General features: G+C 60.7%; 105 protein-coding genes, 4 tRNA genes and 1 riboswitch (1 of these 110 running past the window's edge). Of the genes, 88 read left to right on the top strand and 21 right to left on the bottom strand.

The window, feature by feature from the left end; translation table 11 throughout:
- Positions 1-118 precede the first annotated feature (118 nt).
- From acs to QU606_RS28280, 7 genes are all read left to right on the top strand, one after another.
- Entirely contained in the window at positions 119-2,074 is a 1,956-nt protein-coding gene (gene acs / locus QU606_RS28315) for an acetate--CoA ligase (protein WP_024077015.1), read from the top strand.
- Between the two features lie 650 nt (positions 2,075-2,724).
- Positions 2,725-3,510 carry an ABC transporter substrate-binding protein gene (locus tag QU606_RS28310; RefSeq protein WP_024077014.1) on the top strand — a complete coding sequence of 262 codons (786 nt, stop codon included), beginning with the start codon at positions 2,725-2,727 and terminating at the stop codon, positions 3,508-3,510.
- 91 nt (positions 3,511-3,601) lie between these two features.
- Positions 3,602-4,291, top strand: a complete 690-nt coding sequence (locus tag QU606_RS28305; RefSeq protein ID WP_024077013.1) for an ABC transporter permease — start codon at positions 3,602-3,604, stop codon at positions 4,289-4,291.
- Entirely contained in the window at positions 4,288-4,986 is a 699-nt protein-coding gene (locus QU606_RS28300; protein ID WP_304997867.1) for an ABC transporter permease, read from the top strand. Before QU606_RS28305 ends, QU606_RS28300 begins: the two co-directional genes overlap by 4 nt.
- Position 4,987: 1 nt before the next feature.
- On the top strand, positions 4,988-6,100 hold the full coding sequence (locus tag QU606_RS28295; RefSeq protein WP_150055560.1) for a succinylglutamate desuccinylase/aspartoacylase family protein: 1,113 nt from the start codon (positions 4,988-4,990) through the stop codon (positions 6,098-6,100).
- A 27-nt stretch (positions 6,101-6,127) separates the two neighbouring features.
- Complete coding sequence (locus QU606_RS28290; RefSeq protein ID WP_003214336.1) at positions 6,128-6,892, top strand: ABC transporter ATP-binding protein; 765 nt, start codon at positions 6,128-6,130, stop codon at positions 6,890-6,892.
- 217 nt (positions 6,893-7,109) lie between these two features.
- The gene (locus tag QU606_RS28280; protein WP_024077010.1) at positions 7,110-8,090 is read left to right on the top strand and encodes a GlxA family transcriptional regulator; all 981 of its coding nucleotides are present in this window, start codon (positions 7,110-7,112) and stop codon (positions 8,088-8,090) included.
- An 11-nt stretch (positions 8,091-8,101) separates the two neighbouring features.
- On the opposite strand, the gene QU606_RS28275 is transcribed toward QU606_RS28280, so the two are convergent.
- Positions 8,102-14,020 carry a dermonecrotic toxin domain-containing protein gene (locus tag QU606_RS28275; protein ID WP_304997866.1) on the bottom strand — a complete coding sequence of 1,973 codons (5,919 nt, stop codon included), beginning with the start codon at positions 14,018-14,020 and terminating at the stop codon, positions 8,102-8,104.
- 310 nt (positions 14,021-14,330) lie between these two features.
- On the opposite strand from QU606_RS28275, the gene QU606_RS28270 reads away from it, so the two are divergent.
- From QU606_RS28270 to astE, 7 genes are all read left to right on the top strand, one after another.
- Positions 14,331-15,551, top strand: coding sequence for an aspartate aminotransferase family protein (locus tag QU606_RS28270; RefSeq protein ID WP_024077008.1), 1,221 nt, complete (start codon positions 14,331-14,333; stop codon positions 15,549-15,551).
- Positions 15,552-15,764: 213 nt separating this feature from the next.
- A complete protein-coding gene (gene aruF, locus QU606_RS28265) occupies positions 15,765-16,784 on the top strand; it encodes an arginine/ornithine succinyltransferase subunit alpha (RefSeq protein ID WP_024077007.1) in 1,020 nt (339 codons plus the stop codon).
- A gap of 47 nt (positions 16,785-16,831) precedes the next feature.
- Entirely contained in the window at positions 16,832-17,857 is a 1,026-nt protein-coding gene (gene astA, locus QU606_RS28260) for an arginine N-succinyltransferase (protein ID WP_024077006.1), read from the top strand.
- Positions 17,854-19,323, top strand: coding sequence for a succinylglutamate-semialdehyde dehydrogenase (astD, locus tag QU606_RS28255; RefSeq protein ID WP_162163615.1), 1,470 nt, complete (start codon positions 17,854-17,856; stop codon positions 19,321-19,323). The genes astA and astD overlap by 4 nt, the downstream gene beginning before the upstream one ends.
- 156 nt (positions 19,324-19,479) lie before the next feature.
- Complete coding sequence (gene astB / locus QU606_RS28250; protein ID WP_024077004.1) at positions 19,480-20,826, top strand: N-succinylarginine dihydrolase; 1,347 nt, start codon at positions 19,480-19,482, stop codon at positions 20,824-20,826.
- 23 nt (positions 20,827-20,849) lie between these two features.
- On the top strand, positions 20,850-21,140 hold the full coding sequence (locus QU606_RS28245) for a hypothetical protein (protein WP_024077003.1): 291 nt from the start codon (positions 20,850-20,852) through the stop codon (positions 21,138-21,140).
- An 11-nt stretch (positions 21,141-21,151) separates the two neighbouring features.
- A complete protein-coding gene (gene astE / locus QU606_RS28240) occupies positions 21,152-22,156 on the top strand; it encodes a succinylglutamate desuccinylase (RefSeq protein WP_024077002.1) in 1,005 nt (334 codons plus the stop codon).
- Between the two features lie 87 nt (positions 22,157-22,243).
- On the opposite strand, the gene QU606_RS28235 is transcribed toward astE, so the two are convergent.
- Positions 22,244-22,753, bottom strand: coding sequence for a 6,7-dimethyl-8-ribityllumazine synthase (locus QU606_RS28235; protein ID WP_024077001.1), 510 nt, complete (start codon positions 22,751-22,753; stop codon positions 22,244-22,246).
- Between the two features lie 113 nt (positions 22,754-22,866).
- A riboswitch (FMN riboswitch) is annotated at positions 22,867-23,036 on the bottom strand.
- 190 nt (positions 23,037-23,226) lie between these two features.
- Between QU606_RS28235 and ltaE the strand changes: the two genes are divergently transcribed.
- From ltaE to mgtE, 8 genes are all read left to right on the top strand, one after another.
- A complete protein-coding gene (gene ltaE / locus QU606_RS28230; protein WP_304997865.1) occupies positions 23,227-24,231 on the top strand; it encodes a low-specificity L-threonine aldolase in 1,005 nt (334 codons plus the stop codon).
- Positions 24,232-24,377: 146 nt separating this feature from the next.
- Entirely contained in the window at positions 24,378-26,996 is a 2,619-nt protein-coding gene (alaS, locus tag QU606_RS28225) for an alanine--tRNA ligase (protein ID WP_069076862.1), read from the top strand.
- A gap of 97 nt (positions 26,997-27,093) precedes the next feature.
- Positions 27,094-28,335, top strand: a complete 1,242-nt coding sequence (locus QU606_RS28220; protein WP_024076998.1) for an aspartate kinase — start codon at positions 27,094-27,096, stop codon at positions 28,333-28,335.
- A 175-nt stretch (positions 28,336-28,510) separates the two neighbouring features.
- Positions 28,511-28,699: a carbon storage regulator CsrA gene (csrA, locus tag QU606_RS28215; RefSeq protein ID WP_003175645.1), complete on the top strand. Its 189-nt coding sequence runs from the start codon at positions 28,511-28,513 to the stop codon at positions 28,697-28,699.
- A gap of 62 nt (positions 28,700-28,761) precedes the next feature.
- Positions 28,762-28,852 (top strand) — tRNA-Ser (locus tag QU606_RS28210).
- Between the two features lie 108 nt (positions 28,853-28,960).
- Positions 28,961-29,037 (top strand) — tRNA-Arg (locus tag QU606_RS28205).
- 72 nt (positions 29,038-29,109) lie between these two features.
- A tRNA-Arg gene (locus QU606_RS28200) sits at positions 29,110-29,186 on the top strand.
- Positions 29,187-29,525: 339 nt separating this feature from the next.
- Positions 29,526-30,968: a magnesium transporter gene (gene mgtE, locus QU606_RS28195; RefSeq protein WP_069076860.1), complete on the top strand. Its 1,443-nt coding sequence runs from the start codon at positions 29,526-29,528 to the stop codon at positions 30,966-30,968.
- Between the two features lie 141 nt (positions 30,969-31,109).
- Here the strand turns inward: mgtE and QU606_RS28190 are convergent, their stop codons facing one another.
- A complete protein-coding gene (locus tag QU606_RS28190) occupies positions 31,110-31,436 on the bottom strand; it encodes an Arc family DNA-binding protein (protein ID WP_024076996.1) in 327 nt (108 codons plus the stop codon).
- 109 nt (positions 31,437-31,545) lie between these two features.
- Between QU606_RS28190 and QU606_RS28185 the strand changes: the two genes are divergently transcribed.
- On the top strand, positions 31,546-31,731 hold the full coding sequence (locus tag QU606_RS28185) for a hypothetical protein (RefSeq protein ID WP_081329241.1): 186 nt from the start codon (positions 31,546-31,548) through the stop codon (positions 31,729-31,731).
- Between the two features lie 99 nt (positions 31,732-31,830).
- Here QU606_RS28185 and QU606_RS28180 read toward each other — a convergent pair whose 3' ends face one another.
- On the bottom strand, positions 31,831-32,010 hold the full coding sequence (locus QU606_RS28180; RefSeq protein WP_304997864.1) for a PA3371 family protein: 180 nt from the start codon (positions 32,008-32,010) through the stop codon (positions 31,831-31,833).
- Positions 32,011-32,020: 10 nt separating this feature from the next.
- Positions 32,021-32,251: a hypothetical protein gene (locus QU606_RS28175; RefSeq protein ID WP_304997863.1), complete on the bottom strand. Its 231-nt coding sequence runs from the start codon at positions 32,249-32,251 to the stop codon at positions 32,021-32,023.
- A gap of 328 nt (positions 32,252-32,579) precedes the next feature.
- Here QU606_RS28175 and QU606_RS28170 point away from each other — a divergent pair.
- Together QU606_RS28170 and QU606_RS28165 are read left to right on the top strand one after the other, a co-directional pair.
- A tRNA-Arg gene (locus QU606_RS28170) sits at positions 32,580-32,656 on the top strand.
- 286 nt (positions 32,657-32,942) lie between these two features.
- Positions 32,943-34,334 carry an MFS transporter gene (locus QU606_RS28165; protein ID WP_024076992.1) on the top strand — a complete coding sequence of 464 codons (1,392 nt, stop codon included), beginning with the start codon at positions 32,943-32,945 and terminating at the stop codon, positions 34,332-34,334.
- Between the two features lie 60 nt (positions 34,335-34,394).
- Here QU606_RS28165 and QU606_RS28160 read toward each other — a convergent pair whose 3' ends face one another.
- The 4 genes from QU606_RS28160 to flgA all read right to left on the bottom strand — a co-directional run bounded on the left by QU606_RS28160 (position 34,395) and on the right by flgA (position 36,990).
- On the bottom strand, positions 34,395-35,144 hold the full coding sequence (locus QU606_RS28160) for a flagellar brake protein (protein WP_024076991.1): 750 nt from the start codon (positions 35,142-35,144) through the stop codon (positions 34,395-34,397).
- Positions 35,145-35,240: 96 nt separating this feature from the next.
- Positions 35,241-35,711, bottom strand: a complete 471-nt coding sequence (locus tag QU606_RS28155) for a flagella synthesis protein FlgN (protein ID WP_024076990.1) — start codon at positions 35,709-35,711, stop codon at positions 35,241-35,243.
- Positions 35,712-35,758: 47 nt separating this feature from the next.
- Positions 35,759-36,082: a flagellar biosynthesis anti-sigma factor FlgM gene (gene flgM, locus QU606_RS28150; protein ID WP_024076989.1), complete on the bottom strand. Its 324-nt coding sequence runs from the start codon at positions 36,080-36,082 to the stop codon at positions 35,759-35,761.
- A 143-nt stretch (positions 36,083-36,225) separates the two neighbouring features.
- Positions 36,226-36,990 carry a flagellar basal body P-ring formation chaperone FlgA gene (gene flgA, locus QU606_RS28145; protein WP_024076988.1) on the bottom strand — a complete coding sequence of 255 codons (765 nt, stop codon included), beginning with the start codon at positions 36,988-36,990 and terminating at the stop codon, positions 36,226-36,228.
- Between the two features lie 81 nt (positions 36,991-37,071).
- On the opposite strand from flgA, the gene QU606_RS28140 reads away from it, so the two are divergent.
- The 6 genes from QU606_RS28140 to flgE all read left to right on the top strand — a co-directional run bounded on the left by QU606_RS28140 (position 37,072) and on the right by flgE (position 42,117).
- Complete coding sequence (locus QU606_RS28140; protein WP_024076987.1) at positions 37,072-38,004, top strand: chemotaxis protein CheV; 933 nt, start codon at positions 37,072-37,074, stop codon at positions 38,002-38,004.
- 43 nt (positions 38,005-38,047) lie between these two features.
- Positions 38,048-38,875 carry a protein-glutamate O-methyltransferase CheR gene (gene cheR, locus QU606_RS28135; protein ID WP_102624090.1) on the top strand — a complete coding sequence of 276 codons (828 nt, stop codon included), beginning with the start codon at positions 38,048-38,050 and terminating at the stop codon, positions 38,873-38,875.
- Positions 38,876-39,172: 297 nt separating this feature from the next.
- A complete protein-coding gene (flgB, locus tag QU606_RS28130; protein ID WP_003175633.1) occupies positions 39,173-39,580 on the top strand; it encodes a flagellar basal body rod protein FlgB in 408 nt (135 codons plus the stop codon).
- A gap of 3 nt (positions 39,581-39,583) precedes the next feature.
- A complete protein-coding gene (flgC, locus tag QU606_RS28125) occupies positions 39,584-40,027 on the top strand; it encodes a flagellar basal body rod protein FlgC (RefSeq protein ID WP_024076985.1) in 444 nt (147 codons plus the stop codon).
- 16 nt (positions 40,028-40,043) lie between these two features.
- Positions 40,044-40,769: a flagellar hook assembly protein FlgD gene (gene flgD / locus QU606_RS28120; protein ID WP_304997862.1), complete on the top strand. Its 726-nt coding sequence runs from the start codon at positions 40,044-40,046 to the stop codon at positions 40,767-40,769.
- Between the two features lie 31 nt (positions 40,770-40,800).
- The gene (flgE, locus tag QU606_RS28115) at positions 40,801-42,117 is read left to right on the top strand and encodes a flagellar hook protein FlgE (RefSeq protein ID WP_168232586.1); all 1,317 of its coding nucleotides are present in this window, start codon (positions 40,801-40,803) and stop codon (positions 42,115-42,117) included.
- 303 nt (positions 42,118-42,420) lie between these two features.
- Here the strand turns inward: flgE and QU606_RS28110 are convergent, their stop codons facing one another.
- Complete coding sequence (locus tag QU606_RS28110) at positions 42,421-45,318, bottom strand: ribonucleoside-diphosphate reductase subunit alpha (RefSeq protein WP_024076982.1); 2,898 nt, start codon at positions 45,316-45,318, stop codon at positions 42,421-42,423.
- A 781-nt stretch (positions 45,319-46,099) separates the two neighbouring features.
- Here QU606_RS28110 and QU606_RS28105 point away from each other — a divergent pair.
- Positions 46,100-46,825, top strand: a complete 726-nt coding sequence (locus tag QU606_RS28105; RefSeq protein WP_024076981.1) for a response regulator — start codon at positions 46,100-46,102, stop codon at positions 46,823-46,825.
- A complete protein-coding gene (locus QU606_RS28100) occupies positions 46,822-48,432 on the top strand; it encodes an ATP-binding protein (RefSeq protein WP_069076854.1) in 1,611 nt (536 codons plus the stop codon). Before QU606_RS28105 ends, QU606_RS28100 begins: the two co-directional genes overlap by 4 nt.
- 96 nt (positions 48,433-48,528) lie before the next feature.
- Here QU606_RS28100 and QU606_RS28095 read toward each other — a convergent pair whose 3' ends face one another.
- The gene (locus QU606_RS28095; RefSeq protein ID WP_069077447.1) at positions 48,529-49,245 is read right to left on the bottom strand and encodes a 4'-phosphopantetheinyl transferase; all 717 of its coding nucleotides are present in this window, start codon (positions 49,243-49,245) and stop codon (positions 48,529-48,531) included.
- Positions 49,246-49,382: 137 nt separating this feature from the next.
- Here QU606_RS28095 and QU606_RS28090 point away from each other — a divergent pair, with 137 nt between their 5' ends.
- The 3 genes from QU606_RS28090 to QU606_RS28080 are packed head-to-tail and all read left to right on the top strand — an operon-like array spanning position 49,383 to position 51,730.
- Positions 49,383-49,691 (top strand): hypothetical protein, encoded by a 309-nt coding sequence (locus QU606_RS28090; protein WP_024076978.1) that lies wholly within the window; start codon positions 49,383-49,385, stop codon positions 49,689-49,691.
- Between the two features lie 18 nt (positions 49,692-49,709).
- Complete coding sequence (locus tag QU606_RS28085; protein WP_024076977.1) at positions 49,710-50,387, top strand: response regulator; 678 nt, start codon at positions 49,710-49,712, stop codon at positions 50,385-50,387.
- Positions 50,384-51,730 (top strand): ATP-binding protein, encoded by a 1,347-nt coding sequence (locus tag QU606_RS28080; protein WP_024076976.1) that lies wholly within the window; start codon positions 50,384-50,386, stop codon positions 51,728-51,730. Before QU606_RS28085 ends, QU606_RS28080 begins: the two co-directional genes overlap by 4 nt.
- 295 nt (positions 51,731-52,025) lie before the next feature.
- On the opposite strand, the gene QU606_RS28075 is transcribed toward QU606_RS28080, so the two are convergent.
- On the bottom strand, positions 52,026-53,024 hold the full coding sequence (locus QU606_RS28075; RefSeq protein WP_069076852.1) for an AraC family transcriptional regulator: 999 nt from the start codon (positions 53,022-53,024) through the stop codon (positions 52,026-52,028).
- A 339-nt stretch (positions 53,025-53,363) separates the two neighbouring features.
- Here QU606_RS28075 and QU606_RS28070 point away from each other — a divergent pair, with 339 nt between their 5' ends.
- The 5 genes from QU606_RS28070 (at position 53,364) to QU606_RS28050 (ending at position 59,347) form a co-directional block, all read left to right on the top strand.
- Positions 53,364-54,695 (top strand): dicarboxylate/amino acid:cation symporter, encoded by a 1,332-nt coding sequence (locus QU606_RS28070; RefSeq protein ID WP_024076974.1) that lies wholly within the window; start codon positions 53,364-53,366, stop codon positions 54,693-54,695.
- Between the two features lie 296 nt (positions 54,696-54,991).
- A complete protein-coding gene (locus QU606_RS28065) occupies positions 54,992-55,462 on the top strand; it encodes a (2Fe-2S)-binding protein (protein WP_024076973.1) in 471 nt (156 codons plus the stop codon).
- Positions 55,459-57,780 carry a xanthine dehydrogenase family protein molybdopterin-binding subunit gene (locus QU606_RS28060; protein WP_304997861.1) on the top strand — a complete coding sequence of 774 codons (2,322 nt, stop codon included), beginning with the start codon at positions 55,459-55,461 and terminating at the stop codon, positions 57,778-57,780. The genes QU606_RS28065 and QU606_RS28060 overlap by 4 nt, the downstream gene beginning before the upstream one ends.
- Positions 57,780-58,766: an XdhC family protein gene (locus QU606_RS28055; protein ID WP_304997860.1), complete on the top strand. Its 987-nt coding sequence runs from the start codon at positions 57,780-57,782 to the stop codon at positions 58,764-58,766. The genes QU606_RS28060 and QU606_RS28055 overlap by 1 nt, the downstream gene beginning before the upstream one ends.
- Positions 58,766-59,347 carry a nucleotidyltransferase family protein gene (locus tag QU606_RS28050; RefSeq protein WP_024076970.1) on the top strand — a complete coding sequence of 194 codons (582 nt, stop codon included), beginning with the start codon at positions 58,766-58,768 and terminating at the stop codon, positions 59,345-59,347. Before QU606_RS28055 ends, QU606_RS28050 begins: the two co-directional genes overlap by 1 nt.
- A 93-nt stretch (positions 59,348-59,440) precedes the next feature.
- Here the strand turns inward: QU606_RS28050 and rne are convergent, their stop codons facing one another.
- The gene (gene rne, locus QU606_RS28045; RefSeq protein ID WP_304997859.1) at positions 59,441-62,671 is read right to left on the bottom strand and encodes a ribonuclease E; all 3,231 of its coding nucleotides are present in this window, start codon (positions 62,669-62,671) and stop codon (positions 59,441-59,443) included.
- A gap of 768 nt (positions 62,672-63,439) precedes the next feature.
- Between rne and rluC the strand changes: the two genes are divergently transcribed.
- From rluC to QU606_RS28030, 3 genes are read left to right on the top strand one after another with little or no spacing between them, the layout of a single operon-like run.
- Complete coding sequence (rluC, locus tag QU606_RS28040) at positions 63,440-64,399, top strand: 23S rRNA pseudouridine(955/2504/2580) synthase RluC (RefSeq protein WP_024076968.1); 960 nt, start codon at positions 63,440-63,442, stop codon at positions 64,397-64,399.
- Complete coding sequence (locus tag QU606_RS28035) at positions 64,386-65,048, top strand: HAD-IA family hydrolase (RefSeq protein WP_304997858.1); 663 nt, start codon at positions 64,386-64,388, stop codon at positions 65,046-65,048. The genes rluC and QU606_RS28035 overlap by 14 nt, the downstream gene beginning before the upstream one ends.
- 21 nt (positions 65,049-65,069) lie before the next feature.
- Complete coding sequence (locus QU606_RS28030; protein ID WP_024076966.1) at positions 65,070-66,059, top strand: S49 family peptidase; 990 nt, start codon at positions 65,070-65,072, stop codon at positions 66,057-66,059.
- A 134-nt stretch (positions 66,060-66,193) separates the two neighbouring features.
- Here QU606_RS28030 and QU606_RS28025 read toward each other — a convergent pair whose 3' ends face one another.
- Entirely contained in the window at positions 66,194-66,772 is a 579-nt protein-coding gene (locus QU606_RS28025; protein ID WP_024076965.1) for a nucleoside triphosphate pyrophosphatase, read from the bottom strand.
- A 105-nt stretch (positions 66,773-66,877) separates the two neighbouring features.
- On the opposite strand from QU606_RS28025, the gene QU606_RS28020 reads away from it, so the two are divergent.
- The 20 genes from QU606_RS28020 to QU606_RS27925 all read left to right on the top strand — a co-directional run bounded on the left by QU606_RS28020 (position 66,878) and on the right by QU606_RS27925 (position 84,548).
- Positions 66,878-67,408 (top strand): YceD family protein, encoded by a 531-nt coding sequence (locus QU606_RS28020; protein WP_010566563.1) that lies wholly within the window; start codon positions 66,878-66,880, stop codon positions 67,406-67,408.
- A 13-nt stretch (positions 67,409-67,421) separates the two neighbouring features.
- Positions 67,422-67,604 carry a 50S ribosomal protein L32 gene (gene rpmF, locus QU606_RS28015; RefSeq protein ID WP_003179396.1) on the top strand — a complete coding sequence of 61 codons (183 nt, stop codon included), beginning with the start codon at positions 67,422-67,424 and terminating at the stop codon, positions 67,602-67,604.
- Positions 67,605-67,608: 4 nt separating this feature from the next.
- Positions 67,609-68,619 carry a phosphate acyltransferase PlsX gene (plsX, locus tag QU606_RS28010; RefSeq protein WP_024076964.1) on the top strand — a complete coding sequence of 337 codons (1,011 nt, stop codon included), beginning with the start codon at positions 67,609-67,611 and terminating at the stop codon, positions 68,617-68,619.
- 140 nt (positions 68,620-68,759) lie between these two features.
- Complete coding sequence (gene fabD, locus QU606_RS28005; protein WP_102624086.1) at positions 68,760-69,698, top strand: ACP S-malonyltransferase; 939 nt, start codon at positions 68,760-68,762, stop codon at positions 69,696-69,698.
- Between the two features lie 31 nt (positions 69,699-69,729).
- Complete coding sequence (gene fabG, locus QU606_RS28000; RefSeq protein WP_015885432.1) at positions 69,730-70,473, top strand: 3-oxoacyl-ACP reductase FabG; 744 nt, start codon at positions 69,730-69,732, stop codon at positions 70,471-70,473.
- A gap of 191 nt (positions 70,474-70,664) precedes the next feature.
- Positions 70,665-70,901, top strand: coding sequence for an acyl carrier protein (gene acpP / locus QU606_RS27995; protein WP_024076962.1), 237 nt, complete (start codon positions 70,665-70,667; stop codon positions 70,899-70,901).
- Positions 70,902-71,028: 127 nt separating this feature from the next.
- On the top strand, positions 71,029-72,273 hold the full coding sequence (gene fabF / locus QU606_RS27990) for a beta-ketoacyl-ACP synthase II (RefSeq protein WP_304997857.1): 1,245 nt from the start codon (positions 71,029-71,031) through the stop codon (positions 72,271-72,273).
- Positions 72,273-73,088, top strand: a complete 816-nt coding sequence (pabC, locus tag QU606_RS27985) for an aminodeoxychorismate lyase (RefSeq protein ID WP_102624085.1) — start codon at positions 72,273-72,275, stop codon at positions 73,086-73,088. Before fabF ends, pabC begins: the two co-directional genes overlap by 1 nt.
- Before the next feature lies 1 nt (position 73,089).
- Positions 73,090-74,223, top strand: coding sequence for an endolytic transglycosylase MltG (mltG, locus tag QU606_RS27980; RefSeq protein WP_024076959.1), 1,134 nt, complete (start codon positions 73,090-73,092; stop codon positions 74,221-74,223).
- Positions 74,224-74,242: 19 nt separating this feature from the next.
- The gene (gene tmk, locus QU606_RS27975; protein WP_024076958.1) at positions 74,243-74,875 is read left to right on the top strand and encodes a dTMP kinase; all 633 of its coding nucleotides are present in this window, start codon (positions 74,243-74,245) and stop codon (positions 74,873-74,875) included.
- Positions 74,868-75,857, top strand: coding sequence for a DNA polymerase III subunit delta' (locus tag QU606_RS27970; protein ID WP_024076957.1), 990 nt, complete (start codon positions 74,868-74,870; stop codon positions 75,855-75,857). Before tmk ends, QU606_RS27970 begins: the two co-directional genes overlap by 8 nt.
- Positions 75,858-75,920: 63 nt before the next feature.
- A complete protein-coding gene (locus tag QU606_RS27965) occupies positions 75,921-76,706 on the top strand; it encodes a TatD family hydrolase (protein WP_069076845.1) in 786 nt (261 codons plus the stop codon).
- A 451-nt stretch (positions 76,707-77,157) separates the two neighbouring features.
- Positions 77,158-77,817, top strand: coding sequence for a TetR/AcrR family transcriptional regulator (locus QU606_RS27960; protein WP_024076955.1), 660 nt, complete (start codon positions 77,158-77,160; stop codon positions 77,815-77,817).
- Between the two features lie 115 nt (positions 77,818-77,932).
- A complete protein-coding gene (locus QU606_RS27955; RefSeq protein ID WP_024076954.1) occupies positions 77,933-78,901 on the top strand; it encodes a GTP 3',8-cyclase MoaA in 969 nt (322 codons plus the stop codon).
- A gap of 118 nt (positions 78,902-79,019) precedes the next feature.
- A complete protein-coding gene (locus QU606_RS27950) occupies positions 79,020-79,625 on the top strand; it encodes a DUF4823 domain-containing protein (RefSeq protein ID WP_024076953.1) in 606 nt (201 codons plus the stop codon).
- A 28-nt stretch (positions 79,626-79,653) separates the two neighbouring features.
- Positions 79,654-80,214 (top strand): DUF1285 domain-containing protein, encoded by a 561-nt coding sequence (locus QU606_RS27945; RefSeq protein WP_304997856.1) that lies wholly within the window; start codon positions 79,654-79,656, stop codon positions 80,212-80,214.
- A gap of 70 nt (positions 80,215-80,284) precedes the next feature.
- Positions 80,285-80,998, top strand: a complete 714-nt coding sequence (locus tag QU606_RS27940) for a GntR family transcriptional regulator (RefSeq protein ID WP_024076951.1) — start codon at positions 80,285-80,287, stop codon at positions 80,996-80,998.
- Positions 80,995-81,996, top strand: a complete 1,002-nt coding sequence (locus tag QU606_RS27935; RefSeq protein ID WP_102624083.1) for an ADP-ribosylglycohydrolase family protein — start codon at positions 80,995-80,997, stop codon at positions 81,994-81,996. The genes QU606_RS27940 and QU606_RS27935 overlap by 4 nt, the downstream gene beginning before the upstream one ends.
- A gap of 175 nt (positions 81,997-82,171) precedes the next feature.
- Complete coding sequence (locus QU606_RS27930; RefSeq protein ID WP_024076949.1) at positions 82,172-83,638, top strand: cytosine permease; 1,467 nt, start codon at positions 82,172-82,174, stop codon at positions 83,636-83,638.
- Positions 83,631-84,548 (top strand): PfkB family carbohydrate kinase, encoded by a 918-nt coding sequence (locus QU606_RS27925; RefSeq protein WP_069076843.1) that lies wholly within the window; start codon positions 83,631-83,633, stop codon positions 84,546-84,548. Before QU606_RS27930 ends, QU606_RS27925 begins: the two co-directional genes overlap by 8 nt.
- 324 nt (positions 84,549-84,872) lie before the next feature.
- On the opposite strand, the gene QU606_RS27920 is transcribed toward QU606_RS27925, so the two are convergent.
- The 4 genes from QU606_RS27920 to QU606_RS27905 form a co-directional block, all read right to left on the bottom strand.
- Positions 84,873-85,139 (bottom strand): hypothetical protein, encoded by a 267-nt coding sequence (locus QU606_RS27920; protein WP_024076947.1) that lies wholly within the window; start codon positions 85,137-85,139, stop codon positions 84,873-84,875.
- Positions 85,140-85,190: 51 nt separating this feature from the next.
- Positions 85,191-85,535: a hypothetical protein gene (locus QU606_RS27915; protein WP_069076842.1), complete on the bottom strand. Its 345-nt coding sequence runs from the start codon at positions 85,533-85,535 to the stop codon at positions 85,191-85,193.
- An 85-nt stretch (positions 85,536-85,620) separates the two neighbouring features.
- A complete protein-coding gene (locus QU606_RS27910; RefSeq protein ID WP_024076945.1) occupies positions 85,621-86,817 on the bottom strand; it encodes an MFS transporter in 1,197 nt (398 codons plus the stop codon).
- 111 nt (positions 86,818-86,928) lie between these two features.
- Positions 86,929-87,573 (bottom strand): HD domain-containing protein, encoded by a 645-nt coding sequence (locus QU606_RS27905; RefSeq protein ID WP_069076841.1) that lies wholly within the window; start codon positions 87,571-87,573, stop codon positions 86,929-86,931.
- Between the two features lie 112 nt (positions 87,574-87,685).
- On the opposite strand from QU606_RS27905, the gene QU606_RS27900 reads away from it, so the two are divergent.
- From QU606_RS27900 to QU606_RS27875, 6 genes are all read left to right on the top strand, one after another.
- Positions 87,686-88,165, top strand: a complete 480-nt coding sequence (locus QU606_RS27900; protein ID WP_041161286.1) for a GNAT family N-acetyltransferase — start codon at positions 87,686-87,688, stop codon at positions 88,163-88,165.
- A 148-nt stretch (positions 88,166-88,313) separates the two neighbouring features.
- Positions 88,314-89,135, top strand: a complete 822-nt coding sequence (locus QU606_RS27895) for an SDR family oxidoreductase (RefSeq protein ID WP_069076840.1) — start codon at positions 88,314-88,316, stop codon at positions 89,133-89,135.
- A gap of 36 nt (positions 89,136-89,171) precedes the next feature.
- Positions 89,172-90,158: a substrate-binding domain-containing protein gene (locus tag QU606_RS27890; RefSeq protein ID WP_024076941.1), complete on the top strand. Its 987-nt coding sequence runs from the start codon at positions 89,172-89,174 to the stop codon at positions 90,156-90,158.
- Positions 90,155-91,654 (top strand): L-arabinose ABC transporter ATP-binding protein AraG, encoded by a 1,500-nt coding sequence (gene araG / locus QU606_RS27885; RefSeq protein ID WP_024076940.1) that lies wholly within the window; start codon positions 90,155-90,157, stop codon positions 91,652-91,654. Before QU606_RS27890 ends, araG begins: the two co-directional genes overlap by 4 nt.
- 19 nt (positions 91,655-91,673) lie before the next feature.
- Complete coding sequence (araH, locus tag QU606_RS27880) at positions 91,674-92,639, top strand: L-arabinose ABC transporter permease AraH (RefSeq protein ID WP_024076939.1); 966 nt, start codon at positions 91,674-91,676, stop codon at positions 92,637-92,639.
- A gap of 289 nt (positions 92,640-92,928) precedes the next feature.
- Complete coding sequence (locus QU606_RS27875; protein ID WP_069076752.1) at positions 92,929-93,732, top strand: IclR family transcriptional regulator; 804 nt, start codon at positions 92,929-92,931, stop codon at positions 93,730-93,732.
- Here QU606_RS27875 and QU606_RS27870 read toward each other — a convergent pair whose 3' ends face one another.
- Complete coding sequence (locus QU606_RS27870) at positions 93,733-94,785, bottom strand: NAD(P)-dependent alcohol dehydrogenase (RefSeq protein WP_024076937.1); 1,053 nt, start codon at positions 94,783-94,785, stop codon at positions 93,733-93,735. It lies immediately after the preceding gene.
- Positions 94,786-94,967: 182 nt separating this feature from the next.
- Between QU606_RS27870 and QU606_RS27865 the strand changes: the two genes are divergently transcribed.
- Positions 94,968-95,861 (top strand): AraC family transcriptional regulator, encoded by an 894-nt coding sequence (locus QU606_RS27865; RefSeq protein WP_102625743.1) that lies wholly within the window; start codon positions 94,968-94,970, stop codon positions 95,859-95,861.
- 108 nt (positions 95,862-95,969) lie between these two features.
- Here the strand turns inward: QU606_RS27865 and QU606_RS27860 are convergent, their stop codons facing one another.
- Positions 95,970-97,634, bottom strand: a complete 1,665-nt coding sequence (locus tag QU606_RS27860) for an electron transfer flavoprotein-ubiquinone oxidoreductase (RefSeq protein WP_024076935.1) — start codon at positions 97,632-97,634, stop codon at positions 95,970-95,972.
- 533 nt (positions 97,635-98,167) lie between these two features.
- Here QU606_RS27860 and QU606_RS27855 point away from each other — a divergent pair.
- The 15 genes from QU606_RS27855 to QU606_RS27785 all read left to right on the top strand — a co-directional run bounded on the left by QU606_RS27855 (position 98,168) and on the right by QU606_RS27785 (position 109,896).
- Complete coding sequence (locus QU606_RS27855; RefSeq protein WP_024076934.1) at positions 98,168-98,917, top strand: electron transfer flavoprotein subunit beta/FixA family protein; 750 nt, start codon at positions 98,168-98,170, stop codon at positions 98,915-98,917.
- Positions 98,918-98,919: 2 nt separating this feature from the next.
- A complete protein-coding gene (locus QU606_RS27850; protein WP_024076933.1) occupies positions 98,920-99,849 on the top strand; it encodes an electron transfer flavoprotein subunit alpha/FixB family protein in 930 nt (309 codons plus the stop codon).
- 191 nt (positions 99,850-100,040) lie between these two features.
- A complete protein-coding gene (locus tag QU606_RS27845; RefSeq protein WP_304997855.1) occupies positions 100,041-100,856 on the top strand; it encodes an ABC transporter substrate-binding protein in 816 nt (271 codons plus the stop codon).
- Positions 100,857-100,865: 9 nt separating this feature from the next.
- Complete coding sequence (locus QU606_RS27840; RefSeq protein WP_024076931.1) at positions 100,866-101,228, top strand: DUF4398 domain-containing protein; 363 nt, start codon at positions 100,866-100,868, stop codon at positions 101,226-101,228.
- On the top strand, positions 101,225-102,040 hold the full coding sequence (locus QU606_RS27835; RefSeq protein WP_024076930.1) for an OmpA family protein: 816 nt from the start codon (positions 101,225-101,227) through the stop codon (positions 102,038-102,040). The genes QU606_RS27840 and QU606_RS27835 overlap by 4 nt, the downstream gene beginning before the upstream one ends.
- 252 nt (positions 102,041-102,292) lie before the next feature.
- Complete coding sequence (locus QU606_RS27830; protein WP_024076929.1) at positions 102,293-103,732, top strand: PLP-dependent aminotransferase family protein; 1,440 nt, start codon at positions 102,293-102,295, stop codon at positions 103,730-103,732.
- Positions 103,733-103,835: 103 nt separating this feature from the next.
- Positions 103,836-104,327 carry a translation initiation factor 2 gene (locus QU606_RS27825; RefSeq protein ID WP_277378615.1) on the top strand — a complete coding sequence of 164 codons (492 nt, stop codon included), beginning with the start codon at positions 103,836-103,838 and terminating at the stop codon, positions 104,325-104,327.
- A gap of 161 nt (positions 104,328-104,488) precedes the next feature.
- Entirely contained in the window at positions 104,489-104,743 is a 255-nt protein-coding gene (locus QU606_RS27820) for a YkgJ family cysteine cluster protein (RefSeq protein WP_024076927.1), read from the top strand.
- A 40-nt stretch (positions 104,744-104,783) separates the two neighbouring features.
- The gene (locus QU606_RS27815; protein ID WP_024076926.1) at positions 104,784-105,389 is read left to right on the top strand and encodes an START domain-containing protein; all 606 of its coding nucleotides are present in this window, start codon (positions 104,784-104,786) and stop codon (positions 105,387-105,389) included.
- A 103-nt stretch (positions 105,390-105,492) separates the two neighbouring features.
- On the top strand, positions 105,493-105,729 hold the full coding sequence (locus tag QU606_RS27810; protein ID WP_041161285.1) for a hypothetical protein: 237 nt from the start codon (positions 105,493-105,495) through the stop codon (positions 105,727-105,729).
- A gap of 230 nt (positions 105,730-105,959) precedes the next feature.
- The gene (locus tag QU606_RS27805) at positions 105,960-106,301 is read left to right on the top strand and encodes a ribonuclease E inhibitor RraB (protein ID WP_015885395.1); all 342 of its coding nucleotides are present in this window, start codon (positions 105,960-105,962) and stop codon (positions 106,299-106,301) included.
- A gap of 24 nt (positions 106,302-106,325) precedes the next feature.
- Entirely contained in the window at positions 106,326-106,661 is a 336-nt protein-coding gene (locus tag QU606_RS27800) for a hypothetical protein (protein ID WP_150056489.1), read from the top strand.
- Between the two features lie 70 nt (positions 106,662-106,731).
- On the top strand, positions 106,732-108,141 hold the full coding sequence (locus tag QU606_RS27795; RefSeq protein WP_304997854.1) for a circularly permuted type 2 ATP-grasp protein: 1,410 nt from the start codon (positions 106,732-106,734) through the stop codon (positions 108,139-108,141).
- Positions 108,142-108,145: 4 nt separating this feature from the next.
- Positions 108,146-109,096 (top strand): alpha-E domain-containing protein, encoded by a 951-nt coding sequence (locus QU606_RS27790; protein ID WP_010563770.1) that lies wholly within the window; start codon positions 108,146-108,148, stop codon positions 109,094-109,096.
- Positions 109,093-109,896 carry a transglutaminase family protein gene (locus QU606_RS27785; RefSeq protein WP_024076923.1) on the top strand — a complete coding sequence of 268 codons (804 nt, stop codon included), beginning with the start codon at positions 109,093-109,095 and terminating at the stop codon, positions 109,894-109,896. Before QU606_RS27790 ends, QU606_RS27785 begins: the two co-directional genes overlap by 4 nt.
- 269 nt (positions 109,897-110,165) lie before the next feature.
- Here the strand turns inward: QU606_RS27785 and QU606_RS27780 are convergent, their stop codons facing one another.
- Positions 110,166-110,972, bottom strand: a complete 807-nt coding sequence (locus QU606_RS27780) for a cytochrome c (RefSeq protein WP_304997853.1) — start codon at positions 110,970-110,972, stop codon at positions 110,166-110,168.
- Positions 110,973-111,610: 638 nt separating this feature from the next.
- On the opposite strand from QU606_RS27780, the gene QU606_RS27775 reads away from it, so the two are divergent.
- A complete protein-coding gene (locus QU606_RS27775) occupies positions 111,611-112,816 on the top strand; it encodes an acetyl-CoA C-acetyltransferase (RefSeq protein ID WP_024076920.1) in 1,206 nt (401 codons plus the stop codon).
- Positions 112,817-112,831: 15 nt separating this feature from the next.
- Positions 112,832-114,530: the 5' portion of a 3-hydroxyacyl-CoA dehydrogenase NAD-binding domain-containing protein gene (locus tag QU606_RS27770; protein WP_024076919.1), read on the top strand. The gene runs 449 nt beyond the window's last position; the window shows 1,699 of its 2,148 coding nt (coding positions 1-1,699); it begins with the start codon at positions 112,832-112,834; the stop codon falls past the right edge of the window.

Raw genomic sequence — 114,530 nt, 5'->3', positions numbered from 1 at the left:
AGAGGGATAGCAGGGCAATTTGTAGGGTCTTGTTACTACCATCGTCGAATGGTTCTATAGGCCCACCCCGGCTACAACTGGGCCATACAACAACAACTATGTCACCGAGGTAAGAAAGATGAGTGCGGCTTCCCTGTACCCCGTTCGCCCCGAAACAGTCGCCAACACGCTGACCGACGAGGCGACCTACAAGGCCATGTACCAGCAGTCGGTGGTCAACCCCGATGGTTTCTGGCGTGAGCAAGCCAAGCGCCTTGACTGGGTCAAGCCTTTCACCGCGGTGAAGCAGACCTCTTTTGACGATCACCATGTCGACATCAAGTGGTTCGCTGATGGCACCCTGAACGTTTCCTACAACTGCCTGGACCGTCACCTCGCCGAGCGTGGCGACCAGGCAGCGATCATCTGGGAGGGCGATGACCCTGCCGAGAGCCGCACCATCACCTATCGCGAGCTGCATGAAGAAGTCTGCAAGTTCGCCAACGCCCTGCGTGGCCAGGATGTGCACCGCGGCGACGTGGTGACTATCTATATGCCAATGATCCCTGAAGCGGTGGTCGCCATGCTGGCCTGTGCCCGCATCGGGGCGATCCACTCGGTGGTGTTTGGTGGCTTCTCGCCGGAGGCCCTGGCCGGTCGCATCATCGACTGTAAGTCGAAAGTGGTGATCACTGCTGACGAAGGCATCCGCGCCGGTAAGAAAATTCCGCTGAAGGCCAACGTCGACGACGCGCTGACCAACCCGGAAACCAGCAGCATCCAGAAAGTCATTGTGTGCAAGCGCACCAATGGCAGCATCAAGTGGAACCAGCATCGCGACATCTGGTACGAAGACCTGATGAAAGTTGCGGGCACCGTGTGCGCGCCAAAAGAGATGGGCGCCGAAGAAGCGCTGTTCATCCTTTATACCTCCGGCTCCACCGGCAAGCCTAAAGGCGTGCAGCACACCACCGGCGGCTACCTGTTGTACGCGGCCCTGACCCACGAGCGCGTGTTCGACTACCGCCCAGGCGAAATCTTCTGGTGCACCGCCGACGTCGGCTGGGTCACTGGCCACACTTATATCGTCTACGGCCCGCTGGCCAATGGCGCGACCACGCTGCTGTTCGAAGGCGTGCCGAACTACCCGGATATCACCCGGGTGGCGAAGATCGTCGACAAGCACAAGGTCAATATCCTCTACACCGCACCGACCGCGATCCGCGCAATGATGGCCTCCGGCACCGCCGCCTGCGAAGGCGCCGATGGCAGCAGCCTGCGCCTGCTCGGTTCGGTGGGTGAGCCGATTAACCCGGAAGCGTGGGACTGGTACTACAAGAACGTGGGCCAATCCCGTTGCCCGATCGTCGATACCTGGTGGCAGACTGAAACCGGCGCCACCCTGATGAGCCCGCTGCCAGGCGCCCATGCGCTCAAGCCGGGTTCGGCGGCACGGCCGTTCTTCGGTGTGGTACCGGCCTTGGTGGACAACCTGGGCAACATCATCGAAGGTCCTGCCGAAGGCAACCTGGTGATTCTCGACTCGTGGCCAGGCCAGGCCCGTACCCTGTACGGCGACCATGACCGTTTCGTCGACACGTACTTCAAGACCTTCCGTGGCATGTACTTCACGGGTGACGGTGCCCGTCGCGATGAAGATGGTTACTGGTGGATCACCGGCCGTGTGGATGACGTGTTGAACGTGTCTGGCCACCGCATGGGCACCGCCGAGATCGAAAGTGCCATGGTTGCCCACCCGAAAGTCGCGGAAGCGGCGGTGGTGGGTGTGCCGCACGACATCAAGGGCCAGGGCATCTATGTCTACGTCACGCTGAAAAACGGCGAAGAGCCGAACGAAGCGCTGCGTCTGGAGCTGAAGAACTGGGTCCGCAAGGAAATCGGCCCGATCGCTTCGCCGGATGTGATCCAGTGGGCACCGGGCTTGCCGAAGACGCGCTCGGGCAAGATCATGCGGCGTATCCTGCGCAAGATCGCCACGGCCGAGTACGACGGGCTGGGGGATATTTCCACCTTGGCTGATCCGAGTGTGGTGGCGCATTTGATCGAGACGCACAAGACCATGAACGCCGCGTAACGCGGGGTAGGTGGGAAAGAGCCCCATTCGGTGTATGCCGAGTGGGGCTTTTTTTGTGGTCTCTCAAAACCACTGAGGATCCCATGTGGGAGGGGGCTTGCCCCCGATAGCGCCGGGTCAGCTCACAAATAAGTGACTGACTACCGCTATCGGGAGCAAGCCCCCTCCCACATTTGGATCTCCACCAGTCAAATAAATATCGGTTTCCCTGGTAGGACGTTTCTGAATGTTACTGTCACCTCTAAATGTGTAACCCTATGCTCGAACATGAGGCAAAGGGCTACGCTCATGCCCTGAAAAACCGCGTTTTAGACACCCCCAGAAATAAGATTAAACGCCAGACTTGCCGTGCCAGAAGGGTTTGCGAATAATAGGCCCGCAATTTGCAGTATCAATAGGTTTAATGTCTTTTGCCTCTGCATAAAATTCAGAGGCTGTCAATGTGCTGGAACCGCTTTCTCGGTGCTTCTGTAAATTGTTGTCGCATTGAGGAAATATCGGCTTCCGGCCTGTCGTTAGAATGCCGATCACTCGCTCGTCGTCGCAGGTGTAGCCCGCGTAGGACGCAGCACCGCTATTCGGTTTCACTCAGTCGCATCGTGGGCCATGGCTCATACTGCTGTTTTGCCCTATACCGATGGAGTCCCAAGATGAAGAAACTCGTGCTGTTGGGCGCCCTGGCGCTGTCCGTGCTGTCCATGCAGGCTTTCGCTGAAGGCAAGCCTCTGAAAATTGGTATCGAAGCGGCTTACCCTCCGTTTGCCTCGAAGGCGCCGGATGGCAGCATCGTCGGTTTTGACTACGACATCGGCAACGCCCTGTGCGAAGAGATGAAGGTCAAGTGCACCTGGGTCGAGCAGGAGTTCGACGGCCTGATCCCGGCGCTGAAAGTGCGCAAGATCGACGCGATCCTGTCGTCCATGTCCATCACCGAAGACCGCAAGAAGTCCGTGGACTTCACCAACCGCTACTACCTGACCCCAGCGCGCCTGGTGTTGAAGGAAGGCACTGCGGTCAGCGACAGCCTGGTTGAACTCAAAGGCAAGAAGATCGGTGTGCAGCGCGGTTCGATCCATGACCGTTTCGCCAAGGAAGTCCTGGAGCCTAAAGGCGCCACCATCGTTCCTTACGGCACCCAGAACGAGATCTACCTGGACGTGGCTGCCGGTCGCCTCGACGGTACCGTGGCCGACGCGACCCTGCTGCAGGACGGCTTCCTGAAGACTGACGCCGGCAAAGGCTACGCGTTCGTGGGCCCAGCCTTCACCGACGTCAAATACTTCGGCGACGGCGTAGGTATTGCCGTACGCAAGGGTGACAAGGAAAACCTGGAGCGCATCAACGCCGCTATTGCCGCGATCCGCGCCAATGGCAAGTACAAGCAAATCCAGGACAAGTACTTCGACTTCGATATTTACGGCGCTGACGCCAAGTAATTCATCGCAGCTGTCTGTCCGAAATGGCGCAAGCAACAGAATTCCTGCGGTTTGCGCCATTTTTTCATCCCCCTTTTCGAGGACCTGAATCATGTTGAAAGGCTACGGGGCCGTCATCCTCGATGGCGCATGGTTGACGCTTCAGCTCGCCTTGTCGTCCATGGCCTTGGCCATTGTTCTGGGTCTGATCGGGGTCGCGTTACGCCTGTCGCCGGTGCGCTGGTTGGCCTGGCTGGGTGACTTGTACTCCACGGTGATCCGCGGGATCCCCGACCTGGTGCTGATCCTGCTGATTTTCTACGGCGGCCAGGACTTGCTTAACCGCGTCGCGCCGTTGCTCGGCTATGACGACTATATCGACTTGAACCCCTTGGCCGCCGGTATCGGCACCCTGGGTTTCATCTTTGGCGCCTACCTCTCGGAAACCTTCCGTGGCGCCTTCATGGCCATCCCCAAGGGCCAGGCCGAAGCCGGCCTTGCGTATGGCATGAGCAGCTTCCAGGTGTTTTTCCGGGTGATGGTGCCGCAGATGATCCGGCTGGCGATCCCCGGGTTTACCAACAACTGGCTGGTACTCACCAAGGCCACCGCGCTGATTTCGGTGGTGGGCCTGCAAGACATGATGTTCAAGGCCAAGCAGGCGGCAGATGCCACCCGCGAGCCTTTTACCTTCTTCCTCGCAGTGGCGGCGATGTACCTGGTGATTACCAGCGTCTCGTTGCTGGCCTTGCGTCATCTTGAGAAGCGCTACTCGGTAGGCGTAAGGGCGGCTGATCTATGATCTTCGACTACAACGTCATCTGGGAGGCCATGCCGCTGTACCTCGGCGGCCTGGTGACCACCCTGAAATTGCTGGCTTTGTCGCTGTTCTTCGGCCTGCTCGCCGCCTTGCCCCTGGGCTTGATGCGTGTGTCCAAGCAGCCGATTGTCAACGGCATTGCCTGGCTCTACACCTACGTGATCCGCGGCACGCCGATGCTGGTGCAGCTGTTCTTGATCTACTACGGGCTGGCCCAATTCGAAGCCGTACGCGAGAGCTTCCTGTGGCCGCTGCTGTCCAGCGCCACCTTCTGCGCGTGCCTGGCCTTTGCAATCAACACCAGTGCCTACACGGCCGAAATCATTGCCGGTAGCCTCAAGGCCACCCCGAATGGCGAGATTGAAGCGGCCAAGGCCATGGGCATGTCGCGCTACAAGCTGTACTGCCGCATCCTGTTGCCATCGGCCCTGCGCCGCGCACTGCCGCAGTACAGCAACGAAGTGATCATGATGCTGCAGACCACCAGCCTGGCATCCATCGTCACCCTGATCGACATCACCGGTGCCGCACGCACGGTGAACGCGCAGTACTACCTGCCGTTCGAAGCCTATATCACCGCTGGCGCGTTCTACCTGTGCCTGACCTTTATCCTGGTGCGCCTGTTCAAGTTGGCCGAGCGCCGCTGGCTGAGCTACCTGGCTCCACGGAAGCACTGATATGGAACGCATCGATCACCTGTTGCCCTGGGGCCACCTGGGCTGCGAGCGCCAACTGAGCGTATTCCGTTTCGGCAGCGGCGAGCGCAAGGCCTATATCCAGGCCAGCCTGCACGCCGATGAGTTGCCCGGCATGCGTGCGGCCTGGGAGCTGAAAAAACGCCTCACCGAACTGGAACGGCAAGGTGCCTTGAACGGCGTGATCGAGCTGGTGCCGGTGGCCAACCCGATGGGCTTGGGCCAACTGTTGCAAGGCAGCCACCAGGGCCGTTTCGAGGTGGGCAGCGGCAAGAATTTCAACCGCGATTTCGTTGAGTTGAGCGAGCCGGTGGCCGAGTTGCTCACAGGTAGGCTGGGGGATGATCCTCACGCCAATGTGCGCATGATTCGCCAGGCGATGACCGATGCGCTCAACGCCTTGCCTGAGCCGAGCAGCCAGTTGCAAGGCATGCAGCGCATCCTGCTCGGCCACGCCTGCACCGCCGACATCGTCCTCGACCTGCACTGCGACGCCGAAGCCGCGCTGCATATGTACGCGCTGCCCCAGCACTGGCCGCAGTGGCGTTCGTTGTCGGCGCACTTGAATGTGAAAGTCGGTCTGCTCGCGGAAGATTCCGGTGGCAGCTCGTTTGATGAAGCCTGCTCGTTGCCGTGGTTGCGCTTGTCTCGCGCCTTCCCCGACGCGCAGATCCCGCTGGCCTGCCTGGCGACCACCCTGGAGTTGGGCGGCCAGGCGGACACGGGGCGTGACGAGGCGATCTTCCACGCCGAAGGCATCCTCGCGTTTCTCGCCGAACAAGGCCTGATCCAGGGCGAATGGCCGGCGCCGCAACACGAACCGTGCGAAGGCGTGCCCTTCGAAGGCACCGAATTGCTGTTCGCGCCCCACGCCGGGGTGATCAGTTACCTGCGTAAAGCCGGGGACTGGATCGAGAAGGGCGAGCCGATTTTTGAAGTGATTGATCCCCTGGAAGACCGCGTGAGCACAATCTGCGCGGGCACCTCGGGGGTGTTGTTTGCCGTTGAACGGCTACGTTATGCCCAAGCGGGTTTCTGGCTGGCCAAGGTGGCGGGGCGCGAAGCGCTGCGTCACGGGCGCTTGCTCAACGACTGACCACCTGTTTTTGTGAGAACCGACCGCATGTACAAACTTGAAGTCCAAGACCTGCATAAACGCTATGGCAGTCATGAAGTGCTCAAAGGCGTGTCCCTGGCCGCCGCGGCCGGTGATGTGATCAGCATCATCGGTTCCAGTGGTTCGGGCAAAAGTACCTTTTTGCGCTGCATCAACCTGCTGGAGCAACCCCACGCCGGCAAGATCCTGCTCAATAACGAAGAGCTGAAACTGGTGGCCAACAAGGACGGCGCCATGAAGGCCGCCGACCCCAAGCAACTGCAACGCATGCGTTCGCGCCTGTCGATGGTGTTCCAGCATTTCAACCTGTGGTCGCACATGACAGCGCTTGAAAATGTGATGGAAGCCCCGGTGCATGTGCTGGGCATGTCGAAAAAAGACGCCCGCGAAAAGGCCGAGCATTACCTGGCCAAGGTGGGCGTGGGCCATCGTAAGGATGCGTTCCCTGGCCATATGTCTGGCGGTGAGCAGCAGCGCGTGGCGATTGCCCGTGCCCTGGCGATGGAGCCGGAGGTGATGCTGTTCGACGAACCCACCTCGGCGCTGGACCCGGAACTGGTGGGCGAAGTGCTCAAGGTGATGCAGGACCTGGCCCAGGAAGGCCGCACCATGGTGGTGGTCACCCACGAAATGGGCTTTGCCCGTGAAGTGTCGAACCAGTTGGTGTTCTTGCACAAAGGCATCGTGGAAGAGCGCGGCAACCCGCGGGAAGTACTGGTCAACCCGCAGTCCGAGCGGTTGCAGCAGTTCCTGTCCGGCAGCTTGAAATAATCAAGGCCGCTGCTCCCCCCTGTAGGAGCGAGCTTGCTCGCGAAGATCGTCAACGGTAACGCGGGAAGCCTGATACCCCGTGGGGTTCTCAGGTTTTTCGCGAGCAAGCTCGCTCCTACAGGAAAGCAGGTCTTCATCGTTTTTAAGCTTTGTGTTGGTTTACGGGCTAGCATTGGCCTTTGTCTTTATTACTGTTACAGGCTTCGGATAGCACTCCATGACCGCCCACAAAATTGGTTTCCTGATTTGGCCCAGCACAAAAGCACTCACGCTTGCGCTGGCTGAGGAGGCTTTGCGCGTTGCTCAACGGGTGCATCCGGAGGTGGTCTACGAACTCTCGTTTCTGCTGGCCGAGCCGCCAACCCAGGGTGCCTGGCAATTGCCAGGCGAGCCGTGGGCCGGCAAGCTCGAAGGCTTCCAGAAGCTGTTCCTGCTGGCGGACGAACCGCCGACCGTGATCGCTTCGCAACTGAGCACCGCGCTCAAGCAGCTCGTTCGCGCCGGTTGCGTGATCGGTGGCTTGTCGGCCGGCGTTTACCCGTTGGCGCAACTGGGCCTGCTCGATGGCTACCGTGCCGCCGTGCACTGGCGCTGGCAGGACGATTTCGCCGAGCGCTTCCCCAAGGTCATCGCCACCAGCCATCTGTTCGACTGGGACCGTGATCGCCTGACCGCCTGCGGTGGCATGTCGGTGCTTGACCTGCTGCTGGCGGTACTGGCCCGCGACCACGGCGCCGAGCTGGCCGGTGCGGTCTCCGAAGAACTGGTGGTGGAGCGCATTCGCGAAGGTGGCGAGCGTCAGCGTATCCCGTTGCAAAACCGCCTGGGTTCCAGCCATCCGAAGCTGACCCAGGCGGTGTTGCTGATGGAAGCCAATATCGAAGAGCCGTTGACCACTGATGAAATCGCCCAGCATGTGTGCGTGTCGCGACGACAACTGGAGCGGATCTTCAAGCAATACCTCAACCGCGTCCCCAGCCAGTACTACCTGGAACTGCGCCTGAACAAGGCCCGCCAGATGTTGATGCAAACCAGCAAGTCGATCATCCAGATCGGCCTGTCCTGCGGCTTCTCCTCGGGGCCGCATTTCTCCAGCGCCTACCGCAACTTCTTCGGCGCCACCCCTCGCGAAGACCGCAACCAACGGCGCAGCAGCAGCCCTTTCGAGTTGTCGTCGGTACCGTCCGAGCGCGGCTGATCAGGCGCGCTTCATTCCTCCATGCTATCCGGCGAAGCGGGCCTGACCAGCGGGTTGCCCTGCGTGTCCAGGCGGGCCTGTGCAACTGCCAAGTCGTTGCCGGTTTGCAGGTAATACTGCCTGAGGTAGCTGAGGCTTTGCGCCGACCAGGGGTTGCCGCTCAAATCGGATGTATGGTCGAGTGGCGAGGCCAGTTCCAGAAAGTCGGCGGGCAGCACTTCGATCAGGTTGTCGCTCAAGTCCAGGGTGCGCAGCTCGGGCAAGGCGGACAGTCCTCGTGGTAGTTCGCTGATCTCGGTGTCTTGCAAGTACAGCGACTCCAGTTGGGTCAGGTGACTGACATCGGGGGGGATGCCCAGGATGTTCTCGCTCAAGTCCAGATACACCAGGTTCGTGACCCCTGACAGCGCGTCGACGCTGATGGGGGTTAATCCGATAGCGCACTCGGTCAGGCTCAGGGTATTCAACCCGGTCAGTGTAAACACCGTGGGTGGAATCGTGCCCAGGCTGAGCTTGCAGAGGGTCAGGCTTTTGAGTTTGGGAAAGCACTTGAGGAGGCCATCGACCCGGGTCGTCGTGCCCTCTCCATCGAGCTCGAAGGACGATATGTGGTCAAAGCGTGCGCTCAGTTCTGGCAGCTCGCCCAGGATCGGGGCGTCGAACCCCAGCCTGTGGGTGACCTCAAGGCTGCCGTTGTTGTCATCCAGTTCGGTTTCGCGGCGCCAGGCGTCTTCAAGTAATGTCTTGAAGGCCATGCGATTGAGTTGATCCTGTGCTCGTGTTTGCTCATCCAGGGGCACATCCAGAATCGGGTGTCGCTGGGGAGTGTCCAGCGCCCATTGCTGGAGATCGGCGCGCAGTTTTTCATATTCGGCCTCAAGACGTTCAAGCGCCGGCGCGGCTTCGTCCAGGCCGCCTGGCAGCTCAAAGAAAAAGCGATTGGCTTCACCTTCGGCAAAGGTGGGGTACAGCGCTTTGATCCTGTCGCGCATTGGCGTGGGCGCGTCGGCCTGGAAATGTTCGCCGGTGCGCTGGCAATAGCGTTTGATCTGCATCAGCGTCGACCTGGACAGCGGGTTGCGCGAGAGGTCGAATGCCGCCGTTACGTTTGCGGGTAAGGTGAACGCTACCTCGGGAACCTGGGTGATCAGGTTGTCGCTCAAGTCGATGCGCTTGCGTTCGACGGAGGTCAGCAGGCCTGAGGGGATTTGCGGCAGGTCCGTCTTTTGAAGGTTGAGGCGGGTAAGCCTGGGAGGCAGGGCAAAGTCCGGGAACCGAGCCAGTGGGTTATGACTGAGGTCCAGCTCCTCCAGGTTGGCCAGTGTGGCGAGTGATGCGGCGCTCTCGGCTGACAGCGTGAGGCGGCAGTGGGGCAGGCGCAATGACGAGAGTTGGGGGAGATCGAACACCGCATCGGGGATATCACTGAGCCCGTAGTGCTCGATAGCCAGATGGTTGAGCGAAGGAAACCCTTTGAAAAACAGTGGCGACTGCAACGGAAACGGCGCCCCCGACCCTTGCAGGCGCAACGACGATACATGGTTGAACGTGCTGTTGAGAGGGGGGAATTCTCCCTCGAAGGGTTGCGAGTTTTCCAGGGTGTAAGTGGGGATGACCTGCAGGCTCTGCTCATCCAATTCGCCCTCCCGACGCCAGCAGGCTTGGAGTGTCTGTTTGAACGCTTGTCGCCGGGTTTGCTCCTCGGGCAGCGTGGTTTGCCTGACCCATGTGTCGAGCCCGTCGGACAGGCCCGCGTATTCAGTTTCCAATCGTGCCAATTCGATCTGGCCCATTTCCAGATTCCCGGGCAGGCCAAAGATAAAGCGGTTGACTTCATCCACGCTGAAGTCAGGGAACAGCGATTTGACTTGGCGGATATCCACGTCTGAAGCGTCGATCCCCCAATAGATGCCCGTGCGTTGGTAGTAGGTCTTGGCCTGCTCCAGGGTCGCTCGTGACAGCGGGTTGTCGGAGAGGTCGAACGTTTTGGTGGTATCGGCCGGCAGCTCAAAGAGCGCGGGCGGCACTTGAGTGATTTGGTTGCTGGAGAGCACCGCCAGTTCCAGCGCCGGTCGGCTGAGCAAGCCGGCAGGCATCGCGGATATGCCCGTGCTGGACAAGTCCAGAAACTGCAGGTCAACCATGTTCTCGACACTGGGAACCCGCTCCAGCGGATTATTGAACAAGTCCAGGGTCCGAAGCGCGTTCATGGCGGTCAGCCTGGCCAGGCTCGCGGGCGTCAGGGTGATGTTGCATTCGCTGAGAATCAAGGTATTGAGGGTGGGCGAGGTGTTGATGGCCAACGGTAGGTCGCCCAACTGAGCGTTGCTGATGCTGAGGTAACGCAGCCTGGGGAAACTGCGCAAAAACCTATCGACGTTCAGGGCCGTTTGGTCGCCCTTGAGTTCCAGGTAGGAGATGTGTTCGAAGTTTGCCCGCAAGGCCGGCAGCTCCCCGGAAAGGGGGTAGGGAAGTTTGAGCATCTGGCCGTTACGGGCAGGAGGGGCGAAGTATGCGTCAACCTCGGTTTCCCGGCGCCAGCCACGTAGCAGCGCCTGCCGGAAAAGGCGGCGATTTTGCCGCGCATCGTTGTGTGCCTGGTGGCTGATATTCACCTCAGCGTCTGCGGAGTACCTGGGGGTGTCGGCTACCCAGGCGGCCAGGTCGAGATCGAGTTGCAGGTATTCCAGGCGTAGCGCGGTCAAGATCGGCATGGCCCCGCCCGGACGTCTGTTGAGGTCCTCGATCAGATCGGCGATTTGTTCGTCGGTGTGGGCGGGAAACAGTTCCCGTGCCATGCCCCGCAGGTCGGGTTGTGCGGCCGGCCCCGCAGGCGCTGGTGGGTAGGCATCCATGCCCAGCAAGCGCAGGTGGGTGCGGCTATCGGCGGGCGGGTGGGCCGGCTGGGCGCCGAGCAGCCTGCGCAAGGGTTGGCGTTCCAAGGCATGCTTGCGCAATGCCTGCTTGAGTGCCGGGCCTTGGCCGATGTGCAGGCCCAGGGCGTCGCGCCTGGCATCCGGGAGGGCCTGGAGGAGTGCGGTGTACAGGTCTGTTTCGCCAGACAGTGGGCCGCGGCTGTCTTGGGGGGTGTATCGCCCTTCGGGGGAACGTACCAGGGTGCGCTTGATCCGTGCCTTCGGTGGGCCGATGGCATCCATGAGGATGCCGGTTTGGTCGTGTATCTCGAGGCGTATTTTTTTTGACCAGCCAGGCAGTCGCTCCAGGGAGTGCAAGGCCAGTCGATGGGTGCCCAGGTCGTCCGTCGAATCCAGATACAGGCCCTCATAGGCATGGTTGACCTGTGCCTCGTCGCGCAGCGCTTGAGCCAGCTGGGTCAAGCGCGCCGGGACGGTACCTTGGTCGACGTCTTTGAGTTCTGTGCTGCTGGCGCTCTCCAGTAGGGCGTCGGCTGCGCTGAGTGGCAGGCCTGGCGTGTTGTCGATCAATGTTTGCTGGCGCGGGTTGCCCGGTTTATCGAGCAGCAGGTAGCGGGTCTCGAACAACTCGCGGCGATGCGATTGGGCCAGTGCGCCCAGTTTTTTTCTGAGTTTGAGCGCCCGATTGGACATGGAGGTGACCGGATCACCGAACGCTTCCCCCAACAAGGTTTTGCGTTGTGGTTCGTCCAGCGCTTCCAGCAAGGTTTTCAGCAGGTCGCCGTTTTTCAATTGGGCTTCATGTACTTGCACCACGCTGGCGTTTTTTTCACCGGGCAGTTCCCAGAGCGTTTTGCCCTGGGTATCGAGGAAGCGCAACGTCTTGGCTTTTGGCCAAAGGCTCAGGTTGGCAAGCAGGTGCAGTTGGGTTTGCGCATCGGCCCGTTTGTAAATCGCTGGGTCATCGCTGTTCATTTGGTCGATGAAGTCCTGCAGCGCCCGGTCGATCTGGAAGCGTTCAAGGGTATCGGTCAGCAGCGGGGGCGGTCGGTGCTGGTTGACGTACATCTTGCGCAAGGCGCCGTCGTCGATGGCGCTGATATGGCGAGCCATGGCCAGTTGTTCATCGTTGAGCCCGGCCGTTTTCGGCCCCTGGCGTTTCATGAGCGTGGCGCTGTCCCAACTCAAGGGGGTATCCAGCTCGCTCAGCCAGGCGCCTTTGCCATTGGTCAGCAGGGGCGGGCGGTAGGCGTTGGTTCGGGTGGGATGTTTCAGGTAGGGCTGTTGGGTCTTCGGATCCGTCAGTACCACGAAGGGTTTGTCCGACAGCAGCAGGATATCTTTACCGTTATGGGGATGCAGCCCTTCTGGGCCGGGGTAAGCGTGGCTGGGCAGTTGGATATCGTGGGCGTAGGGCGCGAGGTCCGGTTTCCAGAGCCGAGCCTTGCCATTGGGCAGCATGACGGGCTTGAGGCGGTTGAAAAACTTCACCGCTTCGGAGGGCAGCAAGGCGCGTAGGGCGCCGGCGGCCATGGGCGCGCCGGCGATGAACAAGCCCAGTTCCACGCCTTGCTCCACGAACGATAACAAGTGCCCGAATGCCTCGGTCACGTCGCCCACCGCCCAGTCGATGATCCATTCAAAGGCGTCGTCGAGCATTTGATAGGCGCTGTAGCCGAGCATCAGCAGGCCCACGGGAGGGACAAATGGGGCGACGATGAACGCTGCGATTTGCAGGATCGCCGACGCGACTTTTTGCACGATGGCCCAGCGCTCCCAGCGTACTTTCTGATCGACGCTTGCCGTGGACACGGCCATGGCGCGGGCATCGTTGAACACCTTGCTGAGCGTTGCCTGGAACAGGTGGCTGAACAGGTCCCCGCTGATGCCGCTGGCGCGGAACGCCAGGTGTGGATGGTCGATGGGGGTCTCACGCCAGGACGGCAGCGGGTCGCCGTGGGTGTGCGGGTGCCAGGTGACCTTGGAGAGCCGGCGGTTGAGGTCGGCGAAGAAGGGGCCGCGCTCTTCGTGATTGACGAAGCGGCTGAAGAACTGTTGGTACTCGGCGTTGCGCAGGTGGTTGCCCAATGCGCTCATGAAGTCGGCGAGTGTGGGGTACTGTTTGAGCGGCGCGTAGGGGTCGTCCGGGATATAGGCAATCACACCTACCGGGTGACGACTGCCAATGTTTTCGGCAAACAGCACGATGCCGGTCAGCGTGGTCGACATGATGCTCAGGCTGTAGCACAGCAGCGGGTAGCAGGTGCTTTGGCTGTCGTCGGTGTTGAGCAGGCGTTGCAAGCGTATGAAGGATTGATCATCGGGCAGATCGCCTTTCATCCGGGCCATCTGCAACGCGACGCTCAAGTCCGCCACCTGGCTTTGCTTGAGCTTCAATCGCAGGCGGGTTGCGGCCACCGGGTTTTTGAAATCAAAGAATTGTTCAAGGTAGCGCTGGTACTGGGCGCCGATGTCCAGTTCCCGGCACAGGGCAGTGAACTGATCGACCGCGATGTGCGCGTCGAGAGAAGGCAGGCTGTCGAATTGACCGGTACGGGTGGGCTGGGTGATGAAACCGGATGACGCTTCGAATACTTCGCCCGCTTCAAAGTTGTGCAGGGCGGCGTCTACCAGTGAAACGGTCCAGGTTCTTGCCGCCCCCGAGCGAACGGAGAACCAGGGGATGGTTTGGGGAATGTACAGGCGCAAGTAGGTGGCGCTGACATCTGGCTCAACGCCAAAGCGTTGCTTGAGGCGCGCTTGGAGCAATGGGGCGGCGAAGTCTTGCGGCGACTTCAGGTTGCCCATGGCCTGATCGACCGCGGTCTTCGCCTTCCAGGCAGCGCTCACCAGGGTTTTGAGGGTGTCATGGGCTTCAGGGGGGGCGGTTTTGTACCACGCGGGGAGGTCCGGCTGGACGTTGCTCAGCGCGGTGCGTCTGGCTGGGGAGAGGTTGGGCAGCCAGTCGGGAACGGCCTGCGTGAGGATGTCCATGTGCGGGTCGCGATAAACCGCCAGGTCCGGGAGTTGAAGGGATGAGGTCGGTTGGGTCATGGGGGGGACGCCTTGGTGTGATGAACAGGCGTGAGAGCAGACCAATTTCGGTGGGCCCATCGGGGGTAGATAGATAACCGGCCGCCCGTTACGTTGCAGCTATCCGGCTTGACCATCTGCCGTTGTGACGCGCCAGCGTTTAAACTGCGCCATTGCGATGCTATTTGTCGCATTGGCGTAAACCCGCGAAAATCGCGGGTTGGCGCTATAAGAAGTTGTCGCTTGGCGACAAGGCCGCACTGAAAACTGTCCTTACAATCCCTGCATCGCCCGCCAGTTCCAGGCAGGCGTTCCTCTTCAGGAGACTCCGATGTCCGTTGAGCAAGCCCCGGTGCAACGTGCCGATTTCGACCAGGTGATGGTGCCCAACTATGCACCTGCTGCCTTCATCCCCGTGCGTGGCAAAGGTTCCCGCGTGTGGGACCAGGCGGGTCGCGAGCTGATCGACTTTGCCGGCGGCATCGCGGTCAACGTATTGGGCCACGCCCACCCGGCGCTGGTCGGTGCCTTGACCGAACAGGCCAACAAGCTGTGGCACGTCTCCAACGTGTTCACCAATGAGCCGGCCCTGCGCCTGGCGCACAAGCTGATCGACGCCACCTTTGCCGAGCGCGTGTTCTTCTGCAACTCCGGCGCCGAAGCCAACGAGGCCGCGTTCAAGCTGGCCCGTCGTGTCGCGTTCGACCGTTTCGGCAGCGAGAAGTACGAGATCATCGCCGCGCTGAACAGCTTCCACGGCCGTACCCTGTTCACCGTGAACGTCGGTGGCCAGTCGAAGTATTCCGACGGCTTCGGGCCGAAGATCACCGGCATCACCCATGTGCCGTTCAATGACCTGGCCGCGCTGAAAGCCGCCGTGTCGGACAAGACCTGCGCCGTGGTGCTGGAGCCGGTGCAAGGCGAGGGCGGCGTGCTGCCGGCCGAGCTGGCCTACCTGCAAGGCGCCCGCGAACTGTGCGACGCCCACGACGCGCTGCTGGTGTTCGACGAAGTGCAGACCGGCATGGGCCGCAGCGGCCACCTGTTCGCCTACCAGCATTACGGTGTGGTGCCGGACATTCTCACCAGTGCCAAGAGCCTGGGCGGCGGTTTCCCGATTGCCGCGATGCTCACCACGGAAGCTTTGGCCAAGCACCTGGTGGTCGGCACCCACGGCACCACCTACGGCGGCAACCCGCTGGCGTGTGCGGTGGCGGGGGCGGTGATCGATGTGATCAACACGCCTGAAGTGCTGGCTGGCGTCAACGCCAAGCACGACCTGTTCAAGGCGCGCCTGGAACAGATCGGCAAGCAGTACGGCATCTTCACCGAAGTGCGCGGCCTCGGCCTGCTGCTGGGTTGCGTGTTGAGCGACGCCTGGAAAGGCAAGGCCAAGGACGTGTTCAACGCGGCCGAGAAAGAAAACCTGATGATCCTGCAAGCCGGCCCCGACGTGGTGCGTTTCGCGCCGAGCCTGGTGGTGGACGAGGCGGACATCAACGAGGGCCTGGATCGCTTCGAACGTGCGGTAAAAACCCTGACCCAAGCCTGATAGCGACACATTTTGCTGGCTGGACCGGGTCAAAAATGTGGGAGGGGGCTTGCCCCCGATAGCGGTGTATCAGTCACTGATGCAACAACTGGAAGACGGCTATCGGGGGCAAGCCCCCTCCCACATTGAAATTCGCCCCACAAGAGGATAGGTGGTGTTCCTGACCTGTCCGGTATTTTTTCCCTATGAGTTTTCGAGTTAAGGAGTGACACCATGCTGGTGATGCGCCCCGCGCAAATGGCTGATCTGGGCGAGGTACAGCGTCTGGCTGCGGACAGCCCGATTGGTGTCACTTCCTTGCCGGATGATGTCGAACGCCTGAGTGACAAGATCGCGGCCAGCGAAGCGTCCTTCGCGGCCGAGGTCAGTTTCAACGGTGAAGAGAGCTATTTCTTTGTGTTGGAAGACACCGAGACCGGCAAGCTGGCGGGCTGCTCGGCCATCGTCGCTTCGGCCGGCTACTCGGAGCCGTTCTACAGCTTTCGCAACGAAACCTTCGTGCACGCCTCCCGTGAGCTGAAGATTCACAACAAGATCCACGTGCTTTCCCAGTGTCACGACCTCACCGGCAACAGCCTGCTCACCAGCTTCTACGTGGTGCCCGAGCTGGTCGGTTCGCCGTGGTCGGAACTCAATTCCCGTGGCCGCCTGTTGTTCGTTGCCAGCCACCCCGAGCGCTTTGCCGACTCGGTGGTGACCGAGATTGTCGGCTACAGCGATGAGAACGGTGACTCGCCGTTCTGGGATGCGATCGGGCGCAATTTCTTCGACCTCAACTATGCCGCCGCCGAGCGCCTGTGCGGGCTGAAAAGCCGAACCTTCCTCGCCGAGCTGATGCCGCATTACCCGATCTATGTACCGCTGCTGCCGGACGAAGCCCAGGAAGCCATGGGCCAGGTGCACCCGCGGGCGCAGATCACCTTCGACATCCTGATGCGCGAAGGCTTCGAGACCGACCATTACATCGACATCTTCGACGGTGGCCCGACGTTGCACGCACGGGTCTCGGGGATTCGCTCGATCGCCCAGAGCCGTGTGGTGCCGGTGAAGATCGGTGAAATGGTCAAGGGCGTCGGCCGCCAGTACCTGGTGAGCAACGGCCAGTTGCAGGACTACCGCGCGGTGATGCTGGAACTGGATTACGCCCCCGGCAAACCGGTGACCCTGGACTTGGCCGCGGCCGAAGCCCTGGGTGTCGGCGACGGCGCGAGTGTGCGCCTGGTAGCGGTATAAATAGAGTTTCGCGGGTGGCTGCAAAGCGGCCCGTTTGAGGAGATAGCATGATCGTTCGTCCCGTACGCAGCAGCGATTTACCGGCCCTGATTGATCTGGCGCGCAGCACCGGCACCGGCCTGACCACCTTGCCGGCCAACGAAGAGCGCCTGACCCACCGGGTCGGCTGGGCGGAAAAAACCTTTCGCGGCGAAGCCGGGCGCGGCGATGCCGACTACCTGTTCGTGCTGGAAAACGACGAAGGCCGCGTAGTGGGGATTTCCGCTATCGCTGGCGCCGTCGGCCTGCGTGAGCCCTGGTACAACTTCCGTGTAGGCCTGACCGTCAGCGCCTCCCAGGAACTGAATATCTACCGTGAGATCCCGACGCTGTTCCTGGCCAACGACCTCACCGGCAATTCCGAACTGTGCTCGTTGTTCCTGCATGCCGATTACCGCACTGGCCTCAATGGCCGCATGCTGGCCAAGGCGCGCCTGCTGTTTATCGCTGAATTCCCGCAGCTGTTTGGCAACAAGATCATTGCCGAGATGCGCGGGGTGTCCAACGACGCCGGGCGTTCGCCGTTCTGGGAAAGCCTGGGCCGGCATTTCTTCAAGATGGAATTCAGCCAGGCCGACTACCTCACTGGCGTGGGCAACAAGGCTTTTATCGCCGAGCTGATGCCCAAGTTCCCGCTGTACAGCTGCTTCCTTTCCGAAGACGCGCGCAACGTGATCGGCAAGGTCCACCCGGACACCGAACCGGCCCTGAGCATGCTCAAGAGCGAAGGCTTCAGCTACCAGGGTTATGTCGACATCTTCGACGCCGGCCCGGCCGTGGAGTGTGAAACCAGCAAGATTCGTGCGGTGCGCGACAGCCAGTCCCTGGTGTTGGCCATTGGCACGCCAGGTGACGACGCCACGCCGTTCCTGATCCATAACCGCAAGCGCGAAGACTGCCGCATCACCGCCGCACCGGCGCGCCTGGCGGCAGGCACCCTGGTGGTGGATCCGTTGACCGCCAAGCGCCTGCAACTGGTAGTGGGTGATCAAGTGCGTGCCGTACCGTTGTCTGCTGCTCGGGAGTCGAAATAATGAATTCGCTGTATATCGCAGGTAGCTGGCTGGCAGGCCAGGGTGAGCTGTTCGAATCGCGCAACCCGGTGACCCAGCAAGTGCTGTGGGCCGGCAATGGCGCCAGCGTCGAACAGGTTGAGTCCGCCGTGCAGGCGGCGCGCCAGGCGTTTCCGGGCTGGGCCCGGCGCCCGCTGGAGGAACGCATCAGTGTGCTTGAGGCCTTCGCCAATACCCTGAAAAGCCGCGCCGATGAAATCGCCCGCTGCATCGGCGAAGAAACCGGCAAGCCGCTGTGGGAGTCGGCCACCGAAGTCACCAGCATGGCCAACAAGATCGCCATCTCGGTACAAAGCTACCGCGAGCGTACCGGCGAGAAGAGCGGCCCGCTGGGCGACGCCACCGCCGTATTGCGCCACAAGCCCCACGGTGTGGTCGCGGTGTTCGGCCCTTACAACTTCCCGGGTCACTTGCCCAACGGGCATATCGTCCCAGCCCTGCTGGCGGGTAACACCGTATTGTTCAAACCGAGCGAGCTGACCCCCAAAGTCGCCGAGCTGACCGTGCAATGCTGGATCGACGCCGGTTTGCCGGCGGGCGTACTCAACCTGCTGCAAGGCGCGCGGGAAACCGGCATTGCGTTGGCGGCCAACCCAGGCATCGATGGGTTGTTCTTCACCGGCTCCAGCCGCACCGGCAACCATCTGCACCAGCAGTTCTCCGGGCGTCCGGACAAGATCCTGGCCCTGGAAATGGGCGGCAATAACCCCTTGGTGGTGGACGAAGTGGCCGATGTGGATGCGGCGGTCTACACCATTATCCAGTCGGCGTTTATCTCCGCCGGCCAGCGCTGCACCTGTGCCCGTCGCCTGCTGGTGCCCGAAGGCGCCTGGGGCGATGCGTTGCTGGCGCGCCTGGTGGCGGTCAGCGCATCGATCAGCGTCGGTGCCTTCGACCAGCAACCCGCGCCGTTCATGGGTTCGGTGATTTCCCTGGCGGCGGCCAAAGCCTTGATGCAAGCCCAGGAACTGATGTTGGCCAATGGTGCCGTAGCCCTGCTGGAAATGACCCAGCCCCAGGAGCAGGCCGCCTTGTTGACGCCGGGCATCATCGACGTCACGGGGGTGACCGAGCGCGAAGATGAAGAGCTGTTCGGCCCACTGTTGCAGGTGATCCGCTACGCTGATTTCGCCGCGGCGATTGCCGAAGCCAACAACACCCAGTACGGCCTGGCCGCTGGCTTGTTGTCCGATTCCGAAGCGCGTTACCAGCAATTCTGGCTGGAAAGCCGTGCCGGGATCGTCAACTGGAACAAACAGCTGACCGGCGCCGCCAGTACCGCGCCATTTGGTGGGGTAGGGGCGTCGGGCAACCATCGCGCCAGTGCCTATTACGCGGCGGATTATTGCGCGTACCCGGTGGCGTCGCTGGAGACCCCGAGCCTGGTGGTGCCTGCCACGCTAACCCCCGGCATCACACTGATCTGACTGTGGGAGGGAGCTTGCTCCCGATGGCGGTGTGTCTGTCATCTGATTTATCAACTGACAGTCAGCTATCGGAGGCAAGCCTCCTCCCACACTGGATTTGTGGTGTGTTGAAGACTTTTGAAGCCTATAAAAACAGATGTTCGTGGAGCCTCGCCGATGAAATCCTATGAAGTCAATTTTGACGGTCTAGTGGGGCCGACCCATAACTACGGCGGTTTGTCCTACGGCAACGTCGCGTCCCAGAGCAACAGCCAGCAGTCTTCCAACCCCAAGGAAGCCGCGTTGCAGGGCTTGCAGAAGATGAAAGCGCTGATGGACATGGGCTTCGTGCAAGGGGTGCTCGCGCCTCAGGAACGTCCGGACGTGGCCGCCTTGCGCAACCTCGGTTTCAGCGGCAGCGACGCCCAAGTGATCGAGCAGGCGGCCAAGCACGCCATGCCGCTGCTGGTGGCCAGTTGTTCGGCATCGAGCATGTGGGTGGCCAATGCCGCCACCGTCAGCCCGAGCGCCGACACTGCGGATGGCCGCGTGCATTTCACCGCCGCCAACCTCAATTGCAAATACCACCGCAGCATCGAACACCCCACGACCAGCCGCGTGCTGGGGGCGATGTTTGCTGACCAGAAACACTTTGCCCACCACGCGGCACTGCCGGCCGTGGCGCAGTTCGGTGACGAAGGCGCAGCCAACCACACGCGTTTTTGCCGCGACTATGGCCAGGCCGGTGTGGAGTTTTTCGTGTACGGCCGCAGCGCGTTCGACAGCCGTTACCCCGCCCCGCAGAAATACCCGGCGCGTCAAACCCTGGAAGCGTCGCAAGCCGTTGCGCGGCTGCACGGTTTGAAAGATGAAGGCGTGGTCTACGCCCAGCAGAACCCGGCCGTGATCGATGCCGGCGTGTTCCACAACGATGTGATCGCGGTGGGCAACGGCGAAGTGCTGTTCTACCACGAGGATGCGTTCCTCAATACCGAGCAGATGCTTGCCGAGTTGCAGGGCAAGTTGGGCCGGTTGGGCGGCAATTTCCAGTCCATCTGCGTGCCGCGCGCCCAGGTCAGTGTCGAGGACGCCGTGCGTTCCTACCTGTTCAACAGCCAACTGCTGAGCCGCGCCGATGGCTCGATGTTGCTGATCGTGCCCGAAGAATGCCGCGCCAACGAGCGCGTATGGCACTACTTGCAAGGCCTGACGGCGTCCGGTGGGTTGATTCGCGAAGTCAAGGTCTTCGACCTCAAGCAAAGCATGCAGAATGGCGGTGGGCCGGCGTGCCTGCGTTTGCGCGTGGCGTTGAACGAAACCGAGCTGGCAGCGGTGAACCCAGGGGTTATCATGACCGCGCCGTTGTACGACACACTGACCCAATGGGTCGACAAGCACTACCGCGACAGCCTGCGCGAAACCGACCTGGCTGACCCGCAATTGCTGCTTGAGTGCCGGACGGCACTGGATGAACTGACGCAAATCCTTAAACTGGGCTCGGTTTATCCTTTCCAGATCAATTAACGCCGTACGGCTGAGAGTTATTTATGAGCACCGACACCCTGCAACTGATCCTTGAAGACACCGACGGCACCCAGCTGGAAACCTCCTGCACCCGCGTCGCCGTGGTCTGGCAGGGTAAGGAAATCTGGATCCAGCACGACGGCCGTGGCCAGCTGCTGATCGGTGTGGATGTGGAAGAAGGCGACTCCGAATACGCCAACCTGCTGATGCGCCCACTGGCTACCAACCTGATGAGCCTGCAACTGGAAATGGAACCGGCCGACGTTGAAGGTGATGATGACGATCACGTCCACGGCCCAGGCTGCAACCACTAAGGAAGCTGCGTATGCTCGCCCTCGGCAAACTGCTTGAACTGACCCTCGCCGGTCGCGAACCGGCGCAAAAAATTCAACTGACTGTCGACGGCGTGCAGATGCGCTGGCTCAGCGAGGGCGCACTCGAAGTACGCCCGCCGCAAGCCCGCGACAACGGCGGCGACCTGCTGCTGTCGTCCGGTATCCATGGCAACGAAACCGCGCCGATCGAATTGCTCGACCGCCTGTTGCATGGCATTGCCCGTGGGCAGATCAAGCCCCGCACCCGTATTCTGTTCCTGTTCGGCAACCCCGAGGCCATGCGCCGCGGTGAACGTTACCTCGAACTGGACGTCAACCGGCTGTTCAACGGCCGTCATGAACAAAACATCGGCCCCGAGGCCATGCGTGCCGCCGAGCTGGAGCAACTGGCCCGCAGCTTTTTCAGCGTGCCTGGCCGTTCGCGCCTGCATTACGACCTGCACACTGCGATTCGCGGCTCGAAGATCGAGCAGTTCGCCCTTTACCCATGGAAGGACGGGCGCCAGCACTCGCGGCGCGAACTGGCCCGCTTGAGCGCTGCCGGCATGCAGGCGGTGCTGTTGCAGAACAAGACCTCGATCACCTTCACTGCCTTTACCTACGAACAACTCGGTGCCGAAGCCTTCACCCTGGAGCTGGGCAAGGCGCGGCCGTTCGGGCAGAACCAGGGCGTCAATGTTTCCCGCCTGGAGCTGCGCCTCACGCAGATCATCGAAGGCAGCGAGCCTGAGACTGACAGCCTGGACGGCTTGAAACTGTTCGCCGTGTCGCGGGAAGTCATCAAGCACAGCGATGCGTTCCTGCTGCACCTGCCGGCGGACGTGGAAAACTTTTCGGAACTGGAAAAGGGTTATCTGCTGGCCGAAGATGTCGCCAAGACCCGCTGGGTGATCGAGGAGGAGGGGGCACGCATCATCTTCCCCAACCCGAAGGTGAAGAATGGCTTGCGGGCAGGGATATTGATCGTGCCGACCACGGACGTGGGCCTGGCATAGGTCTCAAGGCGTATCCGGATCCAAATGTGGGAGGGGGCAAGTCGAATCGTCGCACCGCCCCTCCCACATTTTGTTTTGCAGTGTTGCTTAGACCGCTAGGGCCCGCGGCTCACTGCGACGGATCGCACGCACCTTGTGCAGGGTGTCGGCGCAAGTGCGCGCAGCTTCCTGGCCTTTGTGTACGAAGTGCTCGTAGAAGAATGTGTGGTGCTCACTGCCGGCATGGAAGTGATGTGGGGTCAGGGACACCGAGAACACTGGCACTTCGGTTTCCAGCTGTACCTGCATCAGGCCACTGACCACCGACTGGGCGACGAATTCGTGACGGTAGATGCCGCCATCCACCACCAGCGCGGCGGCGACGATACCGGCGTAACGGCCGGTCTTGGCCAGCAGTTTGGCGTGCAGGGGCATTTCAAAGGCGCCGCCGACTTCGAAGAAGTCGATGTCCGATTCCTGGTAGCCCAGGGCGATCATTTCGGCGAGGAAGCCTTTACGGGATTGGTCGACAATATCCTTGTGCCAGCAGGCCTGGATAAACGCGACGCGCTCACCGTGGTGGTTTTTGCTTTTGCTGTCGATTGCGGTGGGTTGCATGTTCTGACTCCTGTTTAAGAAAAAAACAGGGCGTTATGAATCGAATGGGATTTAAGGGTACGAACCGCTGAGTCATGCAGGCATGCGGTCAGCGTGCGGCCCTTAGGTGCCAATCCCGTTCTCTCTTCATCCGGACTATGACCGTCGGCCCCGGGATCACACCGGGTCTGCTGACCTTGTCGCCGTCCTGCGTGAGCAGTTCGAGGCGCCAAGCGCTCGCGGGCTATGCACATTGCGCGCAATTACCGCCGGTGGGGAATTGCACCCCGCCCTGAGAACGTTGCCACCAGAACCCTGGCGGCGGAGAGTTTTTAACATGGTTTTTCAAAAACTGCACGATCGCTGTATCGATAACCTATATCGGTTTGTTTGGTTGGTATTCGATTGAATGCGAGTGGGGCTTGATATTCCGTGGCTTTGCCCGCAGTAATCACTCACAAAGGGACTTATCCAATCCGCCAGAGGCCTGTTTCATGACCGTGATTGACCTGCGCAGCGACACCGTGACCCAACCCACCCCCGGCATGCTCGACGCGATGGCCAGCGCCGTCAGTGGCGATGATGTCTACGGTGAAGACCCCAGCGTCAACCGCCTGGAGGCCGAACTGGCCAAGCGCCTGGGGTTCCCTGCGGCGTTGTTCGTCCCGACCGGCACCATGAGCAACCTGCTGGCGTTGATGGCGCACTGTGAGCGCGGCGAGGAATACATCGTCGGCCAGCAGGCCCACACCTATAAATACGAAGGCGGCGGCGCGGCGGTGCTGGGTTCGATCCAGCCGCAACCGCTGGAAGTCCAGGCGGACGGCTCCCTGGACCTGGACCAGGTGCTGGCCGCGATCAAGCCCGACGATTTCCACTTCGCCCGCACCCGCCTGCTGGCCCTGGAAAACACGATGCAGGGCAAGGTGCTGCCACTGGAATACCTGGCGAAAGCCCGGGCCTTTACCCGTGAACATGGCCTGGCCCTGCACCTGGACGGCGCGCGCCTCTACAACGCAGCGGTCAAGCTGGAGGTGGATGCGCGGGAGATCACGCGGCACTTCGATTCGGTGTCGGTGTGCCTGTCCAAGGGCCTCGGCGCGCCGATTGGCTCGGTGTTGTGTGGTTCCACGGCGCTGATCGCCAAGGCGCGGCGCCTGCGCAAGATGGTCGGCGGTGGCATGCGCCAGGCCGGCTCCCTGGCGGCGGCGGGGCTGTATGCGCTGGACCACCAGGTGCAGCGCCTGGCCGACGATCACGCCAATGCGCAATGGCTGGGGGATGAGTTGCGCAAGGCCGGTTATACCGTGGAGCCGGTGCAGACCAATATGGTCTACGTACAGATCGGTGAGCAGGCCGAAGCCTTGAAAGCCTTTGCCGCTGAACGCGGGGTCAAATTGAGCGCCGCGCCGCGTCTGCGCATGGTCACGCATCTGGATGTCAGCCGGGCGCAAATCGAGCAGGTCGTGCAAACATTCGTCGAGTTTTCGCGCAAATGAGCGTGCAGACCGTCTAATTGACTGTTTCTATCACATAAACACGCTGTACCACCGGCAAAGGGCCGATATAATGCGGCCCTTTGCCGTCGCTCCGTCTGATGATGTTGCGCACTGGCCTTTGGCCGCAGACTCCGTGGAAGAACCTAATGAAAAGCGCAGAAATCCGTGAAGCCTTCCTTCGCTTCTTCGAAGAGCAAGGTCACACCCGTGTCGCCTCCAGCTCCTTGATCCCAGGCAACGACCCCACCCTGCTGTTCACCAACGCGGGGATGAACCAGTTCAAGGACTGCTTCCTGGGCCAGGAAAAACGCGCCTACACCCGTGCCGTCAGCAGCCAGAAGTGCGTGCGCGCCGGTGGTAAGCACAACGACTTGGAAAACGTCGGCTACACCGCCCGTCACCACACTTTTTTCGAAATGCTCGGCAACTTCAGCTTTGGCGATTATTTCAAGCAGGATGCGATCAACTTCGCCTGGACCTTCCTGACCGGCGTACTGAAACTGCCGAAGGAAAAGCTCTGGGTCACCGTCTACGCCAGCGATGACGAGGCTTACGACATCTGGACCAAGCAAGTCGGGGTGCCGCCTGAGCGCATGGTGCGTATCGGCGACAACAAAGGCGCGCCGTACGCCTCCGACAACTTCTGGACCATGGGCGATACCGGCCCGTGCGGTCCTTGCACCGAGATTTTCTACGATCACGGCGCCGATATCTGGGGTGGCCCACCGGGTTCGCCGGAAGAAGACGGTGACCGTTACATCGAAATCTGGAACAACGTGTTCATGCAGTTCAACCGCACCGCCGATGGTGTGTTGCATCCGTTGCCAGCGCCGTCGGTAGATACCGGCATGGGCCTGGAGCGGATCAGTGCGGTGATGCAGCACGTTCATTCCAACTACGAAATCGACCTGTTCCAGAGCCTGCTGGCCGCGGCTGCGAAGGCCATTGGTTGTGCCAATGAAGACCAGGCGTCGTTGAAAGTGGTGGCTGACCACATCCGTTCCTGCGGCTTCCTGATTGCCGACGGCGTGCTGCCGTCCAACGAAGGCCGTGGCTACGTGCTACGCCGTATCATTCGTCGCGCTTGCCGTCACGGCAACAAGTTGGGCGCCAGCGGTAGCTTCTTCTACCAGATCGTCGCGGCCCTGGTTGCCGAGATGGGCGATGCATTCCCGGAACTCAAGCAGAACCAGGCGCACATCGAGCGCGTGCTCAAGGCTGAAGAAGAGCAGTTCGCCAAGACCCTGGAGCAGGGCCTGAAAATCCTCGAGCAAGACCTCGCCGGCCTGCAAGGCAGCGTGGTGCCGGGCGACGTGGTGTTCAAGCTCTATGACACCTACGGCTTCCCGATGGACCTGACCGGCGACATCGCCCGTGAGCGTAACCTGACCCTGGACGAGGCAGGCTTCGAGCGTGAGATGGAGGCCCAGCGTGTGCGCGCGCGTTCCGCCAGCTCGTTCGGCATGGACTACAACAGCCTGGTCAAGGTTGACGTGGCCACCGAATTTACCGGCTACAAGGCCACCAGCGGTGCGGCCAAGGTCGTTGCGCTGTACAAGGACGGCCAGTCGGTCGACGTCTTGAACGAAGGTGACGACGGCGTGGTGGTCCTGGACCGGACGCCGTTCTACGCCGAGTCCGGTGGCCAGATTGGCGACTGCGGTTTCCTCAAGGCGTCCTCCGGTCGTTTTGATGTGCGCGATACCACCAAGACCGGCGGCGCCTTCCTGCACCACGGTGTATTGGCGTCGGGCAGCCTGATCGTCGGTTCGCCAGTGGACGCCCAGGTAGACGCCGATGTGCGTCACGCCACGTCGCTGAACCACTCGGCCACTCACTTGCTGCATGCTGCACTGCGCCAGGTATTGGGCGAGCACGTCCAGCAGAAGGGCTCGTTGGTCGACAGTCAGCGCCTGCGCTTCGACTTCAGCCACTTCGAAGCGATCAAGCCGGAGCAAATCAAGGCCCTGGAAGACATCGTCAACGCCGAAGTGCGCAAGAACACCCCGGTGGAAACCGAAGAGACCGATATCGAGACCGCCAAGGCCAAGGGGGCCATGGCGCTGTTCGGCGAGAAGTATGGCGACAACGTGCGTGTACTGAGCATGGGCGGCAGCTTCTCGGTGGAACTGTGTGGCGGTATCCACGCCAACCGTACGGGCGACATCGGCCTGCTGAAAATCATCAGCGAAGGCGGTGTGGCATCGGGCGTACGTCGTATCGAAGCGGTGACCGGTGCTGCGGCCCTGGCCTATCTCAATGCGGCTGAAGAACAACTCAAGGAAGCGGCTACGCTCGTCAAGGGCAGCCGCGACAATCTGATCGACAAGCTGTCGGCCGTGCTCGAGCGCAACCGCGTGCTGGAGAAACAGCTGGAGCAGTTGCAAGCCAAGGCTGCCAGCGCGGCAGGTGACGATTTGTCTGCTTCCGCCCTGGACGTCAAGGGTGTGAAAGTCCTGGCAGCGCGCCTGGACGGTCAGGATGGCAAGGCGTTGCTGGCCTTGGTCGATCAGTTGAAGAACAAGCTCGGCCGCGCAGTGATCCTGCTCGGCAGTGTCCATGAGGATAAGGTCGTTCTGGTTGCCGGTGTAACCAAGGACCTGACCGGTCAACTCAAGGCCGGTGATTTGATGAAGCAAGCCGCTGCGGCAGTGGGCGGGAAGGGCGGTGGTCGTCCGGACATGGCGCAAGGCGGTGGTGTAGACGCTGGTGCCCTGGACGCGGCCCTGGCCCTGACCGTGCCGTTTGTCGAGGCAGGTATTTAAGGCGCTGGTAACGGGCCCATGGTCTAGTCATGGGCTCGCTCGGTTGCTGGAAGATTGGTTTATTGGGCGCCCCTTTACGGGCTGAGGCGGCTTAGAAATGGCTTTGATCGTACAGAAATTTGGAGGTACCTCGGTCGGTTCTGTCGAAAGAATCGAGCAGGTTGCCGACAAGGTTAAGAAATTCCGCGATGCCGGCGATGACCTGGTGGTGGTGCTGTCCGCCATGAGCGGCGAGACCAATCGCCTGATCGATCTGGCTAAGGCAATCAGTGGCGATCAACAACCACTGCCGCGTGAGCTGGATGTGATCGTGTCCACCGGCGAGCAGGTCACCATTGCGTTGCTGGCCATGGCGCTGAATAAGCGTGGCGTGCCGGCGGTGTCCTACACTGGTAGCCAGGTGCGCATCCTCACCGACAGCGCGCACACCAAGGCGCGTATCCTGCAGATCGACGATCAGAAGATCCGTGCTGATCTGAAGGAAGGGCGTGTCGTGGTTGTCGCCGGTTTCCAGGGCGTTGACGAGCAGGGCAACATCACCACCCTCGGGCGTGGCGGTTCCGATACCACCGGCGTAGCGCTGGCCGCAGCCCTGAAGGCTGACGAATGCCAGATCTACACCGATGTGGATGGCGTCTACACCACCGATCCGCGCGTGGTGTCCGTGGCCCAGCGCCTGGACAAGATCACCTTCGAAGAGATGCTGGAAATGGCCAGCCTCGGTTCCAAGGTGTTGCAGATCCGCGCGGTGGAATTCGCCGGCAAGTACAACGTTCCGCTGCGCGTATTGCACAGCTTCAAAGAGGGTCCGGGCACCCTTATTACTATTGATGAAGAGGAATCCATGGAACAGCCGATCATTTCCGGCATCGCCTTCAATCGCGATGAAGCCAAGCTGACGATCCGTGGCGTGCCAGACACCCCGGGCGTGGCTTTCAAGATCCTCGGGCCTATCAGCGGCGCGAACATTGAAGTCGATATGATCGTGCAGAACGTTTCGCACGATAACACCACCGATTTCACCTTCACCGTACACCGCAACGAGTACGATGCGGCCGAACGTATCCTGCAGAACACCGCGAGCGAGATCGGCGCGCGTGAAGTGGTCGGCGATACCAAGATCGCCAAGGTGTCGATCGTAGGTGTGGGCATGCGTTCCCATGCCGGCGTTGCCAGCCGTATGTTCGAGGCCCTGGCCAAGGAAAGCATCAACATCCAGATGATCTCCACCTCGGAAATCAAAGTATCGGTGGTGATTGAAGAGAAGTACCTGGAACTGGCTGTACGCGCACTGCATACCGCTTTTGAGCTGGACGCTCCGGCCCGACAGGGCGAGTGATGCAATGCCAGGAAGGCGCGGTTTACCGCGCCTTTCATTTTTTTGTCGGGCCCATGTTCTTTTACCTGTGCTCGACAATACTTAGGCAGGTAGGGCTACGGCCTTTTGGTTGTAGGTCGAATGCCTTTTTTTTGCAGACTGTTGTTCCTGAACTGAAATGCGTGAGGAGAAAGGTATGTTGATTCTGACTCGTCGTTGCGCAGAAAGCCTGATTATTGGTGATGGCGAAATCACCGTGACCGTGCTCGGCGTCAAAGGCAATCAAGTGCGTATCGGGGTTAACGCTCCGAAAGAGGTAGCGGTCCACCGCGAGGAAATCTACCTGCGGATCAAGAAAGAGAAGGACGAAGAACCAAGCCTTTAATTTTTATCGTTTTTTATGTTTGCAAACGGGGATGAACGTGGTTAATATACGCCCCGTGTTGCGGAGAGCTGGCCGAGTGGCCGAAGGCGCTCCCCTGCTAAGGGAGTACACCTCAAAAGGGTGTCGGGGGTTCGAATCCCCCGTTCTCCGCCATTATTTGCTTAGTACGTTGCAATCTGGATTTATCGGTAAGTTGTTGAAATTACTCGAAAAAATCGCTTTACATAGAGATTGAACGGCCTATAATGCGCGGCAACAAATGCACTCGTAGCTCAGCTGGATAGAGTACTCGGCTACGAACCGAGCGGTCACAGGTTCGAATCCTGTCGAGTGCACCATTTAAGAGTCAGTTGCAGTAATGCAGCTGGTTCGGCTTCAACCAGTTGTGATCTGGTCTAAAAACACAATCTGCACTCGTAGCTCAGCTGGATAGAGTACTCGGCTACGAACCGAGCGGTCACAGGTTCGAATCCTGTCGAGTGCACCATACAAACAAAAAGCCCGCCTAGTGCGGGCTTTTTGCCGTCTGGGGTTTATGTGGAATGTGTTCTTTTTCTCCGGCCCCATGTGTTTTCCTCCCGGGCTGCGTCGTCGCAGTTCATAGATGCGGCTAATGCTGAGCTTTGACTCGCAAGCGCTTGTTCTTTCCAGTTTTTTGACGTTAAAAATGGCCGGGCGGTGTATCATTGCGCCCGTCAGCCCCGCCGGGGCTTATGGAATACCTCCATGGACTTACCCAGTAGTTACTCAGTATCCCGTTTTACCAATCATGAATTGACTGATTGATCCTTCCGGCGTGCCCCGCTGCTGGGAGTGGAGTTCGCCTATGACCGAAGTAGAAGTAAAGAAAACACAAGAAAGCCTGCAGGATCGCCTGGCTCAAGTCATCGAGCTGCTGCAGCGCCAGCGCGTGGTCGAAGACCTCACGCACCGCCAGGAAGGTCCGAATCACGACCGCGTCGAAAACCTGGTTCACCGGCAAAACCTCGTCGAATTGCAGCGCAAGCTCGATGACCTGCACTCTGCCGACGTCGCCTATATCCTTGAAGCCTTGCCGCTGGACGATCGACTGACCCTCTGGCAACTGGTCAAGGCTGATCGCGACGGCGACATCCTCCTCGAAGTATCCGATTCGGTGCGCGAAACCCTGATCGCCGACATGGACGATCACGAGCTCCTGGCCGCAGCCAGGGAGATGGACGCCGACGAACTGGCTGACCTGGCGCCTGAGCTGCCCCGTGACGTTGTCCATGAGCTGATGGAGGCCCTCGACGGCCAGCAACGCGAGCGAGTGCGCTCTGCGTTGTCCTATGACGAGGATCAGGTTGGCGCCCTGATGGACTTCGAGATGGTCACCATCCGCGAAGACGTCAGCCTGGAAGTGGTATTGCGTTATCTGCGTCGCTTGAAAGAACTGCCAGGCCACACCGACAAGCTCTTCGTGGTCGACTACGAAGGCATTCTCAAGGGGGTGCTGCCGATCAAGCGCCTGCTGGTCAACGACCCAGAGAAGAAAGTGGCCGATGTCATGGCCAGCGACCCGGTGAGTTTCCATCCGGACGAAGATGCCTACGATGCAGCCCAGGCGTTCGAGCGCTACGACTTGATCTCTGCCCCGGTGGTCGACAAGAACGGCAAGCTGATCGGTCGTCTGACCATCGATGAAATGGTCGACCTGATTCGTGAGGAAAGTGAAACCGAAGTCCTCAACATGGCGGGTCTGCGTGAAGAGGAAGATATTTTTGCGTCGGTCTGGCGTTCATTGCGTAACCGCTGGGCCTGGCTGGCCGTCAACCTGATTACCGCTTTTATTGCTTCAAGGGTGATCGGGTTGTTCGAAGGCTCTATCGAGAAATTGGTGGCATTGGCGGCACTGATGCCGATCGTAGCGGGTATTGGCGGCAACTCCGGCAACCAGACCATCACCATGATCGTGCGCGCCATGGCGCTGGACCAGGTGAACACCGGCAATACCTCACGCCTGATGCGCAAGGAACTGGCGGTAGCGCTGATCAACGGCGTGGTGTGGGGCGGGGTGATTGGTATTGTGGCCTACATGCTGTATGGCAGTTGGTCCCTGGGGGTGGTGATGACTGCCGCCATGACCCTCAATCTGCTGTTGGCCGCCCTCATGGGCGTGTTGATCCCCATGACCCTGGCACGCCTTGGGCGCGATCCAGCCATGGGCGCCAGCGTGATGATTACCGCCATGACTGACAGTGGTGGTTTCTTCATCTTCCTGGGGTTGGCAACCATCTTCCTGCTTTGATCGCCTTCCTGGCTGGCTTGTTGTAGTGAGGGGGCTTGTTCCCCTTCCAGCGCAAGCCAGTTTGCTCCAGCAATAATCCCCTTCCCAAATTCAAGGCAAAAAAAAGCCAGCACAAGGCTGGCTTCGGCTTTCAGGGGTAGATCAGTCGGCTTCTGCGGCCGCCTCGACATCGTGTGCAATAAGTGAGACGAGAGCATTTTGCTGGCGGTGGGAGAGCTGACGGAAACGCTGCAGCAGTTCGCGTTCGTGCAGTGACAGCTCTGGGCTGTCCAGGCGCATGCTCAACTCTTCACCCAACGCACCTTCCTGAATAAGGCTCTGTTCCAGGCGCGCGATGATTTCGGAGTTCATGCTGCGGTGATGATTGCGAGCCACCTCGGCAATGCGTTCCCGCATTCCGTCTGGCAGACGTACGACGAACTTGTCAGCCGTACGGCTGGAATAAATTGCCTGTTTCAATGGGCGCATATATTTAACCGGTTAGTTCAGGGGAGCGGTTTTTGGAATTGGCCGCAAGATGAGTGTTAAGACAAGGCTCACGACCAAAGTTCAACCTGAATTGCAAAGAGGCCGCATCATGCCTCAGATTTGCCAGTTCCTTGGCGTCAATTCTGTGACAAATATTGAACTGACTAAAGGCTTTATGCCAGCACTGATTTGCATTTTTGCGGACTGGTTGGAAAACTTTCCTGCAGAAGATCAGATTCGGCGATCTTCCCGCAGGCCTAGGCCGCAACAGGGTTTGAGGGCGCACATCCTATAGCAATGTGGCCTTTTGCCCCTAATCTTAAGACTAGTGGCAATTTGCCGATTTACTAGGCGAGGCGACATAAGGTAGGGCGAAACGCAGGCGAGCGATGCTTCAGCGCAGCACGGGATCGAATTTGATTCGGCGGCCCACAATCAAGGTCAGAACCAGGCATCCGGCGAACAGGGCGCTGGCGATGAAGGCGATGGTTTGGCCGTCTTGGGAGGAGGTTTCCAGTCCGAGCAGACCGGTTACCAGGGTCAGGCACAGAAACAGCCAGGCAGATTTGGACATGAAGGCTTCCTCAGAATACCCAGTGTTCGGATGCAGGTGCTGCCTGTGTGCTCTGGGCCAGGCGAACCGGTGATTGCGGGTTGGCCGTCATCACTGCCAATTGCGGGCGTTGCTGCAGGTGGTGTGGAATGGCCTGGCTCACCTTGGCGTCGTCTTCGGTAGTCGGCGACTGCTGGAAGTGGAACATCACCAATACGGCCAGGGCCACGGTATTGAGGGCTAACAGAAGGGCACTGTTCATGGTCATGTTCTCCGTCGGTGACTGGGCCAAATTGGATTTTGTCGAAGAAGTATTGCAGATGCCGTGCCAAACTATTATTTCAATTAAATCAATGGCTTGAGGCTATTTTTAGGGGGCTGAGGGTTGCAAATTGCAATGCTGGCATTTTGGGGTAATGCATTTTGCACGATGGCTTCGGCAGCCCTGGTTTTACGAGGCGAAACCCTGCTCTTTCTGGCAGGCATGCGCCTACACTCAAAAAGCCCACGGACGACATGACAAATCCGACCTTGGCCGTTAACATGCACGCCGTCCGTCGCAGCGCCCATCGCTGCGACGGCTGTCATTTGTCCCAGTAGCTCAATTGGATAGAGCATCCCCCTCCTAAGGGGAAGGTTGGCCGTTCGAACCGGCCCTGGGACACCAGATTCAAAGCCCCGCACAGTGAACGCTGGCGGGGCTTTTTTGTACGCGTAGAGTCTTTTCAAACTCAGGTCGAACCTTGCCGCTGATCGAGGTTCACAGCAGGTGCGTCGTGTATTTTTACTAACGGTGTACCTCGCACGCCCCCCGGCAACGTCAGAGCTGTTGCCAATCAATTTAAACAAAATAATCCTCGGAAACAGCGCGTAGCGCCTGTCCGGACCCAACAACCCAGGACTATCATGCCGGTAGCCCTGACCCTCACTGCAAGGAGCCGCTCGGAACGCCGATGCGCCAGATCTGGAAATCTTTTCGAGCCCTTTATTTCGCCTCCTTGATGATGCTGATCGGCTCCGGCCTGCTCAGTACTTACCTCGCGTTGCGCCTGGCGGCTGACCATGTCGACAGCCTATGGGTGGGTGCCTTGATGGCAGCCAACTATTTCGGCTTGGTGCTGGGCGGCAAGATCGGGCATCGCCTGATTGGCCGGGTGGGGCATATTCGTGCCTACGCCACCTGTGCGGGCATTGTCGGTGCAGCCGTGCTGGGCCATGGCCTGATCGACTGGCTGCCGGCCTGGATCGTGCTGCGGGTCATCGTGGGCTTGGGGATGATGTGCCAGTACATGGTTATCGAAAGCTGGCTTAACGAGCAGGCGGACGCCAGGCAGCGTGGCGTGGTGTTCAGTGGCTATATGATCGCGTCCTACCTGGGCCTGGTGTTGGGCCAACTGATCCTGGTGATGCATCCCCAGCTGGGCCTTGAGCTATTGATGCTGGTGGCGCTGTGCTTTGCCCTGTGCCTGGTACCCGTGGCCATGACCCGGCGTATTCACCCGGCGCCGCTGCATCCGGCGCCGATGGAGCCGCGCTTCTTTATCAAGCGGGTACCGCAGTCGTTGAGTACGGTGCTGGGGGCGGGGCTGATCGTTGGCTCGTTCTACGGCTTGGCGCCGCTGTATGCGTCCCAGCAGGGGCTGACCACCGAGCAGGTGGGTCTGTTCATGGGTAGCTGCATTTTTGCCGGTTTGGTGGTGCAGTGGCCGTTGGGCTGGCTGTCGGATCGCTATGATCGTGCGTTGTTGATTCGCTGCTTCGCCCTGTGCCTGGCGGTTGCGGCATTACCGTTGGCCATCCTGAGCAAGGTGCCGTTGGAGGTGCTGTTCGTGGCCGGGTTCCTGTGTTCGTTGGTGCAGTTCTGTCTGTACCCGCTGGCGGTGGCGTTTTCCAACGATCACGTTGAAGGTGATCGGCGGGTATCGCTGACAGCCATGTTGCTGGTGACCTACGGGGTCGGCGCCAGTATCGGGCCTTTGCTGGCTGGCGTGGTGATGAAACTATTTGGCAGTCAGATGCTGTACGCGTTTTTCAGCCTGTGTGCGCTGATCCTGGTGTGGCGTATCCGTCCTAAAGCCGTGACCAACCTGCATCAGGTCGATGATGCGCCCCTGCAGCACGTGGCCATGCCTGACAGCATGTCCAGTTCGCCGCTGGTGGCTGCACTTGACCCGCGGGTCGATGAGCAAGTGGTGCAAGAGCAGATGCAGACAGCTGCTGCTGAGCCTGAGCCTGAGCCTGAAGTCGACTCGGTACCACCGACAGATGAGCCGCCTTTCGAAGGACCGCCAGAACCTATAGGTCCGGATGAGCACCCCCATGACCTGAGCAGGGCACGCCCCTGAAAGCAAAAACGGGCAGATCCTGAAAGGGGTCTGCCCGTTTTTTTGTCGCGATCTTCACACTTAGAAGTCGTCGTCCTTGTCGAAGCGTCGCGCTTCGCGTTGCAGTTGATACACAAATCGTTCGACCTGGCGCTGTACCAGGCCGCTCATGTTGTGGAAGCGCACGCCTGCGAAGGTGGTGTTGATCTTCTCTTCGAAATGCAGGTAACGCAGCTCGACGGAGGTGGTCATGCTGCCGAACGGCAGGGCAGCGATAAAGCGATCGTAGACCTGGCCCAACTGCAGGCGTTCGGAGATATCGCCTTCGAAGCGCAATTTGCAGCCGGTGGCGGAAATATCCAGCAGCTTGCCGCTGACCGGGGCCTTGAGTTTCTCGCCGCCCAGCTCGATATTGACCAGTTGGGCCAGCTTCAGTGCCGCGCGGAAGGCATTGCGGCGCTGGTGGTAGACCACCTCGCCCGGCATGGCGCCGGTGTAGATGCGATGGCCATCTTTTTCGCTGATGGTCAGGGTGCCATTGCTTTCCCAGGCGACGCGCACGCCGTCGTGAAAGCCTTCGATGCGGAAGGGTTCGCCATTCTCAAGGTGGCGTTCGCCGTCACGCGGGATCATTTCGTCCAGGGCCAGGGTCTTGCTGTCCCGATCGACATCGACCAGGTAGCTCTGGAAGCGCTGGCTGCGTTCGTGGAAGGTGATGATCAGCGGATCATGGCTTTCTTGCAGCATTCGCAAGGTGCCGGCGATTTCCAGAGGCGTGGTGAGCACCTTGGGTGGCTGCGGAGCATCTTCCGCATTAAGGGCGTTGAACACGGTTCTTCCATCTCCAGACAAAATACGACTACACGCAAGAACCGGCATTTTGCCAGTATGTGGCGGGCCTTGGATAGGCTGTGCCGAAAACGGGCGTCAGGCTTGGCTGCGGGTGCTTGGTTTGACCAAGCGTGAGGTAGAGCCTTGGGCGTTGTACAGCGCCGGTGGCTCACCGCCGTGGAGTATACGCAGCTGGTTGGCGGTCGTAGCTTGCTGAAGCTGGATCGACTGGCCGTTGAGCAGGTTGACTTCCTGGCACTGGCTGAGCAATTGGTTGAGTTCTTTGCTTTGGGCCAGCAGTTGATCGCCGACCGAGGAGTGGCTGGCCAGTTGGGCGAGGCCGTCGTGATCGGCGGGCAGGCCCAGGCTGGTGAGAATCTGGCTGCGCTTCTTGCCATGCTGTTCCAGCAGGACAATCAGCGACTGTTTGCGCGCCAGGATATCTTCCAGCAGCGGCATATCCCGGCCGTAGAGGGCCAGGGTCTCTTCTTTCAGCAGCTCGAGCAATTGTTGCGTCGGCGCCAGATCATCAATGATCAGTTGAAGCAAGGTTTCGTCGTGGTGCATGGCTGGCCTTGGTTTTAAGCGTCCAAAAGCCCTGCGCAGGCCTTTGCCTAGCGCTCGGCTTCGAAGTTAAGCAGCTTGCTGGCTACACGGTTGCTGTCGACTTTATAGCTGCCATCGGCGATAGCCTGTTTCAATTCGGCCACGCGGGCTTTATTGACCACAGGTTGGTCGCGCAGCGAGTCAGTGACCTTCTGCAACTGTTGAGCCTCATTGCTCAGGTGTACGGATTCCCCGCTTTGGCTGGCGCTGGCCTGTTCTGTCTTGGCAGGCAGAGGCTGGGCCTTGGCTTCTACGCTGTCCTTGGTGCCGCTGGTGCGCGTAGTGCCTGGCAATGCCGGGGAGTTATTCAAACGACTGAAATCGATGACCATGATAATTAAAAACCTCTGGGTATTTGGACGCTTGCCATGTTTTCGGCCATACCCGGACAAACTTTAGGCTCGATTGACAATAAACCTGCACGCGCAACATCTGGCACACAGTGTAGGAAAAGCTGGCGTCCTATTCCAGTGATCTATAAAGCAACCTCGACTTGTCCGGGGGCTGTTACCCGTGCCTTGATGACACGATTGGAGTTGAGGTTCTTGACGCGTATCTGCTCACTCATGCCTCCGTTGGACAGCGCTTCACCCGGCATTTTCACATTCAAACCGCCGCTGCTCGCGGAAATTACCACCTGGTCACCCTTGCGAACCACCTCGGCCTGCTCCAGATGGACCAGGGTAATGACCTGATCGGTGACCATTGGTCGGGTAAGTTTCTGCCCGATGGCCTGGTCGACCGACGTCAGATAGCCCTGGTTGATCAAACTGATGTCGCGTTCACGCAAGGCCACGTCCTCGAAACCGATGATGCCAGTGCGTTTCAACGGTCTTACCACCACCACGACATCGCGGAACAACTTGACCTGCGCTGGCACAAACACGGTCCAGGGCGCGGCGCCCTCGCAGCGAACCTTCACCGTCACACGGCCGATAGGCTGTGCGGGGCTTTCCAGGGACGCTGTCAATTCCTTGTCGCACATTGGCATGCGCAAGCGCGGGTCTAGCTGGTTGACCTGGATTTCATAGCGCCCAGGTGTCTGGGTGGTCGCCAGATAATCTTCTACAGTGAACTCAAGAAAGCCTTGAGTGACGCCGATAAGTAGATCAGGCAAGGTGACGTTATCTGCGCGGGCCGTGGTTCCCAGGCTCAAGGCAAGCAACGCCATCGAGACGCAGAGCAATCTGCGGCTGCGTGGGAGGCGAAGGCGTCGGGAAACTGTCGTTTTAATGTCCATAGCCAATAAATAGCAAAGCTCGTGCCGTTTAGTATTGGGTACGCGTCGTACCCCCGAAGGTTTTAGCGTAGGAGTCTGGGCATGGCAGGTGTAATGGATTCAGTAAACCAGCGCACACAGCTGGTAGGGCAGAATCGCCTGGAGTTGTTGCTGTTTCGTCTGGACGGCAAGCAGCTATACGGCATCAATGTGTTCAAAGTGCGGGAAGTGCTGCAGTGCCCCAAGCTGACGATCATGCCCAAGTCCAGTCCGGTGGTGTGTGGCGTGGCCAACATCCGTGGCGCGACCATCCCGATTCTTGACCTGGCCTTGGCGACAGGGTCGTCCGGTCTGCAGGATCGCGAGAACCCGTTTGTGATCATTACCGAATACAACACCAAGACCCAGGGTTTCCTGGTGCGCTCGGTGGAACGCATCGTCAACATGAACTGGGAAGAAATTCATCCGCCACCCAAGGGCACCGGTCGCGATCACTACCTCACAGCAGTGACGCGGGTGGACAACCAGCTTGTAGAAATTATCGACGTGGAGAAAATCCTCGCCGAAGTGGCACCCACCTCTGAATCGATTTCGGTCGGTGTGGTGGACGCCGATACCGCGCACAAGGCGATTTCCTTGCGCGTACTGACGGTGGACGATTCTTCGGTGGCGCGTAAGCAGGTGACCCGTTGCCTGCAAACCGTCGGCGTGGACGTGGTGGCGCTCAATGATGGTCGCCAGGCGTTGGATTACCTGCGCAAGCTGGTCGATGAAGGCAAGAAGCCGGAAGAAGAATTCTTGATGATGATCTCCGACATCGAGATGCCGGAAATGGACGGCTACACCCTCACGGCTGAGATACGTAACGATCCACGCATGCAAAAATTGCATATCATCCTGCATACTTCGTTGTCGGGCGTATTCAATCAGGCGATGGTCAAGAAGGTCGGTGCCGACGACTTTCTGGCCAAATTCCGTCCTGATGACCTGGCATCCCGGGTAGTTGACCGGATCAAGGCAGCAGATCACGGCTAGGGGCTTTTTCCCTGGCGGTCACACGATTTAAGAGGCGGTATCTTTGTCTACGGGTAATTTGGATTTCGAACAGTTCCGGGTCTTCCTGGAAAAAGCCTGTGGCATATTGCTTGGTGAAAACAAGCAATACCTGGTATCCAGCCGTCTCAACAAGCTGATGGAACAGCAGGGCATCAAGTCCCTGGGTGAGTTGGTCCAGCGGATCCAGAGCCAGCCGCGCAGTGGGCTCAAGGAAATGGTGGTCGATGCCATGACCACCAACGAAACCCTGTGGTTTCGCGATACATACCCCTTCGAGGTGCTCAAGAGCAAAGTGTTGCCGGAGGCGATCAAGGCCAGCCCGGGCCAGCGCTTGCGCATCTGGTCGGCAGCCTGTTCTTCGGGGCAGGAACCGTACTCGATCTCGATGACCATCGATGAATTCGAGCGGACCAACATGGGCCAGCTGAAGGCCGGTGCGCAAATTGTGGCGACGGATTTATCCGGCACCATGCTCACCAACTGCAAGACCGGCGAGTACGACAGCCTGGCCCTGGGGCGTGGCCTGTCCCAGGAGCGCCTGCAACGTTACTTCGACCCGAAAGGGGCGGGGCGCTGGGCGGTCAAGGCGCCGATCAAGAACCGAGTGGAGTTTCGCTCGTTCAACCTGCTCGACAGCTACGCCAGCCTGGGCAAGTTCGACATAGTGTTCTGCCGCAACGTGCTGATCTACTTCTCTGCCGAAGTGAAGAAAGACATCTTGCTGCGCATCCACGGCACCCTCAAGCGCGGCGGTTACCTGTTCCTCGGTGCATCCGAAGCGTTGAACGGCCTGCCCGATCATTTCCAGATGGTGCAGTGCAGCCCGGGGATCATCTACCAGGCCAAGTAATAAAGAATGTGGGAGGGGGCTCGCCCCCGATAGCAGTGGTTCAGTTGATGTATCTATCACTGATACACCGCTATCGGGGGCAAGCCCCCTCCTACATTTTTTTTGCGGCAAAGTTGAAGAAAGCGGCAACTCCCCATTGCCGCTTTACTGGCGTCACGCGGAAAACGGTTGCCGCTTTTCTGGCATTGCCGTCGGCAAGCTCCCCGCAACCCCTTGATATCCGGGCTTTCACAAGATTGGCATGCACCTTGCTATAACCCTGTTAACGCACAGCAGGTCAGCCTAAAGGTTTCCGCCATGAGCATCAGCTTCGATAAAGCGCTCGGTATCCATGAACAAGCCCTGGGCTTCCGCGCCCAGCGTGCCGAAGTCCTGGCCAATAACATTGCCAACGCCGATACCCCGAACTACAAGGCTCGGGACCTGGACTTCTCCGCCGTGCTCGCAGCACAGCAGGACAAGACCAAGAACGGCACCTTCGCCTTGAACATGACCAACAGCCGTCATATTGAAGCGCAAGGCCTGAGCAGTGGTGACGAGTCGCTGCTGTATCGCACGCCGATGCAGCCATCCATCGACCAGAACACCGTCGACGCCCAGCTGGAGCAATCGGCCTATGCCGAAAACTCGGTGAACTTCCAGGCCAGCTTTACCCTGCTCAACAGCAAATTCAAAGGGCTGATGTCAGCCCTGCGTGGAGAGTAAGCCATGTCCCTGTCCAGTGTTTTCAATATTGCCGGTAGTGGCATGAGCGCTCAAACCACGCGCCTCAACACCGTCGCCAGTAACATCGCCAACGCCGAGACCGTGTCTTCGAGCATTGACCAGACCTACCGCGCCCGCCACCCGGTATTTGCCACCATGTTCCAGGGCGGCCAGAGCGGCGGCAGCGATTCGCTGTTCCAGAACCAGGACGCCGCCGGCCAGGGCGTGCAGGTGCTCGGCGTGGTCGAAGACCAGAGCAACCTCGAAGCACGTTACGAGCCTAACCATCCCGCCGCGAACGAAAAGGGTTATGTCTACTACCCCAACGTCAACGTGGTCGAGGAGATGGCCGACATGATTTCCGCCAGCCGCTCGTTCCAGACCAACGCGGAAATGATGAACACCGCCAAAACCATGATGCAGAAGGTCCTGACCCTGGGTCAGTGATAAGGGGCGCCAAATAATGGCCATCGTTGATACGTCAAACAACTCGGCAGTCCAGGACCTTTTCAATTCCAAGGTCAAGACCGCAACGGACAACAGCAGTCTTAACAGCGCTACCAAGGCGGCGACAGGCAGCCAGTCGCTGGGCAAGGATGCGTTCCTGCAGTTGCTGGTGACCCAGCTGAAAAACCAGAACCCGCTGTCGCCCCAGGACAATGGTGCGTTCGTGGCGCAGTTGGCTCAGTTCAGCAGCCTGGAAGGCATCAACACCCTGAACGACTCGGTCAACGCGATCTCCAGCAACTTCAGCTCGTCACAAGCACTGCAAGCGTCGTCGCTGGTAGGGCGTTCGGTGGTCATCCAGACCGACAAGTCCACCGTGGACACGAGCAAGAGCATGACCGGTTCGGTAGCGGTGACTTCGGCGGTGGGCAACGTCTCCGTCAAGATCACCGACAAGGACGGTGCCGTGGTGCGCACCCTCGATATGGGCGAGCAGGCTGCCGGCAACCAGAGCTTTATCTGGGATGGCAAGGACGACAAGGGCGCGGTCGCCCCAGCCGGCACCTACACCTTCAATGCCACCACCAAGAACGACGCGGGCGATGCGGTTGCCCTGGCCACGTCGCTGCCGGCAACGGTAACGAGCGTGACCCTGAGCCAGACCGGCGGCGAAATGCTGCTGAACCTGGCGGGCGGCATGGGCAGCATCAAGCTGTCGCAAATTCAGACTATCGGTACATAGAGCCGGCTAAATACGGCAGAGGGAGAGAAACATGTCTTTTAACATCGGCCTTAGCGGCCTCTATGCGGCCAACAAACAACTGGACGTGACCGGCAACAACATCGCCAACGTCGCGACCACTGGCTTCAAATCGTCCCGTGCGGAATTCGCGGATATCTACGCGGCCTCCAAACTGGGTACCGGCCAGAACAGCATCGGCAACGGTGTGAACCTGGCGGCAGTGTCCCAGCAGTTCACCCAGGGCGACGTCAACAACAGTGGCGGCATCCTGGACATGGCGATCCAGGGCGGCGGCTTCTTCGTGCAGAAGGGTACCGACGGCTCGCTGGAGTACACCCGCAGCGGCGCCTTCCGTGCGGACAAGGACGGCTACATCACCAACAACACCGGTACCTCGCGCCTGCAGGGTTATGCGGCGGATGCTGACGGCAAGATCATCAAGGGCGGCCTGACCGACCTGCAATTGAACCTGTCGAACCTGCCGCCGAAGGCTTCGAGCAAGGTGGACTCCACCAGTAACCTGAACTCGTCCGAGCTGCCGATCGATCAGACGTTGCACCCATTTGATCCGACCAAGACGGACAGCTTCAACACTCAATACTCCACCACGCTCTACGATACCCAGGGCAATGCGCATCCTATGGTGCAGTACCTGGTGAAAACCGGCTCCAACACCTGGAACTCCTACACCCTGATTGACGGGCGTAACCCTGACGGCACCCCGATCAGCGGCACCGGTTCCACGGCGCCCGTAGCCTCGACGTTGTCGTTTGACACCGCCGGCAAGCTCACCGGGATCGTCACCCCGCCAGCCACAACGTCCAATACCACCCTGACTATTTCCACCTGGCAGCCGGGCGGCCTGGTCAATGGTGTCTGGACGCCTAACGGTGCAGCGGCCAACGCTGGCGGTATTGCCGTCAACATGGCCAACATCACCCAATACAACTCGGCCAGCTACCGTAACCCGCCGGTCACCGACGGTTATGCCACTGGCCAGATCACCGGCCTGAAGATCGACGGCAGCGGTGTGCTGTTCGCCACCTTCAGTAACCAGCAGAGCAAGGCCATCGGCCAGATCTCTCTGGCCAGCTTCAACAACGAGCAGGGCCTGCAGCCATCCGGCGGCACCGCCTGGAGAGAGACGTTCGCCTCGGGCCAGCCGGGTTACGACGCACCGCAATCCGGTACGCTGGGTTCGATCGTGGCCAACTCCCTGGAGAACTCCAACGTCAACCTGACCAACGAGCTGGTGGACCTGATCAAGGCCCAGAGCAACTATCAGGCGAACGCCAAGACCATCTCCACCCAGAGCACCATCATGCAGACCATCATCCAGATGACCTGATGCGGTCATGCTCCACAAGAAGCCCCTCGCAAGAGGGGCTTTTTTGTGGGCGCAGGAAAACATGCCGTGACGCAAGTAACGATGCGTAAAACGCGTATGAGGCGTGCACCATATCCGCCTCGCCACTGATCAGGTCAGGGGCCGGTGGGCTCACCAGTCAAGTGCAGGGCGGGTATGTGGCGTTCGTCTGGAGGTGCCCAGCGGGGGGGGCATGAGGAAACCAAAAAGCCCGATAAACCCTATGCAGTCGGGGTCTATCGGGCTTTTTCAATCCGGGGCGTTCAAGCCCAGGAGCGGCTCAGCTTATTGGCAAGCTTCGCAATCCGGCTCGTCGATCGCGCAGGCCTTTGGCACGGGGGCCGGGCCGGCTGGCGCTGCGAGCACCGAGTCATCACCGTGGTTGCCGCCGCTGGAAACCGCGTTCAGCTTGCCGGTGTTGATGGTTGACTTCTCGGTGCTGGTCGCGGCCAGGGCACGGAGGTAGTAAGTGGTTTTCAGGCCACGGTACCACGCCATGCGGTAGGTCACGTCCAGCTTCTTGCCCGATGCGCCGGCGATGTACAGGTTCAGCGACTGAGCCTGGTCGATCCACTTCTGACGACGGCTGGCGGCGTCAACGATCCACTTGGTGTCCACTTCGAAAGCGGTTGCGTAGAGCTCTTTGAGTTCTTGCGGGATGCGTTCGATCTGCTGCACGGAACCGTCGTAGTACTTCAGGTCGTTGATCATCACCGAGTCCCACAGGCCACGGGCTTTCAGGTCGCGAACCAGGTACGGGTTGATCACGGTGAATTCGCCCGACAGGTTCGATTTCACATACAGGTTCTGGTAGGTCGGTTCGATCGACTGCGATACGCCAGTAATGTTGGCGATGGTCGCGGTCGGTGCGATGGCCATGATGTTGGAGTTACGAATACCTTTCTGCACACGGGCACGTACCGGCGCCCAGTCCAGGGATTCGTTCAGGTCAACGTCGATGTACTTCTGGCCGCGTTGCTCGATCAGGATCTGTTGAGAATCCAGCGGCAGGATGCCCTTGGACCACAGCGAACCCTGGAACGTCTCGTAGGCGCCGCGCTCGTCGGCCAGGTCGCAGGAAGCCTGGATGGCGTAGTAGCTGACCGCTTCCATGGACTTGTCGGCGAACTCGACCGCTGCATCCGAACCGTAAGGAATGTGCTGCAGGTACAGCGCGTCCTGGAAGCCCATGATGCCCAGGCCGACTGGACGGTGCTTGAAGTTGGAGTTCTGCGCCTGTGGCACCGAGTAGTAGTTGATGTCGATAACGTTATCGAGCATGCGTACGGCGGTGTTGACGGTGCGCTCCAGCTTGGCGGTGTCCAGCTTGCCGTTGACGATGTGGTTCGGCAGGTTGATCGAGCCCAGGTTGCAAACGGCGATCTCGTCCTTGTTGGTGTTCAAGGTGATCTCGGTGCACAGGTTCGAGCTGTGGACCACGCCCACGTGCTGCTGCGGGCTGCGCAGGTTGCATGGGTCCTTGAAGGTCAGCCATGGGTGGCCGGTTTCGAACAGCATGGACAGCATTTTGCGCCACAGGTCCTTGGCCTGGATGGTCTTGAACAGCTTGACCTTGCCTGGGTACTCGGTGAGGGCTTCGTAGTACTCGTAGCGTTCTTCGAAGGCCTTGCCGGTCAGGTCGTGCAGGTCCGGCACTTCGGATGGCGAGAACAGGGTCCATTTGCCGTCATCGAAGACACGCTTCATGAACAGGTCAGGGATCCAGTTGGCGGTGTTCATGTCGTGGGTACGACGACGGTCATCGCCCGTGTTCTTGCGCAGCTCGATGAACTCTTCAATGTCCATGTGCCAGGTTTCCAGGTAGGCACACACAGCGCCTTTGCGCTTGCCACCCTGGTTCACGGCGACGGCGGTGTCGTTCACCACTTTCAGGAACGGTACTACGCCCTGGGACTTGCCGTTGGTGCCCTTGATGTACGAACCCAGTGCACGCACTGGCGTCCAGTCGTTGCCCAGGCCGCCAGCGAATTTGGACAGCATGGCGTTGTCGTGGATCGCATGGTAGATGCCCGACAGGTCATCCGGCACGGTGGTCAGGTAGCAGCTCGACAGCTGTGGACGCAGGGTGCCGGCGTTGAACAGGGTCGGGGTCGACGACATGTAGTCGAAGGACGACAGCAGGTTGTAGAACTCGATCGCACGGTCTTCTTTATGCTTTTCTTCGATCGCCAGGCCCATGGCCACGCGCATGAAGAACACTTGCGGCAATTCGAAGCGGATACCGTCCTTGTGGATGAAGTAACGGTCGTACAGGGTCTGCAGGCCCAGGTAGGTAAACTGCTGGTCGCGTTCGTGGTTGATCGCCTTGCCGAGTTTTTCCAGGTCGAAGGTGGCCAGGACCGGGTTCAGCAATTCGTATTCGATACCCTTGGCGATGTAGGCCGGCAGGGCCTTGGCGTACAGGTCGGCCATCTCGTGGTGGGTGGCGCTCTCGGCCACGCCGAGGAAGCCCAGGCCTTCGGCACGCAGGGTGTCCATCAGCAGGCGCGCGGTCACGAACGAGTAGTTTGGCTCGCGTTCAACCAGGGTACGGGCGGTCATCACCAGGGCGGTGTTGACGTCGGTCAGGGCCACGCCGTCGTACAGGTTCTTCAGGGTTTCGCGCTGGATCAGGTCACCGTCGACTTCTTCCAGGCCTTCGCAGGCTTCGGTGACGATGGTGTTCAGGCGGCCCAGGTCCAGCGGTGCAAAGGTACCGTCGGCCAGGGTGATGCGGATCGACGGGTGCGCCTGTACGGCGGCGTCGGCGGCAGGGGCGCGCACGGCACGTTCCTTGGCGCGCGAGTCACGGTAGATCACGTAGTCGCGGGCCACTTTCTGCTCGCCGGCACGCATCAGGGCCAGTTCGACCTGGTCCTGGATTTCTTCGATGTGGATGGTGCCGCCCGACGGCATGCGACGCTTGAAGGTCGCGGTGACTTGTTCGGTCAGGCGGGCAACGGTGTCATGGATGCGCGACGAGGCAGCAGCGGTGCCGCCTTCAACTGCAAGAAACGCTTTGGTGATGGCGACGGTGATTTTGTCATCGGTGTAAGGAACGACAGTGCCGTTACGCTTGATCACGCGCAGTTGGCCAGGTGCAGTGGCGGACAGATCCATATTCGAATCAGCGGCCTGCGGCACGGAGCCCTGCGGGTTCTCGCGAGTTGTGTCGGTTTGCATGGGGGGTTGTCTCCACATTTCTATATTTATTTGGGCACCATCACGGTGCCCACCGTTCCGTCCTGAAGCACTTACAGCAGGCCTGGGCCTGGCATAACAACTTCGGGACAGGAGGAAGGGAGCTGTTTGCGCCGCTTCCATGCCGAAGTCTTCGGTTCGGGGCTCAAAGGCCCTTTGCCGTATTCCTGGTGGGTGACAGTTGCCAGGTTCAAGCACTGCAACACCCGTACCGTTTTGCGCTGTTGGAGCTTGAAAACGGTTGCCATCCGCTTGAGCGGTTTGGGCTTTCAAATAATCCAGGGGTCAGACCAAACAGGAGCAAGAAAGGGCTTGAGTTTCTCGTCTGATTTGTGTTGGGTCTTTTCGCTAAAAACCCTACATGTAGGGTTTTTTTGGCGCCGAGGTACAAGATAATGCGTTTTGGGAGGCTTAGCAACGCAAGACCTGTGGATAACGCTGTGAGTAAAATGTGTATGAAACTTGGAACACCCGTGTAGGCCGCAGTACTGCTGGATTACGCCGTTTGTCACTGAATATTCCAAGGTAAAAACGTGCGATTGGATTTTTGAGGGCGCGAACCCTATCACAAAAAAACTCGATCACCGAACGCATTTCCCGGCTTGTGTTTGAGGGTTGGGGCATGGCTACAATCGATCATTGTTATGCCCTCACAACATTACAAATAAGGTGTGGCTGGCGAAGATCAACATGTGGGAGGGGGCTTGCTCCCACCTTTGATCGAACAGGCCAATCAATCCCTTAATAACAACGAGGATTACCCGTGGAGCACGAAGCCTGGCAAATACTGATCGTCGAGGATGACGAGCGACTCGCCGAGTTGACCCGCGATTATCTGGAGAGCAACGGCTTGCGGGTGTCGGTGGAAAGCGACGGCGCCCAGGCTGCGGCACGGATCATCGCCGAGCAACCCGACCTGGTGATCCTCGACCTGATGTTGCCCGGCGAAGACGGCCTGAGCATTTGTCGCAAGGTGCGCGAGCGCTACGACGGGGTGATCCTCATGCTGACCGCGCGCACCGACGACATGGACCAGGTCATGGGCCTGGACATGGGCGCCGACGACTATGTCTGTAAACCCGTGCGTCCGCGCCTGTTGCTCGCGCGCATCCAGGCCCTGCTGCGGCGCAGCGAACCGGCCGAACCGGCTGTGGTGGAAAACCAGCGTCGCCTGCAATTCGGCCCGCTGGTGGTGGACAACGCCCTGCGCGAAGCCTGGTTGCACGACGGCGGCATCGAGCTGACCAGCGCCGAGTTCGACTTGCTCTGGCTGCTGGTGGCGAACGCCGGGCGTATCCTGTCTCGCGAAGAGATCTTCATCGCCCTGCGCGGCATCGGCTATGACGGCCAGGACCGTTCCATCGATGTACGCATTTCACGCATTCGCCCGAAAATCGGCGACGACCCGATCCACCCGCGCCTGATCAAGACCATCCGCAGCAAGGGCTACCTGTTCGTTCCTGAAGCCGCCGCCGATATGCCGCTGTGAATTCGATCTTCCTGCGTATCTATGGCGGCATGTGCGCGGCGCTGATCCTGGTGGCGCTCCTGGGCGTGCTGGCCTTGCACCTGCTCAATGAAGTGCGCAGCGGCCAGTACCGCGAACGCCTGGCCCACGGCACCTTTGCCTTGATGGGTGACAACCTGCAACCCATGAGCCCGATCGAGCGCCAGCGCGCCCTGGCGGTGTGGGAGCGATTGTTAGGCATCCCCCTGGAGCTGCGCACGCTCAGCGAGGCGCAACTGGACTTGAGCCAACGCAACCGCCTGCAACGCGGCCAGGTACTGGTGGAGCAGACCGGCCCGCATGCGGCGCGGGTGCTGCGCCTGGTCAGTGAGCAAGAGTCACTCGTACTGACCGGCGAAGTGCAACAGATCAGCGAGCAATTGGCGCGCGCGACGATTTACCTGCTGGCCGACGAACTGGTGCGTTTCCCGGTGGCCGAACAGCCACAACGCTTGGCCGCTATAAAGGAAGCCAAGGGCTTTGGCTTTGAGATGCACCTGATGAACCTCGACCAGGCCGATATGGACGATGACCAGCGTCGCCGCGTTGCGGAAGGCGATACGGTAATGGCGCTGGGCAAAGGGGGCGATTCGATCCGGGTGTTTGCCGGCATGGTCGGTACGCCCTGGGTGCTCGAAATCGGCCCGTTGTATCAAATGAACCCGTACCCGGCGCAGTGGTTGATCTTGATCGCGCTGATCGGCCTGACCCTGATCGGCCTGATCGTCTATTTACTGGTGCGCCAGCTCGAACGACGACTCAAGGGCCTGGAAGCCGCGGCCACGCGCATCGCCAAGGGCAACCTGGAAGTGCGTGTGCCCGCCCGCGGTGCCGATTCGGTCGGGCGCCTGGCTGCGGCGTTCAATGGCATGGCCGAGCACCTGCAGCAGTTGCTGGCGATCCAGCGCGAACTGGTGCGCGCCGTGTCCCACGAATTGCGCACGCCAGTGGCGCGCCTGCGCTTCGGCCTGGAGATGATTGGCGAAGCCGCCAGCCCCGAAGCCCGGCGCAAATATATGGAAGGCATGGACAGCGATATCCAGGACCTCGATGGCCTGGTGGACGAAATGCTCACCTACGCCCGTCTGGAGCAGGGCGCGCCGGAGCTGAATTTCCAGCGGGTCGACCTCGATGCGCTGCTCGATCAGGTGATCGGCGAATTGTCGCCACTGCGTCCGCAGGTCAATGTGGCTCGGGGTATTTGCCTGTCATCGGCACATTGGGATGACGCCTGGGTCGATGCCGAACCGCGCTACTTACACCGTGCGCTGCAAAACCTGGTGAGCAACGCCATGCGGCATGCCCAGGGGCGGGTGCTGATCAGCTATCAGGTCGGCCAGGTGCGCTGCCGCATCGATGTGGAAGACGATGGCCCCGGCGTGCCGGAAAGCGCCTGGGAGCGCATCTTCACGCCCTTCCTGCGTTTGGACGACAGCCGCACCCGTGCATCGGGCGGGCATGGTCTGGGGTTGTCGATTGTCCGGCGGATTATCTACTGGCACGGCGGCCGGGCGTTGATCAGCAAGAGCAACAACCTGGGTGGGGCGTGTTTCAGCTTGAGTTGGCCCAGGGATCAGGATAAACCCTGACCCCGCCATCGGGAGCCCGTGGAATCGTCGCATCGACCCTCCCACATTTGGAATGCGCTCCCCTGTGGGAGGGAGCTTGCTCCCGATGGCGGTCTATCAAGCGCCGATGGCAACCAGGCTCAACAACTGCCCCTCATTCACAACGAACTGCGCGGTAAGGTCCTTGCCGCGGCACCACTCGCTGGACAGGTCCGTCAACAGGCGCAACCTTACAGCCCCGGCCTCCGACCACTCCAGCACCTCGGCATGCTCAAAGTAGAAGCGCTTCTGCACGATCGGATAAAGCGCCTTGAACAGGCTCTCCTTGGCCGAAAACGTCAAGGTGACCAGCTGCGCATGTTGCTCGCGGGGCAGCACGGCCATGCGCTGCAACTCATCAACGGTGAGGATTTCCCCGGCCAGGCGTTCTGCCCGTTCCAGGCTCAGCATATTTTCCAGGTCCATGCCCAGCCCGCGCCACTGCGCCTTGTGGCCGACTATCGCCGCCGCATGCCCGGTGCTGTGGGTGATGGAGCCACTGATATGCCCTGGCCAGACCGGCGCACGGTCTTCGCCGATGGCCGGGACGCAATCCAGCTGGTCAAGGTGTTGCAGCGCGGCGCGAGCGCACAGTCGGCCGGCGAGAAACTCCGCCTGGCGCTTGGCCACTGAGCGCTGGATGCTTGCCGGCGGGGGTACCGCGCTGCGCTGGAAATCACCCGGCGCCAACAAGGCAGGGTCGAAGCGCGTGCTGAGAAACACCGTGCCCGGCAAAGGATCGGGCAGCGGCCAATGGGCGTCGAGTGGGGTGCAGCAAGCGGGTAGGGGCGTCATGTGCGGTATTTTGCCGAGTTGGTGCGCCAGTGGATAGCCCACAGTGGTTCAGGTGAGGTTCAGAGCCTGTTCAGGGGGAGTTCAGGGGCGCCTGCGTAGTCTGGATCCCACAGCCCAAACGCGTATGAGGTAGCACCATGACTGCGATCAAGAAGCTGATGTTGGCGTTGACCATGCTCAGTGCCACTGCCGGGGTCCAGGCCTCTGATAGCGCCTTTGCAGCATTCGGTAGCGAGCGAACCAAGAAATCCAGCAACCTGATTCATCGTGTCAGCTTCGAAGATGCAGGCACTCAGTCCGCCCCTTGGGGCCAGTCGCTGGGGCTTGCCACCCCGCAGGCGGCTTATCGCGTCGGCTATGGTCGCCTGACTGGTGAGTACAATGGCACTAAACTGCGCCCGCAAGACCTGCAGGGCCGCTATGATATCCCCCTGTCGGACAGTTGAATTGCCTTGGAGAGCCTTATGAAATTGCTGGTGGTGGAAGATGAGGCGCTGCTGCGTCATCACCTGTTTACCCGCCTGACCGACAGCGGCCATGTGGTCGAGGCCGTGGCCAATGCCGAAGAAGCCTTGTACCAGACCGGGCAATTCAACCATGACCTGGCCATTATCGACCTCGGCTTGCCTGGCATGGGTGGCCTGGATTTGATCCGCCAACTGCGCAGCCAGGCCAAGACCTTCCCGATCCTGATCCTGACCGCCCGTGGCAACTGGCAGGACAAGGTCGAGGGGTTGGCGGCTGGTGCCGACGACTATGTGGTCAAGCCTTTCCAGTTCGAAGAGCTGGAGGCGCGCATGAACGCCTTGTTGCGCCGCTCCAGCGGTTTTACCCAGTCGACCATTGTCGCCGGGCCGTTGCTGCTGGACCTCAATCGCAAGCAGGCGTCCCTGGATGAGCAGCCGTTGGCGCTGACCGCCTATGAATATCGGATCCTTGAATACCTGATGCGTCACCATCAACAAGTGGTCGCCAAGGACCGCTTGATGGAGCAGCTCTACCCCGATGACGACGAGCGCGACCCGAACGTCATCGAAGTGCTGGTTGGCCGCCTGCGCCGCAAGCTGGAAGGCACGGCAGGGTTCAAGCCGATCGACACCGTGCGCGGCTTGGGTTACCTGTTCAATGAGCGTTGCCGTTGATTCGCTCGCTACGTGTGCGCTTGATGCTGGCGGCCGCGACCTTGGCCGTGCTGTTTATGCTGGGGTTGTTGCCGGCCATGCAGGGCGCCTTCAGCCTGGCGCTGCAGGATTCCATCGAGCAGCGCCTGGCCTCGGACGTGACCACCTTGATTTCGGCGGCGCGGGTCGAAAACAACCGCCTGCTGATGCCCGCGCAGTTGCCGGACGAACGCTTCAACCTGACCGATAGCCGGCTGCTCGGCTATATCTACGACCGCGAAGGCCACCTGGTGTGGCGCTCGCGCGCGACCCGTGAAGAAAACATCAACTACAAGCCGCGCTACGACGGGCGCGGCAATGAATTTGCGCGGATTCGCGAAGCCAATGGCCAGGAGTTCTTCGTCTATGACGTGGAGGTCAAGCTGCTGGGGGGCAAGAGCGCGGCGTTCAGTATCGTCGCCCTGCAACCGGTGCGCGAATACCAACTGACCCTCGAAGGCCTGCGCGAAAACCTCTACCTGGGCTTCGGCGCGGCCTTGCTGGTGCTGTTGACCTTGTTGTGGCTGGGCTTGACCTGGGGCCTGCAAGCCCTGCGGCGCCTGAGCCAGGAGCTGGACCAGATCGAGGGCGGTACCCGCGAAAGCCTCAGTGAACAACACCCCCGCGAACTGCTGCGCCTGACGGGCTCCCTCAACCGCCTGCTGCACAGCGAACGAGAACAACGCACCCGCTACCGCGACTCCCTTGACGACCTGGCCCACAGCCTGAAAACCCCGTTGGCAGTGTTGCAGGGCGTGAGCGAAGACATGGCCCAGCGCCCTGAGGACCGCGACCAGGCCAGGGTCCTGCAATCGCAGATCGAGCGCATGAGCCAGCAGATCAGCTACCAATTGCAGCGCGCCAGCCTGCGCAAAAGCGGCCTGGTGCGCCATCAGGTGCGTCTGGAACCGGTGGTGCAAAGCTTGTGCGACACCCTGGGCAAGGTGTACCGCGACAAGCGGGTCACGGTGGCCTTCGACTTACCCCCAGAGTGCGATGTGCCGATTGAAAAGGGCGCGTTGCTCGAATTACTCGGCAACCTGCTGGAAAACGCCTACCGCCTGTGCCTGAGCGAGGTGCGCATCAGTTTGGTGGAAAGTCTGGAGGGCACCGAGTTGTGTATCGAAGATGACGGCCCCGGCGTACCGCCGGACCAGCGTGCGCGGATTCTGCAACGGGGCGAGCGCCTGGACCGTCAGCATCCGGGGCAGGGCATCGGCTTGGCGGTGGTCAAGGACATCATCGAAAGCTACGGCGCGCGCCTGACCCTGGGGGATTCAACACTGGGTGGGGCGGCCTTCAGGATTCACTTTCCGGCCGTGTGATCGGCTAGCCGTGGTTAAGGCATCCTTTGTGGCAGGCGGGCTTGCCCTAATGCCGTTCAGTTAAGCGTACATCGCCTTCTGTAGGAGCGAGCTTGCTCGCGAAAAACGTCAACGATAACGCGTGTTTCCTGAATGAACGCGGCGCCTGTGAGTTTTTCGCGAGCAAGAACTAGGCGTCCCCCTCGCTCCTACAAAAAAGCCTTAACTGAACGGCATTAGGGCAAGCCCGCTCGCCACCGTTGCAGTGTTCCTCCTTAACTGACTGGAATTGGGGCTTGCCACAACAAACAATCTTCTAATTTTCCTGGGCCCGATAGGCTCCAGGTGTCAATCCCGTCCACTTCTTGAACGCCCGATGAAACGCCGACGGCTCGGAAAAACCCAGCTGCTCGGCGATCTCCTGCAATGACAAGTCCGCGCGTCCCAGGTGGTAGATGGCGATATCCCGACGTAACTCATCCTTGAGCGCCTGGAAGCTGCAGCCTTCTTCGCGCAGGTGTCGACGCAAGGTCTGCGGGCTGATATGCAGGTGCTGGGCGATAGCCTCCAGATCCGGCCAGGGTGTGCGGTCGCGGCTGAGCAGGCGTCGGATCTGGCTGCTCAAACTGTCGCCTTCATCGGGCCGCGACAGCAAATCAGCCGGGGAGCGCTCGAGGAAAAGCTTGAGCGTGCGTTCGTCCTGCAACAGCGGCAGGCTCAAATAGCGTGCGGGGAATACCAGGCTGCTGGTTGGCGCGCCAAATACCTGGGGGCAGGGAAACAGCAGGTCGTACTCGCTGGCATGGTCCGGCATTGGGTAGCTGAACGTGGCCTGGTGCAGGCGGATACGCTGGCCGATCAACCAACTGCCCAGGCGATGCCAGATGACCAACAGGCATTCGCTGAGGAAGTGGTCCGGGTCCCAGAGCTGGGAATCATCCAGGCTCAAATGCGCCATTTCGCCATCACGCGTCAGCCGCCAACGCGGACCTTGTGGGAATAGGCTATAAAATAATAAGCCGCGTTCCAGAGCCTTCTCCAGGGTGCGGCAGTGGATCAGGGCATGGCACATCATGGCGAAGGTGCCGCGCTTGCTTGGGCCTTCGGCGAACCCCAGGTATTCGTCATCCAGCTCGCGCCAGAGCATTTGCAACAGCCGGGTAAATTGCTCAGGCGCGATGCGGGCGCGAGGTTCATTCAGCAGTTCCGGGGTAATGCCCACCTGCAGCAACAGGCCCGTGTAGTCGTAACCGGCCCGACGCGCACCGCGGAGGGCGGCTCGGGCGTAGTGACTGGCGATGGTACGTTCACGCATGAAGGGGCCTCGTCCATGGAGTGGCGGATGGTAGCCACCCCCTGACGGAGCAACAAGGCGGATATCCGCCAAATTGTAGGACGGGATTGGACGGGTGGGCGGAAATCCGCCACCTCCGGCCCAGCCCCCGATTACGCTGGAATCCCTCGGGCCCTGATGTCTAAAGGCCTGTGGGGATTTTCAGCAAAGTGGCACGGCGTTTGCGATAAGGATGACAGCGCAGGCTTGGTCCTACAGGCCTCGCAAACAACAAATCCCTCCAGTGCAGGAGGGTTCGCAATTCAAGTGCCGTGGGCAATGGCGGATATTTGCCACACGGGACGATTGAGGAACTTTGCAATGACGACTCGTCAGCCACTGTACAAATCCCTGTATTTCCAGGTGATCGTTGCAATCGTTATCGGTATTTTGCTCGGTCACTTCTACCCGCAGACCGGTGTGGCCCTCAAGCCACTGGGTGACGGCTTTATCAAGCTGATCAAAATGGTCATCGCCCCGATCATCTTCTGCACCGTTGTCAGCGGTATCGCTGGCATGCAAAACATGAAATCGGTGGGCAAGACCGGCGGCTATGCGCTGCTGTACTTCGAAATCGTTTCCACCATCGCCCTGCTGATCGGCCTGGTCGTCGTGAACGTTGTGCAACCGGGCGCCGGCATGCACATCGACGTGGCCACCCTGGACGCTTCGAAAGTCGCTGCCTACGTGACTGCCGGTGCAGACCAGAGCATCGTTGGCTTCCTGCTTAACGTGATCCCGAACACCATCGTCGGCGCGTTCGCGACCGGTGACATCCTGCAAGTGCTGATGTTCTCGGTGATCTTCGGTTTCGCCCTGCATCGCCTGGGTGCCTATGGCAAGCCGGTGCTGGACTTCATCGATCGCTTCGCCCACGTGATGTTCAACATCATCAACATGATCATGAAGCTCGCGCCAATCGGCGCCCTGGGCGCCATGGCGTTCACCATCGGTGCTTACGGCGTGGGTTCGCTGGTGCAACTGGGCCAGCTGATGATCTGCTTCTATATCACCTGCGTCCTGTTCGTGGTCGTGGTGCTTGGCGCCATCTGCCGCGCCCACGGTTTCAGCGTGCTGAAACTGATCCGCTACATCCGTGAAGAACTGCTGATTGTCCTGGGTACTTCGTCCTCCGAGTCCGCACTGCCACGCATGCTGATCAAGATGGAACGCCTGGGCGCGAAGAAATCCGTGGTTGGCCTGGTGATCCCGACCGGTTACTCGTTCAACCTCGACGGCACTTCGATCTACCTGACCATGGCTGCCGTGTTCATCGCCCAGGCGACTGACACCCACATGGACATCACCCACCAGATCACCCTGTTGCTGGTGCTGCTGCTGTCCTCCAAAGGCGCTGCGGGCGTGACCGGTAGCGGCTTCATCGTACTGGCAGCGACCCTGTCTGCCGTGGGCCACTTGCCGGTTGCCGGCCTGGCGCTGATCCTGGGTATCGACCGCTTCATGTCCGAAGCCCGTGCCCTGACCAACCTGGTCGGTAACGCCGTTGCCACCCTGGTCGTGGCCAAGTGGGTCAAGGAGTTGGACGAAGACAAGCTGCAAGTCGAACTGGCTTCCGGTGGTCGCGGTATCTCCGACACCCGTGAAGAAGACGACCTGGGCGTGGCTGAAGGCCCTGCTCCCGTTATCAAGTAAGCGGACACGCGGTATGAAAAACCCATCTTCGGATGGGTTTTTTTGTGCCTGGCGATCAGGCCCAAGGCGTGGTGCTCATCAATGCTCAGCCGGGCTTTTTTGTTAATGGTGAGTTAACTTAGCACCCTAAGGATGTTTTTTTATCCGTTCATAAACCTCGTTTATCAAAGGCCCGGTGAGGATTTATCTTCACAAGAGAGCCCGATTAGCCTGAGCCATCTGCGTCAACCGACTCCGCTTTCTTCAAGTGGGCAGATTGCTCGACCCCATAACCCAGTCACTATGCGGGCGTGCCCATGATTACCCTCAAACTCAACGGTCAAGACCATTCATTGGACGTCACCGAGGATATGCCGCTGTTGTGGGCTATCCGCGACGTTGCCGGCTATAACGGCACCAAGTTCGGCTGCGGCATGGGCCTGTGCGGCGCGTGCACCATTCATATCGACGGCGCGCCGGCCCGCAGTTGTATTACCCCGATCGGCGCGGTCAAGGGCCAGGCCATCAGCACCATCGACAACCTGCACACCGACCCCATCGGCCAGGTGGTCCAGCAAGCCTGGCTCGACACGGCCGTGGCCCAGTGCGGTTACTGCCAGGGCGGCCAGATCATGTCGGCCACGGCATTGCTGAAAACCAATCCCAACCCCAGCGATGCGCAAATTGAAGAAGCGATGGTCGGCAATATCTGCCGTTGCGGCACCTACAACCGCATCAAGACCGCGATCCGCCAGGCGGCCACCCACCTGCAGGAGGCCAAGGCATGAGCGCATTGCCGGCTGATTTCGTCCTCAATAACCTCAGTCGTCGCGGCTTCCTCAAAGGGCTCGGCGCTACCGGTGCGTTGGTGGTGGCGGCCAGTTGGGGCCTGCCCGATGCCTTCGCCGCCGACGCGGTGAAGAAGTACGGCGGCGACGCCATGCCCCATGGGCTGATCGACGATCCCAAGGTCTACGTCAGTATTGCCACCGACGGCACGGTGACCGTGATCTGCAACCGTTCGGAAATGGGCCAGGGCGTGCGCACCAGCCTGAGCCTGGTGGTTGCCGATGAGCTGGACGCCGATTGGGCCCATGTGAAGGTCCAGCAGGCGCCCGGTGATGAGGTGCGTTACGGCAACCAAGACACCGATGGCTCGCGCAGCATGCGCCATTGGTATGAGCCGATGCGCCGTTGTGGCGCCAGTGTCCGGGCCATGCTGGAGCAGGCCGCTGCCGAGCAGTGGAACGTTCCGGTGGGCGAGTGCCGGGCACAACTGCACAAAGTCATTCACCAGCCGAGCGCTCGCGAATTGGGTTATGGCGAGCTGGCCACCGCTGCCGGTGCATTGGCGGTGCCGGCGCGAGACAGCCTGCGCCTCAAGCAACCGTCGGAATTTCGCTACATCGGCAAGGAAGGCGTCAAGGCCATCGATGGTGCCGATATCGTCAATGGCCGTGCGGTCTACGGCGCTGACGTGCATTTCGACGGCATGCTCTACGCCACCGTTGCACGGCCGAAGGTGTACGGCGGCAAGGTCAAGTCCTTCGATGCCAGTGCGGCGTTGAAGGTGCCGGGCGTGGTCAAGGTCCTGGAAATCGAAAGCCGGCCCCTGCCCTCGGAGTTCCAGCCCCTTGGTGGGATCGCCGTTATCGCCAGCAACACCTGGGCGGCGATCAAGGGCCGTGAAGCGTTGACCATTGTCTGGGACGATGGCGTCAACGCCGGCTACAACTCCGTCGACTACCGTAAGACGCTGGAAGCCGCCGCGCAGAAGCCGGGCAAAGTGGTGCGCAATACTGGCAATCTCGACCAGGCCCTTGGCGAGTCGGACAGTACCCTGGAGGCCGCTTATTACCTGCCCCATCTGGCCCAATCGCCGATGGAGCCGATGGTCGCCATCGCTCGTTTCGACAACGGCCAGTGCGAAGCCTGGGCGCCCAGCCAGGCGCCCCAGGTGACCCGTGAACGAATCGCCGAGCGCCTGGGGCTGCCATTCGATAACGTCACCGTCAATGTCACATTGCTTGGCGGTGGCTTTGGCCGCAAGTCCAAGCCGGACTTCGTCGTCGAGGCGGCCATCCTGGCCAAGGCATTCCCCGGCAAGGCCGTGCGTGTGCAATGGACCCGTGAAGATGACATCCATAACGCCTATTTCCACACCGTGTCCGCCGAGTACCTCAAGGCTGGCCTGAACAAGGATGGCCTGCCGTCCGCTTGGCTGCATCGCACCGTGGCGCCGAGTATCACCGCGCTGTTTGCGCCGGGCATGAACCATGAGGCAGCGTTCGAGCTGGGCATGGGCTTTACCAACATGGCCTACGCGATCCCTAACGTACGCCTGGAAAACCCAGAGGCGGCGGCCCATACCCGGGTTGGCTGGTACCGTTCGGTGTCGAACATCCCCCATGGTTTTGCGATTCAGTGCTTTGTCGATGAACTCGCGCACAAGGCCGGCCAGGACCCGTTGCAATACCAACTCAAGTTGCTTGGCCCAGACCGTCAGATCGATCCGAAAACCCTGAGTGACGAGTGGAACTACGGCGAATCCCCGGAGCGCTACCCGATCGACACTGCCCGCCTGCGTGGTGTGCTGGAAACCGCAGCCAAGGCGGCGGGCTGGGGGCGCACCTTGCCCAAGGGCCGAGGTCTGGGGCTGGCGGTGCACTACAGCTTCGTCACCTATGTGGCCGCGGTGATCGAGGTAGAGGTCCAGGGTGATGGCACCCTGATCGTGCACAAGGCCGATATTGCCGTGGACTGTGGCCCGCAGATCAACCCAGAGCGCATCCGCTCGCAGTTCGAAGGTGCCTGTGTGATGGGCCTGGGGAATGCCGTGCTGGGTGAAATCAGCTTCAAGGATGGCAAGGTCCAGCAGGACAATTTCCATATGTATGAAGTGGCGCGCATGTCCCTGGCGCCCAGGCAAGTTGCCGTGCACCTGGTCACGCCAAAGGGCGAGGTGCCATTAGGCGGGGTCGGTGAGCCCGGCGTGCCGCCGATTGCGCCGGCGCTGTGCAATGCGATCTTTGCCGCGACGGGTAAGCGTATCCGCGAACTGCCGGTGCGTTACCAACTGCAAGGCTGGCAGGAGGTGAAGGCCTGATGGACAGTGTGGATCTGAACGTCCTGCGTAGCGTGCTCGAATGGCGTCGCGCCGGGCAACGGGTGGTGTTGTATAGCGTGGTCCAGACCTGGGGCAGCGCGCCGCGCCCGCCGGGGGCCATGCTGGCTTTGCGCGGCGATGGCGTGGTGATTGGCTCGGTATCTGGCGGGTGCATCGAAGATGACCTGATTGCGCGCTTGCAGGATGGGCGGTTGGCCGAAGACGGGCCGCCGGTGCAACTGGTGACTTACGGTGTGACCCGGGATGAGGCAGCGCGCTTTGGCTTGCCATGTGGCGGCACCCTGCGCCTGACCGAGGAGCGGGTCATTGAGTGGGAGTGGGTTGCCCAATTGCTGGCGCGCTGCGAGGCCCATGAAATTGTCGCCCGTGAACTGGAGCTGGCCACGGGGGCTGTTAGCCTGAGTGCTGCGAACAAGACCGACGTGGTGAGCTTTGATGGCCAGCGTTTGCGCGCCATCTACGGCCCGCGCTGGCGCCTGCTGTTGATCGGTGCCGGGCAACTGTCGCGTTATGTGGCGGAAATGGCGCGGTTGCTGGATTTCGAAGTGCTGATCTGTGACCCGCGGGATGAATTTGTGTATGGCTGGGAAGAACAGCACGGCCGCTTTGTGCCAGGTATGCCCGATGAAGCGGTGCTGAACATCCAGACCGACGAACGCACGGCCATCGTCTGCCTGACCCATGACCCGCGCCTGGATGACATGGCGCTGCTGACGGCGCTGAACTCCAATGCGTTTTATATCGGCGCGCTGGGGTCGCGGGTCAATAGCCAGAAACGCCGTGAGAACCTGGCGGCACTTGGTTTGTCGGCCGATGCGATTGCGCGTCTGCACGGGCCGATCGGTTTGCATATCGGCAGCCACACGCCGGCGGAGATCGCGTTGTCATTGATGGCAGAGATTGTCGCGATCAAGAACGGCGTGGAGGCCGTGCAAAAAAAGCCGCTGTCGACGGTGGTTGAGTGATGGTGACTGCCATTGTGCTGGCGGCGGGGCAGGGCAGTCGTTTTCGCGCTGCGGCCGGCGCTGATCAGGACAAGTTGCTGGCGCAGTGCGTTGGCCGGGACGGCGTGATGCGGCCGGTATTCGAACAGGTGTTGGTGAATGTGCCTGATAGCGTTGCAAAACGCTGTGTGGTGACCTCGCCGGATCGGCTTGAAGTCATTCGTTTGGCACAGCGCTACGGCTGCGAAGTGGTGCTGCTGCGCTCGGCGGGCATGGGCGACAGCCTTGCGGCGGCGGTGGCGGCCAGCCGTTCAAGCGACGGTTGGTTGGTGGTGCTGGGGGATATGCCGTTTATCCTGCCGAGCAGTATTGAGCAGGTGGTGGCGCACGCGGAGGGTATCAGTGTGCCGGTGCATGCTGGACAGTATGGGCATCCGGTCATGTTCGGGCGTTCGCTCGGGCCAGCGTTGATGGCGCTGACGGGGGACCGGGGGGCTCGACCGCTGTTTGCGCATGCCAGCGTACGGGAAGTGCCCGTGGACGACCCCGGCGTGCTATGGGATGTAGATGTGCCACCGTCATTACGTTTCGTGCCTGCCTGACCTTCTGGCAGCCGGCTCGCTGGACACAACCCGATCGCATAAAAAAAAGCCCCGCCTGAGTGATCAGGCGGGGCTTTTTATTGGCTTATGGAATCAGACGAAGGGTTTAGGCTCGTGTTCTTCTTCCAAGGCCTTTGGATGATGCTCTACCACTTCGTCAGCAGAACCTGGGTTCTCGTCGACGATAGGGGCAGTGTGCTCCACCACAGTTTCAGCGACCGGGGCTGGCGCCTCGACCACTTCGGCTACAGCCGGTGCGGCAGCGGCTGCGGCAGCAGCGGCGGCTTCAGCTTCCTTGCGGCGACGACGCACTTCACGTGGGTCGTTCGGCGCACGGCCGTTTTCGGTCAGTGCGCTGACCACTGGGGCAGCTTCAACCACCGGCGCGGCGACTTCGGCAACCACTGGCGTCTCAACCGCTGGCGCAGGCTCGGCAACCACAACCGGGGCGGCTTCAACCACTTCGGCGACCGGGGCCGGCGCTTCTTCTACCACAGGGGCAGGGGCTGGCACTTCAACTGGAGCGGCAGGCTCGGCAGTCCACTGGAACGCGGTCTGTTCTTCGCGAACTTCACGCACAGCCGGGGCCGCTGCTTCGACAACCGGGGCTTCAACCACTGGCTGAGGCTCAGCAACCGCTTCAGGCTCGGTAGTGGTAACTTCGGCTTCCGGCTGGGCTTCACGAACCGGTGCAACCTCCACTTCCGGAACCACGGGGGCTTCGATTGGGGTGGTGGCTTCGACAACCGGTGCTTCAACGACTGGGGTTTCAGCGACAGGCGCTTCTGCCGCATGCGTTTCTTCGACGGCGGCAGTGGCGCGTTCAGCCTGTTCGTGAGCCTGGGCTTCAGCAGGTGCGCTGATGACCGAGCTGGCAACAGCAGCGGTTACGGCCAGGCCGGCAGCCAGTTCGGTGCCAGTGGGTTCGCTGGTGGCGGCTTCTGCGTTCTCGCCGGTCTCTTCCGAGCCTTCGATCACATTGCCGTTGGCATCACGTTGACGCTCGCGACGGTTGCTGCGACGACGCTGGCCACGGGAGCGGCGGCGTGGACGATCGCCTTCGGCGTTGTCCTGGCCGTCTTCCTGCAGTTGCTCTTCGCCGGTCAGCACTTCTTCTTCGCTGGCGGCAGGGGCTTGCTCGGCACGAGGTTGACGTTCTTCACGCGGAGCACGTGGTTGACGTTCTTCACGTGGCGCACGTTCTTCACGCGGTTGGCGAGCCGGGCGTTCTTCAGTCGAGGCAGTAACTGCAACAGCAGCACCGGCAACGGCTGGCGCAGCGTCCAGTGGCTCGCGCAGTTCGCGCACACGTTCTTCACGTTCGCCACGTGGCTTGCGATCTTCACGCGGAGCACGTGGGGTACGCGGTGCGCGCTCTTCGCGCGGTGCACGTTCTTCACGGGCTACGGCCGGAGTGTCTTCACGGGCTTCGCGAGGCGCACGCTCTTCACGTGGTGCGCGCTCTTCACGCGGGGCACGTTCTTCGCGCGGCTTGCGCTCTTCGTCACGACGACCATTGCGGTTGCGGCTTTGCTGGCGACCGTTGCGACGCTCTTCGTTGCGAGCCGGGCGTTCGGTGGCTGGTTTTTCAACCACTACCGGTGCAGCAGGCTCTTCCTTGGTGGCGAACAGGCTGACCAGCGACTTCACCAGGCCCTTGAACAGGCTTGGTTCAGGCAGGGCGGCCGGCGCGGCAACCGGGGCGACGGCTTCAACCGGAACCGGTGCATTGGCACGGGCTGGCGCGGTCTTCACGGCGGCTTCCTGGCGAACCAGGGTGCGGGTCGCGGCGGCAGGCTGCACTTCTTCCACTTCGGCAGCGGCAGCCGCGATTTCGTAGCTGGACTGGCCGCTGTGGGCTTCCGGGCTGTCATCACGCAGGCGCTGCACTTCGAAGTGCGGCGTCTCGAGGTGATCGTTCGGCAGGATCACGATACGGGCACGGGTGCGCAGTTCGATCTTGGTGATCGAGTTGCGTTTTTCGTTGAGCAGGAACGCGGCCACCGGGATCGGCACTTGCGCGCGGACTTCGGCGGTGCGGTCTTTCAGCGCTTCTTCTTCGATCAGGCGCAGGATCGCCAGGGACAGCGATTCAACGTCACGGATGATGCCGGTGCCGTTGCAACGCGGGCAGACGATGCCGCTGCTCTCGCCCAGGGATGGACGCAGGCGCTGACGGGACATTTCCAGCAGGCCGAAGCGCGAGATGCGGCCGACTTGCACGCGGGCACGGTCAGCTTCCAGGCATTCGCGGACTTTCTCTTCCACGGCGCGCTGGTTCTTGGCTGGGGTCATGTCGATGAAGTCGATCACGATCAGGCCGCCGATATCACGCAGGCGCAGTTGGCGGGCGATTTCTTCAGCCGCTTCCAGGTTGGTCTGCAGGGCGGTTTCTTCGATGTCGCTACCTTTCGTGGCACGCGCCGAGTTGATGTCGATGGACACCAGGGCTTCGGTCGGGTCGATCACGATGGAGCCACCGGAAGGCAGTTCGACCACGCGCTGGAAGGCGGTCTCGATCTGGCTTTCGATCTGGAAACGGTTGAACAGCGGAACGCTGTCTTCGTACAGCTTGATCTTGCTGGCGTACTGCGGCATCACCTGGCGGATGAAGGTCAGGGCTTCATCCTGGGCTTCAACGCTGTCGATCAGCACTTCGCCGATGTCCTGGCGCAGGTAGTCGCGGATAGCGCGGATGATGACGTTGCTTTCCTGGTAGATCAGGAACGGCGCGGAACGATCCAGGGACGCTTCTTTGATAGCGGTCCACAGTTGCAGCAGGTAGTCGAGGTCCCACTGCATTTCCTCGCTGCTGCGGCCCAGGCCGGCAGTGCGAACGATCAGGCCCATGTCGGCCGGTGCAACCAGGCCGTTCAGCGCTTCGCGCAGTTCGTTGCGCTCTTCGCCTTCGATGCGACGGGAAATGCCGCCGGCACGTGGGTTGTTCGGCATCAGTACCAGGTAGCGGCCGGCCAGGCTGATGAAGGTGGTCAGGGCGGCGCCCTTGTTGCCACGTTCTTCTTTTTCGACCTGGACGATGACTTCCTGGCCTTCGCTCAGGACGTCCTTGATGTTCACGCGGCCTTCAGGGGATTTCTTGAAGTATTCGCGGGAAATTTCTTTGAGGGGCAGGAAGCCGTGGCGCTCGGAGCCGAAATCGACAAAGGCAGCCTCAAGGCTCGGTTCGATGCGAGTAATACGGCCTTTATAGATGTTGGCCTTCTTTTGCTCGCGTGCACCGGATTCGATGTCCAGGTCGTAGAGGCGTTGGCCATCTACCAGTGCAACACGCAACTCTTCGGGTTGAGTTGCGTTAATCAGCATTCTTTTCATGTTGTACCGTCGGTTTCCGGGCTGCCGGAAACGGCGTTCGGCACACACGACTTCTCACGGTCGGTGTCAGGTGCGTCAAGAGTGGTTGGCCACTCCAGTGTCCAGCAATAACCGGCCAATTGGGCTGGTATCGCGACGGACGCGTCCTGCTTGTTAGCGGTGGTGACAAAGGCACCACTTCAACAAAAGCTAAGGTCAGGAGGAGGAATCAACCGGCGACTGTGGACGAGATGAAGCGTCTATATATAAGCCTAGTGCTACACGGTCCGACGGTTGTGCATCTCCACCCTACACGTATCCCTGATAATTCGGGTGCTGCCGCGCGCAGAATCCGCAGCGGGTTGGCATTTACCGTGTTCTCCAATGGGGAGTCCACGCTCATGGCTAAACAAGACTAGGTGTGGGCGACTGCGCTCTCACTCAGCTCTTAACAGGCGTTGTTTCCGAAGCATTCGCCATGGTGTGTCCCAAGACTGACTGCACTTTGTGAACTGGCCGTAAATATCGGCGCAGAAGACGAGTATTCACTCTGCTTTCTGCACTCGCTTCAGGCCTCATGTCACCTGCGCTTGTTACAATCTCGGGCGTTCCAAGGTGGTGAAAGCCCCGTAGGACGGCCTCGCGTCCTGATGAATTGCGATGGTCAGGGCCGGCAGTTTGCCGCTAGTCCTCTGTCCAGGCCGCTTTTGGCGGCGTTCGCGACTATAGCAGCAATGATTAAGTGCTTCAATTCCATAAAAAATTGTTATCATCGCCGCCATGACGACTACCGCCCCCCAGACCCCCAGCGTCCAGCTGCTCGAGGTCTCGCCGGAATATGCCGGCCAACGCATCGACAATTTTCTCCTGGCCAGGCTCAAAGGCGTGCCCAAGACCTTGATTTACCGCATCTTGCGTAAAGGCGAAGTGCGTGTGAACAAGGGCCGCATCAAGCCCGAGTACAAGCTGCAGGCGGGCGATATCGTTCGTGTGCCGCCGGTGCGCGTACCTGAGCGTGACGAGCCCGTGCCATTGGCCCAGGGCCTGTTGCAGCGCCTCGAGGCCTCGATTGTCTTCGAAGACAGCAAGCTGATTGTGATCAACAAGCCGTGCGGCATTGCGGTTCACGGGGGCAGCGGCCTGAACTTCGGCGTGATCGAAGCCTTTCGTCAGCTGCGTCCGGATGCCAAGGAGCTGGAGCTGGTCCACCGCCTGGACCGTGACACCTCCGGCCTGCTCATGATCGCCAAGAAGCGCAGCATGTTGCGCCATCTGCACACAGCCCTGCGTGGCGATGGCGTGGACAAGCGCTACATGGCGCTGGTGCGTGGCAACTGGGCCAGTTCGATCAAGAGCGTCCGCGCGCCGTTGCAGAAGAGCAACCTGCGCTCCGGCGAGCGCATGGTTGAAGTGGACGAGGAGGGCAAAGAGGCCCTGACCCTGTTCAAGGTGCTGCGCCGCTTCGGTGACTTCGCCACTCTGGTCGAAGCCAAGCCCGTCACCGGTCGTACCCACCAGATTCGCGTGCACACCCTGCATGCGGGCCACTGCATTGCGGGCGATACCAAATATGGCGACGAGGATTTCTCCAAGGAAATCCGGGAGCTGGGCGGCAAACGCCTGTTCCTGCACGCCTATATGCTCACCGTGCCGCTGCCCGATGGCGGTGAATTGAAACTGCAGGCGCCGGTCGATGACATGTGGGCCAAGACCGTGGAGCGTTTGAGTGTCGCACCTTGATTACAAGCTGCTGATTTTCGATTGGGACGGCACCCTGGCCAACTCCATTGGCCGGATCGTCGAATCAATACACATCGCCTCCAACCGCTCGGGCTTCGAGCCGTGCACTGACCTCGCGGTCAAGGGCATTATCGGCCTCGGCCTGCCGGAGGCGATTCGTACCTTGTACCCGCACATCGCTGACGCTGAGTTGGTCGCTTTCCGTGGGCACTACGTCGATCACTACATGGCCCTGGAGGCCGAGCCGTCGCCGCTGTTTGATGGGGTGGTGCAGTCCCTGGACGCTTTTCGCGCCGAGGGCTATCACCTGGCCGTCGCCACCGGTAAGTCCCGTCGCGGGTTGGACCGGGTGCTCGAGGCGTATGGTTGGGAAGATTATTTCGACATCACCCGCGCCGCTGACGAAACCGCCAGCAAGCCCCATCCCCTGATGCTTGAGCAGATCCTGGTCCATTGCGGCGTGTCGCCGCGCCAGGCGCTGATGGTGGGCGACGCTTCCTTCGACCTGATGATGGCGCGCAACGCTGGCATGGACAGTGTGGCGGTCAGTTATGGCGCCCAGGCTGCCGAGGCGTTGCAGCCATATGAGCCCAGGCTGACGATCGATCATTTTTCTGAATTGCAGGCCTGGCTCGGCCGGGCCCAATAAGTCTTTGCTGGGGTAGTTGGCATGAGTGATGAGTGGAAAGCACCGGAAAAGGCCAGTGACGACAAGGCCGATGACAAAAGCTGGAAGCTGTTGGAGAAGACTCTCCTGGCCAGCGTGCAGGAGCAGCGTCGTTCGCGGCGTTGGGGGATTTTTTTCAAGCTGCTGACCTTTGTTTACCTGCTGGGCATGCTGGCGCTGTTCAGCCCGCTGATGGACATGGAAAAAAGCGCCACCCGTGGCAGCCACTACACGGCCCTGATCGAGGTGCGTGGGGTGATCGCCGACAAGGAGTCCGCCAGCGCCGACAATATTGTCAGCAGCCTGCGCGCGGCCTTTGAAGACCCCAAGGTCAAGGGCGTGATCCTGCGCATCAACAGCCCCGGTGGCAGTCCGGTGCAGTCGGGCTATGTGTATGACGAGATTCGTCGCCTGCGCGGGCTGCATCCGGAGATCAAGCTGTATGCGGTCATTTCCGATCTCGGCGCTTCGGGTGCCTATTACATTGCAAGCGCCGCTGACCAGATTTATGCCGACAAGGCCAGCCTGGTCGGCTCCATTGGTGTGACGGCGGCCGGTTATGGTTTTGTCGGCACCATGGAGAAGCTGGGGGTGGAGCGTCGGACCTACACCTCGGGCGAGCATAAGGCGTTCCTTGACCCGTTCCAGCCGCAAAAGGCGGATGAAACCCAGTTCTGGCAAGGCGTGCTCGACACCACTCATCGCCAGTTCATCGCCAGCGTCAAGCAGGGGCGTGGGGATCGTCTGAAGGATAAAGAGCATCCGGAGTTGTTCTCCGGTCTGGTGTGGTCGGGCGAGCAAGCATTGCCACTGGGTCTGATCGATGGCTTGGGCAGTGCCAGTTCGGTGGCGCGGGATGTGATTGGCGAGAAGGACCTGGTGGATTTCACCGTTGAAGAATCGCCGTTTGATCGTTTCTCCAAGAAGCTCGGTGCCAGCGTGGCTGAGAAGCTGGCGCTGTACATGGGCTTCCAGGGCCCGGCGCTGCGCTGAGATTTCGATAGAGGTGGGAGGGGGCTTGCCCCTGATAGCGGTGGGTCAGCTACAGATAAGCTGACTGAATTACCGCTGTCGGGAGCAAGTCGAATCGTCGCGTCGCCCGTCCCGCATTGGGTTTTGCAGCGTTCTTAAGGGATTTGCACGCCTTCGCTGAGTAGCATATCCACCAGCCGAATCAGGGGTAAGCCGACAAGACTGGTCGCGTCCGGCCCTTCGGTGCTCTGGAACAGGCTCACGCCCAGCCCTTCAGCCTTGAAGCTGCCCGCGCAGTCATACGGCTGCTCGATCCGCAGGTAGCGCTCGATGCGCGCTGCATCCAGCTCGCGCATGTGCACGGTAAAGGGTATGCAGTCCACCTGGCAGTGCCCCGTCTCGCTGTTAAGCAGGGCCAGGCCGGTGAGGAAACTGACACGTTTGCCACTGGCAGCCAATAATTGCTCGCGCGCGTTTTCGAACGTGTGAGGCTTGCCGATGATGCGGCCTTCCAGCGCGGCGACCTGGTCGGAGCCGATGATCAAATGTCCAGGATGGCTGGCGGCGAGGGCACGGGCTTTCTGTTCGGCCAGGCGTTTGACCAGATCCGTGGCCGACTCATTTGCAGCGTGGCTTTCGTCGATATCCGGCGAGCTGCAGGTGAACGGCAGGTGCAGGCGGCTCAGCAATTCCCGGCGATAAACCGAGCTGGAAGCGAGTAATAAAGGCAGCATGGACGTCTCCTCAAGGCAGCCGCCGATTCTAGCGGGGCGACCGGCCGACGCACAGGGCTGAATTTCCTTTGACATGGCTGGGGGCATCCCTATAATGCTGCGCCTATGTTGAATGACCCGATTCCACCTCACGTTGACCCGCGCAAATTGGCTGATCGTGGCACTTCCCTTCAAGGTGAGTTGCTGCTGGCCGATTTGGAGAGACTCTGCGACCCGCTTTCCGACACTGTCGGTACGGTGCAGGCCAAATTCGTTTTTGAACGAGATGAACGTAAATCTGTGGTAATCCACAGCTTTATCGACACCGAGGTCAAAATGGTTTGCCAGCGTTGTCTTGAGCTGGTCACCCTGCCGATCCACAGCGAGTGCAGTTATGCTGTGGTGAAGGAGGGTGCGAATACCCAGTCGTTGCCGAAAGGTTATGACGTGCTGGAACTGGGCGAAGATCCTTTGGATCTGCATGCACTGATCGAGGAGGAGCTTCTGCTCGCCTTGCCCATTGTGCCTGCTCATCATCCGGAAGAATGCCAGCAGCCGGCGGGCCTCGATGACGAGCCCGAACCGAGCGAGGACGAGGTAACGCGGTCCAACCCGTTCAGTGTATTGGCGCAGTTAAAGCGTGACCCAAACGTTTAGGAGTTAATCAATTATGGCTGTTCAGCAGAACAAAAAATCCCGCTCTGCCCGTGACATGCGTCGTTCGCACGACGCTCTCGAGGCTAGCACCCTGTCCGTAGAAAAGACCACCGGTGAAGTTCACCTGCGTCACCACGTATCGCCAGAAGGCGTATACCGTGGCCGTAAAGTGATCGACAAGGGCGCTGACGAGTAATCACTTGTCTGCTCAAGTCATCGCGATTGACGCAATGGGCGGGGACTTCGGTCCCCGCAGCATTGTTCAGGCCTGCATTGCCAGCCTGGCTGCCACACCCTCGCTGCACCTGACCCTTGTCGGTCAACCCTCCCTCCTTGAAGAACTGATTGCCAGCCATCCGGCGGTGGATCGCGCGCGCCTGACGATTACGCCAGCCAGCGAAACCATCAGCATGGATGACAAGCCGGCGGCGGCCCTGCGTGGCAAGCCCGATTCTTCGATGCGGGTAGCCCTTGAGTTGTTGCACGACGGCAAGGTGCAAGCCTGCGTCAGCGCCGGCAATACCGGTGCATTGATGGCATTGTCGCGGCATGTGCTCAAGACCCTGCCGGGGATTGACCGGCCGGCGATGGTGGCGGCGATTCCGACGCAGAAAGGCTATTGCCAACTGCTGGACCTGGGCGCGAATGTCGATTGCAGTGCCGAGCACCTGTTTCAGTTCGCCGTGATGGGCTCGGTGGCCGCCGAAGCGCTGGGTGTGGTCCGGCCGCGAGTGGCCTTGCTGAACATCGGTACCGAGGACATCAAGGGCAATCAGCAGGTGAAGCTCGCCGCTACCCTGTTGCAGGGCGCGCGGGGCTTGAACTACATCGGCTTTGTCGAAGGCGACGGTTTGTACCGTGGCGAAGCGGATGTGGTGGTGTGCGACGGTTTTGTCGGCAATATCCTGCTCAAGTCCAGCGAAGGCCTGGCCACCATGATCGCGATGCGCATCGAAGCGTTGTTCAAGCAGAGCCTGGCGTCACGCATGGTGGGCGCCCTGGCGCTGCCGTTGATGCGTCGCCTGCAGGCTGACCTGGCGCCAGCGCGGCATAACGGCGCAAGTTTTCTTGGCTTGCAGGGCATTGTGGTCAAAAGCCACGGCTCGGCGGGGGTGCAGGGCTTCCAAAGCGCTATTGCGCGTGCGCTTATCGAGATCCAGGAAAACCTGCCTCAACGTTTGCACGGCCGTCTAGAGGATCTGTTGCCTTAGGCGAATCGGCTCGGGAATGCTTAAATGTGACCGACCAGTTCAATTGACCATCCAATCTGTCAGTTTCGTGCGCTCCCACCATTCATTTTAAGATCGGGAGCGACCATTTCCGACGACCTGATCATTTAGGGGCTTGTTACATGTCTACATCCCTCGCATTCGTCTTTCCAGGGCAGGGTTCGCAGTCCCTCGGCATGTTGGCCGAGCTGGGCGCGCAATATCCGCTGATCCTGGAAACCTTCAAGGAAGCTTCCGATGCCCTGGGTTACGACCTGTGGGCGTTGACCCAGCAGGGGCCGGAAGAACAACTCAATCAAACCGATAAAACCCAACCGGCGATCCTGACCGCTTCGATTGCCCTGTGGCGCCTGTGGCTGGCTGAAGGCGGCGCACGCCCGGCATTCGTGGCCGGTCATAGCCTGGGCGAATACAGCGCCCTGGTGGCGGCGGGCAGCCTGACCCTGGGCGAGGCGGTCAAGCTGGTCGAGCGTCGTGGCCAACTGATGCAGGAAGCCGTTCCGGACGGGCAGGGCGGCATGGCCGCTATCCTCGGCCTGGACGATGCGGTCGTGATCGAGGCCTGCGCCGAAGCCGCTCAGGGCGAAGTGGTCAGCGCAGTGAACTTCAACTCCCCTGGCCAGGTGGTGATCGCCGGTGCCAAGGCGGCGGTCGAGCGTGCCATCGAAGGCTGCAAGGCCCGTGGCGCCAAGCGTGCGCTGCCGTTGCCGGTGAGCGTGCCGTCCCATTGCGAGTTGATGCGTCCGGCAGCCGAGCGGTTTGCCGAGTCCATCGCCGCCATCAACTGGCAGGCGCCGCAGATTCCGCTGGTGCAGAACGTCAGCGCGGCGGTTGCGCCTGATCTCGAGACCCTCAAGCGCGACCTGTTGGAGCAGCTCTACAAGCCGGTACGCTGGGTTGAGTCGGTACAGACGCTGGCCGCCAATGGCGCCACCGAGCTGGTTGAATGCGGCCCGGGCAAGGTCCTGGCTGGCCTGAACAAGCGTTGCGCCGACGGTGTGTCGACCGCCAATCTCAATACCCCGGATGCCTTCGCTGCCGCTCTCGCGGCACTGGCCTGACCCCTGATCCCCGAACTTAGGAGAAGCCTGCATGAGTCTGCAAGGTAAAGTTGCACTGGTTACCGGCGCCAGCCGTGGCATTGGCCAGGCCATCGCCCTGGAACTGGGCCGTCAGGGCGCCGTTGTCATTGGCACCGCCACTTCCGCTTCGGGCGCCGAGCGTATCGCCGCGACCTTGAAGGAAAACGGTGTCCAAGGCACTGGCCTTGAGCTGAATGTGACCAGCGATGAGTCCGTGGCTGCGGTACTGGCCGAGATCACCGCACAGTTCGGTGCGCCGGCAATTCTGGTGAATAACGCCGGTATCACCCGCGATAACCTGATGATGCGCATGAAAGACGACGAGTGGTACGACGTGGTCGACACCAACTTGAACAGTCTGTTTCGCCTGTCCAAGGGCGTTTTGCGCGGCATGACCAAGGCGCGCTGGGGCCGAATTATCAATATTGGCTCTGTAGTGGGTGCCATGGGCAACGCAGGCCAAGTAAACTACGCAGCCGCCAAGGCCGGTCTGGAAGGTTTCAGCCGTGCATTGGCGCGTGAAGTCGGCTCGCGGTCGATTACGGTCAACTCGGTGGCCCCAGGGTTCATCGATACCGATATGACCCGCGAACTGCCGGAAGCACAGCGTGAAGCCTTGCTGACGCAGATTCCGCTGGGCCGTCTGGGCCAGGCTCAAGAGATCGCGAATGTGGTCACTTTCCTGGCATCCGACGGTGCGGCATACGTGACTGGGGCTACAATCCCGGTGAACGGCGGGATGTACATGAGTTAAATTGTGACGGATCGCTTCAAAAAAATGTCATACGAGCTGTCTAAAATCCGTTATAAAGCTGCAACTTAATTTATAGGCAGGTGGCCTACGGGGTACAGGGTGAAGCTTTCAGTTGAAAAGCTGAAATGGCTTTCTATACACTTACCCACTGGCCAGCTGCCTGAATTTGTCCATTAGGAGTTAAACAAGGTATGAGCACCATCGAAGAGCGCGTCAAGAAAATCGTTGCCGAGCAACTGGGCGTCAAAGAAGAAGAAGTGATCAACACTGCTTCCTTCGTAGAAGACCTGGGTGCCGATTCCCTTGACACCGTTGAGCTGGTGATGGCTCTGGAAGAGGAATTCGAGACCGAAATCCCGGACGAAGAAGCTGAAAAAATCACTACTGTTCAAGCTGCTATCGACTACGTTACTAGCCACCAGGCGTAATAGTTTGTAGTCGTCGCTTGCTGTCAGGGAAAAACCGCACTGCTGTAACGGCGTGCGGTTTTTTCTTTAGCTCTGATGAAAAGTGGCTCTGAAGCAAAGTGTCGTCATCAAGAAAAAGGAGAGTGCTGTGTCGCGTAGACGCGTCGTAGTCACCGGTATGGGTATGTTGTCGCCACTGGGTACGGATGTGCCGAGCAGTTGGCAGGGCATTCTGGCTGGCCGCAGTGGTATTGGTCTGATCGAACACACGGACCTTTCTGCCTATTCCACCCGTTTTGGCGGCTCGGTAAAGGGTTTCAATGTCGAGGAATATCTCTCGGTCAAAGAGTCCCGCAAACTCGACCTGTTCATTCAATACGGCCTGGCAGCCGGTTTTCAGGCAGTGCGTAACGCCGGCCTGGAAGTGACCGACGCCAACCGTGAGCGTATCGGCGTCGCCATGGGATCGGGTATTGGCGGTCTGACCAATATCGAAGAAACCAGTCGCACGCTGCATGATTCCGGCCCCCGTCGAATTTCACCGTTCTTCGTTCCGGGCTCGATCATCAATATGATTTCCGGTTTCCTGTCCATCCACTTGGGTGCCCAGGGACCTAACTACGCCATTGCCACGGCGTGCACCACGGGCACTCACTGCATCGGCATGGCGGCGCGCAATATCGCCTATGACGAGGCGGATGTGATGATCGCCGGTGGCGCCGAAATGGCCGCCTGTGGCCTGGGCATGGGCGGCTTCGGCGCATCCCGTGCGCTGTCGACGCGCAATGACGAACCGACCCGTGCCAGCCGTCCATGGGACAAGGGCCGTGACGGTTTCGTACTGTCCGACGGTGCCGGTGCCCTGGTGCTCGAAGAACTGGAACACGCCAAGGCGCGGGGTGCCACCATCTACGCCGAGCTGATCGGCTTCGGCATGAGCGGCGACGCCTACCACATGACCTCGCCACCGGCCGATGGTGCTGGCGCTGCGCGTTGCATTACCAACGCCCTGCGCGATGCGAAGGTCAACCCGGACCAGGTGCAGTACATCAACGCCCACGGCACCTCGACCCCGACTGGCGACCTGGCGGAAGCCGAAGCCATCAGGTCGGTGTTCGGCGACCATGCCTACAAGCTGGCGGTCAGCTCTACCAAGTCCATGACCGGCCATCTGTTGGGTGCGGCGGGCGCGGTCGAGGCGATCTTCAGTGTGATGGCCCTCAAGGATCAGGTCGCTCCGCCGACCATCAACCTCGATGAGCCGGACGAAGGTTGCGACCTGAACTTCGTGCCTCACGAAGCACAGCCGATGCCGATCGACGTGGTGATCTCCAACTCGTTCGGTTTCGGTGGCACCAACGGTTCCCTGGTGTTCCGCCGGTTCGCCGAGTGATGCACAGCTGGGTCGACGGTCAGCCAGCGGACAGCGTGCCCCTGAAGGATCGTGGCCTGGCTTATGGCGACGGCTTGTTTGAGACGATTGCCGTCAAGGCCGGGCAGCCCGTGCTGCTCGACCGCCACCTGCACCGCCTCGACGAGGGCTGCAGGCGGTTGGCACTGGTTGCGGATCCGGCGCTGATCCGCAGCGAAGTGCTGGCTTATGCCGCCGCCCTCGGCGACGGTGTTCTCAAGTTGATGCTCACCCGCGGCGACAGCCTGCGCGGTTATGGCATCAACCCCGGCGCTCCCGTGCGTCGGATCTTGCTGGGCAGTCCGCCCGCCACTTATCCCCCGGCCTATGGAACCGACGGTATCCGCCTGTTTCCGTGTGCCACCCGCTTGTCCGAACAACCGCTATTGGCGGGTCTCAAGCACCTCAACCGCCTGGAGCAAGTGCTTGCCCGCGCCGAATGGCAAGACGCCGAGCATGCCGAGGGCTTGATGCTGGATAGGTCCGGACGCGTCATCGAGGGCGTGTTCAGCAACTTGTTCCTGGTTTGCAACGGCTTGTTACTAACCGCCGATCTGGCGCGTTGCGGGGTTGCCGGTGTCATGCGCGCCGAGGTCCTGGCCCAGGCACAAGCGCTGGGCATCCCGGTGGCCGTGGCTGATATCAGCCTTGAGCAGTTGCAACAGGCTGATGAAGTCTTTGTGTGCAACAGCGTTTATGGCATTTGGCCGGTGCGCGACTGTGCTGCGATGAGCTGGTCGGTTGGCCCGCTCACCCGTAAACTGCAGGGCATTGTTCGCGCACTATTGGATATTTGAGTTGATACGAAAACTGGTTGTACTGCTGCTGATCGGTGTGTTCTCGGCGGCGTTGCTGTTGGGGTTTTCCGCCTGGAAACTCGATTCCTCCCTGAAGCAGCCGCTGAACCTGACGCAGGAGCAGTTGCTTGATGTGCCGGCAGGGGCCACCCCCACGGGCACCTTCAATCGCCTGGAGGCCGAGGGTGTGCTCGAAGGTGCCTTCTGGCTGCGCCTGTACTGGCGTTTCAACCTCGATGGACAGCCGCTGCACAGCGGCGAATACCGCATGACGCCTGGGATGACCGCCCAGGGCCTGATTGGCCTGTGGCAACGTGGCGAAGTGGTGCAATACAGCCTGACCCTGGTGGAGGGCTGGAATTTTCGCCAGGTTCGTTCGGCCCTGGCCAAGCATGAAAAAATCGTACAGACCCTCTCGGGCCTGAGTGACAGCGAGGTGATGGACAAGCTTGGCCATCCCGGCGTGTTCCCTGAAGGTCGGTTCTTTCCTGATACCTACCGTTTCGTGCGCGGCATGACCGATGTCGAATTCCTGAAAAAAGCCTACAACCGCCTGGACGATGTACTCGCTCAGGAATGGAGCAAGCGCGCCGCTGATGTGCCGTACACCGACCCTTACCAAGCGCTGATCATGGCCTCCCTGGTGGAGAAAGAGACCGGTGTACCGGAAGAACGTGGGCAGATCGCCGGGGTATTCGTGCGCCGCATGAAGATCGGCATGCTCCTGCAGACCGACCCGACGGTGATCTACGGCCTGGGGGAGCGCTACAACGGCAAGTTGACCCGCGCCCACCTCAAGGAAGCCAACCCCTACAACACCTACATGGTGGCCGGTCTGCCGCCGACGCCGATCGCCATGGTCGGCCGCGAGGCGATTCATGCTGCGCTGAACCCGGTGCCGGGCAGCAGCCTGTATTTCGTCGCCCGTGGCGATGGCAGCCATATTTTCTCCGATAACCTGGATGCGCATAATGCCGCCGTGCGTGAGTTCCAGCTCAAGCGTCGCGCCGATTATCGCTCCAGCCCGGCGCCGGTGGTAAAACCGCCGGAAGACCCGACGCCCCCCGCCGATACTCCAGCTCAAGCGCCGGCGGAGCCTGCACCGGACACCGTCGCGCCGCAAAGCCCGCAATGACTCTGACTAAGGACTGCCTGTGACTGGCTTGTTTATTACCCTGGAAGGCCCGGAAGGCGCCGGCAAAAGCACCAACCGCGATTACCTGGCCGAGTGCTTGCGCGCCGAGGGTATCGAAGTGGTGTTGACCCGTGAACCGGGCGGCACGCCGCTGGCCGAGCGTATCCGCGAGGTGCTGCTGACCCCAGGTGACGAACAGATGAACCCGGACACCGAGCTGTTGCTGGTGTTTGCCGCACGTGCCCAGCACCTGGCCGAGGTGATTCGCCCGGCCCTGGCCCGAGGTGCGGTGGTGATTTGTGATCGCTTCACCGATTCCACCTATGCCTACCAGGGCGGTGGCCGGGGCTTGTCGCTGGAGCGCATTGCCACCCTGGAAACCTTTGTGCAGGGCGATTTGCGCCCTGACCTGACTCTGGTGTTCGACCTCCCGGTAGAAGTCGGCCTGGCGCGTGCCAGTGCCCGTGGTCGCCTCGATCGCTTCGAGCTGGAAGGCCAGGCGTTTTTCGAGGCGGTGCGCAGCGCATTCCTTGCGCGCGCCAAGGCTGAACCGGCGCGTTATTACCTGCTGGACGCCGCGCAGCCGCTGGCCCGGGTGCAACAGGCCATTGACGCTTTGTTGCCGACACTGCTGGAGCGCGCCCGTGGCTGAAGCCTACCCCTGGCAGGATAGCCTCTGGCAGCAGTTGGCCGGCCGTGCCCAGCACGCCCACGCCTATTTGCTGCACGGGCCGGCGGGGATCGGCAAGCGCGCCCTCGCCGAACGCCTGATGGCCAGCCTGTTGTGCCAGCGTCCGGTCAACCTGGAAGCCTGCGGCGAGTGCAAATCCTGCCTGTTGCTCAAGGCCGGTAGCCACCCGGACAACTATCTGCTGGAGCCTGAGGAAGCCGACAAGGCGATCAAGGTCGACCAGGTCCGCGACCTTGTCGGTTTCGTGGTGCAAACCGCACAGATGGGCGGGCGCAAGGTGGTGTTGATCGAGCCGGTGGAAGCGATGAACATCAATGCCGCCAACGCCTTGCTCAAAAGCCTGGAAGAACCTTCCGGCGATACGGTGCTGTTGTTGGTCAGTCACCAGTCCAGCCGCTTGTTGCCGACCATTCGCAGCCGGTGCGTGCAGCAGGCGTGCCCGTTGCCGAGCGAGGCCATGAGCTTGCAGTGGCTGGCACAGGCGCTGCCGGAGTGCGCCGAAGACGAACGGGTCGAGTTGCTGACCCTGGCCGCCGGTTCCCCCCTGGCAGCGGTGAAGCTGCACGCCCAGGGCGTGCGCGAGCAACGGGCGCTGGTGGTGGATGGCGTGAAAAAACTGCTCAAGCAGGAGCTGTCCGCTACTCAGTTGGCCGAAGCCGCCTGGAAAGACATCCCCTTGCTGCTGCTGTTCGACTGGTTCTGCGACTGGTCGAGCCTGATCCTGCGCTACCAGTTGACCCAGGATGAACAGGGCCTGGGCCTGCCGGACATGCGCAAGGTGGTGCAGTACCTGGCGCAGAAAAGTGCCCAGGACAAGGTGCTCAATATCCAGGACTGGATCCTCGCCCAGCGCCAGAAGGTGCTCGGCAAGGCCAACCTCAACCGCGTGCTGTTGCTCGAAGCGCTGCTGGTGCAGTGGGTCGGCTTGCTCGGCCGCCGTTAATTTCCGTGGCCGACGGGTGTATCGTTGGCCAGGCCCTTTCCGTGACCTAAGTCGTAATTTCCTATGCTCGTAGATTCCCATTGCCACCTTGATCGCCTTGACCTTGCCCAGCATGGCGGTTCCCTTGATGCCGCCCTCGAAGCCGCCCGTCAGCGCGGGGTAGGGCACTTCCTGTGCATCGGCGTCAGTGCCGACAACGCCGCTGACGTCAAAGCCCTCGCCGATCGCTATGCCGATGTGGATTGCTCGGTGGGTGTCCACCCGTTGGACCTCAAGCCCGGTGAGGCCCCGGCCCTCGACTGGCTGTTGGGGGAGCTGAACCACCCGCGCGTGGTCGCCATTGGCGAGACCGGCCTGGATTACCACTACGAACCCGAAGCCGCCGAGTTGCAGCAGGCATCGTTTCGCCTGCACCTGCAAGCCGCCCGGCAGACCGGCAAACCAGTGATTGTCCACACCCGCGGTGCTCGCGCCGATACCCTGGCCCTGCTGCGCGAAGCCGCGCTCCCCCAGGCAGGCGTGCTGCATTGTTTCACCGAAGACTGGGACATGGCCAAGGCCGCCCTGGACCTGGGGTTCTATATCTCCCTGTCGGGCATCGTGACCTTCCGCAATGCCGATGCCTTGCGGGATGTGGCGCGCCAAGTACCGGTCGACCGTCTGCTGGTGGAAACCGACTCGCCGTATCTGGCGCCCATCCCCCATCGCGGCAAGCCAAACCTGCCGGAGTATGTGCGGGATGTGGCGGATTACCTGGCGATGCTGCGCGGTGAGTCATATGAGCGCTTTGCCGAACAGACCACTGCGAACTTCAAGCGCCTGTTCCCGCAGGCCCATGTGGCCGGGTAACGGGGCCGGACAAATCGCAGGCAAAAAAAACCCGGGTTCTGGGGGGGCGAATCCGGGCTAAGACCATTAGGAGTAAAACAAGGGCACGCGGTCCGTTGGTACCCAGGTCGACGCTTCACTTGGGGGAGATGTCGCGCCGACAGTTGAAGTATTGATCAGTATCCGATTCAGTCCAGTCGCGGCTGGTCGTTTCTTAAACAGATTTGGAATACGTGCGCTTCGCTTGAGTTCTCATTGAGCCGGTGCCCAGCTGTAGTTGTTGCGTATTATTTCTGACTGATAAGCATGAAATCGTTGGCGGACTGAAAGTAAAGTGCGCAACGGGTTCACATAGACGTTGCCCAACGACCGTTCAGTCGGGATAATCCCTCGCATCGGGTAAATCGTATCGCCACGTATCCGTGGCCCTGCGCAACCCTCCCTAATACCGACCTCTGCAGACCTCTTCCTCATGCACAAAGAACCCCGTAAGGTCCGTGAGTTTCGCCGCCGTGAGCAGGAAATTCTCGACACTGCACTCAAGTTGTTCCTCGAACAAGGTGAAGACAGCGTCACCGTCGAGATGATTGCGGATGCCGTGGGTATCGGCAAAGGCACGATCTACAAGCATTTCAAATCCAAGGCCGAAATCTACCTGCGCCTGATGCTCGACTACGAGCGCGACTTGAACGAGTTGCTGCACTCGGCCGATGTCGACAAGGACAAGGAGGCCCTGTCCCGGGCCTATTTCGAATTCCGCATGCGTGACCCGCAGCGCTATCGCCTGTTCGACCGCCTGGAAGAAAAAGTGGTCAAGGGCCACCAGGTGCCGGAAATGGTCGAGGAACTGCACAAGATCCGCGCCTCGAACTTCGAACGCCTGACCCTGCTGATCAAGGGTCGCATCAGTGAAGGCAAGCTCGAAGATGTGCCGCCGTACTTCCACTACTGTGCCGCCTGGGCCTTGGTGCATGGCGCCGTGGCGCTGTACCACTCGCCGTTCTGGAGCAATGTGCTGGAAGATCAGGAAGGTTTCTTCCAGTTCCTGATGGACATCGGTGTGCGCATGGGCAACAAGCGCAAGCACAGCACCGAGCAGCCACACGCCCCCGCTGAAACGCCTGCCACGTAATGATTTGCTGCCAGGTGCAGTAACCCAGGAATATACTCAGGCAAGGATCTTGCTAAAAGCTGATTTATCAGTCAGTTTTTAGCGCGCCCCGAATCATCCTCTGCCGGAGTGATCCATGATCGTTGATCGTCAAGGCAGGCGTTTTCGCAATTTGCGGATCAGCCTGACCTCAGCCTGCAATTACGCGTGTACCTACTGCGTGCCAAACGGCAAGCGGCTGGTGGCTGCCCAGGACGAACTCTCGGCCGAGGCCATGGCCCGTGGCGTGGCCTATCTGATTGAAGCGGCGGGTATCGAGCGCCTGCGTATCACCGGCGGCGAGCCGCTGGTCAGCCCCAAACTCGAAGCCTTCATGGGCGCCGTGGGCGGGATGGGCCTCAGTGATATCAGCCTGACCACTAATGGCCAGTTACTTGCGCGCAAACTGCCGCTGCTGGTGGACGCCGGTATCCGGCGTATCAACGTTTCCCTCGACACCCTGGACGCCGACGCCTTCCGCAGCATCGCCCGTGGCGGTGACCTGGCCACCGTGCTCGATGGCATGGACCAGGCCCGCGCGGCCGGGATCAAGATCAAGGTCAATATGGTGCCGTTGCGCGGGCAGAACCTCGACCAGGTGATGCCCCTGCTCGACTATTGCCTGGAGCGTGGCTATGAATTGCGCTTTATCGAGTTGATGCGCATGGGCCACCTGGCCAAGGACTCCAATGCGTTTCTGCAGCAATTCGTCAGTTTGCAGCAACTGCTTGGCCTGATCGGCGAACACCATGAGTACCTGCAAGCCAACGCACCGGTAGATGCCACGGCCGTTCGCTACGAAGTGCCGGGTAAAGGCTTTTTTGGCGTGATCGCCAACGAAAGCGTGCCGTTCTGCCGTACCTGCTCGCGGTTGCGGCTGTCGTCGACCGGTTGGTTGCATGGCTGCCTGTCGTCGAGCAACCGGCACTACGTCGGCGACCTGCTGGACAAGCCGCGCCACCAGGCGCTGCCGGCCTTGCAGGGCCTGTTGGTCAAGGCGCTGGGCGATAAACAGGAAGTCGCGTTCTCCGGCGGCGCGACGGTCATGAAGATCATCGGCGGCTAACGCTATCCCGAAGATGACACATCACCCACATTTGATTTGAGCTGCCCTCAAGCTGGCGCAGAACCTGCATCTTGAGCCCATTCGCCGGTTTTCCGTCACCGGCTTCTGGAGGATTAGGATGCGTAGTCTGGTTTTGTTGCTGGCGTCGTTGACGTTGAGTGGTTGCATGACCGTCAGCGATATGGCCGAAGGCACCCGCTATCAGATGAGCGATGCCGGCTTGCTCGACCATAGCGATACTCGCCGTACCGCCTCGGTTCGCATCCAGCCGGACTCCTTTGTGTTTATCGCCCAAGGCGCTTTCGTGCCACCGGGCAGTGCCTATCCGCGCCCGAACGTGGTAGCCGAGGAAGCCTTCAACGGCTTCGTCGAGTACTTCCCCATGGTGCGCCGCGCCCGTCAGCCCGAAGGGCTTGAGCAGGCCATGGCCGAAGCCCGTGCGGCCGGTGCCCATTACTTGTTGTACTGCCGTTTTGCCGCGGCGGATGACCGTATCGGCAACGCCGATGAGTGGACCGACCAGCAGGCCCTCGACCGCCTCGGCCTGGACAGCGGTGTGATCCAGATCATGTTGATCGAGACCAGCACCCAGTATTTGATTGATACTGCACGTATTCGCAATCGTGGCGGTTTACTGACGTTCCACGACAACAAGCCCGAAGATCTGATTGCCCGGCCCCTGGCGCAGTACGCCCGAGGCCTGCTGGGCATGGGGGACCAGTAAGGCCAGCACGTAAAAGAGGGATAACACCATGACCGATTCCGCCAAGGCCAATGACCTGTTGGCCCAACTGCCCAAGGGCAAGGGGCCGGCGCCGGTGCATCTGTGGAACCCGGACTTCTGCGGCCATATCGACATGCGTATCGCCCGTGATGGCACCTGGTTCTACCAGGGCACGCCCATCGGGCGTAAGCCGATGGTCAAGTTGTTCTCCAACATCCTTCGCCGTGATGGCGACGATTACTTCTTGGTCACCCCTGTAGAAAAGGTGGGCATCAGCGTCGATGATGCGCCCTTTGTCGCGGTAACCCTGGATGTCGAAGGGCAGGGCGAAAGCCAGGTGTTGCGCTTTACCACCAACGTCGATGATCAAATCGAGGCTGGCCTCGAACACCCGCTGCGGGTAGTGATCGACCCCGACACCCAGGAACCGTCCCCCTATCTGCGTGTGCGCACCAACCTCGAAGCGCTGATTCACCGCAATGTGTTCTACCAATTGGTGGAGCTGGCCGTGAGCCGTCCGATCAACGGTCAGAACTGGCTCGGTGTGTGGAGTGGCGGGGAGTTTTTCCGTATCGGGCGGGAGTCCTGAGGGCGGTTTTTTCATCTCTTTGAAATAATTCGCTTGCTGTGATCGGGCGCTTTCGGTTATCAATTTGTACATGATTAGACATGTTCGATTTGATAAGAAAAAACGCGTCGTCGACGAGCTCATCCGCCGTATCGAGGGTGGGGTGATGGCCGACGGTTTCCTGCTACCGGGCGAGCACCAGTTGGCCGAAGAGTTTGCGGTCAGTCGTGGCACCTTGCGCGAGGCCCTGGCCGAGCTCAAGCGCCGTAATTACATTGCCACCCAGAGTGGCGTGGGTTCCATCGTCACCTTTGACGGCATGGTGCTTGACCAGCGCAGCGGTTGGGCCCAGGCCCTGGCCGACACGGGCGCGCTGGTGACCACCGATATCCTGCGCTTCGAAGCCGTGACCCGCGCGGACCTGCTCAGCCGTTTCGGCAACGATCAATTTATTGCCCTCGACCGCCGTCGGCGCACCACCGATGGCACCGCCGTGTCCCTGGAACGCTCGCTGATGCCGGCGACCGGTGGCCTGGAAAGCCTGCCCCGTGTGGGCCTGATCGACAACTCCCTGACCATCACCCTGGCCGCCTACGGTTATGTCGGCGCCGAGGGCGACCAGTGGATCGGTGCCGAGCCGCTGAGCGAGGAAGACGCCGAATTGCTCGGTCGCCCGGCAGGCACGGTATTTCTCAAGGCTTCGCGTACCACCTACGACCGTCGCGAGCGCTTCATGGAGCACGTCGAAAGCTTGCTCGACCCTCTGCACTTTCGCCTGCACCTGCAGTTTGGAACGTCGAAATGACCCCGATGCTTCGCGCTCTTGGCGCTTTCTATGGCCTGGCCCTGGGCGATGCCTTGGGCATGCCCACCCAATCCTTGAGCCGTGAACAGGTCAAGGCGCGCTTCGGTGCGATCACTGCCCTGGAAGATGCTGACGCCAACCAGCCCATCGCGCCGAACATGCCCGCTGGCTCCATCACCGATGACACCGAACAGGCGATTCTGGTCGGCGAGTTGCTGGTGGAAGGCCACGGCAAGATCGACCCCACTGTGCTCGCCCAGCGCCTGATCGACTGGGAAGCGGTGATGCGTGCCAAGGGCTCCCAGGATTTGCTCGGGCCTTCGACCAAGCGCGCCATCGACATGATCCTCGCCGGGCACACCCCGGAAGAAGCCGGACGCTACGGCACCACCAATGGCGCGGCGATGCGCATCACGCCGGTGGGCATCGCCGCCGATGTGCGCGACCCGGCGCAGTTTCTCCAGGCGGTGATCCAGGCGTGCCAGGTCACCCACAACACCACCCTGGGCATCTCCAGTGCGGCGGCGGTGGCCGCCGTGGTATCGGCGGGCATCAACGGTGTGGACCTGGGCGAAGCGTTGAACATCGGCACCCAGCTCGCCCAGCAAGCCGAAAGCCATGGCCACTGGATTGCGGGCGGGCGTATTTCCACGCGCATCAGTTGGGCGCGGACCTTGAGCGTCGGCAGTGGCGACAAGGCGCTGTTCGCCGACCTGCTCTATGAATTGATCGGCACCTCCGTCGCGTCCCAGGAGTCGGTGGTGGTGTCGTTCGCCCTCGCGCAGCAAGTGGCGTCGGGCGAAATGAACGCATTTGAAGCCCTGTGCCTGGCCGCCAGCCTGGGGGGCGATACCGACACCATCGCCGCGATGCTCGGGGCCATGTTGGGGGCGTGCCTGGGCATGCAGTGCTGGCCTGAAGCGATGATCGAACAGGTCAAGCGGGTCAATGGCCTGGATCTACAGGCGCTGGTGCAGGGGCTGCTGACCATTCGGTAAGCGCCGCAAACAAACAGGTGGGAGCGGGCCTGCTCGCGTCAGCGGTGTATCCGCCCCGATGCTTTGACAGAAAGCGCGCTCCCACTGTGAGCTCATCGAGTCAGGAAGACCGAGAGTCGATCGACCTTAAGCATCTGCCACAACCACAACAATACAGGCACCAGGAGCACCCCTCATGAGCAGCATCTCTTCCAGCCAAAGCGCTGGGCAATTGGAAACACGCGGCATCGAACCGGTCCCTGAAGGCGAGTGCAACGGTCATCCGCTGCAACTGTTCTGGGTGTGGTTCGCCGCCAATATCAGCATTCTCGGCTTGCCGCTGGGCGCGACCCTGGTGGCGTTTCGTGGGCTGGCTATCTGGCAGGCGATCATCGTTGCGATCCTTGGCGCAGCCGGTTCCTTCGCGGTGGTGGGCATTATTTCCATCGCTGGCCGCCGTGGGCGTGCGCCCAGCCTGACCCTGTCCCGCGCGATCTTCGGCGTACGCGGCAATATCGGCCCGACCCTGGTCTCGCTGATGTCACGCCTGGGCTGGGAAACGGTCAACACCACCACCGCCGCCTTCGTGCTGCTCTCGTTGTGTTCGATCCTGTTCGGCTCCCCGGTGGAGGCGAAAAGTGCGCCGCTGCTGACCCTGATCTTCATCGCCATTTTCGTGTTGCTGACCCTGTCGGTTTCCGGCCTGGGCCACGCTACCTTGCTGGTGATCCAGAAGTGGGCCACCTATGTATTCGGTGCCTTGAACATCCTGGTCGGCGGTTTCCTCTGCGCCACCATCGACTGGAGCGCGGTGTTCAACGCTACCCCGGCACCGATGAGCGCGATGATGATCGGCATCGGCACCATGGCTGCCGGTACCGGTATCGGCTGGGCCAACGCCGGTGCCGATATGTCGCGCTACCAGCACCGCAGCGTCAAGGCCGTGCGCCTGGTGGCGTCCGCAGCGTTTGGTGCAGGCATTCCGCTGGTGCTGCTGATCACCCTCGGCGGCCTGCTGTCGGTGGGCAATCATGACCTGGCCTCGGCCACCGACCCGATCATCGCGATCCGCGACATGCTGCCGACCTGGATGGCCGTGCCATACCTGATCACCGCGTTTGGCGGGTTGCTGTTGTCGAATAACCTGTCGGTGTATTCGGCCGGCCTCACCACCTTGACCCTCGGTCTGAAGGTCAAGCGCGTGCATGCGGTGATCGTCGACATCGTGGCGATCTTCGCCGGCTCCATCTACTTCATGCTGATCGCCGACAGCTTCTACGGCCCGTTCATCACCTTCATCTCGTTGCTGGCGGTGCCGATCACCGCCTGGGTCGGAATCTTTGTGGTCGACCTGATCCATCGCCACTACTACAGCCCCAAGGATTTGCTGGACGTGAGCCCAAGCAGCGCCTACTGGTATCGCGGTGGCGTGGAATGGCGGGCGTTCGGCGCCTGGGCCGTGGCGATCGTGCTGGGTTTCAGCTTCACCACGATCGGTACCACTGCGCAAAACATCTGGTTCGCCGGGCCATTGTCCGACTCCTGGCTGGGCCACAACGGCCTGGGCTGGATCGTCACTTTCCTGGTTGCCGGCGGCATTTACGCGGTACTCGGCGGCGCGGCTGACCGTCGTCCGGCTTTAGTTGAGAGCCCCAATGTCTAGATTGCTGCACACTGGCCAGGTCATCGTCGACCTGGTCATGTCCCTGGAAAAACTGCCGGCCACCGGTGGCGACGTGCTCGCGCACTCGGCCAGCTTCGAGGCTGGCGGCGGGTTCAATGTGATGGCGGCGGCGCGACGCAATGGCTTGCCGGTGGTGTACCTGGGGCGTCATGGCAACGGCCGCTTCGGCGACCTGGCCCGTGCCGCCATGCAGGCCGAAGGTATTGAAATGGCCTTGGCGGCCAGCGGTGGCAAAGACACCGGGTTGTGCGTGTCTCTCACGGAAGCCACCACCGAACGCACCTTCATCTCCCATATCGGCGCTGAGGGCGAGTTGAGTGCCGAGGACCTGGCCGCCGTAACGCCGCAGGCGGACGACTATGTGTATGTCAGTGGCTACAGCCTGCTCCTTGAGGGCAAGGCACAGCCGCTGATCGACTGGCTGCTGGCACTGCCACGCGCAATCGTGGTGGTGTTCGACCCGGGCCCTCTGGTCAAGGCGCCGGGCTCGGCCTTGATGAGCGCATTGTTGCCGCGTATCGATATCTGGACCAGCAATGGCCCCGAAGCGCTCGCGTTTACCGGTGCGGCGGATATCACCGCCGCGTTGCCCGCGCTCAGTCAGCACCTGCCCGCCGAAACGTTGCTGGTCGTGCGTGACGGGCCGAATGGCTGCTGGGTCGGGCGCGCGGGTGAGGTTGAGCACGTGCCGGGCTTCAAGGTGCGGGCCGTGGATAGCAATGGCGCTGGGGATGCGCACGCGGGCGTGTTCATGGCCGGTCTGGCCATGGGCCTGGCGCCCGCCGTGGCGGCACGCCGCGCGAACGCGGCGGCGGCACTGGCGGTTACCCGCTGGGGACCTGCGACGTCTCCAGGCACTGCCGAGGTTGACGCGCTACTCGCTGAATGACCATGCACTCAAAGATGGGCAAGCACCCTCTGATCAATGATCAAGTAACTTATTGATTTTTAAGAATTAGTCTTTCCCTTGAACGCCCGGATTTTTGTGGCGAACGAGCTTGTTGTAGTGAGCGGGCTTGTTGTGGCGAACGAGCTTGTTGTGGCGAGCGGGCTTGCCCCGCGTTGGGTCGCGAAGCGGCCCCGAACCCAATCGACCGAGATCCCGCGGGTAGGATCGCGGTGGATTTGCTGGGGCTGCTGCGCAGCCCAACGCGGGGCAAGCCCGCTCGCCACAGTTTGGCCCTTGGGTCAGGGCCAGGCCAGATAAAAGCCATTACTGCCGGGTTTGGCTTTCCAGCTTTCGCGCTTCTTCCACGCCCGACGCGGTCAGCTTGATCGGCAGGTTCAACGCATAGTCACCGGCAGCATCGGTGGTCACATGCCCATCCTTGATAAAGCCGCGGTCTTGCAGGAGCGCCAAGACACTGGCGACCACTTTTTCACCGCGGTAATTATCCAGCACCTCCTTGCCCAACCCGTTCGGGTGGGCGTGCAGCAGGCGGGTGAGGACTTCTTGTTCAAGGTTTTTATCGACGTTCATGCATACCTCTTCACTGGGAAATGATCGGGTGTTGGTCTTGCTACCGATGCATCAAGGCGCAGGCTGTTTCGGGGCGCCTGGGATGTTGGAGTCGTCGCCTTTGTTGATCGTCGGCTGATTGACCGATGGGCCCATTTTGCCGTTACCGACGGCGGCCGGGGCCTGGCGCTGGGTGTCGTTGCCTTTGGTGCGCGGGTCGGCGCCGTTGTCGATGATTGCACCCCCGTTGGTGTCGAGGCCGGTGCCCATCGAATCCTGGGATTCCTGGGTGGCAGGGCTGGGCGGGCTGCCCACAGGATCGGTCTTGCCGGTGGACGAGGTGGCGGCCAATACACTCAGCGAAGCGGCGGACAGCAGGCCGGTGAGGGCGAGGGCGGCAAACGTGGAATTCTTCATGAGGGTGTCTCCATATGATTGATGTCCTTACCCTTTATTGGTCCGCCCAGTTTGTGGGTTCGTGCCTCGGTGGCGACGAACGGTATCAGCTCACCTGTAAGATTTTATGTGCCGAGAGACGGCGCTCGATCAAGCGTGCAACGGTGATCAGCCAGTTCAGCGCGGCGATGATCAGTACGCCCAGCATCAGTGTCGACAGCCCGAATTCGACGATGATCTTGCCCGCCAGCCAGGGAAAGCCAAACACGCCGACAAAGTAGGCCAGGCTGAACAGCAGCAATGCCTGGGACGTTGTACCGGGCGGCGCTTCGTGGGCGACCAGCCCGTTGATGACGGAATACGTCAGGCCGTACCCCACTCCCAGCGTGGCCGCCGCCAGCAGATAGCTGAGGTTGCCGCTCACGCCAAAGGCGAACAGCGCGATCGAACCGAGCATGATCCCGGATAACACACAGGCAGCCCGATAGGCATCCAGCTTGACCACGAAGCCGGCGATCAACAGGCGGCTGGTGATCGCTGCACTCAGGAACCCCGCGAAGAACAGCGAGTAGTCCAACCCGTGCGCGGCGGCATAGCTGGTCTGGAACGATGAGAGCCCGCCAAACACGCAGCCACCCAGGCCGACCATGAGGATCGCGAACGCCGCCTTGGAAGACAGCACCCGGCGGCTGGCGGCCAGGGAAATCCGCGAAGCCGGGGCATTTTCCCGATGCTTGAGCGCGGCGCCCAATCGCCAGAAAACAAGAACCCCGGCGAGGCTGGCCAACCCGGCAATATAGAACGCGGTCGTCAGGGGCAGGTCCAGTGCCGCGGTGGCGCGTCCGAGCAAAGGGCCGGAGCCGATGCCACTCAACATGCTGCCCGACAGCAGCGCAAAGTACTTGGCGCGTTGGCTGGGTTCTACCAGCAAGGTCACGATGATCGGGCCCAGCGTATAGAAGACGCCCCAGCCCAATCCGAGGGCCAGCCCGAACAGCATCAAGCCCTGGCCAAACCCTGGCGTCAGGGCAAAACCCAGGCAGGCAAGTACCAGCAACACGCCCATCCCCGCGATGGCCCGTGCCGCTCCCCATGCATCGGCCAAGTGCCCGGAGAGCACCACCGCCACGAACGTGCTGAGCATTGCCGTGGAAATCACACTGCCCGCGTCATGCTCGTTCCCACCGCGCGAATGAATCAGCAACGACAGCAAAAAGGTTGAACCGTAGGACAGCGACAATAGGAAGCTGGCAAGGCAAAACAGGGCGAACAACTTTCCGCCCACCGGTGAGGTGGAGTGCATGGGCAAGCCTTGGGGTCGTTGGAGTTATGGCCGATTTTTACCACGCACGCCCAGGCGGATTGTTCTGTGGTTGGTGGTGCTTGCGTTAGCCGGCAACGGAGTAAGGCCGGTTTACAGTGCGCCGATCTCCTCGATAAACGTCTCCATGAATCCCTTGAGCCGATGGTGGCGGGCTTGTGCCAGGCGCTGGCCGGTCGGCGTTTGAAATCCGTCGGCCAACGACAATAATTTGGTCTGGAAATGGTCCAGGCAAAAACGTTTGTCGTCGTACTCGCGGTGGCGTGCCGTGGGGTCGGCCGGGTCATACAAACCGCTGCCCATGCGCCCGGCGGTGTAGAACGTGCGGGCTACGCCGATCATGCCCAGGGAGTCGAGGCGATCGGCGTCCTGCGTGATCTTGGCCTCCAGGGTCCGAGGCTCCAAACCAGCGGAAAAACTATGGGTGGCGATGGCGTGGGTCACGGCGTCGACCCTGGAGGCAGGCCAGCCGAGCAACTGTAACGTCTGCGCCGCCTTGTCGGCGGCCAACTGCGAGGCTTTCGAGCGCAACGGTGAGTTTTTCTCGACGGCCACGCAGTCGTGCAGCAATACCGCCGCCAGCAACACCTCCAGATCACCGCCTTCCTGCGCCTGGATCAAGCGTGCGTTGTGCCATACGCGCTGCAGGTGCGACAGATCGTGGGCGCCATCTTCCGAAGGCCCGAGGGCATGGGGCAGTAAGGTGGCGGCGAGGTCGGGCAGGGGCGCGAAGGGCATGGGGCTTCTCATCAGGCGGTGGGCCAACAGGGTAGTCGCGATTGAAATTGCACTGCAATCGGTGATGAAACCGTCTTAGTATGTGGCCTTTGAATTTGCCCAAGGTTCGCCCATGACCATTGAGATTCGCCCCGCCGTGCCCAGCGATGCTGCACAGATCCTGACGTTTATCACCGAGCTTGCCGAGTATGAAAAGGCCCGGCATGAAGTGATTGCCAGTGTGGTGGATATCGAGCGCAGCCTGTTCAGCGAGGGCGCTACTGCCCATGGCCTGATCTGCTCGCGGGACGGCTTGCCAATCGGATTCGCGGTGTTCTTTTTCAGCTATTCCACCTGGTTGGGCAGCAATTGCCTGTACCTCGAAGACCTCTACATCAACCCGGAGCAGCGCGGCGGCGGGGCGGGCAAGAAGCTGCTGCGCCACCTGGCGAAGATCGCCTGCGACAACGGGTGCGGGCGCTTTGAGTGGAGCGTGCTGGATTGGAACGAGCCGGCGATTGCCTTCTATAAGTCCATCGGGGCCCAGCCGCAGGAGGAGTGGGTGCGCTATCGGATGGAAGGTGATGCCCTGAGGGATTTCGCCCAGGGCTGATACCCCTCGTGAACCGGCCAGCAAGGCCGGTTTTTTTATATCTATGCTCACTATGTGGGATGCAAATTTATATATTGAGATATTTTGGCTTTCGGGTTTATAGTCGGCGGCATCAGCACTCACTACCAAAAATAAAACAGGTGAAGCGATGCAGGCACAACCGTTGTCACTCCCCGCCGTACCCGAGCCGACTTACGGCGATCGGCTGAAAAACAAGGTGGTGATCGTCACTGGCGCCGCCCAAGGCATTGGCGAGGCGATCGTTGCCTGTTTCCAGGCCCAGCAGGCGCGCCTGGTGATCGCGGATATCCAGGGCGCAAAGGTCGAGGCTGTCGCTGCCCATTGGCGTGAACGCGGCGCCGAAATCCATGCACAGCCCGTCGACATCACGTCCAAGGAGCAGTGGCAGGCGTTGGTCAATGTGGCCATCGAGCGCTTTGGCCGCGTGGATGTGCTGGTCAATTGTGCCGGGGTCAATGTGTTCCGCGACCCTCTGGAAATGACCGACGAAGACTGGCGTCGCTGCTTTGCCATCGACCTCGACGGCGCGTGGTACGGCTGCCGTGCAGTGTTGCCGCACATGATCGAGCAGGGCATCGGCAACATCATCAACATCGCTTCCACCCATTCCAGCCACATCATTCCCGGCTGCTTTCCCTATCCCGTCGCCAAGCACGGCCTGCTCGGCCTGACCCGCGCCCTTGGTATCGAGTACGCGCCCAAGGGCATCCGCGTGAATGCCATCGCGCCGGGCTATATCGAGACCCAGCTCAACGTCGACTACTGGAACGGCTTCCCCGACCCGCATGCCGAGCGCCAGCGCGCGTTCGACCTGCACCCGCCCAAGCGTATCGGCCAGCCCATCGAGGTGGCCATGAGCGCGCTGTTCCTGGCCACTGACGAGGCGCCTTTTATCAACGCCACCTGCCTGATGATCGATGGCGGGCGCTCCGTGATGTACCACGACTAGACGTCGCCGCCCCAATAACAACAAGAGGTGCCATTCATGAAAAAAGGAATACGCGTTCTCGCCGCCGCTATTGCGTTAAGCGGCTTCAGCGCATTGGCCTGTGCCGAAGAAGTGAAGATCGGCTTCCTGGTCAAGCAGGCGGAGGAACCCTGGTTCCAGACCGAATGGGCCTTTGCCGAAAAGGCCGGCAAGGACCAGGGCTTTACCGTGATCAAGATCGCCGTGCCGGACGGTGAGAAAACCCTCTCGGCCATCGACACCCTGGCCGCCAATGGCGCCAAGGGCTTTGTCATCTGCCCGCCGGATGTGTCCCTGGGCCCGGCAATCATGGCCAAGGCCAAGCTCAATAACCTGAAAGTGCTGGCGGTGGACGACCGCTTTGTCGACGCCAAGGGCAAGCCCATGGAAGACGTGCCCTACGTCGGCCTGGACGCCTACAAGATCGGCCAGAAACAGGGCGAAGCCATGGCTGCGCAAGCCAAGCAGCGCAACTGGGACTGGAAGGACACTTACGCGGTCATCAACACCTTTGACGAGTTGGAAACCGGCAAGAAACGCACCGACGGTTCGGTGGAGGGCCTCAAGGCCGCCGGGTTGCCGGCCGACCATATCCTGTTCAGCGCACAGAAAACCCTCGACGTCCCCGGTAGCATGGATTCCACCAACTCTGCCTTGGTCAAACTGCCCCGTGGCGCGAAAAACCTGATCATCGGCGGTATGAACGACAGCACCGTGCTCGGTGGCGTGCGCGCCACCGAAAGCGCCGGCTTCAAGGCGGCGAATGTGATCGGCGTGGGCATCAACGGCACCGACGCCATCGAAGAACTGAAAAAATCCGACACCGGCTTCTACGGCTCGATGCTGTTGAGCCCGGATGCCTCCGGCTATAAAACGGCCACGGCGATGTTCGAGTGGGTAACCAAAGGGACTGAGCCGGCCAAGTTTACCGCCCTGGATAACGTGACGCTGATCACCCGCGCCAACTTCAAGGCTGAACTGAGCAAAATAGGGTTGTGGAAATGAACGGGGCGGCTCTGCGGTTCGACGGCATCGGCAAGGAATTTCCCGGGGTCAAGGCGCTGGCGCAGATCAGCTTTGAAGCGCGTCCGCACCAGGTGCATGCGCTGATGGGGGAGAACGGTGCGGGTAAGTCGACCCTGCTGAAAATCCTCGGGGGGGCCTATATTCCCAGCAGCGGCACGGTGCATATCGGCGAGCAGGCCATGGATTTCAAATGCGCCGCCGACAGCATCGCCAGCGGCGTCGCGGTGATTCACCAGGAACTGCACCTGGTACCGGAAATGACTGTCGCGGAAAACCTGTTCCTCGGGCATTTGCCGTCGCGCTTCGGCGTGGTCAATCGTAGCCTGCTACGCAAGCAGGCCCTGGCCTGTCTCAAGGGCCTGGCCGATGAAATCGACCCCGAGGAGAAGCTCGGGCGCCTGTCCCTGGGCCAGCGCCAACTGGTGGAGATCGCCAAGGCCCTGTCCCGCGGCGCCCATGTGATTGCGTTCGACGAGCCCACCAGCAGCTTGTCCGCCCGGGAAATCGACCGCTTGATGACCATCATCGGACGCCTGAGGGACGAGGGCAAAGTGGTGCTCTATGTGTCCCACCGCATGGAAGAGGTATTCCGCATCTGCAACGCGGTGACGGTGTTCAAGGACGGCCGCTACGTGCGCACCTTCGACGACATGAGTGCGCTGACCCACGACCAACTGGTGACGTGCATGGTCGGTCGCGATATCCAGGACATCTACGACTATCGCCCGCGTGAGCGCGGTGATGTGGCGCTGAAGGTCGACGGCCTGCTCGGCCCTGGCCTGCGCGAACCGGTGAGTTTCGCGGCGCACAAGGGCGAGATCCTCGGCCTGTTCGGGCTGGTCGGCGCCGGGCGGACCGAGCTGTTGCGCCTGCTCAGCGGGCTGGAACGCAGCAGCGCCGGGCAGTTGCAATTGTGCGGTGAACCGCTGCAACTGCGTTCACCGCGCGATGCCATCGCCGGCGGCGTGTTGCTGTGCCCTGAAGACCGTAAGAAGGAAGGCATTATTCCGCTGTCCAGCGTCGCGGAGAACATCAACATCAGCGCCCGTGGTGCCCACGCATCGTTCGGCTGGTTGTTGCGTGACGAGTGGGAAACCGGCAACGCCGACCACCAGATCAAGGCGATGAAGGTCAAGACGCCGAACGCGGAGCAGAAAATCATGTTCCTCTCGGGCGGCAATCAGCAAAAGGCCATTCTGGGTCGCTGGCTGTCGATGCCGATGAAGGTCCTGCTGCTGGACGAACCGACGCGCGGCATCGATATCGGCGCCAAGTCGGAGATCTACCAGATCATCCATAACCTGGCGGCCAGCGGTATTGCGGTGATCGTGGTGTCCAGCGACCTGATGGAAGTAATGGGCATCTCCGACCGCATCCTGGTGATGAGCGAAGGCGCCCTCACTGGCGAATTGACCCGCGATCAAGCGGATGAAGCACGGCTGCTGCAACTGGCTCTCCCGCGTTCGCGGGCTTGAAGAATAAGAGGGTTTGGGTATGTCTCAGGTAAAAACTGCAAAGGGCTTCTGGCCGGGTTTCAACCAGCGCAAGTTTCTCGATGATTGGGTCATGCTGTTGGCAGCCCTGAGCATCTTTGTGCTCAGCGCGCTGTTCATCGACAATTTCCTTTCGCCGCTGAATATGCGCGGTCTGGGCCTGGCGATTTCCACCGTGGGTATTGCGGCGTGCACCATGCTGTTCTGCCTGGCCTCGGGCCACTTCGACTTATCGGTGGGCTCGGTGATCGCTTGCGCCGGCGTGGTGGCGGGGATCGTGATCCGCGACACCGACAGCGTGGTGCTCGGCGTGTCCGCGGCGTTGGCCATGGGCCTGGTGGTGGGGCTGATCAACGGCATCGTGATCGCCAAGCTGCGCATCAATGCATTGATCGCGACCTTGGCGACCATGCAGATCGTGCGCGGCCTGGCCTATATCTTCTCGAACGGCAAGGCCGTGGGGGTGATGGACGAGCGCTTCTTCGTGTTCGGCAACGGCCAATTGCTGGGCGTGCCGGTGCCGATCATTATCACCGTGCTGTGCTTTGTGTTCTTCGGCTGGCTGCTCAACTACACCACCTATGGGCGCAACACCATGGCCATTGGCGGTAACCAGGAAGCGGCGTTGCTCGCCGGGGTCAACGTCGACCGCACCAAGATCATCATCTTTGCCGTTCACGGCTTGATCGGCGCGTTGGCTGGGGTGATCCTCGCCTCGCGCATGACCTCGGGCCAGCCGATGATCGGCCAGGGCTTCGAGCTGACGGTGATTTCGGCGTGTGTGCTGGGTGGGGTGTCGTTGAGTGGTGGCATCGGCATGATTCGCCACGTGATTGCCGGGGTGTTGATCCTGGCGATCATCGAGAATGCGATGAACCTGAAGAATATCGATACCTTCTACCAGTATGTGATCCGCGGTTCGATCCTGTTGCTGGCGGTCATCATCGACCGCATGAAGCAGCGCTAGACCGAATACCTCAGGCCCCCTGTGGGAGGGGGCTTGCCCTAATGCCGTTCAGTTAAGCGTACATCGCCTTCTTGTAGGAGCGAGCTTGCTCGCGAAAAACGTCAACGATCACGCGTGTTTCCTGAATCAACGCGGCGCCTGTGAGTTCTTCGCGAGCAAGCTCGCTCCTACAAAAAGCCTTAACTGAACGGCATTCGGGCAAGTCCCCTACCACACTTGGATCGACGCTGTGTTCGCGTTCAGCATTTGCCATAATGGCGCCGTTTTCGTACTTCCCAATAGGCCCGATATGCAGGAAACCGCCCACACCCCCGTCAAAGACGCCGCCCCCACCGGCACCCAGACCCTGCTGCGTGGCCTGGGCGTCGTGCAAGCGGTGGCCGCGGGTGCACGGGATCTCAAGGAGATCGCCAAGCGCATCGGCACCACCCGCAGCACCACGCACCGCCTGGCCAGTTGCCTGGTGGACGAGCGTTACCTGCGCGTGGTGCCGCAAGTGGGTTACCTGCTGGGGCCGAAGCTGATCGAGCTGGGGTTCCAGGCGCGCGAAGAGTTGCCGTTGGTCAGCCTGGCCGTGCCTTACCTGGACGAACTGTCGGCCCTCACCGGTGACACCATTCACTTGGCCATCCGTGAAGACGACGACGTGCTCTACCTGCACAAGAACCCTGGCCGCTACGGCCCGGAAATGCGCTCGCGGGTGGGCCATCGCATGCCGTTGGCGCGGACCGGGGTCGGCAAGGCGATGTTGCTGGATGACACCGCCGAGGAGTGGCAGCGCCTGTACCAGGCCAGTTTTCCGCAGGGCGGCAAGAGCCAGCAGTGGCCGCAGCACCCGGAGCAATCCTGGGCGCAGTTCGAGCAGCGCATGCGTGAATACGTGGCGGGAGGGTATGCGTTCGATCTGGAAGACAACGAACCGTCGATCCGTTGCGTGGCGGCACCGGTGCGCGATGCCAGCCGGCGTATCGTCGCCGGCATCAGCATCGCCAGTACCGTGCCCTACATGCCACTGGAGAAAATGGCCGAGCTGATCCCTGTGATCAAACAGGTCGCAGCCCGGCTGTCTGCGGAGTTGGGCGCGAAAGCCTGATCAGGCTTTCAGGGTCGCCATGTCGATGACAAAGCGGTACTTCACGTCACCGGCGATCATGCGGGTGTAGGCCTCGTTGATCTGGCGGATATCGAGCATTTCGATGTCGCAGGTAATGCCATGCTCAGCGCAGAAATCCAGGACTTCCTGGGTTTCGGCAATGCCACCGATCAGCGAGCCGGCCAGGACTTTACGACCCAGCACCAGCTTGGCGGCGTTGACGGGCGGATCTACCGGCTCGATCAAGCCGACCAGGATGTGCACGCCGTCAAAGCGCAGTACATCCAGGTAGGGGTTGAGGTCGTGTTGCACCGGAATGGTGTCCAGCAGGAAGTCGAAGTGCCCGGCGGCGGCTTTCATCTGTGCGGCGTCGGTGGACACGATCACATGGTCGGCGCCCTGGCGACGGCCTTCTTCGGCCTTGCTCGCGGAGCGGGTGAACAGGGTCACCTCAGCGCCCATGGCCTTGGCGAACTTGATGCCCATGTGGCCCAACCCCCCCATGCCGAGGATGCCGACTTTATCGCCGGCCTTCACGCCGTAGTGCTTGAGCGGTGAATAGGTGGTGATACCGGCACAGAGAATCGGTGCGGCGCTGGCCAGGTCGAGCTTGGCCGGGATCTTCACCACGAAATGCTCGCTGACCACGATGCTGTCGGAGTAGCCACCCATGGTGTTGCTGCCATCGACCCGATCCGGGGTGGCATAGGTCATGGTCGGGCCTTCGAGGCAGTATTGCTCCAGGTCCGCCTGGCACGCGTCGCAGTGGCGGCACGAATCGACCATGCAACCGACGCCGACCAGGTCGCCGACTTTATGCGCGGTGACGCTGGTGCCGACGGCGGTGACTTTGCCGACAATCTCATGGCCCGGCATCAGCGGGTAGACGGCAATGCCCCATTCGTTGCGGGCCTGGTGGATGTCGGAATGGCATACGCCACAGTAGAGAATCTCGATTGCCACGTCATCGGCGCGCGGGCTGCGGCGTTCAAATGACATGGGGGCGAGGGGAGTGGTGGCCGATTGGGCGGCATAACCGATGGCGGTATACATGCAGAAAACCTCGCAGAAGCAGTGACAGATGAGGCGGGCCATTCTCCGCGCCACCCCCAGGTGCGGCCATGGCGATTGCTCCGAGTCTCATGCCTATTCCTCCGGGAGTGCCCCGGGTTTGGATCTATGTGTCGCCAGACCTGCGATGATGTTCCCATCCCTTTTTCGCGAAGTTTTTTGCCATGTTGTTGACCCGCCATCTCGACGCCAATGCCACGCTGGTTTCCTTGATTGAGGGGCTGACGTCCTGCGACGGTTTTTCCCCGACCCACCTGCCTGGTGTGCAAGTGCTGCGCGCCAGTTGCGATGTGGCACGTGGCCCGCAGATCTATGAGCCGAGCCTGATGTTCGTGGCCCAAGGCAGCAAGGTCGCCTACCTGGGCCCGCGCACCCTGGAGTACGGCGCCGGGCATTACCTGATCCAGGCGATGCCGGTGCCGTTCGAGTGCGAGACCTTCGCCCTGGCGCCCGGTGCGCCGTTGCTGGGTGTGACGGTGGGGATTGACCGGGTGGTGCTGGGGGAGTTGGTGATGGCCATGGGCATGCAGGCCGGTCCGCCGCCGACGGCGCAGACCTTGGAGTCGATGAGTTCGGTGGTGCTCGACGATGCGATGCGCGGCTGCGTCGAACGGCTGTTGCTGTGCCTGCATGATCCGCTGGAGAGCCGGATCATGGGGCCGGCGCGGGTGCGGGAATTATTGTTCACCGCACTGCGCGGGCCACAGGCCGATGTGCTGCGCGCGTTGGTGGAACAGCAGGGGCAATTTTCGCGAATCGCCACCTCGTTGAATCACCTGCATGCCCATTTCGCCGAGCCACTGAATATCGAGACGCTGGCGGGGTATGCGCACATGAGCGCGTCGACGTTTCATGAGCATTTCAAACGTTGCACGCTGTTGTCGCCGGTGCAGTACCTCAAGCGCTTGCGCTTGCTCAAGGCCCAGCAATTATTGCTGGTGGAAGGCATGGGGGTGGCGCAGGCGGCGCATAGCGTGGGGTATCAAAGTACGTCGCAGTTCAGCCGCGAGTACAAACGCTACTTCGAGCGCAACCCCGGCGAAGAGCGGGCTGCATAGTCATGTCAGGCAACAGCACAATCCAACTGTGGGAAGGGGGCAACCCCTCCTACAGTTGATCGAGTTTGATTCCATAAAAAAGGCTCCCGTTTGGGAGCCTCGTTTGGCTTACATATTCGGGTAAGTCGGCCCGCCCGAGCCTTCCGGCGTGACCCAGGTGATGTTCTGCGAAGGATCCTTGATGTCACAGGTCTTGCAGTGCACGCAGTTCTGGGCGTTGATCTGGAAGCGCTTCTCGCCATCTTCCTTGGTCACGACTTCATACACGCCAGCCGGGCAGTAGCGTTGCGCCGGTTCATCGTAGAGCGGCAGGTTGGTGCCGAGCGGGATGCTGGGGTCTTTGAGCTTCAAGTGGCACGGCTGTTCTTCTTCGTGGTTGGTACCGGAGATGAACACCGAGCTCAGCTTGTCGAAGCTCAACTTGCCGTCGGGCTTGGGGTAGTCGATCTTCTGGCAGTCCTTGGCCAGCTTGAGGCACGCATAGTCGGGCTTGGTGTCGTGCAGGGTGAACGGCATCTTGCCACCCAGGATGTTCTGGTCGAACCAGTTGAAGCCGGCGCCGATGATCGGGCCGAACTTGTGCATCGCCGGGCCGAAGTTGCGGCTGGCGAACAGTTCTTCGTAGAGCCAGCTGGCCTTGAAGCTGTCGACGTAGTTGGTCAGTTCGTCGCCGCCTTCGGATTCGGCAAACAGGCGTTCGGCCACGGCGTCGGCAGCGAGCATGCCGGACTTCATCGCGGTGTGGCTGCCCTTGATCTTGGCCACGTTCATGGTACCCAGGTCGCAACCGATGAGAGCGCCGCCCTTGAACACCATTTTTGGCAACGAGTTGATGCCGCCTTTGGCCAGGGCGCGTGCGCCGTAGCTGATGCGCTTGCCGCCTTCGAGGTACTGGGCCAGCACCGGGTGGTGCTTGAGGCGCTGGAACTCATCGAACGGCGACAGGAAGGTGTTGCTGTAGGACAGATCGACGATCAGGCCCACAACGACCTGGTTGTTTTCCAGGTGATAGAGGAACGAGCCACCGGTGTTCTCGTTGCTCATGATGTCCAGCGGCCAACCGGCAGTGTGCACCACCAGGCCAGGCTGATGTTTGGCCGGGTCGATTTCCCAGATTTCCTTGAGGCCGATGCCGTAGTGCTGGGCGTCGGCGTCGCTGTCCAGCTTGAAGCGCTGGATCAGTTGCTTGCCGATATGGCCGCGGCAGCCTTCGGCGAACAGCGTGTATTTGCCGCGCAGTTCCATGCCTGGGGTGTAGACGCCTTCTTTGGGATGGCCTTCGCGGTCGACCCCGAGGTCGCCGGTGATGATGCCGCGCACCACACCGTTTTCGTCGAACAGCGCTTCCTGGGCGGCGAAGCCTGGGTAGACTTCCACGCCAAGGTTCTCGGCCTGCTGGGCCAGCCAACGGCACAGGTTGCCCAGGGAGATAATATAGTTGCCTTCGTTGTGCATGGTCTTGGGCACAAAGAAGTCAGGCACCTTGGTCGAGGTGTCGGCGCTGCGCAGTACATAGATGTCATCGCGCACCACCGGGGTGTTGAGCGGGGCGCCGAGTGCTTTCCAGTCCGGGAACAGTTCGTTCAGGGCGCGGGGTTCGAACACGGCACCGGAGAGGATATGAGCGCCGACTTCGGAGCCTTTTTCGACCACGCAGACGCTGATTTCCTTACCGGCTTCGGCGGCCTTCTGCTTCAGTCGGCAGGCGGCGGACAGGCCCGCCGGGCCAGCGCCGACGATGACCACGTCGAATTCCATGTATTCGCGTTCCACAGGCTATCTCCTACTCAAGGCTCAACAGGCTTTTTTTCTAATGGGTGGAGGTTAGGTGTCATAACCGTCATCGCTGCTTTAAACAGCAGGGTATGACCCACCTTTCTCTCTAGGTGGCGCATTATATCTACACCACTCCCAGCGTCCAATACAAACGTTTGTTTGAATTGCTTGGAGGCTAGGTAAATCAAAGCAACGCGGCTTATGACTGACCATTTTGCCGTATTGACCAGAATAGGTGTTCCGGTCAATATACGGTCGGTTTTGCGCTTAGCGTAGGCAGACTGTAGGTTTCAAGAGCACGTCCAAAAGCAGGGCGAAGGCAAAACGGGTGACGCGCGTGCAAAAGATGGCGCGCAGTTTACACGCCGCGAGAAAGAATGACCTCCCAGTCACCACTGACGAACGGTCATCACTGGCCTGTCGCGGTGTCATTCGCCGACGTTTTTGGAGGTGCCCTTGTGTGCCGATGAGCATCAACCGCCAGGTTCGCCTAGGCGACTTTCTTTTCACCGGAGAGTAACGAGGAATCCATGAAGGTTCTTGTAGCTGTCAAACGCGTTGTCGATTACAACGTGAAAGTTCGCGTCAAGGCGGACAATTCCGGCGTCGACCTCGCTAACGTCAAGATGTCGATGAACCCTTTCTGCGAAATCGCTGTGGAAGAAGCTGTACGCCTGAAAGAGAAAGGCGTTGCGACTGAAATCGTCGTGGTTTCCATCGGCCCGACCACTGCTCAAGAGCAGCTGCGTACCGCCCTGGCACTGGGTGCCGACCGCGCCATCCTGGTTGAGTCCGCTGAAGAGCTGACCTCCCTGGCCGTGGCCAAGTTGCTCAAGGCCGTTGTCGATAAGGAACAGCCTCAACTGGTGATCCTTGGCAAACAGGCCATCGACAGCGACAACAACCAGACTGGCCAGATGCTGGCTGCGCTGACCGGTTACGGCCAGGGCACCTTCGCCTCCAAAGTCGAAGTGAGCGGCGACAGCGTGGCTGTCACCCGCGAAATCGACGGCGGCGCGCAGACAGTTTCGTTGAAACTGCCGGCCATCGTCACCACCGACCTGCGTTTGAACGAGCCGCGCTACGCGTCCCTGCCGAACATCATGAAAGCCAAGAAGAAGCCTCTCGAAGTGCTGACTCCGGACGCTTTGGGCGTTTCCACTGCCTCCACCAACAAGACCGTCAAAGTCGAAGCGCCGGCTGCACGCAGCGCGGGTATCAAGGTCAAGTCGGTGGCTGAACTGGTCGAGAAACTGAAAAACGAAGCGAAGGTAATCTAACAATGACTATCTTGGTAATCGCTGAACACGACAACAAGGTGCTGGCTCCGGCCACCCTGAACACCGTGGCTGCTGCCGCCAAAATCGGTGGCGACATTCACGTGCTGGTTGCAGGCCTTGGCGCTGGCGCCGTGGCTGAAGCCGCTGCGAAAATCGCTGGCGTGAGCAAAGTCTTGCTGGCTGACAACGCCGCCTACGCGCACCAGTTGCCTGAAAACGTTGCCCCTCTGGTCGCAGAGCTGGGTGCCGGCTACAGCCACATCCTGGCCGCCGCCACCTCCAACGGCAAAAACATCCTGCCGCGCGTTGCTGCGCAGTTGGACGTTGACCAGATCTCCGAGATCATCTCGGTTGAAAGCGCCGACACCTTCAAGCGCCCGATCTACGCCGGTAACGCCATCGCAACCGTACAGTCCAACGCTTCGGTCAAGGTCATCACCGTGCGCGCCACCGGCTTCGACCCAGTGGCTGCCGAAGGTGGTTCGGCTGCCGTTGAAGCCGTCGCCGCTGCCCACGACGCTGGCACTTCCAGCTTTGTTGGCGAAGAGCTGGCCAAGTCGGATCGCCCTGAGCTGACCGCTGCCAAGATCGTCGTATCGGGCGGGCGTGGCATGCAGAACGGTGACAACTTCAAGCACCTGTACGCCCTGGCCGACAAGCTGGGCGCGGCGGTCGGCGCTTCCCGCGCAGCCGTCGACGCAGGTTTCGTACCCAACGACATGCAGGTCGGCCAGACCGGCAAGATCGTTGCGCCACAGCTGTACATCGCCGTCGGTATCTCCGGCGCGATCCAGCACCTGGCCGGTATGAAAGACTCCAAAGTGATCGTTGCGATCAACAAGGACGAAGAAGCACCGATCTTCCAAGTGGCCGATTACGGCCTGGTGGCGGACTTGTTCGAAGCCGTACCTGAGTTGGAGAAGCTGGTCTAATCCAGCCGCTTCACTTATAAAGAGCCCGGTCTTTGGACCGGGCTTTTTTTTTGAATACCCCAAAACACTGTAGGAGCGAGCTTGCTCGCGAAAAACGTTAACGATGACGCGCACATTCTGGATGAACGCGGTGCCTGTGAGTTTTTCGCGAGCAAGCTCGCTCCTACAATAATCCTACGGAGAACCTCGCCATGGAACTGCGCCCCTGGGCCGTACTGCTGGGCTTCACGCTGCTGCCAGGCCTGGCGCTTGCCGCCGGTAAATGCGAGCGCCTGGTGATCACCGGCAGCCCGGATGCGCCGCCTTTGCTCTGGCGCGATCCCCAGGACCCCACGCACCTGATCGGCGCCACCGCCGATGTGCTGCAACAGGTGGCCAAGGACCTCGGGCTGAAAATCGACCTGCTCTACGGCGGCAAGCGCTCCATGGCCCTGGATGAAGTGCGCAGCGGGCGCATGGACCTCCTTGCCGACGCACCGTTGAACCTGGGTGAGCTGGAGAACCTCGATTACATCCACCCGGCGCTGGTGCAGACCGATTACCTGGTCTGGACTCGCAAAGACTCAACGCTGGCCTATACCACTGCGGCCGACCTGCACGGTCACCAGGGTGCAGTGTCGGAACGGGCACGATTGGGCCGCGACTTTGAAACCTTCGCCAGCCAGCAACTGAGCCTGCAACGCATGCCCACGTTGACCCCGGCGTTCCAGAAACTGCTGTTAGGGGAGGTGGACTATGTATTGGCCGGACGCTATTCGGGCATGGCCATGGCCCAGACCTTGGGCATGAGCAATGACCTGGTCGCTCGCGACGTTCCCGTCGACCAGCCCGGTCTGTACCTGGCGATTTCCCACAACTCGGCCTGCAATGATCCGTGGCTGCGCGGACAGCTGGCCAAAAAGATGACAGAATTGTCCGGGTCTGGTGTGACGCAAGCTGCGCTACAGCGCAACCTCGAGCGCTGGAAAGCGCAATTGCAACAACCCGTCGGCACCCCAACACAGTAGGGATTTCCAGTGATTTTTCGACCTCTTTTAGCGGCCCTCGCCGTCGTTGCTCTGGCGGGATGTGCAGCCGATCCTGCGCCGAATGAACAAATACGCCTCACCCAGCAAGCGTTGGAACAAGCCAACGCCGTGGGTGCCAACACCGATGAATCGCCCGAACTGAAACTGGCCGAAGACAAATTCGCCCAGGCCAAGGCCGATATGGCCGACCAATCCTACAAGGACGCGCGCATGCAGGCCGAACAGGCCGAGCTGGATGCGCGCCTCGCCGAAGCACACGTGCTGACCCGCAAGAGCCAGGAACAACTCAACGTGCTCAATACCCGCATCACCCGCTTGCGCAAGCAATTGCAGTTGGGAGAAGCCCAATGAGCCCGATGATCCGTGGTTTGAGCTGTGTATTGCTGCTGGGCAGCGCGGCGCTGGGCGGCTGTGCCAGCCACCCGAATGGCGAACTGGCCCTGCAACAGGCGGGCAGCGATTTCCAGAAGGTCAAGGAAGACGCGAATGTGCTGCGCTTTGCGCCCAAAGACGTGATCCGCGCCGGTGAATCCCTCGCCCGTGCCGATCGCCTGTCCAGCTATTGGGGCAGCGGTGCCGACGTGGTGCATTACGCTTATCTTAGCCAACGCTATAGCGCGATCGCCCGCGAACACACCGAGCAGGCGCTCAACCAGGAGCGCGGCGCCAAGCTTGAACTGGAACGCCAGCGCTTGCAGCTGGCCCTGCGTGAAAGCAAGTTGATCAGCGTGCAGCAACAGGGCAAATGGCTCGAAGAACAGATCGCCAGCCTGGCCACCACCCAGACCGATCGGGGCCTGGTAATGACCCTGGGGGATGTGTTGTTCGACACCGGTGAAGCAGAGCTGAAAAACTCGGCCAACCGCACGGTGTTGAAGATCGTGCAGTTCCTGCAACTGAACCCCAAGCGCGTGGTGCGCATCGAGGGTTACACCGACAGCACGGGCGGCGAGCAGGAAAACCTCAAACTGTCCCGCGACCGGGCGCAATCGGTGGCGGACGTGCTGGTCGACCTGGGCATCGACGAAAAACGCATCCAGGTCGAAGGCTACGGCGATCAGTACCCGGTGGAAGCCAACGCTTCCGAGCGAGGCCGCGCGCAGAACCGTCGGGTGGAAATCGTGTTCTCCGACGCCAAAGGCCAGTTGGGCGCCGCTCGCTGAAGCGTTGCGCCGTTCAAAAATGTGGGAGGGGGCTTGCCCCCGATGACGGCGTGTCAGTCAGCGAAACTGTTGACTGAACCCCCGTCATCGGGAGTAAGCCCCCTCCCATATTTGTTTGGGGGACACCCTCACAGTTTTTGCTGTCACTGCGGTCCGCGCTCGACTATTGTGGCAACTGTCCCCGTACACTTCTAAACTGTGCCGGTATGTTTCACACAAAAATAAAATACCCGTGAAATCGAGTGCTGCGTCATGACCAATCTGTTGCTTTACCAACGTATCGCCCAGCAACTGGCTGAGGATATCCGGCGCGGTGTCTATCAGCCGGGCGAGCGCGTGCCTTCGGTGCGCAAGATGAGCTCCCAGTTGAATGTCAGCCACGCCACGGTGTTGCAGGCCTACGCCAACCTGGAAGACCAGGGGTTGATCCGCGCGCGCCCGCAGTCCGGGTATTACGTGCACCAGACGCCCGCGCTCACGGCGCCGACGCCGGATATCGCGCGGGTCGAGCGCCCGGGGCTGGTCACCCGTAGCAGCATCATCCAGCAGGTGTTGGTGGAGTCACGTCGCGAAGGCGTCTTCCCGCTGGGCGCCGCCGTGCCGAGTGTCGATTACCTGCCAGTGCGCGCGCTGCACCAGCAGTTGGCCAAGGTCACGCGCTTCCAGAGCCCTCGCGCGTTCAGCTATATGTTCAGCCCTGGTTTCGAACCGTTGCGTCGCCAGGTGGCGATCCGCATGCGCGATGCCGGCGTGGTGGTCGACCCGTCCGAAGTGGTGATCACCCACGGTTGCGTCGACGCGTTGCAGATGTCGTTGCGCGTGTTGACCCGTCCAGGCGACCTGATCGCCGCCGAATCGCCGACCTATTACGGCTTGTTGCAACTGGCCGACCTGCTCGGACTCAAGGTTATCGAGATCCCCAGCGACCCGGCCACTGGCATGAGCCTGGAAGCCCTGCAACTGGCAGCCAACCAATGGTCGATCAAGGCCCTGGTGCTGACCACGCGCCTGAGCAACCCCCTGGGCGGCACCATGCCTGAGGAACGACAGAAACAGTTGCTGCGCCTGGCCTCGGATTTCGATATCCAGATCGTCGAGGACGATATCTACGGCGAGCTGATGTTCGAACTGGGGCGCACCAAGGCCCTGAAAGCCTATGACCGTCTGGATCGGGTGATCTACTGCTCGAGTTTTTCCAAGACCTTGTCCCCCGGTGTGCGCATCGGTTGGATGATCGCCGGCAAATACCAGCAGGAAATCCAGCGCCTGCAGATGTTCAGCACCCATTCGGCATGCAGTGTCACCCAGATGGGCGTCGCCGCGTACCTGGAGAACGGTGGCTACGACCGGCACCTTCGCTACATCCGTCAGGAATACCGCAAGAACCTCAGCGCTTTCCAGCTGGCGGTCCAGCAGTATTTCCCCGAAGGCACGCAGATGACCCGGCCTAACGGCGGTTTTATCCTGTGGGTCAGTTTGCCCGGGCGGGTCAATACCCAGGAACTGCATGTACGTGCCCTGCAACAGGGCATCAGCATCGCCCCGGGGCTGATCTTCAGTAACACCGAACAGTTCAACCACTGTATTCGCTTGAATTGCGGCACGCCGTGGAACCGTGAGGCAGAGCGCGCACTGATGACCCTGGGGATGTTGGCCAGCCAGTTGTGCCAGGAAACCGCAGCCGGTTTTTAGGCGCCCAAATGGGGCGGTACCGATCGCCGGCTGATCACCGCGCTTGTCATGCCGCGCACAACAAGCGAGCATATGGCCCTCTGCCGTTAATGCTGTTGGCGATATGACCTCTATTTTTCGTGCCTTTTTGGTGATTAGCCTCTTAAGCCTTGGCAACGTCGGCACTGTACTGGCGGCGACCCCTGTGCCGGGAGCCGCACCCGCAGTCAGCACCGAGCAGAAGACCCCTGCGAAAAAGCCGGCACCTGCGAAAAAAACCGCGCAGACCAAGAAGAAAGCGGCCACGACGAAAAAACGTGCGCCGGTCTCGAGCAAGTCCAAGTCGGCTCGCGAAGTGGCTCAGACCCAATTGCCACCGGCACAGTTGGACTTGTCCTTACCCTCGGACATGGTCAGGCACTTGCAACCCATTGGCACCATGGCCCAGCCGAGGAACGTGCCTCTGCTGCCGCCGATGTTTGGCGAAAAGCCATCCGATAACAGTGCGTTCCAGATCAACGGCCGCTTGCTCAGCAATGAGATGAGGCTGCAACTGCGCAACGAAGAGCGCCGCGAAGTCGAAGGCGCCGCGCTGGATTTCGAGTTCAAGCAGTAGACTTTCCGTCAAAGGTGACTTCGTCACTCGACCATCTGTCGCAGACTGGTCGGTCACTTTTGTTTTCTGCGAAAAACCCCTGTTAGACCATTTTAAAACGGCTGTTTAAGGGCGTAATCTAGCCCGGCCATCCCTATTGAGTCGTCGAGGACCTGCTGGTCATGAAATGCCGTGAAGGCTGTGGCGCCTGTTGCATCGCCCCCTCCATCAGTTCACCGCTGCCAGGAATGCCCCACGGCAAACCCGCGGGCGAACGCTGCCTGCACCTGTCGGTCGAACAGCTATGCCTGCTGTTCGGCCGTCCGGAGCGGCCGGCGGTGTGCAGTGATTTCAAGGCGGATATCGAGGTCTGCGGCACCGACCAGGCCGATGCGATCCGGTTGATCGGCTGGTGGGAGCAGATGACGGCGGCTTGATGGGCTTTACTATCGGAACTTCAACAATAAGGAATACACAATGGGTTCGCTGAAACGAATGGCTGTGTTGTGCGGTTTTACGGTGTTGTTTGCTGCTACTGCTCAAGCTGAGGATTGGCAGGTCGCCAAGGACGAAGACGGCATCAAGGTGTCGCTGAGCGAAATTGCCGGCTCCAAGTACAAGGCATATCGCGGTGTGACCGTAGTCAAGGCGCCGGTGGCCAAGATCGTGGCATTGCAGGAAGACGTGGCTGGCGCCTGCAAATGGATTCATGAGTGCAAATCGCAAAAACTGCTCAAGAAGGAAGGCGACAAGAGCTGGACCTATACCCAGTTCAAGGCACCGTTCCCGGTGACCGACCGCGATTCCATCCTGGAAATCACCACCTCCACGGCCGCCGACGGTAGCGTGACTCGCAAGCTGCTGGAAGTGCCGACCTACCAGCCGGAAGTGAAGGGCTACGTACGCGTCGCCCAGGTGGAGGGTTACTGGAAGCTGGTGCCCAAAAACGCCAATGAAACCGAAGTCACCTACCAGGTGCACACCGAGCCAGGCGGCAGCGTGCCTTCGTGGCTGGCCAACAAGTTCGTGGTCGACGCCCCGTTCAACACCTTGAAAGCCCTCAAGGAACGCGCTGAGCAGTAAGCGCAGTTGATCCGGTGCCTCCGACCTTGAGTGGAACGTTTGCCAGGCCCTCAAGGTCCAGATAGAGGTAAGCCCACACATGGGTTTTATCGAGGAGGCACCGATGCAAAAGTGGCAGATTACTTTCGTTGATGATCACGGCGTGCAGTCCGTGGAGCAGTTCACCTGCGAACAGAAGCCCAGCCTCGAAGACGCTGCGCACATGATTCGTAACAAGCTGGTGCCAGTGGCTGCCGAATTGAACCTCAATGACCTGGAAGGTCGTAAACCCGAGCCCACGGTCAAGATCCTCAAAGACCAGAACAGTATCCAGATCCTCGACATTTCTCCTGCTGTCTGAACATTTCCTGTATGCCTTTCAAGCGCCTCTGGTGGAGGTGATAGCTTCGCGCTACTCTGCAAGCGAGATCAGCGAATGAATCGCTAAGGTCTGGTCTTGTCAGCTACATGCTTGTTTTCCAGCGGTGATGTCATTGCCCCAGGTGATGTGATTGCCGTAGCCCCGCGCCAGTAGGGCGCGGGCTTGGGGAAGCACGGAAAGTCTATCCATCGGTCTGAGGAGGACGTTTCATGAGCACAGCCTATCAAGAAGACATCAGCACCAACGTTCTGCGCCGTATGAAAGAAGGCGGGTTCGATTTTTCACGGTTCCACCCCATCGAGTTCTACGCCATTTTCCCGGATGAGGAGCGGGCGCGCAGGGCTGCGGGTGAATTTCGTGGCGAATCGCTGAATGCCCAGGTCAGCGCGCGCGACGATGGTGCCTGGTACTTGGAACTGAGCAAGATCATGTTTGCAACCTACGACGGCATAGGAGACTTCGAGCAGGACTTTGAGGCGGTGGTCGAGCCCTTGGGCGGGATCATCGAGGGATGGGGGGTCAAGCAGGAGGTGCGTGGCTTACCCATGTAAATTTCCATCATGTAGTCAGGTTTTATGAGCAGCGAAGTGTATCGGCTGACCTTTTGGGTCGGCCGATTTTGTTTGGGCGCCAATAAAACTATTCGGAACTTGCGCGTGTTTTTTGGGCACCAAAAAAAAGCCACCCGAGCAGGGTGGCCTAAAGGGAAGAGCGGTTCGCTGACGTGGCAGGACGCATCCTGTTCAGCCGATGGGGACGATTATCCGCAGGCTTGGCCGGGCAGTGAAATCAACTCTGGCTATGCTGTTGATAGTCAAAGCCCGCCTTGTGATGAAGCAATGGGCATGACGCCGGGCGTTCTGCGCACCAGGAAGGTGCGACATGGCGCTTCTATTAATTCAACGGCTTGATTTATAAGTGTTTATGCCGCTGGCACGGGCCTTGCGATGGTTCTTGCGTCCGGGTGACAAGGAGTTCGGCATGATCCGCACTTATTACGACGAAATGTACGATGGGGCAGGGCAGGTCCGCCCTCACTACCGCGAGTTCGCCCGTTGGTTGGCTGAAACCCCTGCTGAACTGCTGGCCCAGCGCCGGCGCGAAGCCGATTTGCTGTTTCACCGCGCCGGGATCACGTTCACCCTCTATGGGGACGAGCAGGGGACCGAGCGCCTGATCCCCTTCGACACCATTCCCCGCAGTATTCCCGCCAGTGAATGGCGGACTGTCGAACGTGGCTGTATTCAACGGGTCAAGGCACTGAACATGTTTCTCGCCGACCTGTATCACGATCAACGCATCATCAAGGCCGGGATCATTCCCGCCGAACAAGTGCTGGCCAACGAGCAATACCAATTGGCCATGCAGGGCCTGGACCTGCATCGCGATCTGTATTCCCACATCTCTGGGGTCGACCTCGTACGCGATGGTGACGGCACCTACTACGTGCTTGAAGACAACCTGCGTACACCGAGCGGTGTCAGCTACATGCTCGAAGACCGCAAGATGATGATGCGCCTGTTCCCTGAACTGTTCGCCGCCCAGCGCATTGCGCCAATCGATCACTACCCCAACTTGCTGCTCGACACCCTGAAAAGCTCCAGCCCCCTGGATAACCCCAGTGTGGTGGTACTGACGCCGGGGCGCTTCAACAGCGCATTCTTCGAACATGCTTTCCTAGCCCGGGAAATGGGGGTGGAACTGGTGGAGGGCGCCGACCTGTTCGTGCGCGATGACCGCGTGTTCATGCGCACCACCGACGGGCCCAAGGCGGTAGACGTGATCTATCGACGCCTCGATGATGCATTTCTCGACCCGCTGGCTTTCAACCCGGACTCCATGCTCGGCGTGCCCGGCCTGCTGGCGGCCTATCGTTCCGGCAATGTGGTGCTGGCGAATGCTATCGGCACCGGGGTAGCGGATGACAAGTCGGTGTACCCCTTCGTCACCGAGATGATCCGTTTTTACCTGGATGAAGAACCGATCCTGAAGAACGTTCCGACCTTTCAATGCCGCAAGCCCGACGAACTGTCCCACGTGCTGGCCAACCTGCCGGACCTGGTGGTCAAGGAAACCCAAGGCTCCGGCGGTTACGGCATGCTTGTCGGCCCGGCGTCCACGGCGGCGGAAATCGAAGCCTTCCGCGCGCGCATCAAGGCCAAGCCCCACGCCTATATCGCGCAACCGACCCTGTGTTTATCCACCTGCCCGACGTTTGTCGAAAACGGCATTGCGCCGCGCCATATCGACCTGCGCCCCTTCGTGCTCTCCGGCAAGGAGACCCGCGTAGTGCCCGGTGGCCTGACCCGCGTGGCCCTGCGCGAAGGGTCGCTGGTGGTCAATTCGTCCCAGGGCGGCGGCACCAAAGACACCTGGGTGGTTGAGGACTGATGCCATGTTGAGTAGAACTGCCTCGGATTTGTACTGGATGTCGCGCTACCTGGAGCGCGCGGAAAACCTCGCGCGCATGCTCGATGTCAGCTATTCGTTGTCGCTGATGCCCCAGGACGGGCGCGGCGACGGCTTGCATGAGTTGGCCATGCCGTTGTTGATCACCGGCACCTTGGACGATTACCACGAACGCCACGGCGAATTACACGCCGAGCGCCTGTTGCACTTCTTTGCCCTGGACGCCGCCAACCCGGCGAGCATCTACAGCTGCCTGGGCGCCGCGCGGGCCAGTGCCCATGCGGTGCGTGGGCGTATTACCGCCGACATGTGGGAAAACATCAACGCCACCTGGCTGGATATTCGCGATATCGCCCAGCAGGGCTTGAGCCGCTACGGCATGAGCCGGTTTTGTGAATGGGTCAAGGAGCGCTCCCATCTGTTCCGGGGCGCGACCTACGGCACCATCATGCGCAACGACGCCTTTCGCTTTATCCGGTTGGGCACCTTTATCGAACGCGCCGACAACACCCTGCGCCTGCTGGATGCGCGCTATGAAATGGCCGGCGACCAGGCCGAAGCAGTCACCGATGGCACGGCCCACGCGTACTACCAGTGGAGTGCCTTGCTGCGCGCATTGTCGTCGTTCGAGGCCTATACCGAGATCTATCGGGATGCCCCCGGCGCGCGCCAGGTGGCGGAGTTGTTGCTGCTGCGCGCCGATGTGCCGCGTTCACTGCGGGCCTGCAGCGAAGAGATCGACCAGATCCTCGCCAGCCTGCCCGGCCTCAATGGTCGCCCGGCCCAGCGGTTGGCCGCGGAGATGGACGCGCGCCTGCGCTTTACCGCCATCGATGAAATCCTCGAGGAAGGCCTGCACGCCTGGCTGACCGACTTTATCCCCTTGGTTCGCCAGTTGGGCGACGCCATCTACAGTTCTTACCTGGAGGCGGCATGAGACTCTCCATCAGTCACGAAACCACTTACCACTATGACGACCAGGTTCGCGCGAGCATCCAGTACCTGCGCCTTACGCCCCACGATAGCGAGCGCCAGCACGTACTCAGTTGGCAATTGGAATTGCCACGCCCGGTGCGTGCCCAGGTCGACCCGTTCGGCAATATCCTGCATGTGCTGACCCTGGACGAACCCCACGATGCCATCATCATTGGCGCCCGTGGCCAGGTGGATATCGACGAACTGCGCGAGGCCGAGCACGAAAGCCAATCGGCCTTTCCGTTCCTGCGCAGTACCCGCCTGACCGAACCCGACGACGCCCTGCGCCGCTTTGCCGAACAGCACTGCCACCAGCGTCGCGACCGTACGGCGCTGATCGACCTGATGCATGCGCTCAACCAGTCGATGGTCTATACGCCGGGCGCCACCGAAGTCGACACCAGCGCCGCCCAGGCCTTCGCGGGCCGGGCGGGCGTGTGCCAGGACCACACCCACGCGTTCCTGGCCTGCGCACGCAGCCTTGGGATTCCGGCGCGGTATGTGTCGGGGTATCTGTACACCGAAGACAGCACCCACCTGGCCAGCCACGCCTGGGCCGAAGCCTGGCTGGATGACGCCTGGTACAGCTTTGACGTGACCAACCAATTGGCCCGCCCCGAACGGCATTTGAAACTGGCCGTGGGCCTGGACTACCTCGACGCCTGCCCAGTGCGCGGCATGCGCCGTGGCGGTGGGCATGAGCAGATGCATGCCAAGGTGAGCGTGGCGCCGACGCCGGTGATCTCAGTCCAGCAGCAGTAGTCCGCTTCCACCGGTCTACCTCCTCTGGCGAGCGGGCTTCGGGCTTGTTGTGGCGAGCAGGCTTGTTGTGGCGAGCGGGCTTGCCCCGCGTTGGGCTGCGAAGCAGCCCCAATAAAGCAGAATGCGGTGTATCAGATATGGCCGGGATGGCTGGTTTTAGGGCTGCTGCGCAGCCCAACGCGGGGCAAGCCCGCTCGCCACAAAGTACCCGCTCGCCACAACAAGCCCGCTCGCCACAGCACATCCGCTGCTACAGAGATTGGGTGGATTCAGGGTTGTTGCTTGCGCCCGGCCATATGCTTCAAATACCCCACCAGCAACGCCAGCTCGCTGTCAGGCAACACACTGACGGCGAACGCTGGCATCTTTGCCTGCGGCCAGCGCCTCAGGCTCTGCGGGTCGCGGATATAGCGCTTGAGGAAATCGCCGCTGAAATATTCGGTGGGGTTGTAGGGAATATTCAGGTCCGGCCCTACCTGCGCATCGCCGCCACCATTGAGGCGGTGACAGGCCAGGCAGTTTTTCTGGAACAGCGCAAAGCCCTGGTTCACCGGGTCATCGGCCGCCAGTTTCGGGTCGGGTAACAGCGCGGGAAAACGCTCGGCCACGGTCTTCAATTGCTTGATCGCGGAAACCTGGAACGGCCACTGTTCCGGGCTGATAGGCCCGGCCTGCGGGTCGGTCCACACCAGGTAAAACGGCCCGGCGCTGGGTTTGCCGTCGGCCAGCGCGGGCCATGGGTGAGCGGGGTCTTCCACCGCGAGCCAGGCGCGGGCGCCGCTTTTTTGCAACAACGGCGCGGCCGCCAGTTCAGCAGCGAATCCATCAAGGGCCACGGCTTGCAGATGGTTTTCCGGCTTGAGGCCCGGTAGGAGCGCCGCCAGCGGCACTGCGCGATAGGTCATGTTGCGTTTGTAGGACACGTCATCAACGATCTGCACCGTCTGCGCCTCGGGAAGCTTGAGCAGCTCGGCGGTCTGCCAGGTCCTGCTGGCGTGGTCCAGTTCAATGGTCAGTTGCGCGGCCGAGGCGGGCAGGGCCAGGAGCAGCGCGAGGAAGGCTAGGGACGGTTTCAAGAGAGAGGTCCGGACGAAAGGGCGATGGAACCTACCATAGCGCAAAATGCGCACGCAAAACGGCAGCTCCTGACAGGACCGCTATAAGCAATGTCCCGACAGGTGCTGCCAAAAACTGCAATCCTGATGTACAGAATGGGGCATGTGATTCGTCAGCCAATAACCTTGGTGAGGTTGGGCAGGATCAGAATCAGTGTGGTGGCGAACAGAATAAGTCCCGCCTGACGTACTTTCGTGTGCTTGAACATGGCTGACTGCCTTTTGTTGTTATTCCTGAGCGTCAAATGCGTGCCGGTGTAGGTCAGTATCGCAACGTGACGTGTCGCTTTTCTTACAGTTGCTCCAGCAAAACCCGGCAGCAACGTCTTACTGATTGAACCTTAGAGCCCTCGTTCTGCATGGCTTAGATCCATTTCATATCAGCTAATCGCAATTACTGATTAAAACGCTATGAGGCCTATCGCCATCTTGGCGCCAATGCCTTGGCTAGACCGCTAAAACGATTAATCAGGCGAATCCTGTAGCTCCCTACCGTTCGTCCGAGCGTGGGGGTCAAAACCTATGAGCGCATCCGTCATTGAAACCGTGTCAATCGGGCCTAAGGTAAGGGCACTACTGCGCAATGGTTCGAGGACGTCATGACCCAAGCTTTGATCTTTGATGCGATACGCACGCCCCGTGGCAAAGGCAAGGCCGAGGGTGCCCTGTACAGTGTCAAGCCGGTGAACCTGGTGGCGGGGTTACTCAAGGCGCTGGCCCGGCGCAGTGACCTCGACACGCATCAGGTCGATGACATCGTCCTCGGTTGCGTCACCCCGGTGGGCGACCAGGGCGCCGACATCGCCAAGACCGCCGCGCTCGTGGCCGACTGGGACATCAGCGTCGCCGGCGTGCAAATCAACCGCTTCTGCGCCTCGGGCCTGGAGGCGGTGAACCTCGGCGCGATGAAAGTGCGTTCCGGCTTTGAAGACCTGGTGGTGGTCGGCGGCGTCGAGTCCATGTCCCGCGTGCCCATGGGCAGTGACGGCGGCGCCTGGGTGCTCGACCCGCACACCAATATGCACTGTCACTTCACGCCCCAAGGCATTGGCGCGGATTTGATCGCCACCCTGGAAGGTTTCAGCCGTGAGGATGTCGACGCCTTCGCCCTGCACTCCCAGCAGAAAGCGGCCAGGGCGCGCGCAGACGGTTCCTTCAACAAATCGCTGATCGCGGTGCAGGACCAGAACGGCATTGTGTTGCTGGACCATGACGAGTTTATCCGTGGCGACTCCACCCTCGAGGGGCTGGGCAAACTCAAGCCCAGTTTCGAAATGATCGGGCAGATGGGGTTTGATGCCACCGCACTGCGGGTCTACAGCCATGTGGAGCGCATCCACCACGTGCACACCCCAGGCAACAGCTCCGGCATTGTCGACGGCGCCGCCTTGATGTTGATCGGTTCCGAGGCCAAGGGCCGTGAACTGGGCCTGCGTCCGCGGGCGCGCATCGTGGCGACGGCGGTCACCAGCACCGACCCGACGATCATGCTGACCGGCCCTGCACCAGCCACGCGCAAGGCCTTGGCCAAGGCAGGTTTGCGGGTCGAGGACATCGACCTGTTTGAGGTCAATGAAGCCTTCGCTTCGGTGGTGCTCAAGTTCATCAAGGACATGCGCATCGACGCCGCCCGGGTCAATGTCAACGGCGGGTCTATCGCCATGGGCCACCCGCTGGGCGCCACCGGCTGCGCGATCCTCGGCACCCTGCTCGACGAGCTGGAGGTGCGCCAGCAGCGTTACGGCCTGGCCACTCTGTGTGTCGGCGGTGGCATGGGCATCGCCACCATTATCGAACGCCTCTGAGCCCAAGGAATTGTCATGACCCAAGCTATCCGATACGAAAAAGGCCAGGACCAGATCGCGGTGCTCACCCTCGATATGCCCGGCCAGAGCGCCAACACCATGAACGCCGTGTACCGTGAGGCCATGGCAGCCACCGTTGCGCGCCTGGAAGCGGAAAAGCACACGCTTGCCGGCGTGATCGTCACGTCGGCGAAGAAGACATTCTTCGCCGGTGGCGACCTCAATGAACTGATCAAGGTCGACAAGGCCCACGCCAAGGATTTCTACGACAGCGTGCTGGTGTTGAAGGCGCAACTGCGCCGTCTGGAAACCCTCGGCAAACCCGTGGTGGCCGCGATCAACGGCGCGGCCCTTGGCGGTGGCTGGGAGATCTGCCTGGCCTGCCATCATCGGGTCGCGCTGGATAACCCGTCGGTGCAACTGGGGCTGCCGGAAGTCACCCTGGGCCTGTTGCCGGGCGGCGGCGGGGTGGTGCGCATGGTGCGCATGCTGGGGTTGGAAAAGGCCCTGCCGTATTTGCTCGAAGGCAAGAAAGTGCGGCCGCAACAGGCGCTGCAAGCCGGCTTGATCGATGAACTGGCGGCGGATCTCGATGAGCTGCTGGCCAAGTCCCGCGCCTGGATTCTCGCCAACCCTGAGGCGAAACAGCCTTGGGACACCAAGACTTTCCAGATCCCTGGTGGTACGCCGTCGAACCCGAAAGTCGCGCAAATGCTCGCCATCGCACCGTCGATCCTGCGCAGCAAAACCAACGGCTGCTTCCCGGCTCCGGAGAACATTCTCAGTGCCGCCGTGGAGGGTGCCCAGGTGGATTTCGACACCGCGCACCTGATCGAAACCCGCTACTTCACCGAGCTGGTCACCGGGCAAGTGGCGAAGAACATGATCGGCACCTTCTGGTTCCAGCTCAATGAAATCAACGCCGGCCGTTCGCGGCCCCAAGGGTTTGCCACCTATGTGACACGCAAGGTCGGCGTGCTTGGCGCCGGCATGATGGGGGCGGGGATCGCCTACGTCAGCGCCAGCGCAGGCATTGACGTGGTGCTCAAGGACATCAGCCTGGCCGCCGCCGAAAAGGGCAAGGCGCACACGGCTGCGTTGTTGGACAAGAAGGTCAGCCGTGGGCAATTGACCGCCGGGCAGCGGGAAAGCATCTTGGCGCGCATTCATCCAACCCAGGATGACGCCGACCTGGGCGGTTGCGACCTGATCATTGAAGCGGTGTTCGAAGACCGCGACCTCAAGGCCAAGGTCAGCGCCGCTGCGCACCGCGTGGTCGGCAGCGACGCGGTGATCGCTTCCAACACCTCGACCTTGCCCATCAGCGGCCTGGCCACGGCCGTGCCCGACCCAGGCAAGTTTATCGGCCTGCACTTCTTCAGCCCGGTGGACAAGATGCCGTTGGTGGAGATCATCAAGGGCGCCCATACCTCGGAAGAAACCCTGGCCCGTGGTTTCGACTTCGTCCTGCAAATCAAGAAAACCCCGATTGTGGTCAACGACAGCCGCGGCTTCTTCACCTCGCGGGTGTTCGGCACCTTTACCAACGAAGGCATCGCCATGCTCGGCGAAGGCGTGGCCGCGCCGATGATCGAGACCGAAGCGCGCAAGGCGGGCATGCCGGTGGGGCCACTGGCGGTGTCCGACGAGGTATCCCTCAGCCTGATGAGCCATATCCGACAGCAAACCGCCAAAGACCTGCAAGCCGAAGGTA

It is taken from the genome of Pseudomonas sp. OVF7, from assembly GCF_030644265.1.
GTDB classification, from domain to species: Bacteria; Pseudomonadota; Gammaproteobacteria; order Pseudomonadales; family Pseudomonadaceae; genus Aquipseudomonas; species Aquipseudomonas gorinensis.
The sequence above is the reverse complement of the archived record's forward strand: the minus strand, read 5'-3'. Positions and strand labels throughout refer to the sequence as shown.

What these genes read in the sequence shown, in the direction of transcription:
- acs (WP_024077015.1), top strand. Translation starts at nt 119, where the DNA reads ATGAGTGCGGCTTCCCTGTACCCCGTTCGCCCCGAAACAGTCGCCAAC.
- QU606_RS28310 (WP_024077014.1), top strand. Translation starts at nt 2,725, where the DNA reads ATGAAGAAACTCGTGCTGTTGGGCGCCCTGGCGCTGTCCGTGCTGTCC.
- QU606_RS28305 (WP_024077013.1), top strand. Translation starts at nt 3,602, where the DNA reads ATGTTGAAAGGCTACGGGGCCGTCATCCTCGATGGCGCATGGTTGACG.
- QU606_RS28300 (WP_304997867.1), top strand. Translation starts at nt 4,288, where the DNA reads ATGATCTTCGACTACAACGTCATCTGGGAGGCCATGCCGCTGTACCTC.
- QU606_RS28295 (WP_150055560.1), top strand. Translation starts at nt 4,988, where the DNA reads ATGGAACGCATCGATCACCTGTTGCCCTGGGGCCACCTGGGCTGCGAG.
- QU606_RS28290 (WP_003214336.1), top strand. Translation starts at nt 6,128, where the DNA reads ATGTACAAACTTGAAGTCCAAGACCTGCATAAACGCTATGGCAGTCAT.
- QU606_RS28280 (WP_024077010.1), top strand. Translation starts at nt 7,110, where the DNA reads ATGACCGCCCACAAAATTGGTTTCCTGATTTGGCCCAGCACAAAAGCA.
- QU606_RS28275 (WP_304997866.1), bottom strand. Translation starts at nt 14,020, where the DNA reads ATGACCCAACCGACCTCATCCCTTCAACTCCCGGACCTGGCGGTTTAT.
- QU606_RS28270 (WP_024077008.1), top strand. Translation starts at nt 14,331, where the DNA reads ATGTCCGTTGAGCAAGCCCCGGTGCAACGTGCCGATTTCGACCAGGTG.
- aruF (WP_024077007.1), top strand. Translation starts at nt 15,765, where the DNA reads ATGCTGGTGATGCGCCCCGCGCAAATGGCTGATCTGGGCGAGGTACAG.
- astA (WP_024077006.1), top strand. Translation starts at nt 16,832, where the DNA reads ATGATCGTTCGTCCCGTACGCAGCAGCGATTTACCGGCCCTGATTGAT.
- astB (WP_024077004.1), top strand. Translation starts at nt 19,480, where the DNA reads ATGAAATCCTATGAAGTCAATTTTGACGGTCTAGTGGGGCCGACCCAT.
- QU606_RS28245 (WP_024077003.1), top strand. Translation starts at nt 20,850, where the DNA reads ATGAGCACCGACACCCTGCAACTGATCCTTGAAGACACCGACGGCACC.
- astE (WP_024077002.1), top strand. Translation starts at nt 21,152, where the DNA reads ATGCTCGCCCTCGGCAAACTGCTTGAACTGACCCTCGCCGGTCGCGAA.
- QU606_RS28235 (WP_024077001.1), bottom strand. Translation starts at nt 22,753, where the DNA reads ATGCAACCCACCGCAATCGACAGCAAAAGCAAAAACCACCACGGTGAG.
- ltaE (WP_304997865.1), top strand. Translation starts at nt 23,227, where the DNA reads ATGACCGTGATTGACCTGCGCAGCGACACCGTGACCCAACCCACCCCC.
- alaS (WP_069076862.1), top strand. Translation starts at nt 24,378, where the DNA reads ATGAAAAGCGCAGAAATCCGTGAAGCCTTCCTTCGCTTCTTCGAAGAG.
- QU606_RS28220 (WP_024076998.1), top strand. Translation starts at nt 27,094, where the DNA reads ATGGCTTTGATCGTACAGAAATTTGGAGGTACCTCGGTCGGTTCTGTC.
- csrA (WP_003175645.1), top strand. Translation starts at nt 28,511, where the DNA reads ATGTTGATTCTGACTCGTCGTTGCGCAGAAAGCCTGATTATTGGTGAT.
- mgtE (WP_069076860.1), top strand. Translation starts at nt 29,526, where the DNA reads ATGACCGAAGTAGAAGTAAAGAAAACACAAGAAAGCCTGCAGGATCGC.
- QU606_RS28190 (WP_024076996.1), bottom strand. Translation starts at nt 31,436, where the DNA reads ATGCGCCCATTGAAACAGGCAATTTATTCCAGCCGTACGGCTGACAAG.
- QU606_RS28185 (WP_081329241.1), top strand. Translation starts at nt 31,546, where the DNA reads ATGCCTCAGATTTGCCAGTTCCTTGGCGTCAATTCTGTGACAAATATT.
- QU606_RS28180 (WP_304997864.1), bottom strand. Translation starts at nt 32,010, where the DNA reads ATGTCCAAATCTGCCTGGCTGTTTCTGTGCCTGACCCTGGTAACCGGT.
- QU606_RS28175 (WP_304997863.1), bottom strand. Translation starts at nt 32,251, where the DNA reads ATGAACAGTGCCCTTCTGTTAGCCCTCAATACCGTGGCCCTGGCCGTA.
- QU606_RS28165 (WP_024076992.1), top strand. Translation starts at nt 32,943, where the DNA reads ATGCGCCAGATCTGGAAATCTTTTCGAGCCCTTTATTTCGCCTCCTTG.
- QU606_RS28155 (WP_024076990.1), bottom strand. Translation starts at nt 35,711, where the DNA reads ATGCACCACGACGAAACCTTGCTTCAACTGATCATTGATGATCTGGCG.
- flgM (WP_024076989.1), bottom strand. Translation starts at nt 36,082, where the DNA reads ATGGTCATCGATTTCAGTCGTTTGAATAACTCCCCGGCATTGCCAGGC.
- flgA (WP_024076988.1), bottom strand. Translation starts at nt 36,990, where the DNA reads ATGGACATTAAAACGACAGTTTCCCGACGCCTTCGCCTCCCACGCAGC.
- QU606_RS28140 (WP_024076987.1), top strand. Translation starts at nt 37,072, where the DNA reads ATGGCAGGTGTAATGGATTCAGTAAACCAGCGCACACAGCTGGTAGGG.
- flgB (WP_003175633.1), top strand. Translation starts at nt 39,173, where the DNA reads ATGAGCATCAGCTTCGATAAAGCGCTCGGTATCCATGAACAAGCCCTG.
- flgC (WP_024076985.1), top strand. Translation starts at nt 39,584, where the DNA reads ATGTCCCTGTCCAGTGTTTTCAATATTGCCGGTAGTGGCATGAGCGCT.
- flgD (WP_304997862.1), top strand. Translation starts at nt 40,044, where the DNA reads ATGGCCATCGTTGATACGTCAAACAACTCGGCAGTCCAGGACCTTTTC.
- flgE (WP_168232586.1), top strand. Translation starts at nt 40,801, where the DNA reads ATGTCTTTTAACATCGGCCTTAGCGGCCTCTATGCGGCCAACAAACAA.
- QU606_RS28110 (WP_024076982.1), bottom strand. Translation starts at nt 45,318, where the DNA reads ATGCAAACCGACACAACTCGCGAGAACCCGCAGGGCTCCGTGCCGCAG.
- QU606_RS28095 (WP_069077447.1), bottom strand. Translation starts at nt 49,245, where the DNA reads ATGACGCCCCTACCCGCTTGCTGCACCCCACTCGACGCCCATTGGCCG.
- QU606_RS28090 (WP_024076978.1), top strand. Translation starts at nt 49,383, where the DNA reads ATGACTGCGATCAAGAAGCTGATGTTGGCGTTGACCATGCTCAGTGCC.
- QU606_RS28085 (WP_024076977.1), top strand. Translation starts at nt 49,710, where the DNA reads ATGAAATTGCTGGTGGTGGAAGATGAGGCGCTGCTGCGTCATCACCTG.
- QU606_RS28075 (WP_069076852.1), bottom strand. Translation starts at nt 53,024, where the DNA reads ATGCGTGAACGTACCATCGCCAGTCACTACGCCCGAGCCGCCCTCCGC.
- QU606_RS28070 (WP_024076974.1), top strand. Translation starts at nt 53,364, where the DNA reads ATGACGACTCGTCAGCCACTGTACAAATCCCTGTATTTCCAGGTGATC.
- QU606_RS28065 (WP_024076973.1), top strand. Translation starts at nt 54,992, where the DNA reads ATGATTACCCTCAAACTCAACGGTCAAGACCATTCATTGGACGTCACC.
- QU606_RS28060 (WP_304997861.1), top strand. Translation starts at nt 55,459, where the DNA reads ATGAGCGCATTGCCGGCTGATTTCGTCCTCAATAACCTCAGTCGTCGC.
- QU606_RS28055 (WP_304997860.1), top strand. Translation starts at nt 57,780, where the DNA reads ATGGACAGTGTGGATCTGAACGTCCTGCGTAGCGTGCTCGAATGGCGT.
- QU606_RS28050 (WP_024076970.1), top strand. Translation starts at nt 58,766, where the DNA reads ATGGTGACTGCCATTGTGCTGGCGGCGGGGCAGGGCAGTCGTTTTCGC.
- rne (WP_304997859.1), bottom strand. Translation starts at nt 62,671, where the DNA reads ATGCTGATTAACGCAACTCAACCCGAAGAGTTGCGTGTTGCACTGGTA.
- rluC (WP_024076968.1), top strand. Translation starts at nt 63,440, where the DNA reads ATGACGACTACCGCCCCCCAGACCCCCAGCGTCCAGCTGCTCGAGGTC.
- QU606_RS28030 (WP_024076966.1), top strand. Translation starts at nt 65,070, where the DNA reads ATGAGTGATGAGTGGAAAGCACCGGAAAAGGCCAGTGACGACAAGGCC.
- QU606_RS28025 (WP_024076965.1), bottom strand. Translation starts at nt 66,772, where the DNA reads ATGCTGCCTTTATTACTCGCTTCCAGCTCGGTTTATCGCCGGGAATTG.
- QU606_RS28020 (WP_010566563.1), top strand. Translation starts at nt 66,878, where the DNA reads ATGTTGAATGACCCGATTCCACCTCACGTTGACCCGCGCAAATTGGCT.
- rpmF (WP_003179396.1), top strand. Translation starts at nt 67,422, where the DNA reads ATGGCTGTTCAGCAGAACAAAAAATCCCGCTCTGCCCGTGACATGCGT.
- fabD (WP_102624086.1), top strand. Translation starts at nt 68,760, where the DNA reads ATGTCTACATCCCTCGCATTCGTCTTTCCAGGGCAGGGTTCGCAGTCC.
- fabG (WP_015885432.1), top strand. Translation starts at nt 69,730, where the DNA reads ATGAGTCTGCAAGGTAAAGTTGCACTGGTTACCGGCGCCAGCCGTGGC.
- acpP (WP_024076962.1), top strand. Translation starts at nt 70,665, where the DNA reads ATGAGCACCATCGAAGAGCGCGTCAAGAAAATCGTTGCCGAGCAACTG.
- pabC (WP_102624085.1), top strand. Translation starts at nt 72,273, where the DNA reads ATGCACAGCTGGGTCGACGGTCAGCCAGCGGACAGCGTGCCCCTGAAG.
- QU606_RS27965 (WP_069076845.1), top strand. Translation starts at nt 75,921, where the DNA reads ATGCTCGTAGATTCCCATTGCCACCTTGATCGCCTTGACCTTGCCCAG.
- QU606_RS27960 (WP_024076955.1), top strand. Translation starts at nt 77,158, where the DNA reads ATGCACAAAGAACCCCGTAAGGTCCGTGAGTTTCGCCGCCGTGAGCAG.
- QU606_RS27955 (WP_024076954.1), top strand. Translation starts at nt 77,933, where the DNA reads ATGATCGTTGATCGTCAAGGCAGGCGTTTTCGCAATTTGCGGATCAGC.
- QU606_RS27950 (WP_024076953.1), top strand. Translation starts at nt 79,020, where the DNA reads ATGCGTAGTCTGGTTTTGTTGCTGGCGTCGTTGACGTTGAGTGGTTGC.
- QU606_RS27945 (WP_304997856.1), top strand. Translation starts at nt 79,654, where the DNA reads ATGACCGATTCCGCCAAGGCCAATGACCTGTTGGCCCAACTGCCCAAG.
- QU606_RS27940 (WP_024076951.1), top strand. Translation starts at nt 80,285, where the DNA reads ATGATTAGACATGTTCGATTTGATAAGAAAAAACGCGTCGTCGACGAG.
- QU606_RS27935 (WP_102624083.1), top strand. Translation starts at nt 80,995, where the DNA reads ATGACCCCGATGCTTCGCGCTCTTGGCGCTTTCTATGGCCTGGCCCTG.
- QU606_RS27930 (WP_024076949.1), top strand. Translation starts at nt 82,172, where the DNA reads ATGAGCAGCATCTCTTCCAGCCAAAGCGCTGGGCAATTGGAAACACGC.
- QU606_RS27925 (WP_069076843.1), top strand. Translation starts at nt 83,631, where the DNA reads ATGTCTAGATTGCTGCACACTGGCCAGGTCATCGTCGACCTGGTCATG.
- QU606_RS27920 (WP_024076947.1), bottom strand. Translation starts at nt 85,139, where the DNA reads ATGAACGTCGATAAAAACCTTGAACAAGAAGTCCTCACCCGCCTGCTG.
- QU606_RS27915 (WP_069076842.1), bottom strand. Translation starts at nt 85,535, where the DNA reads ATGAAGAATTCCACGTTTGCCGCCCTCGCCCTCACCGGCCTGCTGTCC.
- QU606_RS27910 (WP_024076945.1), bottom strand. Translation starts at nt 86,817, where the DNA reads ATGCACTCCACCTCACCGGTGGGCGGAAAGTTGTTCGCCCTGTTTTGC.
- QU606_RS27905 (WP_069076841.1), bottom strand. Translation starts at nt 87,573, where the DNA reads ATGCCCTTCGCGCCCCTGCCCGACCTCGCCGCCACCTTACTGCCCCAT.
- QU606_RS27900 (WP_041161286.1), top strand. Translation starts at nt 87,686, where the DNA reads ATGACCATTGAGATTCGCCCCGCCGTGCCCAGCGATGCTGCACAGATC.
- QU606_RS27895 (WP_069076840.1), top strand. Translation starts at nt 88,314, where the DNA reads ATGCAGGCACAACCGTTGTCACTCCCCGCCGTACCCGAGCCGACTTAC.
- QU606_RS27890 (WP_024076941.1), top strand. Translation starts at nt 89,172, where the DNA reads ATGAAAAAAGGAATACGCGTTCTCGCCGCCGCTATTGCGTTAAGCGGC.
- araG (WP_024076940.1), top strand. Translation starts at nt 90,155, where the DNA reads ATGAACGGGGCGGCTCTGCGGTTCGACGGCATCGGCAAGGAATTTCCC.
- araH (WP_024076939.1), top strand. Translation starts at nt 91,674, where the DNA reads ATGTCTCAGGTAAAAACTGCAAAGGGCTTCTGGCCGGGTTTCAACCAG.
- QU606_RS27875 (WP_069076752.1), top strand. Translation starts at nt 92,929, where the DNA reads ATGCAGGAAACCGCCCACACCCCCGTCAAAGACGCCGCCCCCACCGGC.
- QU606_RS27870 (WP_024076937.1), bottom strand. Translation starts at nt 94,785, where the DNA reads ATGTATACCGCCATCGGTTATGCCGCCCAATCGGCCACCACTCCCCTC.
- QU606_RS27865 (WP_102625743.1), top strand. Translation starts at nt 94,968, where the DNA reads ATGTTGTTGACCCGCCATCTCGACGCCAATGCCACGCTGGTTTCCTTG.
- QU606_RS27855 (WP_024076934.1), top strand. Translation starts at nt 98,168, where the DNA reads ATGAAGGTTCTTGTAGCTGTCAAACGCGTTGTCGATTACAACGTGAAA.
- QU606_RS27850 (WP_024076933.1), top strand. Translation starts at nt 98,920, where the DNA reads ATGACTATCTTGGTAATCGCTGAACACGACAACAAGGTGCTGGCTCCG.
- QU606_RS27845 (WP_304997855.1), top strand. Translation starts at nt 100,041, where the DNA reads ATGGAACTGCGCCCCTGGGCCGTACTGCTGGGCTTCACGCTGCTGCCA.
- QU606_RS27835 (WP_024076930.1), top strand. Translation starts at nt 101,225, where the DNA reads ATGAGCCCGATGATCCGTGGTTTGAGCTGTGTATTGCTGCTGGGCAGC.
- QU606_RS27830 (WP_024076929.1), top strand. Translation starts at nt 102,293, where the DNA reads ATGACCAATCTGTTGCTTTACCAACGTATCGCCCAGCAACTGGCTGAG.
- QU606_RS27825 (WP_277378615.1), top strand. Translation starts at nt 103,836, where the DNA reads ATGACCTCTATTTTTCGTGCCTTTTTGGTGATTAGCCTCTTAAGCCTT.
- QU606_RS27820 (WP_024076927.1), top strand. Translation starts at nt 104,489, where the DNA reads ATGAAATGCCGTGAAGGCTGTGGCGCCTGTTGCATCGCCCCCTCCATC.
- QU606_RS27815 (WP_024076926.1), top strand. Translation starts at nt 104,784, where the DNA reads ATGGGTTCGCTGAAACGAATGGCTGTGTTGTGCGGTTTTACGGTGTTG.
- QU606_RS27810 (WP_041161285.1), top strand. Translation starts at nt 105,493, where the DNA reads ATGCAAAAGTGGCAGATTACTTTCGTTGATGATCACGGCGTGCAGTCC.
- QU606_RS27805 (WP_015885395.1), top strand. Translation starts at nt 105,960, where the DNA reads ATGAGCACAGCCTATCAAGAAGACATCAGCACCAACGTTCTGCGCCGT.
- QU606_RS27800 (WP_150056489.1), top strand. Translation starts at nt 106,326, where the DNA reads ATGAGCAGCGAAGTGTATCGGCTGACCTTTTGGGTCGGCCGATTTTGT.
- QU606_RS27795 (WP_304997854.1), top strand. Translation starts at nt 106,732, where the DNA reads ATGATCCGCACTTATTACGACGAAATGTACGATGGGGCAGGGCAGGTC.
- QU606_RS27790 (WP_010563770.1), top strand. Translation starts at nt 108,146, where the DNA reads ATGTTGAGTAGAACTGCCTCGGATTTGTACTGGATGTCGCGCTACCTG.
- QU606_RS27785 (WP_024076923.1), top strand. Translation starts at nt 109,093, where the DNA reads ATGAGACTCTCCATCAGTCACGAAACCACTTACCACTATGACGACCAG.
- QU606_RS27775 (WP_024076920.1), top strand. Translation starts at nt 111,611, where the DNA reads ATGACCCAAGCTTTGATCTTTGATGCGATACGCACGCCCCGTGGCAAA.